The 115343-nt window shown below is 68.8% G+C and carries 91 protein-coding genes and 1 pseudogene (2 of these 92 cut by a window edge); 47 read left to right on the top strand and 45 right to left on the bottom strand.

All coding sequences use genetic code 11. The annotated features are described in order from the left end of the window. The 5 genes from B0920_RS05435 to B0920_RS05455 all read right to left on the bottom strand — a co-directional run. Positions 1 to 2923 carry the 5' portion of a hybrid sensor histidine kinase/response regulator gene (locus B0920_RS05435; protein ID WP_078031531.1) on the bottom strand. The gene continues 548 nt to the left of window position 1, outside the view, so 2923 of the gene's 3471 nt are visible here — the first part of the coding sequence; the start codon lies at positions 2921 to 2923; the stop codon falls past the left edge of the window. Then, positions 2920 to 3834 carry a diguanylate cyclase domain-containing protein gene (locus tag B0920_RS05440; RefSeq protein WP_078031532.1) on the bottom strand — a complete coding sequence of 305 codons (915 nt, stop codon included), beginning with the start codon at positions 3832 to 3834 and terminating at the stop codon, positions 2920 to 2922. The genes B0920_RS05435 and B0920_RS05440 overlap by 4 nt, the downstream gene beginning before the upstream one ends. Continuing rightward, positions 3831 to 7259, bottom strand: coding sequence for a hybrid sensor histidine kinase/response regulator (locus B0920_RS05445; protein ID WP_143745656.1), 3429 nt, complete (start codon positions 7257 to 7259; stop codon positions 3831 to 3833). Before B0920_RS05445 ends, B0920_RS05440 begins: the two co-directional genes overlap by 4 nt. Before the next feature lie 35 nt (positions 7260 to 7294). Then, entirely contained in the window at positions 7295 to 8689 is a 1395-nt protein-coding gene (locus B0920_RS05450) for an oxygenase MpaB family protein (protein ID WP_078031534.1), read from the bottom strand. A gap of 74 nt (positions 8690 to 8763) precedes the next feature. Then, positions 8764 to 11010: a TonB-dependent receptor gene (locus B0920_RS05455; RefSeq protein WP_078031535.1), complete on the bottom strand. Its 2247-nt coding sequence runs from the start codon at positions 11008 to 11010 to the stop codon at positions 8764 to 8766. A gap of 319 nt (positions 11011 to 11329) precedes the next feature. On the opposite strand from B0920_RS05455, the gene B0920_RS05460 reads away from it, so the two are divergent. Continuing rightward, positions 11330 to 13162 carry a family 43 glycosylhydrolase gene (locus B0920_RS05460; RefSeq protein WP_179119098.1) on the top strand — a complete coding sequence of 611 codons (1833 nt, stop codon included), beginning with the start codon at positions 11330 to 11332 and terminating at the stop codon, positions 13160 to 13162. On the opposite strand, the gene B0920_RS05465 is transcribed toward B0920_RS05460, so the two are convergent. Next, positions 13085 to 14086, bottom strand: coding sequence for a DMT family transporter (locus B0920_RS05465; protein ID WP_078031537.1), 1002 nt, complete (start codon positions 14084 to 14086; stop codon positions 13085 to 13087). The two genes, B0920_RS05460 and B0920_RS05465, sit on opposite strands and share 78 nt — an antisense overlap. A 160-nt stretch (positions 14087 to 14246) precedes the next feature. Here B0920_RS05465 and B0920_RS05470 point away from each other — a divergent pair, with 160 nt between their 5' ends. The 7 genes from B0920_RS05470 (at position 14247) to B0920_RS05500 (ending at position 23344) form a co-directional block, all read left to right on the top strand. Beyond that, positions 14247 to 15545 carry an extracellular solute-binding protein gene (locus B0920_RS05470; protein ID WP_078031538.1) on the top strand — a complete coding sequence of 433 codons (1299 nt, stop codon included), beginning with the start codon at positions 14247 to 14249 and terminating at the stop codon, positions 15543 to 15545. Between the two features lie 13 nt (positions 15546 to 15558). After that, entirely contained in the window at positions 15559 to 16437 is an 879-nt protein-coding gene (locus B0920_RS05475) for a carbohydrate ABC transporter permease (protein ID WP_078031539.1), read from the top strand. Continuing rightward, positions 16434 to 17267 (top strand): carbohydrate ABC transporter permease, encoded by an 834-nt coding sequence (locus B0920_RS05480; RefSeq protein ID WP_078031540.1) that lies wholly within the window; start codon positions 16434 to 16436, stop codon positions 17265 to 17267. The genes B0920_RS05475 and B0920_RS05480 overlap by 4 nt, the downstream gene beginning before the upstream one ends. A gap of 11 nt (positions 17268 to 17278) precedes the next feature. After that, positions 17279 to 18388: an ABC transporter ATP-binding protein gene (locus tag B0920_RS05485; RefSeq protein ID WP_078031541.1), complete on the top strand. Its 1110-nt coding sequence runs from the start codon at positions 17279 to 17281 to the stop codon at positions 18386 to 18388. 29 nt (positions 18389 to 18417) lie between these two features. Continuing rightward, complete coding sequence (locus B0920_RS05490) at positions 18418 to 19443, top strand: LacI family DNA-binding transcriptional regulator (protein WP_078033299.1); 1026 nt, start codon at positions 18418 to 18420, stop codon at positions 19441 to 19443. A 152-nt stretch (positions 19444 to 19595) separates the two neighbouring features. After that, complete coding sequence (locus B0920_RS05495) at positions 19596 to 22388, top strand: TonB-dependent receptor (protein ID WP_078031542.1); 2793 nt, start codon at positions 19596 to 19598, stop codon at positions 22386 to 22388. Between the two features lie 8 nt (positions 22389 to 22396). Beyond that, positions 22397 to 23344, top strand: coding sequence for a glycoside hydrolase family 43 protein (locus B0920_RS05500; RefSeq protein ID WP_078033300.1), 948 nt, complete (start codon positions 22397 to 22399; stop codon positions 23342 to 23344). A 13-nt stretch (positions 23345 to 23357) separates the two neighbouring features. Here the strand turns inward: B0920_RS05500 and B0920_RS05505 are convergent, their stop codons facing one another. The 4 genes from B0920_RS05505 to B0920_RS26390 form a co-directional block, all read right to left on the bottom strand. Then, positions 23358 to 25784, bottom strand: coding sequence for a bifunctional diguanylate cyclase/phosphodiesterase (locus tag B0920_RS05505; protein WP_078031543.1), 2427 nt, complete (start codon positions 25782 to 25784; stop codon positions 23358 to 23360). Positions 25785 to 25960: 176 nt separating this feature from the next. Next, on the bottom strand, positions 25961 to 27763 hold the full coding sequence (gene kefC, locus B0920_RS05510; protein WP_078031544.1) for a glutathione-regulated potassium-efflux system protein KefC: 1803 nt from the start codon (positions 27761 to 27763) through the stop codon (positions 25961 to 25963). Beyond that, entirely contained in the window at positions 27753 to 28331 is a 579-nt protein-coding gene (locus B0920_RS05515; protein ID WP_078031545.1) for an NAD(P)H-dependent oxidoreductase, read from the bottom strand. Before B0920_RS05515 ends, kefC begins: the two co-directional genes overlap by 11 nt. A gap of 240 nt (positions 28332 to 28571) precedes the next feature. Further along, on the bottom strand, positions 28572 to 28697 hold the full coding sequence (locus B0920_RS26390) for a hypothetical protein (protein WP_267873359.1): 126 nt from the start codon (positions 28695 to 28697) through the stop codon (positions 28572 to 28574). Positions 28698 to 29037: 340 nt separating this feature from the next. Between B0920_RS26390 and B0920_RS26225 the strand changes: the two are divergent. Both B0920_RS26225 and B0920_RS05520 read left to right on the top strand, forming a co-directional pair. After that, positions 29038 to 29154: pseudogene (locus tag B0920_RS26225) on the top strand (hypothetical protein); the annotation flags it as partial. 7 nt (positions 29155 to 29161) lie between these two features. After that, positions 29162 to 31369 (top strand): response regulator, encoded by a 2208-nt coding sequence (locus B0920_RS05520; protein ID WP_229455200.1) that lies wholly within the window; start codon positions 29162 to 29164, stop codon positions 31367 to 31369. On the opposite strand, the gene B0920_RS05525 is transcribed toward B0920_RS05520, so the two are convergent. Further along, positions 31354 to 34539 (bottom strand): EAL domain-containing protein, encoded by a 3186-nt coding sequence (locus B0920_RS05525; protein ID WP_179119099.1) that lies wholly within the window; start codon positions 34537 to 34539, stop codon positions 31354 to 31356. The genes B0920_RS05520 and B0920_RS05525 overlap by 16 nt on opposite strands. Before the next feature lie 282 nt (positions 34540 to 34821). Here B0920_RS05525 and B0920_RS05530 point away from each other — a divergent pair, with 282 nt between their 5' ends. Next, the gene (locus B0920_RS05530; protein WP_078031547.1) at positions 34822 to 35082 is read left to right on the top strand and encodes a hypothetical protein; all 261 of its coding nucleotides are present in this window, start codon (positions 34822 to 34824) and stop codon (positions 35080 to 35082) included. A gap of 29 nt (positions 35083 to 35111) precedes the next feature. Here B0920_RS05530 and B0920_RS05535 read toward each other — a convergent pair whose 3' ends face one another. The 4 genes from B0920_RS05535 to B0920_RS05550 all read right to left on the bottom strand — a co-directional run bounded on the left by B0920_RS05535 (position 35112) and on the right by B0920_RS05550 (position 38845). Continuing rightward, the gene (locus B0920_RS05535) at positions 35112 to 35507 is read right to left on the bottom strand and encodes an immunity 53 family protein (protein ID WP_218669340.1); all 396 of its coding nucleotides are present in this window, start codon (positions 35505 to 35507) and stop codon (positions 35112 to 35114) included. A gap of 79 nt (positions 35508 to 35586) precedes the next feature. Continuing rightward, a complete protein-coding gene (locus B0920_RS05540) occupies positions 35587 to 36546 on the bottom strand; it encodes an alpha/beta hydrolase (RefSeq protein ID WP_078031549.1) in 960 nt (319 codons plus the stop codon). Next, complete coding sequence (locus tag B0920_RS05545) at positions 36543 to 37352, bottom strand: SDR family oxidoreductase (protein WP_078031550.1); 810 nt, start codon at positions 37350 to 37352, stop codon at positions 36543 to 36545. The genes B0920_RS05540 and B0920_RS05545 overlap by 4 nt, the downstream gene beginning before the upstream one ends. Continuing rightward, on the bottom strand, positions 37349 to 38845 hold the full coding sequence (locus B0920_RS05550; RefSeq protein WP_373887874.1) for a flavin-containing monooxygenase: 1497 nt from the start codon (positions 38843 to 38845) through the stop codon (positions 37349 to 37351). Before B0920_RS05550 ends, B0920_RS05545 begins: the two co-directional genes overlap by 4 nt. Before the next feature lie 75 nt (positions 38846 to 38920). Between B0920_RS05550 and B0920_RS05555 the strand changes: the two genes are divergently transcribed. Then, a complete protein-coding gene (locus B0920_RS05555; protein WP_078031551.1) occupies positions 38921 to 39562 on the top strand; it encodes a TetR/AcrR family transcriptional regulator in 642 nt (213 codons plus the stop codon). Positions 39563 to 39642: 80 nt separating this feature from the next. On the opposite strand, the gene B0920_RS05560 is transcribed toward B0920_RS05555, so the two are convergent. The 6 genes from B0920_RS05560 to B0920_RS05585 all read right to left on the bottom strand — a co-directional run bounded on the left by B0920_RS05560 (position 39643) and on the right by B0920_RS05585 (position 46484). Further along, positions 39643 to 40137 carry a porin family protein gene (locus tag B0920_RS05560; RefSeq protein WP_078031552.1) on the bottom strand — a complete coding sequence of 165 codons (495 nt, stop codon included), beginning with the start codon at positions 40135 to 40137 and terminating at the stop codon, positions 39643 to 39645. A 243-nt stretch (positions 40138 to 40380) separates the two neighbouring features. After that, positions 40381 to 41784, bottom strand: a complete 1404-nt coding sequence (gene lpdA / locus B0920_RS05565; protein WP_078031553.1) for a dihydrolipoyl dehydrogenase — start codon at positions 41782 to 41784, stop codon at positions 40381 to 40383. Between the two features lie 4 nt (positions 41785 to 41788). Then, positions 41789 to 43126 carry a dihydrolipoamide acetyltransferase family protein gene (locus B0920_RS05570; RefSeq protein ID WP_078031554.1) on the bottom strand — a complete coding sequence of 446 codons (1338 nt, stop codon included), beginning with the start codon at positions 43124 to 43126 and terminating at the stop codon, positions 41789 to 41791. Between the two features lies 1 nt (position 43127). Beyond that, entirely contained in the window at positions 43128 to 44138 is a 1011-nt protein-coding gene (locus B0920_RS05575; protein WP_179119172.1) for an alpha-ketoacid dehydrogenase subunit beta, read from the bottom strand. A 38-nt stretch (positions 44139 to 44176) separates the two neighbouring features. Then, positions 44177 to 45409, bottom strand: a complete 1233-nt coding sequence (locus tag B0920_RS05580; protein ID WP_078031555.1) for a 3-methyl-2-oxobutanoate dehydrogenase (2-methylpropanoyl-transferring) subunit alpha — start codon at positions 45407 to 45409, stop codon at positions 44177 to 44179. A 190-nt stretch (positions 45410 to 45599) separates the two neighbouring features. Continuing rightward, positions 45600 to 46484 (bottom strand): DMT family transporter, encoded by an 885-nt coding sequence (locus tag B0920_RS05585; protein ID WP_078031556.1) that lies wholly within the window; start codon positions 46482 to 46484, stop codon positions 45600 to 45602. Positions 46485 to 46576: 92 nt separating this feature from the next. Between B0920_RS05585 and B0920_RS05590 the strand changes: the two genes are divergently transcribed. Further along, on the top strand, positions 46577 to 47494 hold the full coding sequence (locus B0920_RS05590) for a LysR family transcriptional regulator (RefSeq protein WP_078031557.1): 918 nt from the start codon (positions 46577 to 46579) through the stop codon (positions 47492 to 47494). 1 nt (position 47495) lies between these two features. Here B0920_RS05590 and B0920_RS05595 read toward each other — a convergent pair whose 3' ends face one another. After that, a complete protein-coding gene (locus B0920_RS05595) occupies positions 47496 to 48857 on the bottom strand; it encodes an amino acid permease (protein ID WP_078031558.1) in 1362 nt (453 codons plus the stop codon). A gap of 163 nt (positions 48858 to 49020) precedes the next feature. Here B0920_RS05595 and B0920_RS05600 point away from each other — a divergent pair, with 163 nt between their 5' ends. Continuing rightward, positions 49021 to 50286 carry a glycerate kinase gene (locus tag B0920_RS05600; protein WP_078031559.1) on the top strand — a complete coding sequence of 422 codons (1266 nt, stop codon included), beginning with the start codon at positions 49021 to 49023 and terminating at the stop codon, positions 50284 to 50286. A 431-nt stretch (positions 50287 to 50717) separates the two neighbouring features. On the opposite strand, the gene fusA is transcribed toward B0920_RS05600, so the two are convergent. Beyond that, positions 50718 to 52826 carry an elongation factor G gene (fusA, locus tag B0920_RS05605; protein WP_078031560.1) on the bottom strand — a complete coding sequence of 703 codons (2109 nt, stop codon included), beginning with the start codon at positions 52824 to 52826 and terminating at the stop codon, positions 50718 to 50720. Between the two features lie 261 nt (positions 52827 to 53087). On the opposite strand from fusA, the gene B0920_RS05610 reads away from it, so the two are divergent. After that, entirely contained in the window at positions 53088 to 55448 is a 2361-nt protein-coding gene (locus B0920_RS05610; protein ID WP_078031561.1) for a TonB-dependent receptor domain-containing protein, read from the top strand. A gap of 3 nt (positions 55449 to 55451) precedes the next feature. Here the strand turns inward: B0920_RS05610 and B0920_RS05615 are convergent, their stop codons facing one another. From B0920_RS05615 to B0920_RS05635, 6 genes are all read right to left on the bottom strand, one after another. Then, a complete protein-coding gene (locus B0920_RS05615; RefSeq protein ID WP_078031562.1) occupies positions 55452 to 57827 on the bottom strand; it encodes a bifunctional diguanylate cyclase/phosphodiesterase in 2376 nt (791 codons plus the stop codon). 298 nt (positions 57828 to 58125) lie between these two features. Next, on the bottom strand, positions 58126 to 58827 hold the full coding sequence (locus tag B0920_RS05620) for an MBL fold metallo-hydrolase (RefSeq protein ID WP_078031563.1): 702 nt from the start codon (positions 58825 to 58827) through the stop codon (positions 58126 to 58128). After that, the gene (locus tag B0920_RS05625) at positions 58767 to 59531 is read right to left on the bottom strand and encodes a hypothetical protein (protein ID WP_078031564.1); all 765 of its coding nucleotides are present in this window, start codon (positions 59529 to 59531) and stop codon (positions 58767 to 58769) included. Before B0920_RS05625 ends, B0920_RS05620 begins: the two co-directional genes overlap by 61 nt. A gap of 83 nt (positions 59532 to 59614) precedes the next feature. Beyond that, positions 59615 to 60427, bottom strand: a complete 813-nt coding sequence (locus B0920_RS05630; protein WP_078031565.1) for a TlpA disulfide reductase family protein — start codon at positions 60425 to 60427, stop codon at positions 59615 to 59617. Positions 60428 to 60605: 178 nt separating this feature from the next. Continuing rightward, positions 60606 to 61271 carry a WG repeat-containing protein gene (locus tag B0920_RS25490; protein ID WP_143745658.1) on the bottom strand — a complete coding sequence of 222 codons (666 nt, stop codon included), beginning with the start codon at positions 61269 to 61271 and terminating at the stop codon, positions 60606 to 60608. Positions 61272 to 61500: 229 nt separating this feature from the next. Further along, positions 61501 to 62145: a hypothetical protein gene (locus B0920_RS05635; protein WP_078031566.1), complete on the bottom strand. Its 645-nt coding sequence runs from the start codon at positions 62143 to 62145 to the stop codon at positions 61501 to 61503. 205 nt (positions 62146 to 62350) lie between these two features. Between B0920_RS05635 and B0920_RS05640 the strand changes: the two genes are divergently transcribed. Next, entirely contained in the window at positions 62351 to 63013 is a 663-nt protein-coding gene (locus B0920_RS05640) for a PEP-CTERM sorting domain-containing protein (RefSeq protein ID WP_078031567.1), read from the top strand. Positions 63014 to 63061: 48 nt separating this feature from the next. Here the strand turns inward: B0920_RS05640 and B0920_RS05645 are convergent, their stop codons facing one another. The 4 genes from B0920_RS05645 to B0920_RS05660 form a co-directional block, all read right to left on the bottom strand. Continuing rightward, positions 63062 to 63412 carry a cupin domain-containing protein gene (locus B0920_RS05645; protein ID WP_078031568.1) on the bottom strand — a complete coding sequence of 117 codons (351 nt, stop codon included), beginning with the start codon at positions 63410 to 63412 and terminating at the stop codon, positions 63062 to 63064. A 114-nt stretch (positions 63413 to 63526) separates the two neighbouring features. Further along, entirely contained in the window at positions 63527 to 64120 is a 594-nt protein-coding gene (locus tag B0920_RS05650) for a PEP-CTERM sorting domain-containing protein (RefSeq protein WP_179119100.1), read from the bottom strand. Positions 64121 to 64151: 31 nt separating this feature from the next. After that, complete coding sequence (locus B0920_RS05655; RefSeq protein ID WP_078031570.1) at positions 64152 to 66395, bottom strand: phosphocholine-specific phospholipase C; 2244 nt, start codon at positions 66393 to 66395, stop codon at positions 64152 to 64154. 183 nt (positions 66396 to 66578) lie between these two features. Continuing rightward, a complete protein-coding gene (locus B0920_RS05660) occupies positions 66579 to 68459 on the bottom strand; it encodes a bifunctional diguanylate cyclase/phosphodiesterase (RefSeq protein WP_078031571.1) in 1881 nt (626 codons plus the stop codon). Positions 68460 to 68624: 165 nt separating this feature from the next. Here B0920_RS05660 and B0920_RS05665 point away from each other — a divergent pair, with 165 nt between their 5' ends. Together B0920_RS05665 and B0920_RS05670 are read left to right on the top strand one after the other, a co-directional pair. Beyond that, positions 68625 to 68873 carry a DUF1272 domain-containing protein gene (locus B0920_RS05665; RefSeq protein ID WP_078031572.1) on the top strand — a complete coding sequence of 83 codons (249 nt, stop codon included), beginning with the start codon at positions 68625 to 68627 and terminating at the stop codon, positions 68871 to 68873. A 13-nt stretch (positions 68874 to 68886) separates the two neighbouring features. Beyond that, positions 68887 to 69300: a MarR family winged helix-turn-helix transcriptional regulator gene (locus B0920_RS05670; protein WP_078033303.1), complete on the top strand. Its 414-nt coding sequence runs from the start codon at positions 68887 to 68889 to the stop codon at positions 69298 to 69300. A gap of 9 nt (positions 69301 to 69309) precedes the next feature. On the opposite strand, the gene B0920_RS05675 is transcribed toward B0920_RS05670, so the two are convergent. Continuing rightward, a complete protein-coding gene (locus B0920_RS05675) occupies positions 69310 to 70644 on the bottom strand; it encodes a hemolysin family protein (protein ID WP_078031573.1) in 1335 nt (444 codons plus the stop codon). Positions 70645 to 70763: 119 nt separating this feature from the next. Further along, entirely contained in the window at positions 70764 to 72047 is a 1284-nt protein-coding gene (gene hmgA, locus B0920_RS05680; RefSeq protein ID WP_078031574.1) for a homogentisate 1,2-dioxygenase, read from the bottom strand. 176 nt (positions 72048 to 72223) lie between these two features. Between hmgA and B0920_RS05685 the strand changes: the two genes are divergently transcribed. From B0920_RS05685 to B0920_RS05705, 5 genes are all read left to right on the top strand, one after another. Further along, entirely contained in the window at positions 72224 to 73129 is a 906-nt protein-coding gene (locus B0920_RS05685) for a LysR family transcriptional regulator (protein ID WP_078031575.1), read from the top strand. Positions 73130 to 73251: 122 nt separating this feature from the next. Further along, complete coding sequence (gene hppD, locus B0920_RS05690; protein WP_078031576.1) at positions 73252 to 74346, top strand: 4-hydroxyphenylpyruvate dioxygenase; 1095 nt, start codon at positions 73252 to 73254, stop codon at positions 74344 to 74346. 82 nt (positions 74347 to 74428) lie between these two features. After that, a complete protein-coding gene (locus tag B0920_RS05695; RefSeq protein ID WP_078031577.1) occupies positions 74429 to 74791 on the top strand; it encodes a CidA/LrgA family protein in 363 nt (120 codons plus the stop codon). Continuing rightward, positions 74784 to 75521 carry an LrgB family protein gene (locus B0920_RS05700; RefSeq protein WP_078031578.1) on the top strand — a complete coding sequence of 246 codons (738 nt, stop codon included), beginning with the start codon at positions 74784 to 74786 and terminating at the stop codon, positions 75519 to 75521. The genes B0920_RS05695 and B0920_RS05700 overlap by 8 nt, the downstream gene beginning before the upstream one ends. A 104-nt stretch (positions 75522 to 75625) precedes the next feature. Then, positions 75626 to 76657: a patatin-like phospholipase family protein gene (locus B0920_RS05705; protein ID WP_078031579.1), complete on the top strand. Its 1032-nt coding sequence runs from the start codon at positions 75626 to 75628 to the stop codon at positions 76655 to 76657. A gap of 21 nt (positions 76658 to 76678) precedes the next feature. Here the strand turns inward: B0920_RS05705 and B0920_RS05710 are convergent, their stop codons facing one another. Then, complete coding sequence (locus B0920_RS05710; protein WP_078031580.1) at positions 76679 to 77275, bottom strand: hemerythrin domain-containing protein; 597 nt, start codon at positions 77273 to 77275, stop codon at positions 76679 to 76681. 355 nt (positions 77276 to 77630) lie between these two features. Here B0920_RS05710 and B0920_RS05715 point away from each other — a divergent pair, with 355 nt between their 5' ends. The 5 genes from B0920_RS05715 (at position 77631) to B0920_RS05735 (ending at position 82201) form a co-directional block, all read left to right on the top strand. Then, the gene (locus B0920_RS05715) at positions 77631 to 78638 is read left to right on the top strand and encodes a manganese catalase family protein (RefSeq protein ID WP_078031581.1); all 1008 of its coding nucleotides are present in this window, start codon (positions 77631 to 77633) and stop codon (positions 78636 to 78638) included. A gap of 60 nt (positions 78639 to 78698) precedes the next feature. Then, positions 78699 to 79607 (top strand): ZIP family metal transporter, encoded by a 909-nt coding sequence (locus B0920_RS05720; protein ID WP_078031582.1) that lies wholly within the window; start codon positions 78699 to 78701, stop codon positions 79605 to 79607. 86 nt (positions 79608 to 79693) lie between these two features. Then, the gene (locus B0920_RS05725) at positions 79694 to 80272 is read left to right on the top strand and encodes a TetR/AcrR family transcriptional regulator (protein WP_078031583.1); all 579 of its coding nucleotides are present in this window, start codon (positions 79694 to 79696) and stop codon (positions 80270 to 80272) included. A gap of 126 nt (positions 80273 to 80398) precedes the next feature. Then, a complete protein-coding gene (locus B0920_RS05730; RefSeq protein ID WP_078031584.1) occupies positions 80399 to 81100 on the top strand; it encodes an SDR family oxidoreductase in 702 nt (233 codons plus the stop codon). Positions 81101 to 81295: 195 nt separating this feature from the next. Continuing rightward, complete coding sequence (locus B0920_RS05735; protein WP_078031585.1) at positions 81296 to 82201, top strand: flagellin; 906 nt, start codon at positions 81296 to 81298, stop codon at positions 82199 to 82201. Between the two features lie 122 nt (positions 82202 to 82323). Here B0920_RS05735 and B0920_RS05740 read toward each other — a convergent pair whose 3' ends face one another. Both B0920_RS05740 and B0920_RS05745 read right to left on the bottom strand, forming a co-directional pair. Further along, positions 82324 to 82854 (bottom strand): dihydrofolate reductase family protein, encoded by a 531-nt coding sequence (locus tag B0920_RS05740; RefSeq protein ID WP_078031586.1) that lies wholly within the window; start codon positions 82852 to 82854, stop codon positions 82324 to 82326. Positions 82855 to 83161: 307 nt separating this feature from the next. Then, positions 83162 to 84505, bottom strand: coding sequence for an MFS transporter (locus B0920_RS05745; RefSeq protein ID WP_078031587.1), 1344 nt, complete (start codon positions 84503 to 84505; stop codon positions 83162 to 83164). A 150-nt stretch (positions 84506 to 84655) separates the two neighbouring features. Between B0920_RS05745 and cyoA the strand changes: the two genes are divergently transcribed. The 10 genes from cyoA (at position 84656) to B0920_RS05795 (ending at position 95783) form a co-directional block, all read left to right on the top strand. Then, positions 84656 to 85702 carry a ubiquinol oxidase subunit II gene (gene cyoA, locus B0920_RS05750; protein WP_078031588.1) on the top strand — a complete coding sequence of 349 codons (1047 nt, stop codon included), beginning with the start codon at positions 84656 to 84658 and terminating at the stop codon, positions 85700 to 85702. 2 nt (positions 85703 to 85704) lie between these two features. Further along, entirely contained in the window at positions 85705 to 87708 is a 2004-nt protein-coding gene (gene cyoB, locus B0920_RS05755) for a cytochrome o ubiquinol oxidase subunit I (RefSeq protein ID WP_078031589.1), read from the top strand. Next, positions 87701 to 88339 carry a cytochrome o ubiquinol oxidase subunit III gene (gene cyoC / locus B0920_RS05760; RefSeq protein ID WP_078031590.1) on the top strand — a complete coding sequence of 213 codons (639 nt, stop codon included), beginning with the start codon at positions 87701 to 87703 and terminating at the stop codon, positions 88337 to 88339. The genes cyoB and cyoC overlap by 8 nt, the downstream gene beginning before the upstream one ends. After that, complete coding sequence (cyoD, locus tag B0920_RS05765) at positions 88336 to 88737, top strand: cytochrome o ubiquinol oxidase subunit IV (protein WP_078031591.1); 402 nt, start codon at positions 88336 to 88338, stop codon at positions 88735 to 88737. The genes cyoC and cyoD overlap by 4 nt, the downstream gene beginning before the upstream one ends. Next, positions 88737 to 89546 carry an SURF1 family protein gene (locus B0920_RS05770; protein ID WP_078031592.1) on the top strand — a complete coding sequence of 270 codons (810 nt, stop codon included), beginning with the start codon at positions 88737 to 88739 and terminating at the stop codon, positions 89544 to 89546. The genes cyoD and B0920_RS05770 overlap by 1 nt, the downstream gene beginning before the upstream one ends. 29 nt (positions 89547 to 89575) lie before the next feature. Next, positions 89576 to 90925 (top strand): ATP-binding protein, encoded by a 1350-nt coding sequence (locus B0920_RS05775; RefSeq protein ID WP_078031593.1) that lies wholly within the window; start codon positions 89576 to 89578, stop codon positions 90923 to 90925. Further along, a complete protein-coding gene (locus tag B0920_RS05780) occupies positions 90909 to 91451 on the top strand; it encodes a response regulator transcription factor (RefSeq protein ID WP_078031594.1) in 543 nt (180 codons plus the stop codon). Before B0920_RS05775 ends, B0920_RS05780 begins: the two co-directional genes overlap by 17 nt. Next, a complete protein-coding gene (locus B0920_RS05785; RefSeq protein ID WP_078031595.1) occupies positions 91451 to 91837 on the top strand; it encodes a cytochrome c family protein in 387 nt (128 codons plus the stop codon). The genes B0920_RS05780 and B0920_RS05785 overlap by 1 nt, the downstream gene beginning before the upstream one ends. A gap of 280 nt (positions 91838 to 92117) precedes the next feature. Continuing rightward, a complete protein-coding gene (locus tag B0920_RS05790; protein WP_078031596.1) occupies positions 92118 to 94778 on the top strand; it encodes a glycoside hydrolase family 3 C-terminal domain-containing protein in 2661 nt (886 codons plus the stop codon). A 36-nt stretch (positions 94779 to 94814) separates the two neighbouring features. Continuing rightward, complete coding sequence (locus B0920_RS05795) at positions 94815 to 95783, top strand: alpha/beta hydrolase (protein WP_078031597.1); 969 nt, start codon at positions 94815 to 94817, stop codon at positions 95781 to 95783. 30 nt (positions 95784 to 95813) lie between these two features. On the opposite strand, the gene B0920_RS05800 is transcribed toward B0920_RS05795, so the two are convergent. Next, on the bottom strand, positions 95814 to 96575 hold the full coding sequence (locus tag B0920_RS05800; protein ID WP_078031598.1) for a ZIP family metal transporter: 762 nt from the start codon (positions 96573 to 96575) through the stop codon (positions 95814 to 95816). A 145-nt stretch (positions 96576 to 96720) separates the two neighbouring features. Here B0920_RS05800 and B0920_RS05805 point away from each other — a divergent pair, with 145 nt between their 5' ends. From B0920_RS05805 to B0920_RS05825, 5 genes are all read left to right on the top strand, one after another. Next, a complete protein-coding gene (locus tag B0920_RS05805; protein WP_078031599.1) occupies positions 96721 to 97155 on the top strand; it encodes an acetyltransferase in 435 nt (144 codons plus the stop codon). Between the two features lie 12 nt (positions 97156 to 97167). Continuing rightward, positions 97168 to 98586: a metallophosphoesterase gene (locus tag B0920_RS05810; RefSeq protein ID WP_078031600.1), complete on the top strand. Its 1419-nt coding sequence runs from the start codon at positions 97168 to 97170 to the stop codon at positions 98584 to 98586. Positions 98587 to 98868: 282 nt separating this feature from the next. Beyond that, the gene (locus B0920_RS05815; RefSeq protein ID WP_078031601.1) at positions 98869 to 99921 is read left to right on the top strand and encodes a hypothetical protein; all 1053 of its coding nucleotides are present in this window, start codon (positions 98869 to 98871) and stop codon (positions 99919 to 99921) included. Then, entirely contained in the window at positions 99914 to 101122 is a 1209-nt protein-coding gene (locus tag B0920_RS05820; RefSeq protein ID WP_078031602.1) for a cation:proton antiporter, read from the top strand. Before B0920_RS05815 ends, B0920_RS05820 begins: the two co-directional genes overlap by 8 nt. Next, a complete protein-coding gene (locus B0920_RS05825) occupies positions 101119 to 102351 on the top strand; it encodes a YbdK family carboxylate-amine ligase (protein WP_078031603.1) in 1233 nt (410 codons plus the stop codon). Before B0920_RS05820 ends, B0920_RS05825 begins: the two co-directional genes overlap by 4 nt. 9 nt (positions 102352 to 102360) lie before the next feature. Here the strand turns inward: B0920_RS05825 and B0920_RS05830 are convergent, their stop codons facing one another. Further along, complete coding sequence (locus B0920_RS05830) at positions 102361 to 102864, bottom strand: MarR family winged helix-turn-helix transcriptional regulator (RefSeq protein WP_078031604.1); 504 nt, start codon at positions 102862 to 102864, stop codon at positions 102361 to 102363. A gap of 243 nt (positions 102865 to 103107) precedes the next feature. Here B0920_RS05830 and B0920_RS05835 point away from each other — a divergent pair, with 243 nt between their 5' ends. Both B0920_RS05835 and B0920_RS05840 read left to right on the top strand, forming a co-directional pair. After that, on the top strand, positions 103108 to 105828 hold the full coding sequence (locus B0920_RS05835; protein WP_229455202.1) for an EAL domain-containing protein: 2721 nt from the start codon (positions 103108 to 103110) through the stop codon (positions 105826 to 105828). Between the two features lie 100 nt (positions 105829 to 105928). Continuing rightward, positions 105929 to 108358, top strand: a complete 2430-nt coding sequence (locus B0920_RS05840; RefSeq protein WP_078031606.1) for a penicillin-binding protein 1A — start codon at positions 105929 to 105931, stop codon at positions 108356 to 108358. Between the two features lie 2 nt (positions 108359 to 108360). Here B0920_RS05840 and B0920_RS05845 read toward each other — a convergent pair whose 3' ends face one another. From B0920_RS05845 to B0920_RS05860, 4 genes are all read right to left on the bottom strand, one after another. Next, entirely contained in the window at positions 108361 to 108900 is a 540-nt protein-coding gene (locus tag B0920_RS05845; RefSeq protein ID WP_078031607.1) for a M23 family metallopeptidase, read from the bottom strand. 88 nt (positions 108901 to 108988) lie between these two features. Continuing rightward, on the bottom strand, positions 108989 to 110836 hold the full coding sequence (locus B0920_RS05850) for an ATP-binding protein (RefSeq protein WP_143745659.1): 1848 nt from the start codon (positions 110834 to 110836) through the stop codon (positions 108989 to 108991). A 121-nt stretch (positions 110837 to 110957) separates the two neighbouring features. Next, a complete protein-coding gene (locus tag B0920_RS05855; protein WP_143745660.1) occupies positions 110958 to 111701 on the bottom strand; it encodes an anti-sigma factor in 744 nt (247 codons plus the stop codon). Then, entirely contained in the window at positions 111698 to 112186 is a 489-nt protein-coding gene (locus tag B0920_RS05860; protein WP_078031610.1) for an RNA polymerase sigma factor, read from the bottom strand. Before B0920_RS05860 ends, B0920_RS05855 begins: the two co-directional genes overlap by 4 nt. 125 nt (positions 112187 to 112311) lie before the next feature. Between B0920_RS05860 and B0920_RS05865 the strand changes: the two genes are divergently transcribed. Then, the gene (locus B0920_RS05865; protein ID WP_229455205.1) at positions 112312 to 113574 is read left to right on the top strand and encodes a S8 family serine peptidase; all 1263 of its coding nucleotides are present in this window, start codon (positions 112312 to 112314) and stop codon (positions 113572 to 113574) included. A 107-nt stretch (positions 113575 to 113681) separates the two neighbouring features. After that, on the top strand, positions 113682 to 114683 hold the full coding sequence (locus B0920_RS25495) for a hypothetical protein (RefSeq protein WP_143745662.1): 1002 nt from the start codon (positions 113682 to 113684) through the stop codon (positions 114681 to 114683). Between the two features lie 15 nt (positions 114684 to 114698). On the opposite strand, the gene B0920_RS05875 is transcribed toward B0920_RS25495, so the two are convergent. Next, on the bottom strand, positions 114699 to 115343 hold the 3' portion of the coding sequence (locus B0920_RS05875; protein ID WP_078031612.1) for a glucose 1-dehydrogenase. 195 nt of this gene lie beyond the right edge of the window; the window shows 645 of its 840 coding nt (coding positions 196-840); its start codon lies off the right edge, out of view — the gene reads right to left on this strand; it ends in the stop codon at positions 114699 to 114701.

The following is a 115343-nucleotide window of genomic DNA, read 5'->3' on the forward strand; positions in this document are numbered from 1 at the left end:
GGCGGCCGTCGACCTTCGCCAGCGCCTGCTCCCAGTCGATGCCGGGCGCCGCCGGCAAGGGCGGGCCCGCTTCCTCGGCCGCCGGCGCGGCGCGGCCGGTTTCCCCTTCCGGCAGCGGGCGCCCGACCAGGCGCGCCGGATCGATCCAGCGGATCAGGCAGGCGAACAGCAGGTCGGGATCGATCGGCTTGGTCAGGTGGTCGTTCATGCCGGCGGCCAGGCTGCGCGCGCGGTCGGATGGCAGCGCGTGGGCGGTCATGGCAACGATCGGCAGCCCGTCCAGGTGGGCGTGCCTGCGCAGCTCGCGGGCGGCGCTCAGGCCGTCGAGTTCCGGCATCTGGATGTCCATCAGCACCAGGTCGTAGTCGCCGTCGAGCGCCATGCGCAGCGCCTCGGCGCCGTCCACCGCCACGTCGACCCGCATGCGCGCCGCCGCCAGGAAGTCGAGCGCCACCTCGCGGTTGTCGGCGTTGTCCTCGGCCAGCAGGATGCGGGCGCCGTCCAGGCGCGACAGGTCCGGCCAACGCTCGGCGGCCGCCGCCGGGGCGGGTGGGTCGGCCGCCGGCTGCAGCACCTGGAGCAGGCTGTGGTAGAGCAGGGCCGGCCCGACCGGCTTGTGCAGGAAGGCGTCGAAGGCCGGCTCGCCCTCGTGGCGCAGCACCGCGTCGCGGGTCAGGGCGCTCACCATCAGGATCGCAGGCGGCGCCTCGCCGGGCGCGCATTCGCGGATGCGGCGGATGGTCTGCATGCCGTCCATCTCCGGCATCCGGTAGTCCATCAGCACCACCCGGTAGGGATCGCGCGCGCGGCGCGCGGTCTCGAGGCGGGCCAGGCAGGCGTGGCCGCCGTCGACCGCGTCGGCGCGCACGCCGAGCGCGTGCAGCATCTCGACCAGGGCCTCGCGGGCGGTGGGGCTGTCGTCCACCACCAGGGCGCGCACCCCTTGCAGGATCGAGGCCGGGGCGTTGCCGGCGGCCTGGCCCGGGGCGATCCCGAGCGGCACCGTGAAGCTGAAGCAGCTGCCGGCGTTGGGGGTGGAGCTGACGCTGATCTCGCCGCCCATCAGTTCGACCAGCTGGCGCGAGATCGACAGGCCCAGGCCGGTGCCGCCGTATCGGCGCGTGATCGAGCTGTCGGCCTGGGTGAAGGACTGGAACAGGCGCCCGATCTGTTCCGGGCTCATGCCGATGCCGGTGTCGCTGACCGCGAAGCGCAGGCTGACGCCGGCCGCGTGGCGGGCCTCGACCGTGACCGAGACCACGATCTCGCCGCGTTCGGTGAACTTGACCGCGTTGCCGGTCAGGTTGATCAGCACCTGGCCCAGGCGCAGCGGGTCGCCCACCAGGCGCGCCGGCACGCCCGGGGCCACGCGGAACACCAGCTCCAGGCCCTTGGCGTCGGTGCGCACCCCGATCAGGCTGGCAAGATGGTCGAGCATCTCGTCCAGCTCGAAGGGCAGCGACTCGATCTGCAGCTTGCCGGCCTCGATCTTGGAGTGGTCGAGGATGTCGTTGATCAGGGCCATCAGGTGCTCGCTGGCGCCCAGCACCTTGGACAGGTAGTTGCGCAGGCGCGGGCTGGGCTCGCCCATCAGGGCCAGCCGGCTCATGCCGATGATGGCGTTCATCGGGGTGCGGATCTCGTGGCTCATGTTGGCCAGGAACTCGGACTTCATGCGCGCCCCGGCCTCGGCGCGCAGCATGGCGTTCTGCATGGCCTTGGTGCGCAGGCCCAGCACCCGCATGAAGACCAGCATGTCGAAGGTGCTGCCGAATTCGAGCGCGTGCATGGTCCAGAAGGTGGCCGGCAACTTGCCGTTGATGACCTGGGCGGTGACGGCGGCAGAGAAGAAGCTGGCGGCCCAGCCGATCAGCAGCCAGCTGCCGACGCGGTCGCCGGCGCGCGCGCGGCGCCAGGCGCCCGGCAGGCCGAACAGCATGGGGGTGATGCCCAGCGTGCCGACGATCAGCACCAGGGGCTTGTGGCCGATCAGGCCCAGGCCGAAGCCTGCGGCGGTCAGCACGCACAGGATGGCGCAGCCGTGCATCAGGCGCAGGAAGCCGCGGTCGAGGCCGGGCCGGGCCAGGGCCTGGGCGATGAACAGGTAGGCGCCGCAGGAGGCCATGATGGAGGCGATGCCGGCGCCGTGCTCGCTGAACCAGGGATGGCCGCGCCACATGAACTGGTCGGCGATGCCGAACCAGCATGCGGAATACAGCGTGACCGAGCCCACCATCAGCGCGTACTTGCCGAACATGGCGTCGCGCAGGGTGAACCACTGGCCCAGGGCGTACAGGAACAGGCAGGCGCCCAGGCCCAGCATCACGCCCTGCAGCATCTGTTCCTCGAGCGAAGCGATGTGGAAGGCAGCCGGCTGCATGAACCTGAGCGGCAGGATGGTCGGGCCGAGCGTCTCGATCCGCAGCAGCACCGTCTGGCGCGCGCCCGGCTCCAGGCGCAGCACCACGGCCGGCACGCGTCCCTTGAGGGCCCAGCCGTCCTGCTGCTGGGCGCGGCCGGCGGATCCGGCCTTGCGCAGCCTGCCTTCGCGTTCCACGTAGACGTCGACCCGGTCGAGCAGGGCGAAGTCGGCCTGCAGCACCCAGTTCTCGGGCGCGCCCGGCGCCAGGTCGACCGGGATCCGGACCCAGGTGGCGCCCTCGAGCATGCCGAGGGTGGCGTAGGCGCCGCCCGGAGGCGCGAAGGCGGCGCCGGCCGTCGCGGCGGCGGCGGCGTCCAGGCGCCGCTCGGGGTCGCGCAGGGTGGAGACCGAGGGCCAGGCCTCGACCCGTTCGAGCCGGCCGTCGAGCACCAGGGCCGCCTGGGCGGCGGCGGGCGGCGCGCACCAGGCCAGCAGGGACAAGAGGCAGGCCAGCAGCCAGGTCCGCAGGAAGCACGGCGTGGAAGGCAGGCGCGGCTTCATTCCGGCGCGCGCCAAGCGATGCGGTTGCGGCCGGCCTGCTTGGCCCGGTACAGCTGGGCGTCGGCCGCCTCGAACAGCTCGGCCGGCAGCTCGGCGCCGGCGGCGTCCAGGGTGGCCCCGCCCACGCTCACGGTCAGCACCGGCGCCACGTTCGAGGCTTCGTGGGCGATGCGCAGTTCGGCCACCGCCTGGCACAGGGCCTCGACCACCTGGCGCGCGTGCGCGGCGTCGGTTTCCGGCATCAGGAGCACCAGTTCCTCGCCGCCGTAGCGGGCCGCGAGGTCGCCGGGGCGGCGCATGGCGGCGCCGGCCACCCGCGCCACCGAGCGCAGCGCGCGGTCGCCGGCCGGGTGGCCGTAGCGGTCGTTGTACTGCTTGAAGGAATCGATGTCGAGCAGGGCCAGCGACAGCGGCTGGCGGGTGCGGCGCGCGCGCTGGTATTCGAGGGCGTACTTCTCGTCGAAGCGGCGGCGGTTGGCCAGCTCGGTCAGGCCGTCGATGTTGGCCAGGCGTTCGAGCATGCGGCGCTGGCGCACCACCTGCAGGTGCAGGGCCACCCGCGCCATCACCACGGTCGGGTTGAAGGGCTTGACGATGTAGTCCGAGGCGCCCATCTTGAGGCCGTTGGCTTCGTCCTCGGGCCGGTCCAGGCCCGAGATGAAGATCACCGCGATGTGCTCGGTGTGCGGGTCGGCGCGCAGCTGGCGCAGCACCTCGTAGCCGTCCATGTCCGGCATCATCACGTCCAGCAGGATGAGGTCGGGCTGGTGGCGCTCGGCGCGCTCCAGGGTCTGGGCGCCGTTCTTCGCCAGCAGCACCGTGTACTCCGGCTTGAGCAGGTCTCCCAGGACCTCGCGGTTGATGGCGTCATCGTCCGCCACCAGGACTTTCTGGGTCTCGACTACGTTCATGCGCTTCCTTCCAGGCTGATCTCGAGCTGGGACGCCAAGGCCGACAGCGGCGCCAGCGCCGCAGCATACTCGATTTCGGCAATGGCGCGCCGCAGGGGTTCCAGGGCGTGCTCGTGGGCGCTGCCGGCCAGCAGGGCGGCCAGTTCGGCCAGCGCATCTTCGGCGCGCGCGTCGTCGGCGCGCAGGTAGGTGTCGAGGCGCGCGGCGACCTGGGCCAGCGCGTCGGCGTCTGGCGGGTGCGGCAGGGCCGCGGCCGCGAGTAGCGAGAGCGCCGCCAGCGCCGATTCGGTGGCCGCGACCAGGGGCGGCACCAGGACCCCGACGCGCTCCACCAGCCCGGCGCGCAGCTCCTGTTCGAGCCGGCCGGCGGCGGTGGACAGTTCGACCGCGCCCACGTAGGCGGCGCTCGACTTCAGGTTATGGGCCAGCAGCTGCAGGCGCGCATGGTCGCCGCCGCGCAGGGCTTCGCGCAGGAGGCGTGGGGCCCCGGCGTACTCGCGCACGAAGCTGCCCGCGCGCTTCTCGAGCCGGCTGCGCTGGCCGTCGACCTTGTCCAGGGCTTGCGCCCAGTCGATGCCGGCCACCTCCGGCAGGGCCCAGGCCGCGGGCGCCGGAGCCGGCGCCGCGGCGGGACGCTGCGGGCGCTCGGGCAGGGGGCGCCCGGCCAGGCGCGCCGGGTCGATCCACTTGAGCAGGGTGCAGAACAGCAGGTCGGGGTCGATCGGCTTGGTGACGTGGTCGTTCATGCCGGCTTCCAGGCTCCTGGCGCGGTCGCTCGGCATGGCGTGGGCGGTCATGGCCACGATCGGCAGCTTGCCGAGCTGCGGCATGGCGCGGATGCGGCGCGCCGCTTCCAGTCCGTCGATGCCGGGCATCTGGATGTCCATCAGCACCAGGTCGTAGTCGCCGGCCTGCGCCATGCGCACGGCTTCCAGGCCATCGAAGGCGACGTCGACCCGCATGCGGGCGGCCGCCATGAAGTCGAGCGCGACTTCGCGATTGTTGGCGTTGTCCTCGGCCAGCAGGATGCGTGCGCCGTCCAGGCGCGGGATGTCGGCCATGCCGCGCGGCGCCGGCGCCTGCTCCAGGCCGAGCTGGGGATGGAGCACCTGCAGCAGGCTGTGGTAGAGCAGGGCCGGGCCGACCGGCTTGTGCAGGAAGGCGTCGACCGGCAGCACGCCCTCGTGCGCCAGCACCGTGTCGCGGGTGCAGACCGAGACCATCAGGATTGCCGGCGGGACCGCCCCGCGCGCGCCGGCGCGGATGCGGCGGATGGTCTCGATCCCGTCCAGGCCGGGCATCAGGTAGTCCATCAGCACGATGCCGTAGGGCCGGCCCGCGTCCTGGGCGGCGGCGAGGGCGTCCAGGCAGTCCTCGCCCGAGGCCACGGTGTCGGCGCGCACGCCCAGCGCATCGAGCATCTCGGCCAGGGCCGCGCGCGCGGTGGCGCTGTCGTCCACCACCAGGGCGCGCACGTCCAGCAGGGCGGCGCGCCGCACCGCGCCGGCGGCGGCCTGGCCGTCGGCGATCCCGAGCGGCAGCGTGAAGACGAAGCGGCTGCCCACGCCGGGCGTGCTGTCGGCGCGGATGGCGCCGCCCATCAGCTCCACCAGCTGGCGCGAGATCGACAGGCCCAGGCCGGTGCCCCCGTACTTGCGGGTGGTGGAGCTGTCGGCCTGGGTGAAGGACTGGAACAGGCGCTCGAGCTGCCCGGGCTGCATGCCGATGCCGGTGTCGCTCACCGAGAACGCCAGGGTGACCGCCTTGCCCTCGGTCTCGAGCGCTTCCACGGCGACCACGATCTCGCCGCGCTCGGTGAACTTGACCGCGTTGCCGGCCAAATTGATCAGGACCTGGCCCAGGCGCAGCGGATCGCCCACCAGGCGTTGCGGCACGCCCGGCCCGACCCGGAAGATCAGTTCGATGCCCTTGGCGTCGCTCTTCACGCTGGTCACGGCGGACAGGTGTTCGAGCAGCTCGTCGAGCTCGAAGGGCACCGCTTCGATCGCCAGCTTGCCGGCCTCGATCTTGGAATGGTCGAGGATGTCGTTGACCAGGGACAGCAGGTGCTCGCCCGCGCCCAGGATCTTGCCCAGGTAGTTGCGCAGCGTGGGCGGCGGCTCGTTCAGCAGGGCCAGGCGGCTCATGCCGATGATCGCGTTCATGGGAGTGCGGATCTCGTGGCTCATGTTGGCCAGGAATTCGGACTTCATGCGCGCCTCGGCCTCGGCGCGCAGCATGGCGCTTTGCAGCGCCTTGGTGCGCAGACCGATGATGCGCAGGAAGATCAGCATGTCGAGGGTGACCCCGAACACCAGCGCGTGCTGGGTCCAGAAATTCACCGGCAGTGCGCCGATGGTCACCGAGCTCAGGACGATGGAGCCGGCCAGGCTGGCGATCCAGCCGACCAGGAAGTAGATGCCGATCGGGTCGCGCGCGCGGGCGCGGCGGAAGGCGCCCGGCAGGCCGAGCAGCATCGGCGCGCTGCCGATGGTGGTGGTGAAGGCCATCATCGCGAGGTGCCCGACCAGGTCGAAGGCCCACGCAAGGCCCATCAGGAGGCAGAGCAGGGCGCAGCCCTTCATGAGCAGGCTGAACTTGCGGTCCATGCCAGGGCGCGCCAGGGTCTGTTCGACGAACAGGTAGGCGCCGCTGGCAGCGACCATCGAGCTCAGGCCCATCATGTGGGTGGTGAGCCATTCGTTGCCATGCCAGAGGTATTGCTCGCCGAGGCCGAACCAGACCAGGGAATAGCCGGTGAGGCCGCCCACGAACATCGCGTACTTGCCGTACATGTGTTCGCGCACGCTGATCCACTGGCCCAGGCTGTAGAGGAAGAGACAGGCCGCGATGCCCATCAGGACCCCCTGCAGCATCTGCTCGCCCAGCGCCGCCCGGTTATAGGCGGCCGGCTGGTAGAGGGTGAGTGGCGCCGCCTTCGGACCGCGCGCCTGGATGCGCAGCAGCAGGGTGTAGTCGCGGCCGGGCTGGAGGTGCAGGGCGACGGCGGGGACGCGGCCGTCGAGTTCCCCGCTGTGCTGCTGGCGGCGGCCGGCGCTGGCCAGGTGCCGCGCCGGGCCGGTCCCTTCGGCGAGGTAGAAGTCGAGCTGGTCGACCAGGGCGAAGTCGAGCTGGGCGACCCAGTCGGCCGGCGCGTCGGCGGCCAGCCTGAACGGAATGTGCAGCCAGTGCGGCTCCTGGCGCACGCCCAGGGTCGCGCGCGCCTTGTCCGGCACGGCGAAGCGGCCGGCGCGGGCCAGGGCCAGGGCGCCGGCGGCGTCGAGCCTGCCCTCGGTGTCGTGGTAGAGGGTGACCGCCGGCCAGGCGTCGACGGCGTGGGCGTCGCGTTCCAGCCTCAGGCTCGCGGCCCCGGCCGGCAGGGCGAGCGCCAGAAGCAGGAGCGCGAGCGCCAGCCAGGCCATCATTGCCTGCTCCTGCCACCGCGGGTAGGAAAAAAGCCTCATCGTTGCGGTCCCGGTCCCGGTCCCGGTCCCGGTCCCGGTTCCGGTGCCGGCGCGCTGCCGGCAATGCGCGCTTCCAGCCGGCGCACCCAGCGCGGCCCCTGGCTGGCCACCGGCGCGGCCGCCGCCAGGTCGCCGGCCTGGCCCACCAGGGCGGCGGGCAGGCGCAGCGGGCGGGTCTGGTCCATCAGGAAGCGCGTCACCAGCCGGTAGCCGGCGGCGCGCGTCAGCATGCCGGTGATGCTGAAGTCCTTCACGAACAGCCGCATCACGCCGTCCACCACCCGGATCAGGCCATAGCCGGCGATGAACAGCAGGTAGGAGACCAGCGAAGCGCGGGTGACCAGCCCGAGCGCGCGCGCGGCGCGGCGCCCGCACAGCAGGCGGGTCAGCAGGTTCGGGAAGGGCTTGAACAGGCGCACCGGAATGTAGTCGGCCATGGTGGCCATCAGGGCGGCGGTCAGCGCCGGGCGCGGGTCGGCGCCGCGCGCGGGCGCCAGGCCGGGCGCCTGCATGGTCTTGAAGCGGGCGCGCGCCTCGTCCATGGTCCAGGCCATCAGCTCGCGCTCGATGCCGAGCAGGTGCCCGAGCACGTTCCAGGCGTGCAGGTAGGCTTCCTCGTCCTCGCGTTCCAGCCCAAGGCCGAGGCGGCGCAGGCCACGCAGGAACACGAAGTGGAAGGTCAGCAGGGTGTAGGCCAGCTCCTCCTGGTTGCAGGGCAGGCCGTCGCGCGAGCTGTCCCAGCCGTGGGCATAGAGCTGGTGGTAGATGCCGCCGCCGGCGGGCGCCAGCGCCGGCAGGGGCTTGCCGGCCAGGGCCTCGAAGGAGGGCGGGGTGCCGCGCAGGATCAGGTAGCGGATAGTGGCGTGGATCAGGCGCACCTTGAGGGCCTGGGCCACGCCCGCTCCGTTCGGCGATCTCAGGCCGCCCTTCATCATCACGGGGAAGATCATGGCGGCGGTGGAGCGGATCCGGTAATCGGTGTGCTGTTCGAGCTGGCCGGCGGCCTGGAGCACCGCCGACAGGTCGGGCAGCACGTAACATTCGGGCAGGCTGGCGCAGAACAGCAGCAGGCAGGACAGCATGCTGCGGTCCATGAAGATGTCCTCGGCGCGCGCGATGAGCGCCGGGTCGGCCCAGTCGGGCAGGCCGGGACAGCGCGCCAGGTAGTCCTTCAGCGCCGCGGCCGCGCGCGGGTCGAGGCCGGGGTCGGGCTCCCAGCCCGCCAGGCCGCCGTTGCTGTCCCAGCGGCCGATCTCGCGGTTGACGGCGGCGATGCGCTCGGCCAGGGCATGCGGGCCCTCGGCGCCCTCGAGCATGCGGGCGACGGTGTCGTCGGCCGGGGGATCGGCGCGCAGGGCCGGGGACAGCAGGTGGGGCGCATCGCGGTGCATTCAGCCTCCTGGGACAGCAGTGACGTGGTCGGTGTATCCAATCCGGGCGCCGCCGCGCCCGGGGCCAAGCTCGTTCAGAAACGCAGGTCCAGGCGCAGGTCGGCGGTACGCGGCGCGGTCGGCGTCGCCATCCCCGAACTGTCGATGATCGAGGGCCGGACCTTGTCCTCGATGTTGCGCACCCGCGCCAGCAGGCTCCAGCGCGCGCCTTGCGGCTGCCAGCGCAGCGTGGCGTCGCTGCTGGTGTGCGAGGGAATCTCGTAGGCCAGCAGCTGGCTTGGCACCGCGATCACGTAGTCGCCGCTGGCGCGCGTGAACAGGCCCGCGCTCAGCGCGCCGCCGCCGAGCTGGAAGCGCTGCTCGTAGCCGAGGGTGAACACCTGGCTGGGAGCGCGGTCGAGCTTGCGCCCGGCCCAGGAGGTGTTGCCGCTCGGGGTGTAGGTCACGTAGCGCGCGTCGAGCAGGGTGAGGCCGTAGCTCAGGCGCCCGCCCAGGCCCACCCGCAGCTCGCCGTCGAGCTCCACGCCGCGGCTGCGCGCGCGGCCGGCATTGCTGGTCAGGAGGCGCGGCGCGCCGCTGACGATCGCCGTGCCGGTCAGCTGCAGGTTGGTGTAGTCGTAGTGGAAGACGGCCGCGTTGACGCTCAGGCGTCCGTCCAGCAGGCGGCTCTTGAGGCCCGCTTCCAGCGCGCGCAGTTCTTCCGGCTGGTAGTAGAGCGCCTTGGCGCTCACCGCGGTGGCCGCCGGGCAGGCGATGCCCAGGGCGCTGGCGCCGGCGATGCAGCCGTCGTTGAAGCCGCCCGCCTTGTAGCCGGTCGAGAGGCTGCCGTAGGCCAGGGTGTGCGCGCCAAGGTCGGCCTCCACGCCCAGGCGCCAGGTGGTGCGCGCGGTGGAAAGCTCGGCGGCGTTCAGCAGACGGCGGTCGGTGGCCGGATTGAAGACCAGCTGCTGCTGGAAGTTGGTCGAGCCGACGCGGCGCTTGTCGTCATGCGTGCGGCGCGCGCCGGCAGTCAGGCGCAGGTCCGGGCGCAGGCGCCAGGTGAGCTGGCCGAACACGGCCTTGCTGCGCGCATCGGTATCCAGCGGGAAGGCGTAGTAGGGCGGCAGGCCGGCGGGCTGGAGGCCGTGGAAGGCGTAGGTGGTGAAGGAATCCTCGCTGAAGTAATACAGGCCGCCCTGGGCGCTGAGGGCGCCCGCGCCCTTGGTGGCGACGCGCAGTTCGTGCGAGTCCTGCTCGTTGTGGCCGTCGTAGAAGTTGATCACGCCGAGGGCCACGCGCGGGGTGATGCGGTAGTAGTAGTTGTTCAGCATGTCCTGGTCGAGCTCGCGGTGCGAGGCCAGGTAGTGGAGCGTGGCCGGGCCCAGGTCCCAGCTCAGGTCCGCCGACAGGCCGCGCGCGCGCCTGTCCTGGTAGCCCTGCTGCGGGACGATGTTGGGCGGACGGAAGGCATTGGTCAGGCGCTGGTCGGTGCTGCCGTGGCGCCAGACCGGCCTGCCCTCAGCCACCCCGGTGTAGAAATTGGTGTCGGGGACGATGCGGTCGTTGTTGTTCGAGACCTGGCTGTAGTCGTAGCGCAGCAGCACGGTGGCGTCGTCGTTGAGGCGCAGCCGGGCCGAGAGGCGCGCGTCGCGGTCGTCGCGGTCCATGCCGGGCCGGTGCGGCGTGCCCTGGGCGTTCTTCAGGAAGGGGTCCTGGCGGCGCGCGCTGAGGGCGGCGCGCAGGGCCAGGGCCTGATTCACCGGCACGTTGAGCATGGCGTCGAGCTTGCGGTTCTCGTAGCTGCCGGCCTCCAGGCCGAGGGCGCCCTCGAGGCGTCCGGTCGGGGTGTTCGAGATCACGTGCACCAGGCCGGCCGTGGTGTTGCGGCCGTACAGGGTGCCCTGGGGGCCGCGCAGCACTTCGATGCGGTCGACGTCCAGGAAGTTGGCGGTCTGGCCGGCCGGACGCGCGAGATACACGCCGTCGAGCATGAAGGCGGCCGAAGGGTCGCCCTTGTCGGTGGTGTCGTTGTTGCTGATGCCGCGGATCGTGACGCGCAGGCCGGAGAAGGCCTGGTCCATGTGCACGTTGGGCAGGCGCGAGCCGAGCGCGGCGGGATTGTCGGCGCCGATGGTTTCCAGTTGCGCGCCCTGGATGACGCTCATCGCCACCGGCGTGCGCGAGGCCAGCGCCTCGGTGCGCTGGGCGGTGACGACGACTTCGGGAACGGTGTTCGCCTGTGCGGATGCGGTGGCCGGCTGGCCCTGGGCGATGCCGCAGACCATGCCCGATACTGCCGCGACCAGCATTGTTTGGGCTGGACGGACCTGCTTGACTTTCATGTGAACCAACTCCCAGTACTGACCTAGTTTTGCCGCATCCGTTTGTTCTTATTCAACAACGTGTAGTGTGTCAAAGGATGCAAATTTTGCCAGTCTAGCAGTTAGTGTCCTCAGGCAACAGTCTTTGTGGTGCTAATTGAACAAAAATAGGAAACCCGAGCAACGTGAACGTGAATTCGCGTGGTCGTATGCTTAACATTCTGCCTGTCCAAGCGCTTCCATTTTCACATCACGCGTGCGCCATCGGGATGCAGATTGGATTATTTTCGGGCAATACTCAGAACAGCGGGCCGGCTTGCCGGCTCCCCAGGAGATTGCCGTGAACCGTTTCTTCCCCCGCCGGATCGCCGCGCTGGCCCTCGGCTTCGGCCTTGGCTCGGGCCTTGGCCTGGCCCCTGGCGCCGGCGCCGGCGAGCAGGCCCCAGCGCCCGCCAGCTTTACCAATCCGCTGCCGCTGCGGCTGGCGGACGGCGGCCTGGCCGAAAGCTGCGCCGACCCGGCCCTGCTGCGCGACCGCACCACCGAGCAGCCGGTGTGGTACCTGTACTGCACCACCGACCCGGTCAGCCACAAGGAGCGCGACGGCGCCGGCTGGCGTTTCCGCCTGATGCCGGTGTACCGCTCGGTCGACCTGGTGGACTGGTACTACGTGCGCGACGCCTTCGAGGACCGACCGCGCGGCGTGGCGGCCCCCAAGGCCGGCCTGTGGGCGCCGGAGCCGGTCTACATGAACGGCAACTACTACCTCTACTTCACCATCACCGACGTGCCCGACGCCCTCAGCCCCGAGAAGGGCTGCGGCTCGGACAGCGCGATCGGGGTGGCGACCAGCGCGGCGCCGGGCGGGCCGTGGAAGGCCGCGCCGCGCCTGGTGGTGCCGCCGCGCCGCGCCGGGAGCGGCTGCAGCTTCCAGTGGACCTATGACCCAGACGTGGTCGAGACGGCGGACGGCGAGCGCTATCTGTATTACGGCAGCTATGGCGGGGGCCTGTTCGTCCAGCGCCTCAGCAAGGACGGCATGGCGGTCGAGGGTGAGCCGGTGCGCATCGGCGCGTCCGACCGCTACGAGGGCGCCGAAGTGGTGCGCCACGGGCCCTGGTGGTACCTGTTCGCGTCGGCCACCAACTGCTGCAACGGTCCGCTGACCGGCTACGCCGTGTTCGTCGGGCGCGCCAAGCATCCACAGGGGCCTTTCCTCGATCGCGAGGGCAACGACATGGCAGCCGCGCGCGCCGGCGGCACCCCGGTGCTGCTCCAGAACGGCAACCGCTGGGTGGGCGCGGGCCACAACTCGGTGTTCCAGGACGCGGCCGGGCAATGGTGGACCCTGTACCACGCGGTGGACCGGAACCAGCCCTTCTTCAGCGCGCGCGACCAGCTGACCCGCCGGCCGCTGCTGATGGAGCGCATCGAGTGGGTCGAGGGCTGGCCGGTGGTCGCCGGCGGGCGCGGCCCGACCGAGGGAGCGCAGCCCGCGCCGGCCCTGCGCGCCGGGCTGCGCACGCCGGCGCCCGCGCATGCGCCGCCGGCGGCGACCGCCTCGCCCCTGTGGACCGAACGTTTCGAGCGCGGCCGGCTCGATCCGCGCTGGAGCTGGGTGCGTCCCCAGGCCTTGGGGAGCTGGGGCGCGGCCCAGCCCGGCCTGCGCATGGCCACCATCGACACCGACCTTCACGCCGATACCGACAACGCCGCCGTCTTGAGCACGCCGCTGCCGGACGGCGACCTGCGCATCGAGGCGCGCCTGCGCCTGGACGCGCCGCTCGACTGCTGCACGCGCCCGGTGCAGGCGGGGCTGGTGGTGATGCGCGACGACGACAACTACGTCAAGCTGGTGGAGCTGGCGCGCGGCGGACTGCGCCAGGTGGAATTCGCCAAGGAGATGGCGCCGGTGGAAGCGGATTTCCCGCGCTACGGCAACACCACGGCGGGCCCGCCGGGCACCTGGACCTGGCTGCGGCTGGACCTGCGCCGGAGCAGCGGGGAGGAGCGCTACACGGCCTGGTCGAGCCAGGACGGCGTCAACTGGGTAGGCGGCGCGACCTGGACCCACCGCCTGGGCACCGGCGCCCGCCTAGGCCTGGTGGCGATGGGCGGCGCCGGCCATGCCGTCACCTTCAGCCAGGTGGCGGTCGGCCGGCTCGGTCCCTGAGTCCTGCGGCGCGCGCGCATGGGCGCGCACCGACCAGGTGACGCCGGCCACGAGCAGGGCGATGGCGGCCAGTTCCAGCGGGCGCGGACCCTGGGCGCGGTAGGCGAAGCCGTAGAGCAGGGCGAACAGGGTCTCGAACAAGATCAGCTGGCCGGACAGGGTGACCGGCACGCGCCGGCTGGCGATGTTCCACAGCTGGTTGCCCAGCACCGAGGCGCCCAGGGCCAGCAGCGCGTTGCAGGTCCAGAACAGCGACCAGTCGCGCGCCGCGCCCGTCGGCGCCGCGCCGCCGTCGAACAGCAGGCTGGCCGCGCCCAGCACGAGCGCCAGCACGCCGGTGCTCAGGCCATACAAGGCCGACCACTCGGCGCTGCCGAAATGCGGATTGCGCTTGAGGTAGCGGGCATTGTCGAGCGCATACCAGCTCCAGCACAGCAGGGCGCCGAAGGCAGCCGCCAGCCCGGCCAGGATGGCGCCCGGAGGCGCTTGTTCGCCGTGGGCGAAGGCGTCGAGGTTGATGCAGGCGATGCCGGCCGCCACCAGCAGCAGGGGCAGGGCCAGGCGCCGCAGCGGGACGGCCCCGTGGTCCTTGCGGCCGAGGAGGGTGACCACCACCGGCAGCATGCCGACGATCAGCGAGGTCGGGCCGACGCCGGCGTACTGGACGCCGACCGCGAGCAGGATGTAGTACACGATGTTGCCCGCCAGGGCATGGCGGACCAGGGCGGCCAGGTCGGCGCGGCTCAGGCGCCGGGCCAGGCCGCGCAGCCTGGGCAGCAGCAGGACCAGGGCCATGGCGCCATAGGCCAGGTAGCGGCCGACCGCCAGTTGGAGCGGGCTGAAGGCGGACAGGAATTCGGGGACGATAAACACCAGGCCCCACATTGCGCCGGCCAGCAGGCCGCAGAGTACGCCGATCGCCATCGATGCCGTCCGTCCAAAAGGGAAGGATTCTAGCAGGCCCGCGCGCCGGTCGCCGGGTCCGGGGGCGGGCCCACCCCCGCGCACGCTTGAACCGGCCCCCTTCAAGAATTATTTGCTAGTATTAATTCATAAAACTTAACAATATTTACAGGAGACAGGCTTGGCGCACACCGCATGGCGCCTGGCCGGCGTCACGCTCGCCGCGGTGCTGGCCGCCACGGCCGGTCCGGCGTCGGCCCAGGTCGAGGTCAGGATGTGGACGCTGCTCAGCGGCGGCGACGGCGCGCGCATGCGGGCCCTGGTCGAGCGCTTCAACGCCAGCCAGCGCGAGGTGCGCGTGGTCTCCACCACCCTCAAGTGGGGCGAACCCTTCTACACCAAGCTGATCACCTCCTCGGTGGTGGGCGAAGGCCCCGACATCGCCACCGTCCACCTGTCGCGCATGGTCAACCTGGCCGGCGGCGGCGTACTGCGCCCGATCGCCCCGGAAGAATTGCGGGCCGCAGGCCTGAACGGCGCCGACTTCTACCCGCGCCAGTGGACCAAGTCGCACTACCAGGGGCGCCTGTACGCGATCCCGGTCGACCTCCACCCCCTGGTCCTGTACTACAACAAGCAGCTGGTCGGCCGCGCCGGCCTGCTTGGGGCCGATGGCCGCCTCAAGCCGATCGAGGGCGTCGACGCGCTGACCAGGGCCTTCGGCGCGGTACGCCAGGCCACCGGCCGCCCCGGCATGACCATGGAGAGCAGCCAGAGCTCCTACGCGGTGTGGCGGCTGTGGGTGTCGATGCTGGCCCAGCGCAAGCTGCCCCTGATCGAGAACGGCAGCTTCGCCTACGGCCACGGCGGCGAGGACGCGCTGGCGCGCATCGCCGGCTGGTTCCAGGCCGGCTACGCCCAGTCGGGCCTGGACTACGCGGCCTCGACCAGCCAGTTCATGGGCGGCAATGCCGGCTTCATGATCAACGGCGTGTGGGAGGTGCCGGAGCTGGTCCGCGCCAGCAAGGCCGGCACCCTGGGTTTCGACTACGGCATCGTCCCGCTGCCGCGCATGTACGGCGACGCCAGCGTCTGGGCCGACTCGCATGCCTTCGCGCTGCCCGCCAACGAGGGCAAGCCGATCCCGCCCGCCAGGCTGCGCGGGGCGCTGGCCTTCATGGCCTTCGTGGCCAAAAATTCGCTCGGCTGGGCCGAGGGCGGCCACGTGGTGGCCTACCGCCCGGTGGCCGAGTCGGCGGCCGCGCGCGGCCTGATGCCCAACGCCGCTTACGCCGGGGCGGCCGGGCACGTCGTCTACGACCCCGACGCCTGGTACATGGGCGCCGCCGGTCCGCTGGAAGCGATGGCCTCCAAGTTCCTGCCGGCGGCCCTGTCCTCGCAGCTGACGCCGCGCCAGGCCCTCGCCATGTTCGAGAGCGAGGCCGCGCGCCTGCTCAAGAAACGCCCGCCGCGCTATTGAACCCGGAGCCAGGATGCCGAACACGCCGCCTTCATCCCGTGCCGACGCGCTGCCCGCCGCGCTGCTGCTGGCGCCCTTCGGCATCGTGTTCGTCCTGTTCTTCTTCCTGCCCGCGCTCCAGACCTTCTGGCTCAGCCTCACCGAAAGCAGCCTGACCCGCACCAACGCCTTCGTCGGCCTGGAAAACTACTTCACCCTGGTCCAGGACCCCTCGTTCTGGGCGGCCCTCGGCCACACCTTCTACTTCGCGCTGCTGACCGTGCTGCCGCTGACCGCCCTCGGGCTGGTGATGGCCCTGCTGGTCGACCGCTTCGCGCGCGCCCGCACCTGGCTGCAGGGCGCCTTCTTCCTGCCCTATGTTCTGCCGATCTCGGTGATGACCCTGATCGCCGACTGGATGCTCCAGCCTTCCTCTGGCGTGGTGAACCATGTGCTGGGCATGCAGCGCGCCTGGTTCGCCGACCTCACCTGGGCCATGCCCATGGTCGCCATCGCCACCATCTGGTGGACCGTGGGCTTCAACATGCTGATGTTCCTGGCCGGCCTGCGCAACATTCCGGCCGACCTCTACGAGGCCGCCAGCCTGGACGGAGCGCGCGGCTTCACCCTGTTTCGCACCATCACCTGGCCGGCCTTGCGGCCGGTGGCCGGGATGGCCATGGTGCTGCAGCTGATCGCCTCGATGAAGATCTTCGGCCAGACCTACATCATGACCACGGGCGGGCCCTTCAACACCACCCGCGTGACCCTGCACTACATGTACGAGACCGCCTTCACCCAGAGCGACGCCGGCTACGCGGCCGCGATCGCGATGGCCTTCGTGGCGATCGTGATCCTGCTGTCGCTGGCCCAGGCGGGCTTCGTGCGCTGGCTCAACGGGAGGGGCGCATGAAGACGCGCGGCAGCGCTTTCTGGACCGTGCTGGGCGCGCTCGCCGCCGCCCTCCTGGCCGCCATGTGGGTGGCGCCGCTGCTGTGGGCGCTCAGCACGGCCCTGCGGCCCGAGCACGAGACCGTGTCCGCCGTGTTCCACTGGCTGCCACAGGACTGGACCCTGGACGCCTTCCGCAAGGTGCTGGCGGCCGGCAACGTCGGGCGCTGGTTGTTCAACAGCGCCCTGGTCGCCCTCCTGGTCACGGTGGTCACGATGGCGCTCAGCCTGATGGCCGCCTATGCCTTCTCGCAGCTGCGTTTCAAGGGCCGCCAGTTGTTGTTCGCGGCGGCCATGCTGGCCTTCCTGGTGCCTTTCGAGGCCCTCCTGGTGCCGCTGTTTCGCATGATGAACCAGCTCGGCCTGATCAACAGCTATGCCGGCATCGTGCTGCCCCAGGTGGTGGCGCCGGTGGTGATCTACGTGTTCAAGGGCTTCTTCGACGCCATTCCCGCCGACTTTCGCGAAGCGGCTGTGATGGACGGCGCCGGGCCGCTGCGCATCCTGTGGAGCGTCTACCTGCCGGTGTCGGGCAACATCGTGTGGGCGATGGCCATCGTCACCTTCATCGCGGCCTGGAACAACTTTTTATGGCCCTTCATCATCGTGACCTCCAACGAGATGATGACGATTCCGCTCGGCCTGACCCAGACCTACGACGCCTACGGCGTGCGCTACGCCCAGCTGATGGCGGCGGCGCTGCTGGGTGCGCTGCCGGTGGCCCTGGCCTACGTGCTGTTCCAGCGCCGCGTCACCCACGGCTTCCTGGCCGCCAGCGGCCTGAAAGGATAGAAGGAGCGTTCATGGCGAATGTGCGCCTGCGAGGCATCACCAAGCGGTACGAGAACAACAGCGTGATCAAGGGCGTGGACCTGGACATCGCGGACGGCGAGTTCGTGGTGCTGGTCGGCCCTTCGGGCTGCGGCAAGTCGACCCTGCTGCGCATCGTCGCCGGCCTGGAGGACGTGAGCTCGGGGACGGTGGAGATCGGCGGCCGGGTGTGCAACGAGGTCGAACCCTCGCGGCGCGGGATCGCCATGGTGTTCCAGAGCTACGCCCTGTACCCGCACATGACGGTAGCGGAGAACATGGGCTTCGCCCTCAAGCTGGCCAAGGTGCCGCGTCCCGAGATCGCCGAGCGGGTCGGGCGCGCCGCCGAGATCCTGCAGATCACCCACCTGCTCGAACGCCTGCCGAAGGCGCTCTCGGGCGGCCAGCGCCAGCGCGTCGCGATCGGCCGCGCGATCGTGCGCAAGCCCGAGGTCTTCCTGTTCGACGAGCCGCTCTCCAACCTCGACGCCGCCCTGCGCGGCCAGACCCGGGTCGAGCTGGCGCGCCTGCACCGCGAGCTCGCGGCCACCATGATCTACGTGACCCACGACCAGGTCGAGGCCATGACCCTTGGCCAGAAGATCGTGGTCTTCAACGGCGGACGCATCGAGCAGGCCGGCACGCCGCTCGAGCTCTACGAGCGGCCGGCCAACCGCTTCGTGGCCGGCTTCCTCGGCTCGCCGCGCATGAACTTCCTGCCCGCGACCCTGGCCGGTGTGGAAGGAGGCAGGGCCCTGGTCCGCCTGGCGGGCGGCGCGTCCTGCGCGGTGGCCGCCGACGTCGGCGCGGCGGCTCCCGGCGCCGCGGTCACCGTGGGGGTGCGTCCCGAGCACCTGCGCCTGGCCGGGGAGGGCGAGACCCACGCCATCCCGGCCCAGGTAAGCCTGGTCGAATACCTGGGCGACGCCGCCATCGTGTACGCGCAGGTGCCCGGCGTGGAGGACATGGTGGCCCTGAAGCGGCGCCCCGAGGAGGCCGGTCTGCAGCAGGGCGAGCAGGTGCGGCTGGCCTTCGATCCCGCGCACGCCCACCTGTTCGATGGAGAGGGCGCCGCCTTCGCGCGCGCGCCCTCGGCGCGGTGAGCGAGCCGGGCCGCCCGCGGCGGCCGACCATGACCGACATCGCCAAGCTGGCCGGGGTGTCGCAATCCACGGTCTCGCTGGTGATCAACCACATGAGCGGCGCCAAGGTGTCGAAGGCCACGCGCGAGGCGGTGCTGCGCATCGCGCGCGAGATCGGCTACCCGCTGCAGCGCCACGCCCACGCCCGCCCCGAGCAGGAGCGCAACCTGGTGGTCTACCTGACCGACGAGCTGGCGACCAGCCCGCACGCGATGCAGACCATCGAGGGCGCGCGCGACGGCGCCTGGGAACAGGGCTGCCTGCTGGCGGTGTTCGCCACCCGCGGCGACCCCGAGCTGGAAGGCGCGGTGCTCGGGCGCATGCTCGCCAACCCGGCCCTGCTGGGCGTGGTCTACGCCACCATCTTCACGCGCGCCGTGACCGTGCCGGCCGGCCTGAAGGACGTGCCCACCGTGCTGCTCAACTGCCATGCGCGCGACCGCGCCTGCTCCTCGGTGGTGCCGAGCGAGGTGCTGGGCGGCTTCGCGGCCACCATGCGCCTGGCCGAGGCCGGGCACCGGCGCATCGGCCTGATCAACGGCGAAGGCTGGATCGAGGCGGCCGGCGAGCGCCTCAAGGGTTACCGGCAGGCGCTCTCGACCTGCGACATCCCTTACGATGCGGCGCTGGTGCGCGAAGGCGACTGGCAGGTCGACAGCGGCTACCGCCACGCCCTCGATCTCCTGGCCCGGCCGGATCCGCCCACGGCCCTGTTCTGCGCCAACGACCTGATGGCGGTCGGCGCCATCGAAGCGGCGCGCAAGCTCGGCCTGGAGGTGCCGGAACAGGTCTCGATCGTCGGCTACGACGACCAGGACCTGGCGCGCTACACCACGCCCCAACTGACCACGGTGTTGTTGCCAAACTACGAAATGGGACGCTGGGCGGCCCAGGCCCTGATCGACCAGGCGCGTTCCGGCAGCGCCCGACGCACCAGCATCAAGATGGATTGCCCTCTGGTGGAGCGCGAATCCGTGGCCCCGCCAGCCCATCAATCAGCCCATCCGCCGGCCTGATCTGGTGTGCGCCGCCCCGGCGCGAATTCGGTTAGCTTTTGTCCAATTAGTCATTTTTATGATTAATAAAAATTTCAATATCGGCAAGCGGTAGCGTCGCGCCCGGCCCGGGCCCGCCACCGACCACGACCGGAGAGAAACCAGGAGACCCAATGACGACCCTGAAACTCAGGCCGGTATGCGCGGCCATCATGCTGCTGTGCGTACACGGCGCCCATGCCCAGACCCGAACCACGAGCGACCCCGACATCGAGAACCGCAACCAGGGCGCGGCCGCCCCTGCCGCCGCCGCGCCGGCGGGCGCCGCGCCGATCCAGACCGTGCAGGTCACCGGCATCCGCAGCAGCATCCGTTCGGCCGAGGAGATCAAGCGCGACGCCGAGCAGGTGGTCGACTCGATCAACGCCGAGGACATCGGCAAGTTCCCGGACCGCGCCGCCGGCGACGCCCTGCAGCGCATCGCCGGGGTGCAGGTCGGGCGCGACCTGGGCGAAACCAATACCGTGATCATCCGCGGCCTGCCCGACGTCGTGACCACCCTGGACGGCAACGAGATCTTCACCGGCACCGGCCGCCGCCTGTCCTACCAGGACCTGCCGGTGCAGTCGATCGGCGGCCTGGACGTGTACAAGTCGGCCACCGCCGGCCAGCTCGAAGGCGGCATCGCCGGCGCCGTCAACGTGCGCCTGCGCCAGCCCTTCGACTTCAAGGGCTATACCGTGAGCGGCTATGCCGAGGCGCGGCGCAGCGAGGTCGAGGGCTCGAGCGGCCACGAGGAAAAGACCAACCCGGGCCTGGGCGTCCTGGCCAGCAACCGCTGGAAGACCGGCCTGGGCGAGATGGGCTTCCTGTTCGACGTCGCCTGGAACAAGGAGCGCTGGGGTTATCCGGTGCAGTGGGTCGACCGCCCCGACCGCATCTTCTCGGTGGGCCAGGACGGCAGCGCGATCCGCCTCAACGACGACCAGCCGATCGCGCCGCTGCGCCCCGGCGACCGGCTGGGCGAACTGCCCAACATCGGCGGCATCTACAACGCCGGCGACCGCGAACGCGGCAGCATCCACGGCGCCTTCCAGTGGAAGATCAATCCCGAGCTCGAATTCAGCACCCAGTACCTGGGCACCAGCTACCGCAGCCGCAGCGAAGTCGACTACATCCTCAACATCGCCACCTGGGCCCCGCGCCTGACCAATGCGGTGCTGGCGCCGGAAGGCCCGTACTGCCAGACCAGGCAGGGCGTGATCTGCCCGATCCAGTCGGCGGTGGCCCCGGCGGCCCAGTTCGGCGGCCCCTACGACTGGGATCCCTATACCGCCACCAGCACCTGGGGCGTGAAGGAGCGCACCGACACCCACTTCCTGAACTTCGGGCTGCGCTTCCGGCGCGAGGCGCTGACCCTGGACTCGAACCTGGCCTTCACCCGCTCCGACTTCGTCAACGACCGCGTGATCGTCGACCAGCAGATCCCGGGCGCGAGCTCCAACGTCTACACCTACGGGCGCGACGGCCACGGCGGCTACAACACGATCACCACCCCGACCAGCGCCAACCCCTTGCGCGACCCCAACCAGTTCGTGCTGCGCGGGATGGTGCAGAACTGGGGCGAATCCCAGGGCGAGCAGGTGCAGTTCCGCAGCGACGCCACCTGGCGCCTGGACGGCGGCTTCATCACCGCGCTCACGGCCGGCATCCGCCTCTCCAACCGCGAGGTCAGCTTCCACGGCGGCGAACGCGCCACCGACCTGCCGGCCGGCGTGCGGCCTTCGCCGATCGACGCCTTCGGCCCGTCCTTCCAGAAGCTGGTGCCGGGCCTGGACCGCCTCGGCGGCCCCTGGTACACGCCTTCGCGCGACTTCCTGATCGACAATGCGAATACCGTGCGCAGCTTCTACGGCGTGGCCCCGGGCCGGGTGCCGGAAGACCCCAACCGCCTGTTCGAGCAGCGCGAGCGCAACGCCACCCTGCACCTGGGCGCGCGCTGGCGCGCCGACCTAGGTCCGGTCGGCGTCACCGGCCATGCGGGCGCGCGCGTGGTCAAGGTCAAGCGCAAGCTCGAAGGCCGCAACCGCACCGGGGACGTGGTCAGCAACGTCGACATCTCGACTTCCGAGACCGACGTCCTGCCCAACCTCTCGGCCCTGGTGACCTGGAGCGAGCGCCTGCAATCGCACTTCAGCGCCGGCAAGACCATCACCCGGCCGGAGTTCACCTCGCTCAATCCCTCGCTGGCCCTGATTCCGCCAACCGTCAACGCGCCCGGCACCGGCTCGGGCGGCAACCCCTATCTGGAGCCGACCGAATCCAAGAGCATCGACGCCACCCTCGAGTACTACTTCAAGGACAACGGCTACGCCCAGGTCGCGCTGTTCCACCGCGACATCGAAGGCTATCTGCAGAACTTCGAGCTGGCCGAGACCATCGGCGGCCAGAACTACCGCGTGACCCGGCCGCAGAACTCGGGCAAGGGCAAGTTGAAGGGCGCGGAATTCGGCATCCAGAAGTTCTTCGACTTCCTGCCGGGCTTCTGGAGCGGCTTCGGCGCCCAGTTCAACTACACCTGGATCGACGGCGAGAACGAGACCCGCACCTCGTTCGAGAGCGGGGACTACCGCAAGACCGACCTGGTCGGGGTGGCGCGCCAGAACTACAACTTCGCGCTGCTCTACGAGCGCGGCGGCTGGACCGGGCGCCTGGCCGCCACCCGGCGCGGCAAGTACGTGGAGCAGATCGCCGAGCCGCGCTTCGACCAGGACCGCATCGTCAAGGCCTCGACCTACGTCGACCTGAGCATCGGCTACGAGCTTACCCGCAACCTGAGCCTGCAGTTCGACGCGATCAACCTGACCAAGGAACGCTACGAGAGCTACCTGGGCGATCCGATCCGGCCGCGCGACATCCGCTACAACCCGACCACCTATGGACTGAGCCTGCGCTACCGGATGTGAGGATGACGATGGCGAGCACCTACACCAATCCGGTCTATCCGGAGATCATGGCCGACCCCTTCGTGCTGCGCCACGAAGGGCGCTACTACGCCTACGGCACCGCCCCCGGAAGCCCCGAGGGCGGACGCTTCCCGGTGCTGGTCTCGGACGACCTGGTGCGCTGGGAGCACGCCGGCTACGCGATCGCCCAGCCGGGCGAGGACCACTTCTGGGCGCCCGAAGTCGCGCATGCCGACGGCAGGTTCTACATGTATTACTCCTCGGGCGACGTCGAAGGCAAACGGCACCGGCTGCGGGTGGCGGTGGCCGACCGGCCCGAAGGACCTTTCGTGGACCAGGGCGTGCTGCTGGTGCCGGACCAGCCATTCTCGATCGACGCCCACCCGTTCCGCGACGAGGACGGCCAGTGGTATCTGTTCTACTGCGTCGACTTCCTCGAGGAAGAGGGCGACCACCGCGTCGGGACCGGGATCGTGGTCGACCGCATGCCGGAGATGACCCGGCTGGAGGGCAAGCCGCGCATGGTGGCGCGTCCCCACGCCGACTGGCACCTGTTCCGCAAGGGCCGCGCGATGTACGACGCGGTGTACGACTGGCATACGGTGGAAGGGGCCAGCGTGCTGAAGAACCAGGGCAGGTATTACTGCTTCTACAGCGGCGGGGCCTGGGAAAAGGAAAACTACGGCGTCAGCTACGTGGTGGCCGACCACCCGCTCGGGCCCTACCATCGGGCGCCGGACGGGCAGGGTCCGATCATGAGCTCGCGGCCCGGACACCTGATCGGGCCGGGCCACAATTCCTTCACCACCGCGCCGGACGGAAGCACCTGGATCGTCTACCACGCCTGGGACCCGGCCATGACCGGCCGGCGGATGTGCATCGATCCGCTGGCCTGGCAGGGCGAGCGGCCGGTCACGAGCGGTCCGAGCTGGACGCCCCAGCCAGGTCCGGCCTAGGGGGCCGGCCTGCTCAGCCGATCGATGGCGAAGCGGGCCAGGCGCCGAGCCGTTCGCGCAGGGCCTCCAGCGGCATCGGCCTGGCCAGGTAGTATCCCTGCGCCTCGTCGCACTGGGCGGCGCGCAGGAAGGCCAGCACTTCGGCCGTCTCCACGCCCTCGGCCACCACCGCCAGCTTGAGCGCGTGCGCCATGCCCACGAAGGCCTTGACGAAGTCGAAGCTATCGATCGCGTCGTCCTGCTCCAGCACGAAGGAGCGGTCGAGCTTGAGCACGTCGATCGGGAAGCGGCGCAGATAGGCCAGGGCCGAATAGCCGGTCCCGAAGTCGTCCACCGCGAGCGCCAGCCCGAGCTTCTTGAGTTCGCGCAGGATGCCCGCCGTCTGCTCGATGTCCTCGATCAGGGCGCTCTCGGTCAGCTCCAGCTCGAGGCAGTGGGGCGGCAGGCCGCTGGCGGCCAGCACCTCGCGCACCTCGTCGCCGAAGCGCGGGCGGGCCAGCTGGCGCGCCGACACGTTGACCGAGACCCGCAGTTCGCGCCCGAACTCGTCCATCAGGCGCCGGGTCGCCGTGCAGGCCTCCTGCAGCACCCAGTGGCCGATCTCGCAGATCAGGCCGGTTTCCTCGGCGATGCCGATGAACTGCTGGGGCGACACCCGGCCGCGCTCCGGATGATTCCAGCGGATCAGGGCCTCCATCCCCACCGGCCGCATGCTGGCCAGGTCCACCCGCGGCTGGTAATGCAGCTCGAACTCGCGGCGCGGCAGCGCCGGCCGCAGCGAGACTTCGAGCGCCATGCGCTCGCGGGTCGCGACCGTCATCTCGGGCTCGAAGAAGCGGTAGCGGTTGCGTCCCGAGGACTTGGCCCGGTACATCGCCGTGTCGGCGGTCTGGAACAGGGTTTCGCGCGTGCCGGCATCCTGGGGATACAGGCTGATGCCGATCGAGGCGCCGACGATGACGTCGTGGCCGCCGACGGCCACCGGTGCCGCCAGCACCGCCAGCAGCTTGTCGGCGATGCGGGCGGCCGCTCCCGCGCCGCCGGCGCAGGCCGCCGCCACCACGAATTCGTCGCCGCCCAGGCGCGCGATCACGTCTTCCGGACGCAGCGCATCGCGCAGGCGCGTGGCAACCTCGCACAGCAACTCGTCGCCCATCTCATGGCCGAAGGAGTCGTTGACCTCCTTGAAGCGGTCGAGGTCGAGGAACATCACCGCCACCGACTCCCCGGGCGGGCAGCGCTCCAGCATGTCCTGCATGCGCTCTCCCAGGAGGACCCTGTTGGGAAGGCCGGTCAGGGTGTCGTGGGTCGCCAGCTCGCGCAGCCGGCGTTCGGACTCCTCGCGGTCGCTCAGGTCGCGGATGATGGCCAGGAACAGCTCCTCGCCATCGTCCTCGATGCGCGAGATCTGGACCTCGGCCGGGAAGCTGCTGCCGTCGCGCCGCTTCTTGCGTGCCCTCAGCAGCACCGGCTGGCCGGCGCGCATCGCGCCCAGGGCCTGCGCATCACGCGGCGAATCGAGCTTGATGTCGGGGACGCGCAGTGCCAGGAATTCCTGTTCGGAGTAGCCGAACAGCTCGCAGGCGCGGCCGTTGACCGCGACGATGCGCAGGGATTGATCGACGATCATGATCGAGTCGCCGGCCTGCTGGAACAGGCTGCGGAAGCGCTGTTCGCTCTTGCGTACCGCGGCTTCCGCCATCCGCTTTTCGTTGATGTCGTGGAAGTAGACCGAGAGCCCGCCTTCGCTGGGATAGACGCGCACCTCGAGCCAGATCGCGTGCGGTTCCCAGTAGACCTCGAAACTGCGCGCCTGGCGCGTGGCCATCGCCTCGCGATAATGGACCAGGGCTTGCGAGTGCTCGAGGTCGGGCGCGATCTCGAGCAGCGAGCGGCCGATCGCCGCTTCCACCGTGACGCCCACGAAGTAGGCCGCCTTGCTATTGGCATAGCTGATGCGCCACTGTCCGTCGACCGCGAAGAAGGCGTCGCCAATGCTGTCCAGCATGGCATTGAGGCGCGCCTCGGACTGGAGCAGTCCGTCCTTGATCTGCTGCTGGGCGCTGACGTCGCGCGAGCTGGCGTACATGCGGCCGCGCCGCACGCACCGGCGCACCGCGGTCGACATCAGGATCACCGCGCCATCCTTGCGCAGGAAGCGCAGCCGGACGTCGCGCAATTCGGGTTCTCCATGGCGCAGCCGGGTTTCGATGTGCAGCGCGCGTTCCAGGTCCTCCGGGTGCACGAAATCGGTATAGCGGCGACCTGCCAGTTCGCCGGGCTCATAGCCGAGGATCGCGCGCGCAGCCGCGTTTACGCGCAAGAAGCGCGCATCGGCATCGAGCAGGGACAGCATGTCGAGGGAATTCTCGACCAGGGCGGAATTCTCTTCGGCCAGTAAGGCAAGCAGGTCCGGCGGGGCGAGGGTGGTATCCAACATAACGGGGCAGCATGCGAGAGGCGGCGCGGCCGATGCGGCGGCGCCGTGCGAGTCGCCCGAGTATATGGATTGCCGTGCGGAAACACCAGCCCTGCGCGGCTAATGCGCCACACTCGGGATGCGTGTGGGACCAATATTTCCAGTTCCGCAACACACATCCGCACGCTGGACCGGCTTCAGGCGTCCTCGTCCTCGCGGTCGCGCTTGATGGCGACGAAGTCGCGCTCGAACATCGCGTGCAGCTCCTCGTTGGCGCGGCGGGCCTGGGAAACGTATTGCTCGCGGTCCTTGTAATAAGGATAGACCTCGAGCACGGTCTTGAGATTGTGCTCCCGGAAGCGCATCGCCGCCTGGCGCGACAGATAGGCGCCGAAGCCGAGCTGCTCCAGCACCCTGCGCCCCATCATCAGGGCCGACTCGAAGGTCTCGCGCTCGACCACCGTCACGCCCAGGTCCATCAGCTCGTAGTAATGGGTGATGTTGCGCGCCCGCGCCAGGATCGGCAGTTGCGGGAACTCGCGCCGGACGGCTTCCGCCAGCTTGAGGCTGTCCTCGATGCCGTCGATCGCGATCACCAGCGCGCGCGCCTTCTCGGCGCCTGCCGCGGTCAGGAGGTCGATGCGGGTGGCGTCGCCGTAGAAGACCTTGAAGCCGAAGTCGCGCAGGGTGTCGATGTGGTCGGGATCGTGGTCGAGCATGGTCAGCGGCACCTGGTTGGCGTGCAGCAGGCGGCCGACGATCTGGCCGAAGCGGCCGAAGCCGGCGATGATCACATGGCCCTCGTTGGCCTCGATCGGGTCGCTCTTGCGCTTTTTGCGCTGGCCGTTCCAGCGCGGTTCGAGCACCCGGTCGTAGAAGATCAGCAGCAGCGGCGTGGCCATCATCGACAGCGCCACCACCAGCACCAGGATCGAGGCCGTTTCTTCCGAAAACGCCCTGGCGGTGGCGGCCGCGCCGAACACCACGAAGGCGAATTCGCCGCCCTGCGAGAGCAGGAAGGCGAACAGGGTGCGCTGGCGCCCGGCCATGCCGAAGGCGCGCGCCAGCAGGTACATCACGCCGGTCTTGAGCACCAGGAAGCCCAGGGCCAGGCCGAGGATGCGCCAGGGCTGGGCCAGGAACACGCCGAAGTCGACCGACATGCCGACCGCGATGAAGAACAGGCCGAGCAGCAGGCCCTTGAAGGGTTCGAGGTCGGTCTCCAGCGCGTGGCGGTACTCGGAATCGGCCAGCAGCACGCCGGCGAGGAAGGCGCCGAGCGCCATCGACATGCCGACCCAGGACATCAGGAGCGAGACCGAGATCACCAGCAGCAGGGCAAAGGCGGTGAAGATCTCGCGCATATGGGTGCGCGCGATCACCCGCAGCACCGGGCGCACCAGGTAGTGGCCGACCACCAGCAGGCCGACGATCACGCCGGCGGCCTTGAGCGCGCCGCCGGCGCCGGCGTCCGCGTGGGCGTCGGCCGCGCCCAGCACCGGCACCAGGGCGATCATCGGGATCGCGGCGATGTCCTGGAACAGCAGGATCGAGAACCCGGCCTGGCCGGCCGGCGTGGGCAGCAGGTTACGCTCCTGCATGGTGGTCAGGGCGATCGCGGTCGAGGACAGCGACAGCCCGAGGGCGGCGATCAGGGCCACCTGCCAGGAAATCCCGGCCAGCCAGGCGGCCACGCACAGCACCGCCGTGACCCCGCCGACCTGGGCCGCGCCCCAGCCGAAGATCGAGCGGCGCAGCGACCACAGGCGCTGGGGTTCGAGCTCCAGGCCGATCACGAACAGCAGCAGCACCACCCCGAACTCCGAGAAGTGCAGGATGGTCTCGACGTTGCTGATCAATCCCATGCCCCAGGGGCCGATCGCGATCCCGGCCAGCAGATAGCCGAGCACCGCGCCCAGGCCGAGGGCGCGCGCCAGCGGCACCGCGACCACGGCGGCGGCCAGGTAGACCATGGCCACGGTCAGCACGCTATGCTCCATGGCCGCCTCCCTCGATGGCTTGCGGCGCCGGCAGGCGCGCGATGTGGGCGGCCATCAGCTCGCGCAGCTCCGCGGCGTGGGCATCGATGGCCTGGGCGTCGGCGCGGTCGGCGCCGTAGTACACGTGGGGTTCGATCCAATGCATGCCGCAGGCGCGCGCGGCCTGTTCCAGCGGCGCCAGGTAGTCGGTCAGCGGCCGGCCGTGGCGCCCGCCGGGCCGGTAGTCGGCCTCCATGCTGTTGCAGGCCACGGCCACCCAGCAGGATTTGCCGCGCAGGGGACCCGCGCCCTCGGCCCATTCGGGCTTGAACACCACGTCGACCCATTCCTTGAGCAGCGAGGGCATGGAATACCAGGCCAGCTGGAAGCCGAAGATCAGCAGATCCGACTGCTTGAGCAGGCTGCGCTCGTTGCGGGCGTCGATGAAGAAGTCGGGGTAGAGCTCGTACAGGTCCTGGACCTGGACGCCGGGCAGGCTGCGCACGGCGTCGCCGACGCGGCGGCTGATGCGCGAGCGGTGCAGCGCCGGATCGGCGAACACCATCAGGGCGCGGTGGGTGGACATCATAGGCAAATAGGTTTTTCTACAGTATTGACGGATTGTACATGGGGCCTACGCATCGGGCTTACATACCGGAACATTTTCCGGTGCGCACGATTGCCGCGCCCCTTGTTTCGGAAATTGAACTTGAGATATTACAATTAGCGCTTTCACAATTCCTCTCTCATCCAGCATGGCGCAACTGGCAGCGGCAGCCCCTCGGACCTTCGCCCACGGCGGCGGACAACTCGGCAAGATCATCGACGCCTACGACTGGGGCGCCACCAGCCTGGGACCGATATCCGACTGGCCCCAGGTGCTGCGCACCACCGTCGACCTGATCCTGCGCTCCCCGGTGCCGATCGTCACCCTGTGGGGAGGAGAGGGCGTCATGATCTACAACGACGCCTATTCCGGCTTCGCCGGCGGGCGCCACCCCGGGCTGCTCGGCTCGCGGGTGCGCGAAGGCTGGCCCGAGCTGGCCGACTTCAACGAACACGTCATGAAGACCGTGCTGGCCGGCGGCACGCTGTCCTATACCGACCAGGAGCTGACCCTGCACCGCTCGGGCGCGCCGGAGCAGGTATGGGCGAACCTCGATTACTCCCCCATCGTCGGCGGCGACGGCGCCATCGTCGGCGTGATCGCCGTGGTGCTGGAGTCGACCGCCAAGGTGCTGGGCGCGCGCGCCCTGCACGACAGCGAACGGCGCTTCCGCACCTTCGCCGAGGCCATGCCGCACCAGGTGTGGGCGGCCGGCCCGGACGGGCGCCTCAACTGGTTCAACCGCCACGTCTACGACTACAGCGGCCTGGGGTACGAGGAGCTGCAGGGCCTGGGCTGGCTTAGCCTGGTGCATGAGGAGCAGCGCGCGGCTGCGGCGGCGCGCTGGGAGGCGGCGGTGGCGGGCGGCAGGGCCCTTCGAGGCCGAGCTGCGCCTGCGCGGGGCGGACGGCGGCCACCGCTGGCACCTGGCGCGGGCGGTGCGCCTGGGGCCGGAGTCCGGGGTGATGGGCGAGTCGGGCGAAGCCGGCGGCTGGGTCGGCACCGCCACCGACATCCAGGAACAGAAGACCACGGCCGAGCACTACGCCGCCCTGAGCAGCGACCTGGAAGGCCAGGTCGCGGCGCGCACGGCGGAGCGCGACCGCATGTGGCGCCTGTCCAAGGACATCCTGCTGGTGGCCGGCTTCGACGGCAATGTCGAGGCGCTCAGCCCGGCCTTTTCCGCTCTGCTCGGCTGGAGCGAAGCCGAATTCGTGGGCCGCAACTTCCTCGAGCTGGTGCATCCGGACGACCGCGCGGCGACCCTGGCGCAAATGGCCTCCCTCGGCGAAGGCAACTACGTCTACAAATTCGAGAACCGCTACCGCCGCAAGGACGGCAGCTACTGCCTGCTGTCCTGGACCGCCGCGCCCGACGCCCACCACATCCACGCCATCGGGCGCGACATCACCGCCGACCGCGAGCAGCTCGAGGCCATGCGCCGCACCGAACTGGCGCTGCAGCAGTCGCAGAAAATGGAAACCATCGGCAAGCTGACCGGCGGCGTGGCCCACGACTTCAACAACCTGCTGCAGATCATTTCGGGCAATCTGCAACTGCTGGAGATGGCCGGCCCCGCCGGCCAGCAGGGCGAGCACGCGCGCTGGATCGAGAACGCGCGCCAGGCGGTCGACAAGGGCGCAAAGCTCGCCAGCTACCTGCTGGCTTTCGGACGGCGCCAGCCGCTCGAACCCAAGGTGATCAAGATCGGGCGCCTGGTGGCCGGCATGGAAGACATGCTGCGCCGCGCGCTGGGCGAGGAAATCGAGATCGAGATGGTGATCTCGGGCGGGCTGTGGAACACGGCGGTGGACGTGGCCCAGGTCGAGAACGCGCTCCTGAACCTGGCCATCAACGCGCGCGACGCCATGGGCGGCGTGGGGCGCATGACCATCGAAGCCACCAATGCGGTGCTGGACGACCTGTACTGCCGCAACCACGGCGACGTGCTGCCGGGCCAGTACGTGATGCTGGCCGTGACCGACACCGGGCCGGGGATGCCGCCCGAGGTGCTGGCGCGCGCCTTCGAGCCCTTCTTCACCACCAAGGACGAAGGCAAGGGCACCGGCCTGGGGCTGTCGATGGTGTACGGCTTCGTCAAGCAGTCGGGCGGCCACGTCAAGATCTACAGCGAGGCCGGCCAGGGCACCACCGTCAAGCTCTACCTGCCGCGCAGCAGCGCGGCCGAGGAGCCGCTCGGGCCGATCGAAGCGCCCCAGCCGGCGGTGGGCGGCAGCGAGACCATCCTGGTGGCGGAGGACGACGAAGCGGTGCGCACCACCGTGGTGGAGATGCTGACCCAGCTCGGCTACCGCGTGCTCAAGGCGGCCGACGCCGCCAGCGCCCTGGTGGTGGTCGAGAGCGGCGTGCCGATCGACGTCCTGTTCACCGACGTGGTGATGCCGGGCACCCTGCGCAGCGTCGACCTGGCGCGCATGGCGCGCGAGCGCCTGCCCAACCTGGCGGTGCTGTTCACCTCGGGATACACCGAAAACTCGATCGTGCATGGCGGCAGGCTCGACCCGGGCGTCGAGCTGCTCGGCAAGCCCTATACCCGCGAGAGCCTGGCGCGCCGCATTCGCCAGGTGATCGCCAACCAGAAGAAGCTCCAGGCCGAGCGTCCGGCGCCGCCGCCGTTGCCGGCCGGGCGTTTTCGCATCGTGCTGGTGGAGGACGAGGAGAACATCCGCATGAACACCCAGGCCCTGCTCGAGCACCTAGGCCACGAGGTGCGCTCGGCGGCCGACGCCGAGACCGCCCTCGCGATGATCGACCACAGCACCGAGCTCCTGATCACCGACGTCATGTTGCCGGGGATGTCGGGCGACGCGCTGGCCGCCCAGGCGCGCGCCATCGCGCCGGCGATGCGCATTGTGTTCGCCACCGGCACCGGGGAAGTGAACAACTGGCCTGACGCGGTGGTGCTGCGCAAGCCCTACAACCTGGAGCAGCTGATGCGGGTGCTGGCCGGCGAACGCCCGGCCGCCCCCGGCGCGACCCTGCCTCAGCCGGCCTGGTAGCAGGTCCGCAGCGGGCAGAGCTCGGGCGTGCTCGGCTTGCCGAAGTAATAGCCCTGCATTTCGCCGCAACCGTCGGCCATCAGGATGCGCGCCTGTTCCAGGGTCTCGATGCCCTCGGCCACCACGGCCAGGCCGAGGCAGCGCACCGCGTTGACGATGGCCTGCACGATGGCGCGCGACTCCGCGCTGTGCTCGACGTCCGAGACGAAGGCGCGGTCGATCTTGACCTTGTTGATCGGCAGGCGCTTGAGGTAGGCCAGGCTCGAGTAGCCGGTGCCGAAGTCGTCGATCGACAGGGTGACCCCGGCCGCGCGCAGCTCCTGCATGATGGCGATGCTGCGCTGAGCGTCCAGCATCGAGGTGGTCTCGGTCAGTTCGAGTTCCAGCACGTCGGGCGGCAGCTCGTAGCGTTCCAGCAGGCGCACCACCCGCGCCACCAGGGCCTCGTCGTGGAACTGGCGCGCCGACAGGTTCACGGCCATGGTCAGGTGGGTATAGCCGGCGTCGCGCCAGGCGCGCAGCTGGGCGCAGGCTTGTTCCAGCACCCATTCGCCGATCGGGATGATCAGGCCGCTCGTCTCCGCCACGGGGATGAAGTCGGCGGGGGCGATCATGCCGCGCTCGCGGTGGCGCCAGCGCAGCAGGGCCTCGACCCCGCTCACCCGTCCGCTGGCGAAATCGACCTTGGGCTGGTAGACCAGCGAGAATTCATTACGCGCCAGGGCGCTGCGCAGCTCGTGTTCGAGCGAGCGCTGGCGCGGCTTGTGCAGCTCGGCCTGGAAGGCGCGCAGGTTGCCGTGGCCCTGGGACTTGGCGTGGCGCAGGGCGGCATTGGCCTTGCACATCAGGGTTTCCAGTTCCTCGCCGTCGCGGCCGAACACGCTGTAGCCGAGCGTGACGGTGAGCTCGAGGGCGTCGCCGCCCGCGTACACCGGGCGGTTCATCAGCGCGTGCAGCGAGGCGATGTGGCGCTGGACCTCCTCGGCCGGGACGTCGATCCAGCACAGCAGGGTGCCGCCGCCGGCGCGCGCCGCCAGGTCGAGCGGGCCGGCGTGGTGGCGCAGGCGGCTCGCGAGCGTGGCCAGCACATGGTCGCCGGTGACGTGGGTGTGGTTTTCGTTGATGGCCGAGAGGTTGTCGACGTCGAGCAGGACCAGGGCGGCGGTGCGGCCGGGGTCGGCGTTGCTGCGGTGGGCGCGCAGCACGTCTTCCACCGCCAGGCGGTCGGGCAGGCCGGTGAGCGGGTCGCGCTGGAGCTGGGGGCGCACCCGGCGCGGGCCGCTCAGGCTGGTCAGGGTGTTGAGGTGGGCCGCAGCCTGGGCGGCAGCGCTGCGCAGGGCGATCAGGTCCTCGACCGTGCGCGCCAGTTGGCGCAGCACCTGCAGGTCCTTGTGCGGCAGCAGGCGCGGCACGGTGTCGATCACGCACAGGGAGCCGATGCGCTGGCCGCCGGCGTGCAGCGGCACCCCGGCATAGAAGCGGATGCGCGGCTCGCCCAGCACTAGCGGATTGGCGGCGAAGCGCGGATCGGCGGCCGCGTCCTGGACCACGAACACGTCGTCAGACAGGATCGCGTGGGCGCAGAACGAGCTGTCGCGCGAGGTCTCGCGCGCGGTTAGGCCGCAGCTCGACTTGAACCACTGGCGCTCGTTGTCGACCAGGGACACGAGGCTGATCGGCACGCCCAGCGCGCTGGCCGCGACCCGGGTGATGCGGTCGAACAGCTCCTCGGGATCGGTGTCGAGCAGCTGGGTGGCGCGCAGTGCGCGCAGGCGCTCGGGTTCGCAGGCCGGCAGCGGGGCGCCGCCGGCCAGCGCGTCCACGCCTGGCATGGTCTGGGCGCCCGGGGTGTAGAAGGCGGCGTTGTTCTTGCCGCGCTGCTTGGCGATGTACATGGCGGCGTCGGCCTGCCACAGGAGCTCCTCGGCGCCGAGCTTGCCGTCGTGGATCGCGATGCCGGCGCTGGCCGACACGCGGCACACGCGTGCGATCGCCGGGTCGGGATTCTCGGCCGCTGCCAGGCATTTGTGGGCCAGGGCCAGGGCGTCGGTGGCCGGGTCGGCCAGGTTGGTCAGCAGCAGGGCGAACTCGTCCCCGGCCAGGCGGGCCACCACGTCGGTCTTGCGCACCAACATGTGAAGTCGCTCGGCCACGATGCGCAGCAGGCGATCGCCGGTCTCGTGTCCGAGCCGGTCGTTGACGCACTTGAAGCCGTCCAGGTCGATGAACAGCAGGGCGCTGCGGCCGCCCTTGCCGACCCGCGCGTCGGAGGCCAGGGTGCGCTCGAGCTGGCGCATGAATTCGTAGCGGTTGGGCAGTCCGGTGACGTAGTCGTGGGTGGCCTGGTAGTGGATGCGCTGCTGGGCCGCCTTGCGCTCGGAGATGTCGCGGATCGCCAGCGCCAGGTGCGAGGCGGCGTCTGGCGCGGCGCTGCCCGCGGTCAGCTCGACATGGAGTTCGGCGCCGGTGCGGCTTTGCAGGGTCAGCTCGGTCGGGCGCTCGCCCAGCTCGCCCACGCCTTCGCGCAGGGCGCGCAGGAAGCGCGAGCCGCTGCGGCTTTCCGGCGCGCTCGGCGCCAGCAGGTCGCAGGCCGGCTGGCCCAGGGCTTCGGCGGCGCTCCAGCCGAACAGCTTCTCGGCCTGCGCGTTCCAGCCGGCGATGCGTCCGGCCTGGTCGACTTCGACGAAGGCGTCGCCCATGTGCTCGATGAGGCGGCGCAGGTCGTTGGCGCGCGCCAGGCGCTGCTCGGCCTCGGCCCGCTCGACCGTGATGTCGGCCACCACGCCGCTGTACACCGTGCGCGTGGACGAGGTCGCGGTGCGCGCCGAGCGCATGCACACCCAGCGGATCTCGCCGTCGGGCAACTGCAGGCGGCAGCTGTAGCGCCAGTCGCTGCCGCTTTCGACCGCCGCCTGGATCGAGGCCAGCCAGTCAGCGCGGTCGTCCGGGTGCACGGGGATGTTGCGCCAGTCCGCGAGCAGGGCGTCGCGGCGCATGCCGGGCATCTGCTCGAGGCGCTCCGACAGGAACAGGAAGCCGGTGCTGCCGTCGGCGTCGACGTACCACTCGTAGACCGCGACGGGCAGGGCGTTGAGGCGCGAGGACGCATTGCTCAGGGCGCTATCGGATAGCGTGACGTCCGCGGGTTCGCGGAGGAGGGAAGTGTGCATGGCTGGAGGGCTTGCGCCGGTGGCCGTGGACCGAAACGGTCTGCGGCGGAACTGGCGGGGTGGGGGCCAGCGGGAGGGTGCGCGGGGATGCGGCAGGTCGACTATACCATGTCGCCATCCCTTGTGGTTGCACTCGTGCAACATCTGGGGTGTAGCTGTGGTTTTATGCGCAGAGGATCGGGCGGTAGCCGGTCTCGTCCTACACAAGCAGCCGCAGCGCGCCGATTGCGCCTGTGCCGCCCTGGCCTAAGATGGACTATATGACCAGACAAGGAGACCATCATGTCGATGCAAGGCGAAGGCAAGGACGCCAAAGGGCGTAATTATGACCAGATCACCCGCGACGGCAGCAGCAGCGCCGGCTCGATGGGCGTGGGCGGCACCGGCGACATCGGTGCGATGCCGGGCAAGGAAGGGAATGCCCAGGCGGGACAAGGCGGGAACCAGCAGGCGGGGCGTACCGATGACCTGCTGTCGGACGGCTCGGACGCCGAGCTTGACGACAAGGGCTTCATGACCGACAGGAAAGCCGGCAAGCCTTGATCCGGAGTCGAATCCGCCCTGGAATCCGATCAGCGATCGGCCGTGGCCCAAGTGAGAAAGACACCGATCATGTCCTCGAGACGATGAACGCCACCTGAAGCGATAAATTTCTCTCGCTCTAGTCTGCAGTCGATCCATTCGGCGTCGTGGCCGGGGGCTCCCAGGCGTACTCGTTCAAACGGTCGATCCGGGATCCCGGTTCCGGACAGGTCGATTTCAAGCCACCAACCGGGATTGTCGAGCGTTTCGATACGAATCCCATATGAATGCTCCCAATCGCCGTCGAGTTGTGACGCATACCAATTCTGTAAGCGGACAAGGGCATTCATCGATGTGCTCAGGTAAGGAGGATTGCGGAAAAAAGCAAACTTCTGCCGCTCATTGTGCGTGGTGGTACGACCGCCACCTGCCAGCAGCGGCGGCACGGTTAACGATAGCAGCTTGCCACGACAAATGCGTCACGGACTGTCACGGCGCTCCCCGTGGATCTCTTCCATCCCGTCTTCATGCAGCGAGCTTGCGGGCCTCGGCCGCTTCCGCAATGAAGGCGGCGGTCAATTCGGGACGGGTGACCGGCAGCATGTGGCCGCCCTCGACCAGCTCCAGGCGCGCGCCCGGCGCTTTCTCGACCATGGCCTGGCCGTTGGCGCGCCAGTCGAGCAGGCGGTCGTCGCGGCCGAACAGGATGGCGAGAGGCACGCTCAGTTCGCCGTAGCGGCGCTCCAGGGCCGGCATGTGGGCCGCCAGCGCCTGCAAGTCGGCGCAGCTGGCGAGGAAGTGCGCAGGTCGGAGGCTGAGCAGCCCGCCCGCACGCACCGCGAAGTCGGGCGCCACCGCATCCGGGGCGAAGACCTCGGCCAGCACGCGCCGGCTGCTAGCGATCCCGAGCGGCACCGCCAGCGTGTGGGCGAACAGGGTGCGCAACCAGCGCGGCCGCATCAGGAGTCCGCGGAACACCGGCGGCACCTGTTCAGGTGGATGGGTCAGCGGCGCCACCAGGGCCAGGGCGCCCACGGTGTCGGGATGCTCGAGCGCCAGCGTGAGCGCGGTGGCCCCGCCCAGCGAATGGCCGACCACGGTCGGGCGTTCCAGTCCGAGCTGGCGCACCAAGCCGGCCAGCGCCCGCGCCTGGGTCGAGAGATCGGCCGGGACATCGCCGGCGCGCGGCGAGTAGCCTGAGCCGGGGCGGTCGACCGCGACCACGCGGAAGGACTTACTCAGCTGCGCGACGGCGCCATAGTTGAAGTGACCGAGGTTACCGCCCAGGCCGTGCAGCAGGAGCAGCGGCGGGCCGCTGCCCTGGTCGCGCACGTGCAGGCGCTGCCCGTCGACCTCGACGATGCGGCCCGAGGGCGGCAGGAAGGCTTCGATGCGGCGCGTGGTGCGCCAGGAGAACAGGGCCAGGGCGCCCAGCAGCAGGCCGGCGCAGGACAGCAAGGTGGAGAGGAGGGCGGAAAGATTCATCGGGTGGTCAGCTTCTTCAGGATATTCCAGTAGTGAACGGGACTCAGGCGCTCGAGCAGGGAGACGAACTTGGCGTCGTTCCCGACCAGCACGCGCGCTCTGCCCGCCTCGATGCCGCGAACGATGAGCTCGCCGGCCTGCTCCGGTGGCATGCGCAGCAGGCGCTGGGCGATGGCGCGGCCGCGCTCGACCTCTTCGTGCGGGGCGTCGCGCGGGACGCGCGCGTTCAGGGCGATGCTGGTTGCCACGCCGCCGGGGTGGACCACGGTGACGCCGACCTTGCTGCCCGCGAGCTCGTGGCGCAAGGCGTTGGAAAAGCCGCGAACCGCGAACTTGCTGGCCGCGTAGGCCGCCTGGCCGGGCGGCGCGATGATGCCGTAGATGCTAGACATGTTGACGATGCGCGCCTCGTCGCTCTCGCGCAGCAGGGGCAGGAAGACCCGCGTGAGGCGCACCACGGCGTGGAAGTTGACCTCCATGAGCCAGTCGAAGTCCTCTTCCGCGACCTGCTCGAAGCTGCCGCCCAGGGCCACACCGGCATTGTTGACCAGCAGGTCGACGCGGCCGTGGATCAGTCCCACCGCGGCCGGCAGGGCGCGCACGGCGGCGCGGTTGGCGACGTCGAGCTGGTGGGTGCTGGTGCGCACGCCGAAGGCGCGCGCCTCGCTCGAGACGGCGTCGAGGGCGGCGGCGTCGATGTCGCACAGGGCCAGGTGGCAGGAACGGCGCGCCAGCGACAGCGCGATCGCGCGGCCGATGCCGCCGCCGGCGCCTGTGACGACGGCGACCCGGTTACTCAACTTCATGGAAGACTTCCTTTCGCACCGAAGTGCATGACGCCGTCATCGATGCGGCCATAACGGATGGTGAGCAGGTCCTGGACGTAGTTCTGGTAGACCTGCCAGGGGCGGCGCGTGCCCTGGCGCGGCAGCAGGTGGCTGGCGCGTTGCACGTAGCCCGAGGTGAAGCTCAGGAAGGGCGCCTCGCCCACCGAGGGATCGCGGCGCGGCACCGCGATCTCGAGGCCGCGCCTGTCCATCCAGGCCAGCAGGCGGCACACGTATCCGGCGGTGAGGTCGGCCTTCAGGGTCCAGGAGGCATTGGTGTAGCCGAAGGTGACGGCGCAATTGGGGACGTCGCTCAGCATCATGCCCTTGTAGGACATGATGTCGGCCGGCGCCAGGCGGCGGCCGTCGACCTCGAGCGCGGCCCCGCCCAGCACCTTGAGCGTCAGGCCGGTGGCCAGCACCACCAGGTCGGCCTCGATCTCGGCCCCGGAGGCCAGGAGCACGCCGCGCTCGGTGAAGCGGGCGATGTGGTCGGTGAGGATCGCGGCCTTGCCCTCGCGCAGGACGCGAAACAAATCGCCGTCCGGCACCAGGCAGACGCGCTGGTCCCAGGGCTTGTAGCTGGGCGTGAAATGGGTGTGCGCGTCGATCGCCGGGCCGAGCTGGCGCGCCGCCATGGCGACGATGTGGCGCTTGACCATGTCGGGCTTGCCGCGCGCCAGGCGGTAGAGGAAGATCGACTCGAGGATCAGGCGCCAGCGCGTCAGGCCGTAGGCCAGGCGCGCCGGCAGCAGGCGCTGCATGCGCAGGGCGAAGCGATCCTGGCGCGGACGCGCCACCACGTAGGAGGGGCTGCGCTGAAGCATGGTGACGTGGGCCGCGCGTTCGGCCATCGCCGGCACCAGGGTCACGGCGGTGGCGCCGCTGCCGATCACCAGCACCCGCTTGCCGGCGTAGTCCAGCGCCTCGGGCCAGAACTGCGGGTGCACGATGCGCCCGCGGTAGCGGTCCTCGCCCTCGAAACGCGGGCGGTAGGCTTCCTCATAGCTGTAATAGCCGCTGCACATGTGCAGGAAGCGCGCGCGCAGGGTGGCGCGCCCGCCGCCGGCCAGCTCGCAGTCGACCGTCCACAGGGCGTCGTCGCTCGACCAGGCGGCCTTGACCACCTTGTGGCCGTAGCGGATATGCGGCTCCAGCCCATGCTCGCGCGCGGTGTCGCGCACATATTGGCGGATCGCGGGGCCGTCGGCGATGGCCTGGGCCGCGGTCCATGGCCGAAAGGCGTAGCCGAGGGTGTACATGTCCGAATCGGAGCGGATGCCCGGATAGCGGAACAGGTCCCAGGTGCCGCCGATGGCGTCGCGCGCTTCGAGGATGGCGAAGCGCTTGTGCGGCAGGCGCCGGCGCAGCATGGCGGCGGCGCCGATGCCGGACAGGCCCGCGCCCACGATCAGGACGTCGAGCGCATCGTCGCGCGCGCCGGCGACAACGGGGGTAGACTGGGTCATCATGCAAGTAAATACCTTTGTATCTTGACACTCTACCTTGTCAGAATCCTTCTGGCAATATTGTGTCAAAATAGGTGTATGACAACTGAGTTATCCCCCTCGACCCGGTCCTACCGGGGGCAGTCGCAGGAGCAGCGGCGCGCCGACCGGCGCGCCCGCCTGATCGCTGCCGCCATCGCGGTCTATGGCGAACGCGGCTACCACAACGCGACGGTCAAGGCCGTGTGCGAGGCCGCCGGCCTGACCGAACGCTATTTCTATGAATCCTTCGCCAACAGCGAAGCCCTGCTGATCGACAGTTTCAACGCCGTCACCTTTTCGGTGCTCGGCGAGATCCTGCGCGCGGCCGAGGGCGCGGGACGCGGGCGCATACCCCGCTCGCGCGCCATGCTGCATGCCTACTTCTCGGCGCTGCAGCGCGAGCCGAGGTCGGCGCGGGTGTTCCTGGTCGAGATCCGCGGCGTGAGCCGGGCGGTGGACGCGGCCTTCGATGCGGCGCTGGCCGCCATCGGCCGCGAGGTGGCGCGCATGGTGGCCCCGTCCGGGGCAATCGATGACGAGCTGCTGCAGGCCGGCGTGGTCGGAGGCGTCATCCAGATCGCGCTGCGCTGGATCGGCAATGGCTACCAGCCGGACATCGACAAGGCCGTGGATTCGGCCCTGCGGCTGGGGACGGTGCTGTCGGCGCCTTCGCGCTCCCTGCGGGCCCAGGCCGACTAGGCTGCCGGCCAAAAAAAAGCCCGGGCGAACCCGGGCTTGCGCTGGCATGCCGCTCGAGGCGGCATGGCCGAAAGCCTTCCTTAGAACTTGAAGACGATGCCGGCGCTGTAGTTGGTGAACTCGCTCGCCGGCTTCTGCGCTTCGATACGCGCCGAGATGGCCGGGGTGAAGGCGTAGCTCACGCCCACGCCGTACACGGCGCGCGATTCCGACTCGCTGACGGTGATGCCGCGCGCCTTGGCGTCGGCTTCCAGGCGGTTGTAGCCCAGGCGACCGTAGAGGTCGAAGTTGTTGCCCAGCGGCAGCGAACCGATCAGCGACAGCGATGCCTGATCGACCTTGATGTCGGCGCCGAACGCTTCGGCGTCGCCCAGGCGGCGATAGCCGAATTCAGCGGCGAAGTTCGGGTGGAACTTGTAACCCACGAAAGCGCCGTAGCTGGTTTCACGGTCCGACCAGTCGTCGATCTTGGTCTTGCCGATGTCGACACCGGCGTACAGGGCGCCCGGCTCGACGGCGAAAGCGGACGAGGAGGCGATCATCAGGGCAGCGACGGCTGCAATTTTCTTGAACATGTTATATACCTTGTAAGTTTGCTCTGCGGTAACGCAGGGGGCGCATCTTACACTTTCATGACAAATTTAGCAAATTTGGCGTTTCTCATGCATATGCCAATAAAATTTGCCTGCTAGCACATGAGCGCAGATAACGTGTGGATATTGGAGAGAATTGCAGAATGGAAGGGATCGCCCGGCGCCTGGCCGGGCGGGTGAACACGCGGGAAGCCGCCGCCCGGGAACCCGGGCGGCGTGAAGGAATCAGATGTGCAGCGCGTGGCCGAGGGCGCGCAGGGCCGCTTCCTGCACCGCTTCCCCGAGGGTGGGGTGGGCGTGGATGGTGCGCGCCACGTCTTCGAGCAGGGCGCCCATCTCGAGCGACTGCGTGAAGCCGGCCGCCAGTTCGGACACCCCGGCGCCCACGGCCTGCCAGCCGAGGATCAGGTGATTGTCGCGGCGCGCCACCACGCGCACGAAGCCCTCGGTGCTCTCGATGGTCATGGCGCGGCCGTTGGCGCTGAAGGGGAAGACGGCGCTGATCGCGTCCAGCCCGGCGCGCTCGGCCTCCTGCGGCGACATGCCGGCCACCACGATCTCGGGATCGGTGTAGCACACTGCCGGAATCGCGGCCGGGACGAATTCGCGCCACTTGCCGGCGATGATCTCGGCCACCATCTCGCCCTGGGCCATGGCGCGGTGGGCCAGCATCGGCTCGCCTGTCAGGTCTCCGATCGCCCACACGTTGCGCATCGAGGTGCGGCACTGGCCGTCGACCTTGACGGCGCGGCCGTCCATGTCGAGCATCAGGCTCTCCAGGCCCCAGCCGACGGTGCGCGGACGGCGCCCGACCGCCACCAGCACCCGGTCCGCTTCCAGCCAGGCTTCGACCCCGGAAGCGTCGCGCACCTTGACCCTGCCGTCTTCCATGCCCAGCACCGAGGTGCCCAGGCGGGTCTCCACGCCCAGCCGGGCCAGCGAGGCTGCCACCGGCTTGACCAGCTCCGCGTCATAGGCCGGCAGGATGCGGTCGGCCGCTTCGACCACCGTCACCTGGGCCCCGAGCTTGCGGTAGGCGGTGCCCAGCTCCAGGCCGATGTAGCCGGCGCCGACCACCACCATGCGCTGCGGGATGGACGCCGGCGACAGCGCCTCGGTCGACGAGACCACCGGCCCGCCGAAGGGAAGGAAGGGCAGCTCGACCGGTTCGGACCCGCTGGCCAGCAGCAGGTGCTCGCAGCGGATCCGCACCAGGGCCTGGTCGGCGCCGCTGGCGACCTGCACCTCGACCGTCTTGCCGTCGACGATGCGCGCCCAGCCGTTGATGACGCGCACGCCCTGCTTCTTGAGCAGGGCGCCGACGCCGCCGGTCAGGCGCTTGACGATGCCGTCCTTCCAGGCCACCGTGCGTTCCAGGTCGATCCTGGCCTCGCCGGCGGTGATGCCCAGGGGCGACTCCTGGGCCGCGTAGCTGGCCGCCTTGCGGAATTCCTCGGCCGCGTGGATCAGGGCCTTGGAGGGGATGCAGCCGATGGTGAGGCAGGTGCCGCCCGGCTGCGCCCCCTCGACCAGGATGGTCGGGATGTTCAGCTGGCCGGCGCGGATGCCGGCGACGTAGCCGCCGGGGCCGCCGCCGATGATGAGCAAACTGGTAGTGAGTGTCTCCATCCGTTCATTCCACGAAAAGCGTTGCGGGACATTCGAGATAGCCGCGGATCGTCTGCACGAACTGGGCCGCCACCATGCCGTCGATGACGCGGTGGTCGAAGGACGAGGACAGGTTCATCATCTTGCGCGCCACCATGGCGCCGTCCTTGACCACCGGGCGGTCGACGATGCGGTTGACGCCCACGATCGCCACTTCCGGCCGGTTGATCACCGGCGTGGTGACGATGCCGCCCAGCGGACCGAGGCTGGTGATGGTGATGGTCGAGCCGCTCAGTTCGTCGCGCGCGGCCTTGCCGCTGCGCGCGGCTTCCGCCAGGCGCAGCACCTCGGCGGCGCAGGACCAGGGGTCGCGCGCCTCCGCATGGCGCACCACCGGCACCATCAGGCCGGCGTCGGTCTGGGTGGCGATGCCGAGGTGGACCGGCTCGTAGGTGGTGAGCAGGTTGGCCTCGTCGTCGTAGCGCGCGTTCATTTGCGGGAACTGGCGGATCGCCAGCACCACTGCGCGCATCAGGAGCGGCAGCAGGGTCAGCTTGCCGCGCTCGGCGCCATAGCGGGCGTTGAGCTGGGTGCGCAGCAGCTCCAGCTCGGTGACGTCGATCTCCTCGACATAGGTGAAGTGCGGGATGTGGCGCTTGGCCTCCTGCATCTTCTCCGCGATCTTGCGGCGCAGGCCGATGACCGGCGCGGCGTGCTCGCCCTGGCGCTGGGCGTAACGGCTGTCGCCGCGGCCAAAGCCCATGCCGGAGCCGCGGCCGGCCAGGTAGTTGTCCAGGTCCGCGTGCTGGATGCGGCCCGCCGGCCCGGTGCCCGGCACGAACTGCAGCTCGATGCCGAGGTCCCAGGCGCGCTGGCGCACGGCCGGCGCGGCCAGGGGCTTCTCGCCAGGCGCGCGCATGGCGGGGGCCGGCGCGGGGATGTTGCGGCCGGCCGGTGGCGCGCTGCGCACCGGCGCCGGGGGCGGCGGGGCGGCGCGCGCCGGGGCGGCGGATTCCGCGACCACTTCCAGCTGGGGTTCGGCCACTTCCTCGGCCGGCGCTTCTGGCGCGGCCGACTTCACCGGCTCCTGGCGCGCCTTCTCGGCCGACAGGTTGCCGGCGCCCTCGACCTCGAGGCGGATCAGTTCCGCGCCAACGGCCAGCGATTGCCCGACCGAGCCGCCCAGGCTGGTCACGGTGCCCTTCACCGGCGAGGGGATCTCGACGGTGGCCTTGTCGGTCATGACGTCGGCCAGCACCTGGTCTTCCTTCACCACGTCGCCCGGCTGCACGTGCCAGGCCACCACTTCGACTTCCGCGATGCCTTCGCCGAGGTCCGGCATCTTGATCACATGAATGCCCATCTCAACCCTCCATCGCACGCTTCAATGCCGCACCGACCCGGTCCGGCCCTGGGAAATACGCCCATTCCTGCGCATGCGGATAGGGAGTGTCCCAACCCGCGACGCGCTGGATCGGCGCTTCCAGGTGATAGAAGCAGTGCTCCTGAACCAGGGCCGCGAGCTCGGCGCCGAAGCCGCTGGTGCGGGTGGCTTCGTGCACGATCACGCAGCGGCCGGTCTTGGAGACCGAGCGCACGATGGTGTCGAGGTCCAGCGGCCACAGGCTGCGCAGGTCGATCACCTCGGCGTCGATGCCGGTCTCGCGCGCGGCGGCTTCCGACACCCAGACCATGGTACCGTAGGCCAGCACCGTGACCTCGTTGCCCGGCCGGACCACCGAGGCCGAGTCGAGCGGCACCGTGTAGTAACCGGTCGGCACGTCGCCCAGCGGGTGGCCGGACCAGGGCACCACCGGACGGTCGTGGTGGCCGTCGAAGGGGCCGTTGTAGAGGCGCTTGGGCTCGAGGAAGATCACCGGATCGTCGTTCTCGATCGAGGCGATCAGGAGGCCCTTGGCGTCATACGGATTGGAGGGCATGACGGTGCGCAGGCCGCACACGTGGGTGAAGAAGGCTTCCGGGCTCTGGCTGTGGGTCTGGCCGCCGTAGATGCCGCCGCCGCAGGGCATGCGGATCACCATCGACGAGGTGAATTCGCCGGCCGAGCGGTAGCGCAGGCGCGCCGCCTCCGACACGATCTGGTCGGTGGCCGGATAAAAATAGTCGGCGAACTGGATCTCGACCACCGGCCGCAGGCCGTAGGCGGCCATGCCGACCGCCGTGCCCACGATGCCGCCTTCCGAGATCGGCGCGTCGAACACGCGCGACTTGCCGTACTTGGCCTGCAAGCCGTCGGTGACGCGGAACACGCCGCCGAAATAGCCGACGTCCTGGCCGTACACCACCACGTTGTCGTCGCGCTCCATCATCACGTCCATGGCCGAGCGCAGCGCCTGGATCATGGTCATCGGCATGGTGGCCGTGTCCCTCGATTGATCGTCGCGTGCCATCCTCATACTCCCAGTTCCTGGCGCTGCCGGCGCAGGTGCTCCGGCATGTCCTTGTACACGTCCTCGAACATGGTGGCGGCGCTGGGGGCGCGTTCGTCGCCCAGCACGCCGAACTGTTCGGCTTCCTTTTGCGCGGCCAGCACTTCGGCCTCGAGCTCGGCCTGCACGGCCTCGTGCTCCTGGTCCGACCACCATCCGAGCCGGGTCAGGTGCTGGCGCAGGCGGGCGATCGGGTCGCCCAGCGGGAAGCGGCTGTAGTCGTCCGCCGGGCGGTAGCGCGACGGGTCGTCCGAGGTCGAGTGCGGGCCGGCGCGGTAGGTGACCCATTCGATCAGGGCCGGTCCCAGGTTGCTGCGGGCGCGCTCGGCGGCCCAGCGCGAGGCCGCCAGCACGGCCAGGAAGTCGTTGCCGTCCACGCGCAGCGAGGCGATGCCGCTGCCGATGCCGCGAGTGGCAAAGGTGACCGACTCGCCGCCGGCGATGGCCTGGAAGGTCGAGATCGCCCACTGGTTGTTGACCACGTTGAGGATCACCGGGGCGCGGTAGACGTGGGCGAAGGTGAGGGCGGTGGAGAAATCGGATTCGGCGGTGGCGCCGTCGCCGATCCAGGCCGAGGCGATTTTCGTGTCGCCTTTGATGGCGGAGGCCATGGCCCAGCCCACGGCTTGCGGATACTGGGTCGCGAGGTTGCCCGAGATGGTGAAGAAGCCGGCGCGGCGCACCGAGTACATCACCGGGAGCTGGCGGCCCTTGAGCGGATCGCGCTCATTGGACAGCAACTGGCAGATCATCTCGACCATCGGCACTTCGCGCGCCATCAGCAGGCTTTGCTGGCGGTAAGTCGGGAAATTCATGTCGCCATCCTGGAGCGCGAGCGCATGCGCGGTGCCGATGGCTTCCTCGCCGAGCGAGGTCATGTAGAAGGACATCTTCTTCTGGCGCTGGGCGATCACCATGCGCGCGTCGAAGATGCGCGTCTTCATCATGGTGCGCAGGCCGAAGCGCAGCAGCTCGCGGTCGGGCTCCTCGGCCCAGGGGCCGACGGCGTCGCCGTTTTCGTCGAGCACGCGGATCAGGCTGGACGCGATATCGCTGGTATCGAGCGGCGCCACGTCGACAGGGGGACGCCGGACGCTGCCGGCGGGACTTACCTGGAGATACGAAAAATCGGTCTTGCAGCCCGGGCGGCCGGTAGGCTCCGGTACGTGCAGCGACAGAGGTTGACTCTGGCTCATATTCACTTTCCCTTTTTGAGGTGTTGTGCAGCAAGGGAATGATAAAGCCGCCAGCCCTTCGCGCGCTTGCGCTGGCGAACTATTTTCATTTTGCTCTGCAACATTTGCCCCTGCGCCTGACAGGGGAAACGGGGCACCTTAGCATGCCCCGGGGGCGGGAAAAATGAGCCGCGACAAGGAAGCGGCGGTGCTAGCGGTTGGTGAGGGTGACGCCAGCAGCGACCAGCACGCCGCCGGCGACCATCGAAGCCAGCACCTGCTCGCCCAGCAGCAGGGCGGCCAGGCTGATGCCGAACACCGGCACCAGGTTGTTGAAGACGGCGGTGCGCGAGGCGCCGATGGCTTTCACGCCCTCGTAGTACCAGATGAAGCCGAGCACGGTGCCGAAGGCGCCCAGGTAGGCGATGCTGGTCCAGACCTGCCAGCCGATGAGGCTCCAGTCCTGGCGCAGCAGGTCGGGCGCGGCGCCGATCAGGAGGAAGAGCAGGCCCCACAGGGCCGCGTAGGTGGTGGCGGCGATCGGCGACAGGCCCTTCAGGGCCGCGCGGCCGACCAGGGTGTAGGCGGCCCAGCTGCTGATCGCGCACAGCATCAGGAGTTCGCCCTTGCCGAGCGACTGGCCGAGGTCGTGCAGAGCGGCGAGCGGATCGCCGCGGGTGATCACGATGGCGGCGCCGACGAAGGCGAGGGCGATGCCGGCCCACTTGAGCGCATGCAGGCGCTCGCGCAGCAGCACGGCGGCGGCCAGAGCGGTCACGATGGGATTGAGGGCGATGAAGAGGGCCGCGCGGCCGGCGGGCATGCTGCCCAGCGCGCCGAAGAAGCACAGGTTGTAGAGGAAGATGCCGGTCAGGCCGAGGGCGGCGGTGGCGCCGACCTGCTTGGCGGACAGGCGCGGCAGCCCGCCCTCCATCTTCCAGGCCACGGCCAGCAGCAGCGCGGCGGCCAGGGCGAAGCGCAGGGCGGCGGCGGTCATGGGCGGCAGCGCGTGGGCGACGATGCGGCCGGCGATGAAGGTGCCGCCCCAGAACAGGGTGACGAGGACGAGTTTGCCGTACACGAGCTGGTTTTTCATTTTTTCGGCTTGCCTTGCGGGTTGGGGTAGGCATACATTAATGCTTATCCCAACTCATGCGCAAATGAGCGAATGCTCATGGCACCATACCCATGACCTTTACCCAGCTCGAAATCTTCGTGATGGTGGCCGAGATGCGCGGCTTCACCCTGGCCGCGCTTCGCTTGGGCATCAGCCAGTCGGCCGTCTCGCATGCGATCCGCTCGCTGGAGCAGGAACTGAGCGTGCAACTGGTGGAGCGCCAGCAGGCCGGGGTCGAGGTCACCGAGCTCGGACGGCGGCTCCTGGTGCGGGCGCGTGAGATCCTCGGCCTGCAGGAAGCGATGCGCCAGGACGCGGCGGTGGCGCGCGGCCTGAACCAGGGCCTGATCCGGATCGGCTCCTTCGGGCCGACGTCCTCGCTCAAGCTGCTGCCGGCGATCCTGCGGGCCTACCGGGCGCGCTATCCGGGCATCGAGGTGCAGATCGACGAGGGGCCCGACGCGGCCGTGATCCAGTGGGTGGCGGACCGGCGCGTGGACGTGGGCTTCGCGGTGCTTCCGGACGAGCGTTTCGACGCGGTGCCGCTGGTGGAAGACCAGCTCATGGCCCTGCTGCACCGCGACCATCCCCTGGCGGCCAAGCGCGCCGTCACCTTGCAGGAGCTGGCCCAGGATCCCTTCATCATGCCGGAGCAGGGCTGTTCGGCGCTGGTGGAGCCGCTGTTCGCCCAGGCCGGGCTGAGCCCCCGGGTGCGCTACCGGATGTCGCAGATGGTGACGGTGCTGGGCCTGGTGGACGTGGGGGACGGCATCACGGTGATGCCCGAGCTGGCGCTGCCGGACGCGATGGACGAGACCCATCCGCGCATCGTGGCGCGGCCGCTGCGGCCGATGGTCAAGCGGCGGGTCGGACTGGTGTTCCGCAGCCTGGCCCAGGCCGCGCCGGCGGTGCAGGCCTTCGCCGAGATCGCGCGCCTGGCGGCCAGGGACATCGGGCGGCGCGAGCCGCCCCAGCAGGCCGCCGCCTAGTTTAAACGGCCGCCGCCGCGCGCACGCGCCGTTCGCGCACGAGGTAGCCGAGGCAGAGCGCCCCCAGCCACACCGGGATCAGGTAGACCGCGAGCTCGAAGCCGGTCAGCAGCATCGCGATCAGGAGCGCCGCCACGAAGGCCAGGCACAGGTAGTTCGACAGCGGATAGAAGGGGCTGGGGAATACCGTCTTGTGGCCCTCGCGGTCCTTCTGCCGGCGGAAGCGCAGGTGTCCCCACGAGATCATGGCCCAGTTGATCACCAGGGCCGCCACCGCCAGCATCATCATCATGCCCAGCGCCTCGCCCGGCAGGAAGTACATGACCGCGATCGCCACCAGGGTGGCCGCCGCCGAGACGGCCAGCGCCGCCAGCGGCACCCCGCGTTTCGAGACCAGCAGCAGCGCGCGCGGGGCGTTGCCCTGCTGGGCCAGGCCGAACAGCATGCGGCTGTTGGCGTACACGCAGCCGTTGTACACCGACAGGGCCGCCGTCAGCACCACGAAGTTGAGCGCGTGGGCGACCACGCCGCTGTCCAGCTCCTTGAAGATGAGCACAAAGGGACTGCCGCCCTCGATCACCTTCTGCCAGGGGTAGAGCGAGAGCAGCACGGCCAGCGCGCCGATGTAGAAGATCAGGATGCGGTACAGGGCGTTGTTGGTCGCGCGCGGGATGGTGCGGCTCGGATCGTCCGCCTCGGCGGCGGTCAGGCCGATGAACTCCAGGCCACCGAAGGAGAACATGATGATCGCCATCGACATCGCCAGGCCGGTGAGGCCGTTGGGGAAGAAGCCGCCGTGGCGCCACAGGTTGGCCACGCCCGCCTCCGGCCCGGCGCCGCCGCTGGCCAGCAGCCAGATGCCGAACACGATCATGCCGACCACGGCCACCACCTTGATCAGCGCGAACCAGAATTCCATCTCGCCGAAGGCCTTCACGTTCATCAGGTTGACCGCGTTGACCAGCACGAAGAAGCCGAGGGCTGTGACCCAGGTCGGCAGTTCAGGGAACCAGTACTGCATGTAGATGCCCAGGGCCGAGAGCTCGGCCAGGCTGACGAGGATGTACATCACCCAGTAGTTCCAGCCCGAGACGAAGCCGGCCATGCGGCCGCAGTACTTGTCCGCGAAATGGCTGATCGAACCCGCGACCGGTTCGTCGACGATCATCTCGGCGAGCTGGCGGATGATCAGGAAGGCGACCGCGCCCGCGATGGCATAGCCCAGCAGGACCGCCGGCCCGGCCATCTTGACGGTGGAGGCGACACCGAGGAACAGTCCGGTGCCGATGGCCCCGCCGAGGGCGATGAGCTGGATATGGCGGTTCTTGAGTCCGCGTTTGAGTTCGTTCTGCGCGTCTTGCATCGTCGGCCTTGTCGTTGGAATTGCCAGAAAGCTAGGGATTCTACTGCATCCGAGACGGGAGTTACGCGGCGGCGCGGGCCGTGGACGCGCGGGGGAGCGCCGTCGCCGCGTACGGCAGCGATTAGTTATACTGCAGGCAACTCACAACGCCGGAGCGTCGACCATGTCATCCCAATCCGCCTCCTCCCTGCTGCGCGCCATGTTCGACGCTGCGATCGGCGCGGCGCTCCCGCAGCGCTGCATCCAGGCCCACCTGCCGCCGCCTCCGCGCGGGCGGACGCTGGTGCTCGGCGCGGGCAAGGCGGCCGCCAGCATGGCCCAGGCCCTCGAGTCACATTGGCCGGGCCCGCTGGAAGGACTGGTGGTCACGCGCTACGGCTACAAGGTGCCGACCCGGTCGGTCGAGGTGGTGGAGGCGGCCCATCCGGTGCCGGACGCGGCCGGGCTGGCCGCCGCGCAGCGAATGCTGGCGCTGACGAAGGGATTGAACGAAGACGACCTCGTGATCTGCCTGATTTCCGGCGGCGGATCGGCGCTGTTGCCGCTGCCCGCGCCCGGAGTAACAATCGCCGACAAGCAATCCATCAACAAGGCGCTGCTCGCCAGCGGCGCGACGATCTCGGAAATGAATTGCGTGCGGCGCCACCTGTCGGCCATCAAGGGCGGGCGCCTGGCGGCGGCCTGCCATCCGGCGCGCGTGGTGACGCTCCTGATTTCGGACGTGCCGGGGGACGACCCGATCGACATCGCCTCGGGGCCGACCGTGGCCGACCCGAGCACCTGCGCCGATGCGCTGGAGGTGGTGCGGCGCTACGGCATCGTCCTGCCGGAGGCCGCGCGGCGGCTGCTGGAGAGCGGGGAGGGCGAGAGCGTGAAGCCGGGCGACCCGAGGCTCGCGCGCGCCGAGGCCCACCTGATCGCCACGCCGCAGATGGCGCTGGAGGCGGCGGCGCGGGTGGGCGAAGCGGCCGGGGTGGCGGTGCACATCCTGGGCGACAGCCTGGAGGGGGAGGCGCGCAGCGCGGGCAGCCTGCTGGGCGGGATCGCGCGGCAGGTGGCGGAGCGCGGCCAGCCCTTCAGGCCGCCGTGCATATTGCTGTCGGGTGGGGAGACCACGGTGACGGTGCGTGGCAAGGGGCGGGGCGGGCGGAATGTCGAGTTCCTGCTGGCGCTGGCGCTCGCCTTGCGCGGGCATCCGAAGGTGCATGCCCTGGCTGGCGATACCGATGGGGTGGATGGGATCGAGGAGATCGCCGGGGCGCTGGTGCGGCCCGACACGCTGGCGCGGGCCTGGGCGATGGGGGTCAATCCGGCGCGGCGGCTGGATGAGAACGACGGGCATGGGTTCTTCGAGGCGTTGGGGGATTCGGTGGTGACCGGGCCGACGCTGACGAATGTGAATGATTTTAGGGCGATTTATATCGCGTAGTGGAAGCGGTGGTCAGTGATCGCTGTGGCGGCAAATGTGCGCCGTAGATGAGTCTTGCAGGTGCGATCAATGTACAGCTAAACCCTTATTCGTTACCCCCCAAAACCGTCGTTCCGGCGAAGGCCGGAACCTAAGTTTAGTTGAGTAGCCACTCACGTAAACTTGGGTTCCGGCCTTCGCCGGAACGACGTGCTACTGATAACTCTTACTCTCAATCAGAAGTAGCGCCGGGTCGGCTTCACCGAATACGTCTGCTTGAACACCCGCTTCTGGATCTGCCGCCACACAAAGCCGGCCACCGCCATCATGATCATCTTGCGCATGAGAATCTCCTCTAAAGTAAAACCACGTCATGCATCACGATAGCGCGTCCAGCCCCCGGGTGGCGCGAGCTAGGGGCCGATGCGCGATCTAGCGGCCGGCGTCCGAGTTTAGCGACTGGTCCGCGAAGTCGCGATCTGGTCGAGCACATGCTTGGGCACGGCGGAGTACTGCTTGAACTCCATCGTGTAGGTCGCCCGTCCCTGGGTCAGCGAACGCAGCGTGGTCGAGTAGCCGAACATCTCGGCCAGCGGAACCAGGGCCTTGACCAGCTTGCCCCCGCCGCCCGGGATCTCGTCCATACCCTGCACCATGCCGCGCCGGGTCGACAAATCGCCCATCACGTTGCCGGTGAATTCCTCGGGCGTTTCCACCTCCACCTGCATCATCGGCTCGAGCAGCTCGGGCGCGGCCTTGCGCATGCCGTCCTTGAAGGCCATCGAGGCCGCCATCCGGAACGCGTTCTCGTTCGAGTCGACGTCGTGGTAGGAGCCGAAGGTGAGGGTGGCGCGCACGTCCACCACCGGGTAGCCGGCCAGCACACCCGCCTGCAGGGTCTCCTGGATGCCCTTGTCCACCGCCGGGATGTACTCGCGCGGCACCACGCCGCCCTTGATCGCGTCGACGAACTCGTAGCCCTTGCCCGGCTCCATCGGCTCGAGCTTGAGCACCACGTGGCCGTACTGGCCCTTGCCGCCCGACTGCTTGACGAACTTGCCCTCGATGTTCTCGACCGTGTTGCGGATGGTCTCGCGGTAAGCCACCTGGGGCTTGCCGACCGTGGCCTCGACGCCGAACTCGCGCTTCATGCGGTCCACCAGGATCTCCAGGTGCAGCTCGCCCATGCCCGACATGATGGTCTGGCCCGATTCCTCGTCGGTGTGGACGCGGAAGGACGGGTCCTCCTGCGCCAGGCGGTTGAGGGCGATGCCCATCTTTTCCTGGTCGGCCTTGGTCTTCGGCTCCACCGCCTGCGAGATCACCGGCTCGGGGAAGGCCATCTTCTCCAGCACGATCACATTGTCCGGGTCGCTCAGGGTGTCGCCGGTGGTCACCGCCTTCAGGCCGACCGCCGCCGCGATGTCGCCGGCGAACACTTCCTTGATCTCCTTGCGCTCGTTGGCGTGCATCTGCAGGATGCGGCCCAGGCGCTCCTTCTGGCCCTTGGTCGGGTTGTACACGGTGTCGCCCGAGTTCACCACGCCCGAGTAGACCCGGAAGAAGGTCAGCTGGCCGACGAAAGGATCGGTCATGATCTTGAAAGCGAGCGCCGAGAACGGCTCCTCGTCCGAAGGATGACGCTCGATCTCCCTGTCGTCCTCGTCATGACCGGCGATGGCGGGCACGTCCACCGGCGAGGGCAGGTATTCGATCACCGCGTCGAGCATCGCCTGCACGCCCTTGTTCTTGAAGGCGCTGCCGGCCAGCATCGGCACGATCTCGTTGCGGATGGTGCGCGCGCGCAGCGCGGCCTTGATCTCGTCCTCGCTCAGGGTCTCGCCGTTCAGGTACTTCTCGGTGAGCTCGGGCGTGGCCTCGGCCGCGGCCTCGACCATCGTCTCGTGCCACTTGGCGGCCAGCTCCTTCAGCTCGCCCGGAATGTCCTCGTACTCGAACTTGACGCCCTGGCTGGCGTCGTCCCAGCGGATCGCGCGCATCTTGACCAGGTCGATCACGCCCTCGAAATGGTCCTCGGCGCCGAGCGGAATCTGGATCGGCACTGCATTGCCCTTGAGGCGGTCGCGGATCTGCTGCTGGACGCGGAAGAAGTCCGCGCCCACGCGGTCCATCTTGTTGACGAAGGCGATGCGCGGCACCTTGTACTTGTTCGCCTGACGCCACACGGTCTCGGACTGGGGCTGGACACCGCCCACCGAGTCGTAGACCATCACCGCGCCGTCCAGCACCCGCATCGAGCGCTCGACCTCGATGGTGAAGTCGACGTGGCCCGGGGTGTCGATGATGTTGATGCGGTGCTCGGGGAAGTTGCTGCCCATGCCCTTCCAAAAGGCCGTGGTCGCGGCCGAGGTGATCGTGATGCCGCGTTCCTGTTCCTGCTCCATCCAGTCCATGGTCGCCGCCCCATTGTGCACCTCGCCGATCTTGTGATTGACGCCGGTGTAGAACAGGATGCGCTCGGTGGTCGTGGTTTTGCCGGCATCGATGTGGGCGCTGATGCCGATGTTGCGGTAACGCTCAATGGGGGTCTTACGGCTCATCACAATCTCCTGTGCTTGCGGAATGCCTATCTCGGGATGTATTGCTGAGTTTCAAGTTGGGCAGGCATTCAATGTAACTGAAGTGCGCACGCTTTGCTGGTGGCGGGGCCGTTTTCTCTCCCCTGTGGCGGAGGCGCGCGCAGCGCTTCGGTGGGGCATGCGAAGCCCATGCTGCCAAGAGGGGCGCTGGTAGGAATTCACGGCTGAGTTATGAGAGAATCAAGGGCTTCGCTTCGCTAACACCACCCTTTTTCAGAACGTATGTACACCTCGCGCCGTCCCGCTTCCTCCCTGCTTCCGTCGCTCCGCGTTTCCTGCCTCTGCCTTTCCGCTCTGGGCGGCGTCCTGCTGGCCGCCGGTCCCGCCGCCGCCTGGCAGACCCAGGAGGCGCAGCCCGGAACCGGGCAGCCGGCGCGGGTGGGCACGGCGCCAGCCGCCGCGACCCCGACCGCTACAACGCCGACTGCTGGGCAGCCGGCTGCTGCGCCGCCTGCGACGGCCAACCCGCCGGTATCCTCGACGGTGGAAGTGACGGCCGCGCGCCAGTCCAACCGCATCGACCGCCAGAGCTACGACGTCAAGGCCGATCCGGCCAGCACCAACGACAGCGTGGCCGACACCCTGAACAAGGTGCCTTCAGTTGCGGTGGACGCGGACGGCAACGTCTCCCTGCGCGGCCGCAACAACGTGCAGATCCTGGTCGACGGCAAGCCCTCGGCCATGATGCAGGGCGATAACCGGGCCGCCGCCCTGCAGGCCCTGCCGGCCGGCGACCTGGAGTCGGTGGAGGTGATCAACAATCCGGGCGCCCAGTTCGGCAACGAGGGCGGCGGCGGTCCGATCATCAACCTGGTGATGCGGCGCGAGCGCCGCCCCGGCGGCTTCGGCGCGCTCAACGCCAATGCCGGCACCAAGGGCCGCTACAACGCGTCGGCCTTCGGCAGCTACACGGCCGGCCGCGTGAGCTGGCAGGGCAGCATGTACGGCCGCCACGACCGCCGCGAGTCGAGCGGCGAGACGGTGCGCGAGCGCATCGATCCGGTGACCCGGGCCGCCGCTGGCAGCGTCCAGAACATCAGCGGCGAAACGGTCAACGACATCGGCGGCTTCAACGGCTCGGTCACCTACAACCTCGGCGAGAAGGACGTGCTGGGCGCGAGCCTGGGCTACAACGCGGTCAACGGCGACGGCGACAATGCCGAGTACTACCGCGGCACGCGCGCCGACGGCAGCGTGGATAGCGAGTACCTGCGCACCACCGAGCGCGACAACCGGAACCGCAACTACAACGCCAGCCTGCGCCTGGACCACAAGGGCGAGGCGCCCGGCGAGCTGCTCAAGCTCGACCTGCGCCTGTCCGGCACCGACGCCGACAGCGACGCGCGCTACGCCAGCCGCTACACCGTGCGTCCGGCCAACGCCCAGAACCCCTTCAACCGCCAGGAAGGCGTGAACGACACCCGCGTGATCGACTTCACCGGCGACTACGAGCGCCCGGTCGAGAACGGCATCGTCAAGCTGGGCTACAAGCTGGCCCGCACCCGCAGCGTGGGCGACAACCTGTTCATCGACATCGATCCGGTCACCGGCGTGGAGCGGGTGAACAGCAACCGCACCAACCGCTTCGAGCTGGACGACACCACCTACGCCGTGTACGGCTCCTACCAGCGCCGCATCGACGAGAAATGGAGCGCGCTGGGCGGCCTGCGCGCCGAGTACAACGAGCTCGATCTTGACCAGGTGACCACCCGCATCCAGGCCACCAACCATTCCTTCGACCTGATCCCGAGCGCCTTCGTCACCTACGGCCTGTCGGACGACACCACGATCCGCCTCAGCTACGCGCACCGCATCCGCCGCCCCAACGCGGGCGAGCTGAACCCGTTCGTGATCTACCGCGACGAACTGAACCTCGCCTCCGGCAACCCGCGCCTGAAGCCGAGCGACACCGACTCGCTCGAACTCGGCGTCGAGACCAAACTCGGCAAGGTTGACACCAATGTGCGCCTGTACGCGCGCCGCGACACCGACCTGATCCAGGAACGGCGGGTGCTGCTGGCCAACGACGTGGTCCTGAGCACGCGCGAGAACGCGGGCAGCAACCGCTCGGGCGGCATCGAGTTCAATTTCAGCGGCAAGGCCACCGAGAAGCTGAGCCTCAACCTGAACGGCAACATCGGCTATGCCGAGCAGACCGCGCTCGGCGTGGCCAGCGGCGGCGACGACAAGCGCAGCGCCACCACCGTGTCGGCGCGCGGGCGCATCAGCTACCAGCTGGACAAGGACAACAGCTTCCAGGTGATCCTCAACGCCCAGGGCAAGCAACTGCTCGGCGAGGGCTACCGCAAGCCGGTGCGCAGCGCCGACTTCACCTACCGCCGCAACCTGACCCCGGCCATGAGCCTGGTGCTCAACGTCAACGACGTGTTCGACTCGCAGAAGATCGAGACCGTGACCGACACCGAGCGCCTGCGGGAATACAGCCTGCGCCGCAATGGCGGGCGCGCCCTGTTCGTCGGCCTTTCCTACCGCTTCGGCAGCTTCGCCGGCAACGGCCAGCGCCCGCCGGGTCCGGGCGGCCCCGGCATGCGCATGGGGCCGCGCGGCCCCGGGCCCATGTAAGCCTCAGGCGGGCAGGCGGGTGTCGCTGCGCAGCATGTCGCGCAGGCGCTCGCTCGGCACCGCGGGGCTGAAGTAGTAGCCCTGGATCTGGTCGCAGCCCTGGGCCCGCAGGAAATCGACCTGCTCGCGCGTCTCGACCCCTTCGGCGACCACCTGCAGCTTGAGGCTGTGGCCGAGGGCGATGATGGCGCGCGGGATCACTGTGTGCTCGTCGTCGCAGGGACCGCCCAGGAAGGAGCGGTCGATCTTGATGTAGTCGACCGGGAACTTGCGCAGGCGGCTCAGGCTCGAGTAGCCGGTGCCGAAGTCATCGATCGACAGGCGCACGCCGAGCGCCTTCAGCTCGTCCAGCGCATCCATGGCGTCTCCCGGGCGGTCCATCAGCTGGCTCTCCGTCACCTCCAGTTCGAAGCGCTGCGGCGCCACCCGGTAGCGGCGCAGGGTGCGGCCGAGCTGCTGCGCGAACCGGCGCTGGCGCAACTGGTGCGCCGACAGGTTGACCGAGATGACCACGTCGTCCAGCCCTTCCTCGCCCAGGCTGCGCAGCGCCTTGCAGGCTTCGTGGATCACCCATTGCCCGAGCGGGACGATCAGGCCGGTTTCCTCGGCCACCGGAATGAAGCTGTCCGGCCCGACCAGGCCGTGGTTCGGGCGCTGCCAGCGCACCAGGGCCTCCGCGCCCACCACCTTGCCGCTGCGCAGGTCGACCTTGGGCTGGAAGCCGAGCACCAGTTCGCGGTTGCGGATCGCGCGGCTGAGGCTGGCCTGCAGCAGCAGGTACTGGCGCATGGCGCTCCCCAGTTCGTCGGAATAGAACTGCACGTTGTTCTTGCCCAGCGCCTTGGCGTGGTACATGGCGGCGTCGGCCGCGCGCATCACGGCGTCCACGGTGTCGCCGTCGTTCGGGAAGAGGCTGGCGCCGACGCTGATGCCGGGGACCACCTCGCGGCCGCCCAGCTCCACCGGCGCGTTGACGCTGCGGCGCACGCGCTCCAGCAGTTCTCCCACGTGGCCGGCCCCGAGGGCCTCGTGCACCAGCAGCACGAACTCGTCGCCGCCGATGCGCGCCACCAGGTCCTCGTCGCGCATGTTGGCGCGCAGGCGTGCGGCGACTTCCTGCAGGACCCGGTCGCCGGCCTCGTGGCCGAGGCTGTCGTTGATGTGCTTGAAGTTGTCGAGATCGACGAAGGCCAGGGCCCCGGCCGTGCCGTCGCGCCGGGCGCGCTCGACGGCCTCGCGCAGCCGGTCCATCAGCAGGGTGCGGTTGGCCAGCCCGGTGAGCGGATCGTGGTGGGCGAGGTGGCGCAGGCGCCGTTCGTAATGCCGGGAGGCGGTGACGTCGTTGAGCACGCCGACGAAATGGGTCACCTCGCCGTCGAGGCCGCGCACCGGGTCGATGCGCAGGTCGTTGTAGAACACCTCGCCGTTCTTGCGGCGGTTGCGCAGGATGGCGTGCACGCTGCGGCAGGCCTGGATCGCCTCGCGGATGCGCTGGCGCTCCGGCTCGTCGCAATCCGGAATGCCCATGAAGCGCGGGTCGCGCCCCTTGACTTCGCGCAGGCTGTAGCCGGTCAGCTGCTCGAAGGCGGGATTGACGTATTCGATCTTGTTTTCGTGCCGGTCACAGCAGGTGATGACGATGGCGTTGACGCTCGAGTAGATGGCGCGCTCGCGCACCCTCAGGCCGTGTTCGATGCGCTTGCGCTCGGTGATGTCGAGGCCGGTGCCGAACAGCCCCGGTTGGCCGCCCAGCGTGGTGCGGGCGCAGTGGAACAGGAAGCTGGTGCGCTTGCCGTGCTTGCCGACCAGTTCTCCTTCATGGCTGGACTCTCCCAGCATCAGGGCCGCATTCATCCTAGCCGTGATGGCCGGGCGTTCGGCGGGGTCGAAGAAACTTTCGACCCGCATGCCGCGCAGCTCGGCGGGCGTGCGCTCCAGCGCCTGTTCGAGCAGGCGGTTCCAGAGCTGCAGGTGGCCGTCCTTGTCGATCACGTAGAAGACGCAGGGAAGTTCCTCGATCAGGTGCCCTACCGGCAACTCGCGCAGCAGGGCGGCAGGTGACGCGACGGGCAGTAGCGGGACCAACACCACGCTCCAGGCGGGGGGAGCCTCCGGCGCCAGGATCGCCGGCGAGAACACCGCGCGCAGCCGCAGTTCGACGCCGTCCGGGCGGCGCAGGCGGCCGATCACGCAGCGCTCGGCGCAGGCGGCCTGCGTCCTGTGCGATGCGGCGTCGATGGACATCAGGCTGCCCAGGGGCAGGCCCTGCACCTGGGCGGCGGGAAAGCCGGTCAGGCGCTCGCACGCGCTGCTCCAGGCGACGATGCGGTCGTCGTCGTCAACCAGGCAGGCGGCAAACGGGGCGGATGGATGTTCCACATGAGCTCCTGTTTTACGGCGCCCCAGGGCGCAGCATAAAACCAGGAAACCATGATAGCGCGCGCGGCGCGAAACCGCGCGCCGGCCCAGCTTGCGTGCGGGAAAGCTGGGCGGGGCCTGCGCGTCAGAGCACGCCGAAGAGCAGCAGCAGGAGGAGGGTGACGACGGCGGAGATCAGGATCGAGCCCAGGCAGCCCAGCTTGTTCGAGAAAAACAGGAACATCGTATTCCCCACGAGTCAACGGGTCCCCATGCTAACGCGCCCGCGTGAACAGGGGAGCCCGCTTGGCCGGAGCGGCTAGACGCTGTGCGCCAGGCCCAGGTTGCGGTTGGCGGGCACCGCGACGTCGATGAGTTTCGGACGCGGCAGGTTCAGCGCCGCCATCAGGGCCACGAACTCCTCGCGCGAGCGTTGGGCGAGGCGCGCGTTGTGGCGCTTCTCCCAGCCAATGGTCGAGACCGACTGGCCCTTGTAGTCGTGGCCGGGCCAGACCCGGGTGCCGTCGTCGAGGGTGAAGAGCTTGCGCGTGACACTGTCGTAGAGGGCCTCGGCGCTGCCGCTCTGGAAATCGGTGCGTCCGCAGCCGTCGATCAGGAGGGTGTCGCCGGTGAATAGGTTGCCGCGCCACAGGTAGCACATGCTGCCGGCGGTGTGACCGGGTGTGTGGATCACGGCGATGTGTTCGCGCTGACCGAAACCGATCACGTCGCCGTCGTCGAGCTGGACTTCCGCCGGGGGAATGCCGCAGCCGCTCGGCACGCAGGCCTTGGCGCCGGTGATCTGGCGCAACTTGCCGGCCGAGGTGACGTGGTCGGCGTGGGCGTGGGTCTCCAGCACGTGGGTCAGGCGCAGGCCGAGGCGCTCGATGTGGGCCAGGTCGCGTTCGACGTGGCGGTCGACCGGGTCGATGATGACCGCGTCGCGGTTGTCGGGCGAGGTCAGGATATAGGTGAAGGTGGACGACTCGGCGTCGAACAACTGGATCGGGTTGACTTGCATGCGGCTCTCCTCGGTAGCGGCCGATGTTGTACCACAAGTGCGGGAGCGAGGAAAGCCCGGCGGCGCCAGGCGAAGGAGACTGCGCCGGCCAGCAGGGCGGCGAGCAGCATCCCCGCCCGGGAAGGCTCGGGAACCGGGCCGAGTACGGACAGGGTATAGGACGCGGCGTCGGGGCGCATGATCCAGAAGCCTGGCGCGTCCGGGTTGGCGGGCCAGTGCTCGACACGCACGTAGGCGTCCAGGCCGCTGTCCTGGTCGTGCCGGCGCGGCAGGAGCCAGGCGCCGGCGAAGCTGCCGGGCTCGCCCGTCAGCTGCATGCCGAAGGAGAAGGCGGTCATGGTGGCCGAGAAATCGAAGAACCGCTCGCCCTTCTGGATCAGGGCGCGGCCTTCGCCCTGGTGCGCGAAGACCTCGTCACCGACCCGGAAGGAGATGTCCAGGTCGCTGTCCATCTGGCTCAGGGAGTCGCCATGTTGCAGGAGCGTGCCCTTGTCGGGATCGAAGACCGCGCTGAAGCTGAGGGTGTACGGGACCGGTGGGCCGTTGAACACGTCGTAATACTGTTCCCAGCCCATATTGCCGAGGATGATGGAATGGGGTTCGAGGGTGCCGCTGCTGGTGGCGGTGACGGTCGTCGGTGCGGCGCCAACGGCCAGCGGCAGCGCGAGCGTGCAGGCGAACAAGAGTGCGGTCGAGCGGTGCATGGCGGCTTCCCGTGGCGGTGTTCCGACAGTATAGGCGGCGTCGGGCGTGCCGGCGCACGCTTGGGAACCGACCAGTCCGCGGCTCAGCGCGCTGCGCGCAGCGTGGCCAGCTTGTCCCTCAGGGTCGCCTCGGACAGCTCGCCCACATGGCGCTGGTGCAGGATGCCGCGCGCGTCGTAGAACAGGGTAGTCGGGTAGCCGGCGGCGCCGGTGCGCGCCGCCAGGCGGCCGGCCGGATCGGTGACGACGTTTTGCATCTTCAGGTTCTGGGCCGCCAGGAAACGCTGGACGGTCTCGGCCGACTCGCCCTGGTTGACGTAGACAAAGCCGATATCGGTATTGGCCTGCTGGGCGCGCGCCAGGGCCGGCATCTCGCGCCGGCAGGGCGGGCACCAGGTGGCCCACAGGTTCACCACCAGCGGCTTGCCCGCGTAGGCGCTGAGCGGGGCTTCGCTGCCGTCCAGGCGGCGCACCGTCAGCTCCGGCAGCGGCGCCGCGCTCGGGGCGGCCAGCTGGGCGGCGAGACCGCCGCCGAACCACAGCGCCACCCCCGCTAGGCTGGAGGCGAGCAGCGGGCGGCGCAAGGTGGGCGCGCGCCGGCTCAGCTCGGCCCCGATCACGCAGGCGGCGATCAGGCCGGCGCTGAGCTCGAAGCCGCCGTCGCGGAAATCGAGCGCGCTCAAGGGAGCGGCGGCGTAGAGGTCGTGGTGGCGCAGCACGAAGACCGCACGGGCGGCGACGAAGCCGGCCAGGATCATTTTCCAGAGCACCGGCCCGGGGTCGGCGCCGCGCCGGCGGGCGAACCATACGGCCACGCCGTTGGCGAGCAGGAGGGCGAGGACAGCCAGCGCTGCTTGGAAGGGGATGACCAGGGGGCCAAGGCGGATGGCGTCCACGCGCAGCTCCGGTTGTTGTTGGAGCTGCAAGCATAGCGCGGTTGAGTTAGGCGAATATTAATCGCGCCGACAAAGCCCTCGGGTGGAATACAACGGCTAAGGGTGCAGGCCAGGTAAAGATGTAAGGTGAGCTCTCGAGCATGCGCTGGTTGTTCCGTACTCAAGCTGCGAAGGGGATTTAGCGCCCAGGTCCGCCCGGCACGCATTCCAGCAGTGGACGCGAACTGGTCGTCTTGCCGATTTTGACCGTTCCACGCGAGCGACATACGTCGGCCAGCGTTGGCTGGACTACTTGGCGTACCGGATGGCCTTTCGTGTCGATCAGCATTGCCTGTCCGCCGAGCGCAATGCTGTCCTGGCACTCCCAGACCGTGCAATACTCCACGCAGTCCGTGCACACTTTTGCCCTTCCTTCGTCAAAGCGCTCGCAATAGTCGTAGGCCGCTGGAACAACAATCCGGAACGTACGCACGTCGAAATAGCCGCATCGCCGACCGCCGCCATCCTTGGCCGGGGTGTCGTAGCGGCCCAAACCTTCGGGCGGGGCAGGGTAGTCGAAATCGCCAGTATGGCGTATTCCTGGAATGACTACTCTTCCGGCTGCGTTGACAGCTACCAGTTCGCGCGGATGCTCGATCATGATAAGCGCCACGCCGCGTTTATTTAGCCTGATGTTTTTCACGAATTGCGGGCGCACAAGCCGGTCACCCGACGGGTCGGTCACAAAGCAGTCACTCGCCCAATCCTGCGCTTTATCAGTTGGAGGACACAGGTTCGCGGCCGTGCAAAAGCTGAACCAGAATGAGACCAGAACGCCCAATACCACGTGTGAAGTGAGCTTCACTTCAGCTCCCAAAAGAAGACTTTCATCGTTTGCGTCAGCATAACGGCGCCAAATAAATTCACGTAGCCACTCATCCAGAGATAGTATTTATCACTGGCAGGATCATCGTAACCGGCCGCATATGAAAGCTTTCTCGTCGTACCGTTCCACAGCGTGAAATGGCCAACAACTCTATTGGACATGCTGTTCTACGAAAGTGCAGTAAGCTGTCAACGATCAGAGCGACCAGTTACCCGAACCGCCACCAAGCTCTTTTTCGCTTGAAACGCATGATCGGTATCCGTTCTGGTGCAAGCTGCGCAGGATCGGCAAGGCCTTCCAACTGATAGCCAAAAAACTCTCGGAGAGCGTCTTCGCCCAAATCCAAAGGATGGAAAGCGAGCGGATATTCGGCATCGTCTTCGCTTGGATCCACTGCCGGTCGACTACCGGCCCAGTAAGCTGCCTCAAATGGAAATTTGTCACCGATGTCTTCCAGGATTCCACTGTCGGGTGAAAGACTCAAGGACCTCTGCAGTTTTCCCTTGTTCCACTTAGCAAACGCCAGCCAATCGACCGTGCTGTGCATTGCGTAGAGATACAGGACGCCGTCGGAGAACGGTTCGATGAATCTGGAAGGGAGCCGCGACGGGCGGTCAATCCTGAACTCTTTCGCTGCTAAGACGATGAGATCCGGATAACAGCCCACGACGATCTCATTATCGGGAGGGCATGTAAAAGACAAGTCGCCGTCTTCCAAGGCGTCGAGCTTCTCGGAATCAAAAAGCTGCGTGGCGAAAGCAATCGTCGCCTCCCGGTCCAGTAAGGGCCCTTGCCGCAGGACCTCTCTCGGTTCCCCTTTGCTGTATGCCAGCATCCAGCTCTTTGCTCCCATGGCGTCCTTTCTTTTATCTGCTGTCTGTCCAATGGCGCTGGCCAAAAGCGGCCGTCAGCTCAGCATATCAGGGGAAACAAAGGATGCGCGAGCACAGGTGCGCTTCGATTGCAAAATCGGCCGTGCCAAACGTGCCGGCCCCAAGAGTGAATCTGTGTAACATGATTCGAGTAACCACTTCCTTCAACCACCACGTCGAGGATCTATGCTTACTCGAATCAAGCAAGGCATCGTGCTGTTGTTTGTGCTCCCAGCGGCGGCCTTGGCCGAGCCCATCACCATCGTCACGTATTCGACAGGAATGACCGATTACTACTCCTTGTCCACGCCGACGCCGTATGAACTCACGATCACGGCGACCTATGAGTCGACGTCTCCCATCGAATATGCGACAACACCGTTTGGCGTCGAACAACGCCTTGTGAGCCAGAATACGCCGTATGTAATTGAATTCAAAAACAAATACGAGACCTTCCAGCGCTCGGGCATCGGTTTTGGCGAACTGTTCGGCCTCATCCCGGGTACGTCCGATGGAAACGAATACTTTGGCCAAAGAATCTCGATCGACCTCGGAGGCGAGGACTCTGTTTCCTATCAGCAGAGAGGCTGGGGCCCTGTAGGCGGCTTCGGCGAAGGTGGCCTCTTGGCCACGCGTCAAATCGACGTCAGTGCAGGCTTGCGATCCGATATACACCGGGCTGCTTATAACAGCGGGCCGGGTATCGATCAACTCTTCAGCACCGATGCGCCTTCGACCTTCTCGCTTCATGTCAGCCCTGTTCCGGAGCCTGCTTCATACGCGCTGCTGGGCGCAGGACTGGGCTTTTTCGGATTAGTGCGTCGGGTCCGCCGCAAGATAGCAGCATAAGCGCGCCAATCGAGACGGCGAGCTCCACCAGGCGCCCGCCCCGGGGCGCTACCCCTGATGGCTCATCGCGGGTTTGCCGCCAGCCGCCGTCGAGGTGATGTTCAGGCCAGCGATCAGGAAGCGCGACTCGACATCGGCCTTGGGGCAATGCATGGTCCCGCGCGGCACCACGAAGATGTCCCCGGGACCCAGCTCGACCGAGCGATCCTCGAGCTGAATCGTCAAACGCCCTTCGTACACGATGAAGAGCTCGTCCTGGTCGTCGTGACGATGCCAGTTGGTCGAGCCAATCCCCTTGGCGACCTTGAACAGCTGGCCGTTCGCTTGCGCGACGGTCCGCTGCGACCAGAACTCGCCCAGTTCCGCCAGGGCGGCGGGAATATTGACTTTATCGTCCATCGGCGTTCCTTCTCGACGTAACAGGTCCTGGAATAACGATACCAGGACCCGCCGCTGTCGACCAATCACCGTTTCTGAGCGGCGATCAAGAAAACCGGGGTGCCGGAAGATGCCTCAGCCTTGTGCGCCCGTGCGCCGGCGGCGGCGTCCCGCACCGGCCAGCCCGATGCCGGCCAACACCAGGGCCAGGGTGCCCGGTTCCGGCACCTGCGCCGCGTCCTCGAAGCTGAAGTCGTCCATCACGTAGGAAGCCTGGTAGCCGGTCGAAACGACCACGGCGTCCACGGCGAAGTCCCAGCCGGCATCGAGAAAGGCCGGCGTCTCGGAAAGTTGCAACCAGTCCGAACTGGCGACCAGTTGGCCGGCAGCGTACAGGTCGAAACGCACGCTGCTGTCGGCGTAACCTGCGAACCAGGCGCCGTTGAAGACGGTCGGGGCCAGGAAACGGATGGTGCTGGCGATCGGCCCGCCGTCGATCCAGTCAGTTGTCACGCGGCCCTGCCCCGAATGGGGCGTGAAGGGCGCCTGCTCGCCGGTGAAGACGTTCAGGCCGGAGCTCGCCCAGTCAAGCCCGCCATAGTTGGCGGGCACGGCGGCGAAGCCGTCCGGGCCGACGATGTCGTCGAAGCTGAGCACGCCGGCGCAGGCGTAGGGAGCGCCGAGCGCGAGGGCGGCGCTCAGGGCGAAGTTGCGTAGTTTGGAATGCATGTCGGTCCTTGTCATAGGGGGGAATCATCGCTCAGGCCAGGCCCAGGGCCGGGTCGCTCACCGTGTGGCGGCCGGTCTCGACGCGGCCGGCGAAGCGGCGCAGGTAATCCGGCTGACCGGAGACGGTCGCGCTCAGGTCGTACCAATAAGCGTTGCCTGCCACCGGAATGCGGACCGTCAGCTCGGTGCGCGCCGCGAGCGTGTGCTGCTGGCGCAGGGCGGCGTAGGCGTTGGCGCTGAGGTTGAAGGTGCAGGTATTGGCGCCAGTGTTCATCAGTCGCAGCACCAGCTCGCCGCTGGCGGCGTCGCAGCGCACCTGCACTTCGGGGCGGGGCTGTCCGGCCGCGACCGCGCGCAGGGCGCTGCCGCTGAAGTGGCGGTGGTAGCCGTTCGGGCCGAGCACCCACAGGTCGTAGGCGCCGCCCACCGCGGGCGTCCAGACGTCGGCCAGCGACTTGCCCGCCTCGACGGTGTAGCGGCGCGGCACCGCGCCCAGGTCCTTTCGGTCGTAGACGTGGAACACGGCGGCCTGGCGGCCAGTGTTGACGAAGCCGAGCTGCACGCGCGCGGCGTTCATGCTGGCGCCGGGCTGGATCTCGCAGAAGGTGGCCAGCTCATAGGGCAGCGCGCGCGAAGGCCGGGTGCCGGGCGCCTGCAAGGGCATCTGGGGCGCGGCGGGCGGCTTGATCTGCGCCAGGCGCTGCTGGGCGGCGCGCAGGGCGTCGGCCTCGCTCTTGCTCTTGCGGCCCTTGAGCACCGGCAGGGTCTCGCTGTTCGGGGTGGCGAAGTTGAAGGCGCTGGTCAGGTCGCCGCAGACGGCGCGCCGGAAAGCGCCGATGTTCGGCTCCATCACGCCGAAGCGCGCCTCGAGGAAGCGCAGCACCGAGGTGTGGTCGAAGACCTGCGAGTTGACCCAGCCGCCGCGGCTCCAGGGCGAGATCACGAACATCGGCACCCGTGGACCGGGTCCGTAGACCCGCCCGTCCGGGGCCGGCTGGCTGGTGCTGCCGGGCGGGCGCGGGTGGGTGTAGTACTCGGGACCCAGTGCGGCCTGAGGCAGGGTGGTCTTGCCCGCATAGCCGCCCTTGCCGTCTGGTGAAGGCGCCGAGGGCGAGGGGACGTGGTCGAAATAGCCGTCGTTCTCGTCGTAGGTGACGATCAGCACGGTCTTGCTCCAGACTTCCGGGTTGGCGGTGAGGGCGTCCAGCACTTCCTGGATGAACCAGGCGCCTTGCACCGGGCTCGACGGGCCCGGATGCTCGCAATAGATCGAGGGCGCGTTGACCCACGACACCTGGGGCAGCTTGCCCTCAAGGACGTCGCGCCGGAAGGCGTCCAGGTACTGCTCGGGCTGGGTGCCCGGCAGGGTGTTGGCGATGCCCTTGTAGAGCGGATTGCCGGGGTTGTCGCGCGCGGCGTCGTAGGCCTTGTAGGGCAAGGCCTGGCCGGTGTTGGTGTAGGGACGGCCGGGCGAGCCGCCGCTCGAGACCGGGTAGCCCGAGGCGATGTTGGCGCGCCGGAACTGGCGGAAGGCGCCCAGCATGTTGTCGCCCCACTCGTCGGGCATGTTCTGGTAGCTGATCCAGCTCACGCCGGCGGCTTCCAGGCGCTCGGCATAGGTGGTCCAGGTGTAGCCGGTGTTGACGCCGGCGGGCAGGCCGTCGATCGCATCCCATTCGTTGGTGACGAAGGCGGCGCCGGTCGGCACCGCGCCATTGGTGCCGGTCAGGAAGAAGGAGCGGTTGGCGTCGGTGCCGGTGTGCATCGCGCAGTGGTAGGCGTCGCACAGGGTGAAGGCGTTGGCCAGGGCGAACTGGAAGGGGATCTCGTTCTCCTTGAAATAGCCCATGGAGATCGGGTTCTTGTAGCGCGGCCACTGGTCCATGCGGCCGTTGTCCCAGGCCAGTTGGCTATCCAGCCAGTCGTGCGGGGTGCCGTTGGCGCGCTGGGCGTTGCCGACGCTGCCGTCCAGGTGGAAGGGCGTCAGGAGCGCGCCATTGGCCTGACGCTGCTGCCACACGTTGCGGCCTTCCGGCAGCGGAATCGGGAAGCGGTCGCCGAAGCCGCGCACTCCGGGCAAGGTGCCGAAATAATGGTCGAAGGCGCGGTTCTCCTGCATCAGGATTACCACGTGCTCGACGTCGCGGATGGTGCCGGTGGCATTATGGGCGGGGATGGCGAGGGCGCGCTGGATCGAGGCGGGGAAGGCGGCGTAGGCGCCGGCGGCGATGCCGGCGCGGGCGCTATTGCGGATGAAGCTGCGGCGTGAGGTCATGGGCGTATTCGAAGGACGTTGGAGGACGCGCGCGAAATCCGCGCGCTGCCGTGGCTCGTCTCGATGCAGTATTGGCAACAAGACCACGGCACTCTAGGCCGCTTCGATGACGACAGGATGACAAAGCATGAGCGTGCGCGGGTTTGGCGCGCCGCTTCTGGCGAATGGAAGAGAGAACGGTAACTAGTGGACGCCGGGCCGGCTGTAACCATGTCGCCAGGCTTCCAGGGCCGCCACCGGCATCGGCTTGGCGATCAGGTAGCCCTGGGCCACGTCGCAGCCGAGCGCCCCCAGGCGCTGGAGGATGGATTCGTTTTCGACGCCCTCTGCGATCACGTTCAGCCCCAGGTTGTGGCCGAGCTCGATGGTCGAGGAGACGATCACGGCCGAGTCGCTGTTGCAGACCATCGGCATCACGAAGGACTGGTCGATCTTGATCCCGTCCAGCGGCAGACGCTGGAGGTAGCTCAGGCCCGAGTAGCCGGTGCCGAAATCGTCGACGTAGAGCTGGACCCCGGCGTCCTTCAGTCGCCGCACGGTCTCGAGCGCGGTGGCCGGTTCGGCCATCAGGGTGCTTTCGGTGAGCTCGAACTGGATCAGTTCCGGCGGCAGGCCCCAGGTGGAGAACAGGCCCTGGACGCGGTCCAGCAGGTGCGGGTTGTACAGGTCCTGGGCCGACAGGTTGATCGCCATTGGCACATACATGCCGGCCTGGTGCCAGATATAGCTCTGGTGGAAGGCGGCGTCCATGATCCAGGTCGTCACCGGGGTGATGGTGCCGGCCTGTTCGGCGAGCGGGATGAAATCGACGGGCTGGATCAGGCCGTGCACCGGATGCTGCCAGCGCACCAGCGCCTCCACGCCGCACAGCGCGCCGCTGGCGATGTCGACCTTGGGCTGGCAGAACAGCTGCAGCTCGTGCTGGCGCACGGCGCGGTGGAGGTCGCCGATCAGGCGCAGGCGGCGCTGGCTGTCGCGCTCCTGGCCGCCGGCGTGGATGGCGTAGCCGCCGGTCGCGTGACAGGTGCCCTGCAGGGCGCCGGCGGCGCGCCGCACCAGGGTGGCGGGATCGAGCCCGTGGCCGGGAAAGAGCGCGATGCCGACGCCGATACGGGCGTCGATCATGCCTTCCTCGATCGGCACTGGTTCTTCCATCAGCGCAATAAGGCGCCGCGCCAGCTGGATCGCGTCGGAGGCGCAGCCCTGCATGGCGACGCACAAGTCGGTTTCGCCGAGGCGGGCGAACAAGGCCTGCGGCGGCAGGGCCGCGCCCACGCGGCGCACAAGTTCGAGCAGGAGCCGGTCGCCGCAGGCGTAGCCGAGCACGCGGTTGATCTCGGCGAAGCGTACCACTTCGAGGTCGAGCACCAGCACCGGCACATTGGCGGCGTGGGCTTCGCCTAGGACGCGCTCGAGTTCCCGCATCAGCAGGCTGCGGTTGGCCAGGCCGGTGAGCGGGTCGTAGAAGGCCAGGCGCTGGATGGTGGCCTCGGCCTGGCGGTGGCGCTCTCGCATGCGCAGCGTGGCGATACCAAAGCTCAGGTCGCAGCCCAGTTCGCTCAGGAGTTCGACTTCCGCAGGGCCGAAGGCTTCGGGCTCGGCGGCCAGCACCGTCATCGCGCCGATCACCTTGCCTTCCACCTGCAGCGGCAGGGCGGTGACCGCCGAACAGCCTTTGGCGCGTACCTGTTCGCGCAGGCCGGGCAGGGCGGCGAAGGCGTCCTCGGTCAGGATGTTGCGCGCCACGCTGGGCTTGCCCGTGCGGATCGCGGTGGCGATCGCGGTCTGGCCGTATTCGTTGTCGGCCCAGGTCTTGGGCACTACCGCCAGGAAGGCCTCGTCGCCGCCGACGCCCGCCACGTGGACCACGCTTTTCTCGGGATCGTCCATGGCGTAGCCGACGAAGGCCATGCGATAGCCGCCGGTCTCGACCACAACGCGGCACATGGCGTTCAAAAGCTCCATTTCATCGGTGGCCCGCAGCAGGGTGCGGTTGGCCGCGCTGACGGTGCGCAGCGTACGGTGGACACGGGCGAGTTCGTCAGAGCCAGGGGGACCGTCCATGTCGACTCCCGAAAGGATAGGGCCGGCGTCGGGCACTGCGAGCGAATCGCGGCCGGAGGGCGAGGCGCGGTTTTATTATAGGATATTGATAATGCACGAGGGATAAGACGACGCAGGCCATGGAGCGGTCGCTGCGTTCCACCGATCAATCATCAAGGAGAAAACATGCTGCAGATGCGCCCCAACTGCGAGTGCTGCGACAAGGACCTGCCCGCGGAAGCGCCGGGAGCGATGATCTGTTCCTTTGAATGCACCTTCTGCACCGACTGCGTGAGCGGCGTGCTTGGTGGCCGCTGCCCGAATTGCGGCGGCGGCCTGGTTGCCCGTCCGACGCGGGCGCTGGAAAAGCTGGCGAACAATCCGGCTTCCACCACCCGCGTGCTGAAGGCGGGCGGCTGCAAGCTGGCCGCCTAGGGTGATCGACGCCATGGCCGAGACGCTCAGCACCGGCTTTTGCCTGCGCCTGGCCGGCGCCTATGCCACGCTGACGGCGCGCCTGGACAAGGCCCTCGGCGCCCATCACGGGATCGGCTTCGCCGACTACCGGCTGCTGCTGGAATTGCAGCGCGCCGAAGATGGCCGGCTCGGCCGCGAAGAACTGGCGCGGCGCCTGGGCCTCCCGGTGGCCGGCGCGCTGCGCCTGCTGCTGCCGCTCGAGAAGATCGGCCTAGTGACGCGCGCCGCCGGCGTCGCCGCGCTGACCCCGGCCGGCGCCGAACTGGTGGGCAACGCCACCGTGGTGGTCGACAACGTCAGCCGCTACGCGCTGGGCAACTATGGCAGGCCGCAGCTGGAGGAAACCTCGGGCCTGCTGGAGCGCATCGCCGCCGGGCCGCGCTGAGCGCGCGACTCAGCGCTCTAGCTGTTCCCCGGCGGGCTGCGAGGGAGGATCGCGCCGCTGCAGCAGAATGCGGTCGATGCGGTTGCCGTCCATGTCCACTACTTCAAAGCAGTAACCGCCCCACTCGAAGGATTCGGCCACCTTGGGAATGTAGCCGAGCTGGAACAGCACGAAGCCGGCCAGCGTGTGGTAGGCGTCGCTTTCCTCGCCCGGGAAATCCATCTGGATGCCGAGCAGGTCGCGGAAGCGGTCGAGGGTCATGCCGCCGTCGAGTAGCCAGCTGCCGTCCTGGCGCTGCACCGCGTCTGGGTCGTGCTCCTCGCCGATGGCGACGTCGTCGCCGACGAGGGCGCCCATCACGTCGCTGAGGGTGACCATGCCCTGGATGTCGCCGTACTCGTCGACGATCAGGGCCAGCTCGGCCCGGTTCTTCTTGAACGACTCCAGCAAGGCCATGGCGCTCACGGTCTCGGGCACGTAGAGCAGAGGCTGGACCGCGGCGTCGAGGTCGATGGCGTCGAGCGCGCCGCCGCGCACGGCCTGGGCAAACAGGTCGCGCACCATGATGTAGCCGATGATATGGGCGCGGTCGCCCTTGTACACGGGGAAGCGGCTGTAAGGGTGGTCGGCCACCAGTTCGAGGATCCTGCCGCGCTCGGCCTCGAGATCGATCATGACCAGGTCGACGCGCGGCGTCATCAGGGCCTTCAGGTGGCGGTCGTCCAGGCGCAGGGCGCGCGAGACGATGTCGTATTCGGTCTTCTCGAACACGCCGGCGTCGGTGCCTTCCTTGATCATGCCGGCGATGTCTTCCTCGGTCGGCGTCTCGTCCTTGCCGTGGCGGATGCCGATCAGGCGCACGATGGCCTCGGTGGTCAGCGAGAGCACCTTGACGAAGGGGGCCATCGCGGCCGACAGGAAGCGCAGCGGCGGCGCGATCAGGGTGGCCATCGTCTCCGGATACTGCATGGCAATGCGCTTGGGAACGAGTTCGCCCAGGATGATGGAGGCGAAGGTGATCGCCACCACCACGATGGCCAGTGCGATCTCGCGCGCATAGGGCGCCAGCGGCTCCACGCCCGCGATCTGGGGCGTCAGGCGCGAGACCATGGAGGCCTCGCCGAAGGCGCCGTTGAAGATGCCGATCAGGGTGATCCCGACCTGGACGGTGGAAAGGAAGTGACTGGGATTGTCGGAGAGCTTGAGCGCGGCGCGTGCGCCGCGGCTGCCTTCTTCCGCGCGCCGCTCGAGGCGCATGCGCTTGGCGGAAACGAGCGCGAGCTCGCTCATGGCGAACACCCCGTTCAGGAGGATCAGAACGAGGATGATCAATATGTCTGTCATACAGGGGGAATTTCGGGGCCAGCGCCCTCTATCGGACTCAACCGGGCCGTGGCCGGGCACGCCACGATGGCGCACAGCGCATCATCGCATGCCCGGGGAAGGAGGGGAACACGAATGGTTTACTGTTCTGGTCGGAAATACTTACGGATGCCGGCCCAGCATTGCTGGTAATGGCCCTGGCGCTGGGGCGACTGCTGCGCGTACTCGGTCGGCACTAGCACCGTGCGGGTCTCGAACATGAAGGCCATGGTGTCGGCCACCTTGTGCGGCTGGCTGGTGTCGGCGCCGCTGGCCTTGTCGAAGGTGGCGGCGTCCGGGCCGTGGCCGCTCATGCAGTTGTGCAGGCTGGCGCCGCCCGGGACGAAGCCCTCGGCCTTGGCGTCGTAGGCGCCGTGGATCAGGCCCATGAACTCGCTCGCCACGTTGCGGTGGAACCAGGGCGGGCGGAAGGTGTCTTCGCCGACCAGCCAGCGCGGCGGGAAGATCACGAAGTCGAGGGTGTCCACGCCCGGGGTGTCGGAAGGCGCCTGCAGCACCAGGAAGATCGACGGATCCGGGTGGTCGTAGCTGATCGAGCCGATGGTGTTGAAGTGGCGCAGGTCGTACTTGTACGGCGCATAGTTGCCGTGCCAGGCCACCACGTCGAGCGGCGAATGGTCGATGGCGGCGCGCCACAGGCGGCCGCAGAACTTGGCGACCAGCTCGAAATCGCCCTCGAGGTCCTCGTACCGGGCCACCGGAGTCAGGAAGTCGCGCGGGTTGGCGAGGCCGTTCGAGCCGATTGGCCCCAGGTCCGGCAGGCGCAGCAGGGCGCCGAAGTTCTCGCAGATGTAGCCGCGCGCCTGGCCGTCCGGCAGGCTGACGGCGAAGCGCACGCCGCGCGGGATCACGGCGATCTCGTGCGGTTCGAGTTCGACCAGGCCCAGCTCGGTGGCGATCGACAGGCGCCCCAGCTGGGGCACGATCAGCAGTTCGCCGTCGGCGCTGTAGAAATAACGGCCGTCCATGTCGCGGTTGGCGGCATAGAGGTGGATGGCGCAGCCGTGCATCGCCTCGGGCGAGCCGTTGCCGGCCATGGTCACCCAGCCCTCGATGAAGTCGGTCGGCGCGGTGGGGATCGGCAGCGGGCTCCAGCGCATCTGGTCGGGCGGGGCCGGGTTGTCGAAGCGGCTCACGATGCGGCCGGCGTCCATCGGCGCGAAGGCGCCGTGGACCGCGGCCGGCCGGATGCGGTACAGCCAGGAGCGGCGGTTGTGGCTGCGCGGCGCGGTGAAGGCCGTGCCCGAGATCTGCTCGGCATACAGGCCGTGGGCCACCCGCTGCGGCGAATTACGGTGCAGCGGCAGGGCGCCGGGCAGGGCTTCGGTGGCGAATTCGTTGCCGAAACCGGACTGGTAGCTCATGCTGGATTCTCCTGATCGTGAAGGCTTCGGCGCCAACTCTAGAAGAATTCGACATATTTTACGAGATGAATAGAAAAATGTAGACTATTTATCACCTGAATATTGCTATTCGCCCGACTGCGTGCGGCAGACAATGCCTGCGCTGTGCCGGGCGGATCCGGCGCCCTCTACCAGCCATGATCGAACCGCATACCATTGACCTGAACCTGTTGTCCGTGTTCCAGGAAGTCTACCGGGAGCGCCAGATCTCGTCCGCCGCCAAGCGCCTCGGGCTGTCACAGTCGGCGGTGAGCAACGCCCTGGCGCGGCTGCGGCGCAGCTTCGGCGACGAACTGTTCGTGCGTACCGCCGCGGGCATGCAGCCGACGCCGCTGGCCCTGCAGATGGCCGAGCCGATCGGTGTGGCAATGGCCCAGGTGGCGCTGGCGCTCAACCAGCGCAGCCGCTTCGACCCGGCCACCAGCACCCGGCGCTTCACGCTGGCAATGACCGACGTCGGCGAGATCTATTTCATGCCGATTCTGTCCGAGCGCTGCCGGCAACTGGCGCCCGGGGTGCAGCTCTCCTCGCTGCGCGCCGGCACGGTGAACCTGAAGGAGGAGATGGAGGGCGGCAGGGTGGACCTGGCGATAGGGCCTTTCGAGGACGTCTCGGAAGCGCTGTACCAGCGCCACCTGTTCCGCCAGCCCTACGTGACGATGTTCCGCAAGGGCCATCCGCTCGGGCGGGGCGAACTGACGCTGGAGCGCTTCGTGCGCGCCGAGCACCTGCTGGTCGATTCGAGCGAAAGCCCCTACGACCGCATCAACGTCTTGCTGGCGCGCGCCGGGATCGGTCCGGCGGTGCGCTACCGGGTGCCGCATTTCACCGCGGTGCCCTATATCGTCGGAAGCAGCGAGCTGGTGGTGACCGTGCCCCAGAAGCTGGCCGAGCGCGCCGCCGGGCCCTTCGGGCTGGAGTGGGCGACGCCGCCGCTCGAGCTGCCGCTGCTGCAGACCCATGTGTTCTGGCACCGGCGCTACAACCAGGACCCGGGCAACCAGTGGCTGCGCGGATTGCTGGCGGAAGTCTTCGCCGAATGACTACAATAACGGCCGTGCGGGACGGATCCCCGCGCAGCCCATGCGGAACCAGCACTACGCCGCCCGGCCAACCGCCAGCGCGGCGAACGATGACCTAACCCAAGTCAACAAAGGAAGAGAATATGGCAGACCTGTTTGAGAACCCCATGGGCCTGATGGGCTTCGAGTTCGTCGAGTTCGCATCGCCCACGCCGGGCGTGCTGGAGCCGGTGTTCGAGGCGCTCGGTTTCACCAAGGTGGCGCGCCACCGCTCGAAGGACGTGACCCTGTACCGCCAGGGCGAGATCAACTTCATCATCAACAACGAGCCCAAGAGCTACGCCGCCTATTTCGCCGCCGAGCACGGCCCCTCGGCCTGCGGCATGGCCTTCCGCGTCAAGGATTCGCACAAGGCCTACGCCCGCGCGCTGGAACTGGGCGCCCAGGCGGTCGAGATCCCGACCGGCCCGATGGAACTGCGCCTGCCGGCCATCAAGGGCATCGGCGGCGCGCCGCTCTACCTGATCGACCGCTTCGAGGATGGCAAGTCGATCTATGACATCGACTTCGAATTCCTGGACGGCGTCGAGCGCCACCCGGTGGGCCATGGCCTGAAGATCATCGATCACCTGACCCACAACGTCTACCGCGGCCGCATGAGCTACTGGGCCGGCTTCTACGAGAAGCTGTTCAACTTCAAGGAAATCCGCTACTTCGACATCAAGGGCGAGTACACCGGCCTGACCTCGCGCGCCATGACCGCGCCGGACGGCAAGATCCGCATTCCGCTGAACGAGGAAGGCAAGGCGGGCGGCGGCCAGATCGAGGAATTCCTGATGCAGTTCAACGGCGAAGGCATCCAGCACATCGCCCTGCTGACCGACGACCTGATGGCGACCGTGGACGGCCTGCGCGCCGCCGGCGTGCCCCTGATGAGCGCTCCGCCTGAAACCTATTACGAGATGCTGGACGAGCGCGTGCCTGGCCATGGCGAGAACGCCGCCGAGCTCAGGAAGCGCGGGCTGCTGCTGGACGGCGCGGTCAAGGACGGCCAGCCGCGCCTGCTGCTGCAGATTTTCTCGGAGACCCAGCTCGGCCCGGTGTTCTTCGAGTTCATCCAGCGCAAGGGCGACGACGGCTTCGGCGAAGGCAACTTCAAGGCCTTGTTCGAGTCCATCGAGCGCGACCAGCTCAAGCGCGGCGCGATTCCCGCCGCGGCAGCCCCCGCGGAGGCCTGAGCGACAGCGCTTGCGCCGGATTTGTTATCCTGAGCGTGACGGCGGCCCACCCGGGCCGCTTTTGCATTCGGGAGATGTCGATATGTTGGCTGCGTTCGCGGTCTTGCTGGTGTGCCAGTGCCTGGGCGAAGGCCTCGTTTTCCTGCTCGGCTTGCCGATCCCCGGACCTGTCGCCGGGATGCTGCTCCTGATGGCGGCCCTGGTGATCCGGCCCCAGCTCCAGACCCTGGTCGAGCAGGCCGCCAACACCCTGTTGTCCCATTTGTCCCTGCTGTTCGTGCCGGCCGGCGTCGGCATCGTGGCGGCCGCGGCCAGCGGCAGCGGCCACTGGCTGGCGATCATCGTCTCGGTGCTGGCGAGCACCGTGCTGACCCTGGGCGTCACTGGCCTGATCCTGCGCGGCATGGGCGAGGACGGCGCGGCCGGGAAGGGCGGCGATGCTTGATTTTTCCGAACTCGGCCACTTCTGGGTCTACCTCTCGGCCTCGCCGCTGCTGGGCCTGACCGTGACCCTGTGCGCCTACCTGCTGGCGCAATGGATTTCCGCCCGCTGCAAGGGTGCGCCGCTGGCCAATCCGGTCGCCATCGCGATCGCGCTCATCGTGCTGGTGCTGTGGCTGTTCGGCATGTCCTACCAGCGTTACTTCGCCGGCGCCCAGTTCGTCCACTTCCTGCTCGGCCCGGCCACCGTGGCGCTGGCGGTGCCCCTGGTGCGCCAGCTTCCGCGCCTGCGCCGCCACTTGGCGCCGGTCGCGACGGCCCTGCTGGCCGGCTGCGTCACCGCGATCCTCAGCACCGTGTGCCTGGCGCTGCTGCTAGGGGCGACGCCCGAGCTCGCTGCCACCCTCGGCCCCAAGTCGGCCACCTCGCCGATCGCGATGGCGGTGTCGGAAAGACTGGGCGGCATTCCCGCCTTCACCGCGGTGGCGGTGATCGGCACCGGCATCTTCGGCGCCGTGGTCGCGCGGTACGTGTTCGCACCGCTTCGGATCCGCTCGCATGCGGCGCGTGGCTTCGCCCTCGGCCTGACCTCGCACGGGATCGGCACCGCGCGCGCTTTCCAGGTGAGCGCCGAGATGGGCGCCTTCGCTGGCCTGGCGATGGGCCTGAACGGCGCGCTGACGGCCTTGCTTGCGCCCTGGCTGGTGCCGCTGCTGCTGGGCTGGTTCGCCTGAGGCGGGGCGTCCGAAAGGGACTTTTGTATAGGCGCGGCAATGCTGCGCCGCACAATCCATCAAGTGACTAGACTCGGCGACATTCAATTTGCCTGGAGTCTGGTGTGACCACTTACAAGAACATTTCCCTCGGCCTGCAAGGCGGGGGCACCTTCGGCGCTTTCGGCTGGGGCGTACTCGATCGCCTGTTGCAGGAAGAGTGGCTGAACATCGAAGCCCTGAGCGGGACCAGCGCGGGCGCGATCAACGCCGTGGTGCTGGCAGACGGCTATGCGCGCGGGGGCGGGCGCCAAGGAGCCCGCCGCGCGCTGGACCGCTTCTGGCGCACCCTGGGGCAGGCGGCCCTGCTCACGCCGCTGCAGCGCACGCCGCTCGACCACCTGGCCGGCGGCTATACCATCGAACACTCGCCCATGTACCAGATGCTGGAAATGGCGGGCGCGCTGGCGGGCCCGGTCATGGAGACGCCGCTCACCCTGAATCCCTTGCGCAACCTGCTCACCGCCCTGGTCGACTTCGAGCGCGTGAGGGACTGCGAGGAGCTGGAACTGTGCATCATGGCGACCAATGTGCGCACCGGCGCCGGCAAGCTGTTCCGGCGACACGAACTGGATCCGCAAAAGGTGCTCGCCTCGGCCTGCCTGCCGACCGTGTTCGCGGCGGTGGAGGTGGACGGGGAGACCTACTGGGACGGCAGCTTCGTGGCCAACCCGCCGCTGTCGCCGCTGATCGAACATGCCGCCGCGCGCGACCTGGTGATCGTGCAGAACAACCCGATCGCACGCCAGGACCTGCCGCGCAATATGGCGGACATCAGCAACCGCGCCAACGAGATCGCCTTCAACATCAGCTTCATCCGCGAAGTGAGCGCCTTGCAACACCTGAACGGGGTGCCGGACGAGTTGCGCGGCGCGTATGCCATGCATGATCCGGTACGCCTGCACCTGATCAGCGGCAATCACAAGCTGTCGGAGTTCAAGATCTCGGCGAAGTTCAACCCGGAGATGGGTTTCCTGCAGCGCCTGCACGATCTCGGCGTCGAGACCGCCCAGGCCTGGCTGAGGGCGCACGCCCAGGACCTGGGCGTGCGCACGACCCTCGACCCGACGCCCGTCTACTTCGCCGACAAGGAGTAGACGGCGTCGCCGGTAGTCGGCTCAGACCGGATTCGACTTCCAGGTCTTCTTCGGTCCCAGCGCCTTGGCGGCGAACAGGGCGCTGGCCAGGCCCACCACCATGGCGGCGGTGCTGCCCGAGAAGCCGACAAAGTGCTCCTTGGCCAGCTTGCCGGCCTTCGGCCCCACCAGCTGCATGCGGCGCTTGGTCATGTGCGCGCCCATCTCGGACAGCGCCTGGCGGCTGAAGATCGCTTCGGCCTGGGGCAGCAGCTTGGTTTCCTCGTCCGCCACGTGGTGGATGACGTCGCGCATCAGTTCCATCACCAGGTCGTCGTGGCGCGGATCGCTGCCGCTGGTACGGCGCAGTTCGGCAATGACGCGGCGCATCTCGTTGTGCTCGGGCTCGGCCTTGTGCACGAAGGGTTCCTTGGCGTCGCGCGCACGCATGGCCGGGTAGAAGATTTCTTCTTCGAGGGTGGCGTGGATCTCGAGCGCATCGCAGATGGTGTCGGCCAGGGCTTTCTTGACCGTGGGACGCTTGTCGCGCGAATACTGGTGGAAGGTGACCATGGTGTGCGAATGGTCGAAACGGATCATGTCCGTGATGGTCGGGCTTAGCTGTTTAAGAGAAAACATGGTCGTTCTCCTTCTTGGTGGTTTGGCCGGCATGGCGGGCGCGCGGACGCGTACCCGGCCGGCGGATCAGGCTTTCATGCTAGGTGCTTTCTCATGCAAGGCGCGCACGATTACCCCACGTCCAGTAAGGGATTTCCGTCGCGAACCAAACCCTGATTCGCCACTGAAAGTTTCTTAACGTGGCTTTACACCATGTCAAATATGTCCTACAGCGAGACAAGCGCGCACCTGATGACTCAGGCCGTCCATGCAAGGAAGATGGACGTGTTCGGCTGTCGCTTGCGGCGGCCACGGTGCCGGCTGCGTGCGCAGGACGCGCAGCGGCCGGCTTGATTCTTCAACGGAGGGACACGGTATGTTTGCACACAATAAACGCTTGCAGTACACGGTGCGCGTCAACGAGCCGAATCCGGCGCTGGCCAACCTGATGCTCGAGCAGTTCGGCGGCCCGCAGGGCGAGCTCGCCGCGGCGATGCGCTACTTCACCCAGGCCGTCAGCGAAGACGATCCGGGCCGCAAGGACATGCTGCTCGACATCGCCACCGAGGAGCTCAGCCACCTCGAGGTGATCGGCCACATCGTCGCCATGCTCAACAAGGGCAACAAGGGCCGCCTGGCCGAAGCCGTCGACACCGAAGCCGAGATGTACAAGGCCATCACCGGCCCGGGCAACGACAGCCACATCACCCAGGTCCTGTACGGCGCCGGCACGCCGCTGATCAATTCGGCAGGCGTGCCCTGGACCGCCGCCTACATCGACACCATCGGCGAGCCGACCGCCGACCTGCGTTCCAACATCGCCGCCGAGTCGCGCGCCAAGATCGTCTACGAGCGCCTGATCGCGCTCACCGACGATCCGGGCGTCAAGGATGCGCTGACCTTCCTGATGACGCGCGAAGTGGCGCACCAGAAGTCCTTCGAGAAGGCGCTGTACGCCATCGAGCCCAACTTCCCCCCGGGGAAAATGCCTGCCGACCCGCGCTTCGCCAGCGTGTACTACAACATGTCGCAAGGTCCGGGCGAGATGCGCGGACCGTGGAACCAGGGCGCGGACTGGGATTTCGTCAGCGACCGCGAGAAGCAGATGGCGGTGGACGGCGGTTCCGGCGAAGCCGAAGTGGCGCTGCCGGCCGACGACATCGACGTGCTCAAGCAGATGGCGCTGCGCACCCAGTCGAACCCGGCTTCCTCGCCGCGTACCGGCGCAGAGCTCGGCATGAGCATGCAGAACGCTTCCGGTGGTACCATGGCTGGGTCATCGGGCAATGCGATGGGCGAACCGACTGTCGCCACCAAGGGCGGCAAGCTGGATGACACCGGCCTGAGCAACCCGATGGGCAGCAAGAAGTCCCTCAAGAAGTAAGCGGCGGCGCAAGGCGCGATCCGGATGCTTCCGGCCGCGCCCGCGCCGACAGGAGACGCCATGAACTTCAGGACGGAGAAGGCCGACGGCGCCCGCTCCCTGCCGCGCTGGCTGACGGCGCGGCGGGTGGTCGGTTTCCTCATCTGCGCCGTGGGCTGCTTGATCCTGCTCGGCAGCCTCGTCGAGCAAATCATGAACGCCAACCCCAAGATGCACGCGGCCCTGCTGGGCGGTGGCACCGCGGCGGCGGCGACCGCGCTCGGGACCTGGCCGGTCTTGCTGGCGCAAAATTTCTCCAAACGCAGCTACGACTGTTTCCTCGGCTTTGGCGCGGGCGTGATGCTCGGCGCCACGGCTTTTTCGCTCGTCATTCCGGCGATTAACGCCGCCAAGGGCGCGGGCGCCGGCAACTGGGAAGCCAGCCTGATGGCGGGCGCCGGCATCATGGCCGGGGCCGGCGCGATCATGCTGCTGGGCCGCGCGGTCCAGCCCGAAGGCGTGCTCGGCCGTGACGTGGACGGCGTCTCGCTGCGCCGCGCCTGGCTGTTCATCTGGGCGGTAGCCCTGCACAACCTGCCGGAAGGGCTGGCGATCGGCGTCGCCTATGCCGGCATCGACATCGAAAAAGCGCACTCGCTCACCACCGGCATCTCGATCCAGGACGTGCCGGAAGGCCTCGTCGTCGCGCTGGCCCTGCGTACCGTCGGCTATGGACGCCTGACCGCGGTGGGCATGGGCGCGCTGTCCGGCGTGGTCGAACCGATCGCCGCCGCCTTCGGCGTGGCCCTGATCGGCATCTCGGCCGGAATGCTGCCTTTCGCGCTGGCGGCGGCGGGCGGGGCCATGCTGCTGGTGATCGTGCACGACGTGGTGCCCGAAAGCCACCGGAACGGCCACGCAACCCCGGCCAGCATCGCGCTGGTGGCGGGTTTCATCCTCATGACCATCCTCGATACCGCCTTGTCCTGAAGCATCCGGGGCAGGGCGAAGATTCTCCTTGACTTCGGAATATGATGGGCATAATATGATCATCATCATATTCAGGGAGGGCGATCATGCCGACCCCAACGAAACGTGAACTGACCCACCAACGCATCGTCGATGCCGCCGCGCGCGCCCTGCGCCGCGAGGGTTTCGCCGGCGTCGGCGTGGCGGAAGTGATGAAGCAGGCGGGGCTGACCCACGGCGGCTTCTACGCCCACTTCCCCTCGCGCGAGGCGCTGCTGGCCGAAGCCGTGCAGCGCGCCGCCGAGCACAGGGTGGGCGGCCTGGCCGAGCGCACCCGCGAGCGCATCGCGGCCGGCATTTCTCCCTTGCAGGCCGTGATCGAGACCTATTTGTCCGAAGAACACATGGATGCCACGGAATACGGCTGCCTGGTGGGCGCCCTCGGTTCCGAAATGGCGCGCCAAGGCGACTCCCTGCTGGCGGCATCGCGCGAGCAGGTCGAGCAGCTGGTGGCGCGGGTGGAACAGGTGCTGCCCGAAGGCGCGCCGCCGGGGCAGGCGGTGGCGATCGGCGGGGCGCTGGTGGGCATCCTGCAATTGGCGCGCGTGGCCGGGCGCAATGATGCCGGGCACGCCCTGCTGGCGCAGGGCCGCGAGGCATTGATCGCGCAGTACGTGAAACAGTAAAGCTTTGAATCAGGGGCCGCATTGCGCGGCCTTTTCTTGAGGCCGGAATATGACCATCGTCATATTTTCGGAGGCGCCAGCGGGGCACGGGCCATCCGGACGCCAACACTTTGAAAGGGAAAAGTCATGAAACTCGAAAACGCTACCGTCCTCGTCACCGGCGCCAACCGCGGTCTGGGCGAGGAATTCGCCCGCCAGGCCCTGGCCCGCGGCGCCAAGAAGGTCTATGCCGCCGCCCGCAATCCGTCCACCGTCAAGCTCGAGGGTGTGGTGCCAGTCCAGCTGGACGTCACCGATGCCACCCAGGCCGCCGCGCTGGCCGCCGAGCTCGGCGACGTCGACCTGGTGATCAACAATGCCGGCATCGCCGACCTGATCAAGGTGCTGGAGCAGGACAGCGAGGCGGCGATCCGCCGCATGCTCGACACCAACGTGTTCGGCATCCTGAACGTGTCGCGCGCCTTCGCCCCCGTGCTGGGCCGCAACGGCGGCGGCGCGATCCTGAACGTGCTGTCGGTGGCGAGCTGGATCAGCAGCCCGATGCTGGCCTCCTATGCGGTGACCAAGGCCGCCGCCTGGGGCCTGACCAACGCCCTGCGCAACGAACTGGCCGGCCAGCAGACCCAGGTGCTGGGCCTGCACGTCGGTTTCATCGACACCGACATGACTACCGGCATTGAAGCGCCCAAGCTGAGCAAGGAGAGTGTGGTCGCCGAGACCTTCGCTGCCCTTGAAGCCGGCAAGCCGGAAGTGACCGTGGGCGAGCTGACCCAGATGGTCAAGCGCGGTCTGTCGGCCGAGCCGGGCATCTACACCATTCCACGATAAGCCCCAGGGGGCGGGCAGCGTGGGTACCGAGGGCGTGTCCGAGGTCGCGGCCACTGCCATGTTGCTGCCTCCTGCGCCTGGTGGTGCTTACCCGTCCCGGCGCAGCGCAAAGCACCATATGTTATGCGCGGCGATTGGCGGGAAGGGGAGTGATGTTGTATTATGGAAATGCACTTTGTCAGATGAACATCCCGCATGCTGAGTCTCCATACCAACCGCGCTGCCTTGTCCGCCCAGAACGCCCTCCGGCGCGAGGGGATGGCGTTGGCCGTCTCCCAGAGCCGGCTTGGCACCGGCTTGCGCGTGAACTCGGCGCAGGACGATGCGTCCGGACTGCAGATGGCGATGCGGCTCAAGGCGCAGTCCAGCGGCATGGCGGTCGCCATGCGCAATACGCAGAACAGTGTCTCGATGCTGCAGACCGCCGACGGCCTGCTGGGCGCGATGAGCGCCATGCTGATGCGGATCCAGGACCTCGCGGTCCAGGCCACCGACGGCGCCAGCACGGACGCCGATCGGGTGGCGCTGCACGCGGAGTACGTCCAGCTCAGCAAGGAAGTGCGCCAGACCCTGAACGAGACGCCATATAACGGCAAGCCACTGATCCGCTACACGGTGCCCGCGCCCGGCGTGGCCGATCCCGGCACGCTGGGGGAGGGGCCGCTGAGCTTCCAGACCGGCGCCGACGCGGCCGAGACGGTGACGGTCGACTTCCGTCCCGCCCTGGGCGCGCTCAATGTCTCGCTGTACTACGCGATCGACGACGGTCGCCTCTCCGGCCAGCCGCCGGACGGACCGGGCACCGAGCTGAGCACCGCGACGGCGGCGAACGCCCTGATTGGGCGCATCGGGCAGGCGCTGGACGATCTCGGCGCCGTGCGCGCCCAGGTCGGAGCGACCGGGAATCGCCTGGAGAGCGTGTATCGTAACCTGAGCACCATGCGCGACAACACACGGGCTGCGCAGGGCCGGATCATGGACGCCGATTATGCGGGCGAGACGGCGGCCATGACGGCCAGCCAGATGCTGATGCAGAGCGGCACGGCTATGCTCAGGCAGGCCAACCAGGGGGCGCAACTCGCGCTTTCGCTGCTCCAGTAAACTATCGTCCGGATTCAGGCGGGCGCGTAGCGCAGCCTGATGCTGCCGCAGTAAACCATCGTTCGAGCGCAGGCAAGCGCGTAGCACAGCCTGATGCTGCTCCAGAAAACCATCGTTCGCGCTCAGGCGGGCGCGTAGCGCAGCCTGATCACATCATCGGCGATCCGTTCGTGGGCCAGCAGGCGCAGGGGCGGTCGCGGGCCGGCGAAGTAGGGCGCGCCCTGTCCCAGCACCACCGGGTGCAGGTAGATGCGGTATTCGTCGATCAGGCCCAGTTCGCCGAGACTGCGCGCAAGCACGGGGCCGGCGACCTCGATCCCGCCTTCGTGGGTGGCCTTGATGGCGCGCACGGCCCCGGCGAGGTCCGGGCCGAGCAGGCTGGCGTTGGGGCCGACTTCCTTCAGGGTGCGCGATGCGACCCATTTGTGCTGGCGGCGCCAGGCGACAGCGAAGGCGTGCTCGTCCTCGTTCCATTCGGGGTGGTCTTCGTCCCAGTAACGCATGATCTCGTACATGCGGCGGCCGTAGATGCTGCCGGCCTGGGTGCTGGCTTCTTCGACGAAATGGCGGAACAGGGTGGGGCTGGGAGCGAAGGCATCGTGGTCGACGTAGCCGTCGAGCGACTGGTTCATGCCGAAGACGAGAGTTGCCATGCTGCGTCCTTTCTACATTAGCCAATAAACGTCGTCCCTGCGGAGGCGGGGACCCAGGTTGTGCGTGCGCCGTCGAGATGCTGGCGAATTACCTTGGCCTACAAACGTCGTCCCCGGCATCGGCGGCCCCCTTTGTGGGGACCCGAGTTTTGCGTGCGTCGTCGAGATGCTGGCGAATTACGTTGGCCCAAAAACGTCGTCCCCGCGAAGGCGGGGACCCAAGTTTGCAAGCATCTCGACAACGCACGCAGAACTTGGGTCCCCGCCTGCGCGGGGACGACGGTTTTTAGGCCACGGCTTTAAAGAATCAGTCGCGAATCTCCAGCGCCCGGTTCAGGCTCAGCGCCGCCAGCGAGCCCACCGCGCCCGACAGCAGGTAGAGGCTGACGTAACCCAAGCCGAAGTGCGCCGACAGGCCCAGCGCCACCAGCGGGGCGAAGGCAGCGCCCACGAGCCAGGCCAGGTCCGAGGTCAGGGCCGCGCCGGTGTAGCGGTATTGCTGCTTGAAGTTGGCCGTCACCGCCCCCGCCGCCTGGCCGTAGGACAGGCCCAGCAGGGTGAAGCCCACCAGGATGAAGGTGTTCTGGCCGGTCACGCCGCCGTCCATCAGGGTCGGCACGAAGGCCGAGAAGATCGCGATCAGCGCCGCCAGGGTGCCCAGGGTGGTGCGGCGGCCGACGCGGTCGGCGATGTAGCCCGAGGCCAGGATCGCCAGCGCCGCCAGGCCCGCGCCCCACATCTGGATGTGCAGGAACTCGTTCATCGGCCGGGTATCGTACAGCTGGATCCAGGACAGCGGGAACACGGTCACCAGGTGGAACAGGGCGTAGCTGGCCAGCGCGGCCATCGCGCCGATCACCACGTTGCTGCCCTGGCTGCGCACCAGCTCGCCGACCGGGGCAGGATCCAGTTCATGCGCGTCCAGCAGTCGCGAGTACTCGCTGGTCGAGACCAGGCGCAGGCGCGCGAACAGGGCCACGATGTTGATCGTGAAGGCGCAGAAGAAGGGATAGCGCCAGCCCCAGACCAGGAAGTCGTCCTGCGACAGGTTGGTGGTCAGGAAGGCGAACAGGCCGGCCGCGATCAGGAAGCCGATCGGCGCCGCCAGCTGGCCCAGCATGGCGTACCAGCCGCGCTTGTTCTCCGGCGCCGACAGCGCCAGCAGGGAGGGCAGGCCGTCCCAGGAACCGCCCTGGGCCACGCCCTGGCCGATGCGCGCCAGCGACAGGATCACCACCGAGGCCATGCCGATCTGGCCATAAGTTGGCAAGAAGGAAATCACGACAGTCGAGGTGCCCATGAGGAAGAGAGCGATGGTCAGCTTGATCTCTCGGCTGAACCGCTTTTGAATCTCCATGAACACGACGGTACCGAGCGGGCGCGCCAGGAAGGCAAACGCGAACACGGTAAAGGAGTAGAGTGTGGCTTCCAGCCGGTCAGCCCACGGGAAAAAAACGGCGGGAAAGACCAGGACCGAAGCGATGGCATAGACGAAGAAATCGAAATATTCCGAGGCGCGGCCAATCACCACGCCGACGGCTATTTCTCCCGGGTGGATTTCGCCGTCCCGGGCGTTGATGTTGCGGGCCCCACTCGTAGGGTGGGTGATCGGAGCGGCACCTGCGCCGCCGTACGTCGTCGTGCTTTGCATATTCTTCGTCTCCTTGAAATCCCGGTCATCCAACCCCTCTTGTCAAAATTGCATTTTGGCAAAGGGTGGGACAAAACGTCCAATGTTCGTGGACGACCGTTGGCGTTACAGTAGCATGTTCTTATCCCCATGTAACGTTAGATACCTAGCATGATTCCTAAAATTGTCCGCCGCGGACTCCCATTGCTCCCGTTAGCAGCCCTCGCCGGCTGCAACACGGTGGTGATGAACCCCACCGGCGATATTGCGAAACAGCAGGCCGACCTGATCACGATCTCGGTCTTGCTGATGTTGATCATCATCGTGCCCGTGATGATCCTGACGGTTCTGTTCGCCTGGCGCTACCGCAAGGGCGCCAACGCCAAGTACGAACCGGATTGGGACCATTCGACCAAGCTCGAGCTGGTGATCTGGGGCGCGCCGCTCCTGATCATCATCGTCCTCGGCCTGATCACCTGGGTTTCGACCCACAAGCTCGATCCCTACCGTCCGCTCGACCGTATCGACGAGAACCGTCCGATCACGGCCGATGTCAAGCCGCTGGAAGTGCAGGTCGTGGCGCTGGACTGGAAGTGGCTGTTCATTTATCCGGAGCAGGGCATCGCTTCGGTCAATGAACTGGTGACCCCGATCGACGTGCCGGTGCGCTTCAAGATCACCGCCTCGACCGTGATGAACACCTTCTACATCCCGACCCTGGCCGGCATGATCTACGCAATGCCGGGCATGGAGACCACCCTGAACGCCGTGCTGAACAAGACCGGCGACTACAAGGGCTTCTCCGGCAACTTCAGCGGCGAAGGCTTCTCGCACATGAAGTTCGCCTACAAGGGCATGACCCAGGCCGATTTCGACGGCTGGGTGCAGAAGATGAAGGCCAATCCGGGCGTGCTGAACCGCCAGGACTACCTGGCCCTGGAAAAGCCCTCGGCGCGCGAGCCGGTGCGTCATTACGGTTCGGTGGAACCGGCGATCTTCAACCGCATCGTCAACCGCTGCGTGGCTGAAGGCACGGTCTGCATGAACCAGCAGATGCACGACGACGCCAAGCGCAACCATGTGGCCGCGGCCATCCGTTCGCTGCCGAAGGCCAGCGCCGCCCAGGTGGCCGCCGCCGCTCCGGTGGACGTGGCTGCACTGGCTGAAGTGTGCGAAACCCCGGCGGGCGCAACCGCCAACAATCCTGTGAAGAAGTAAACATGCAAGACTCATTCGACTTGACGAAGCTCATCTTCGGTCGGCTCACCTGGGACGCGATTCCGTTCCATGAGCCGATCCTGATCGCTACCTTCGCCGGCGTCCTGGTGGGTGGTGCGGCCCTGCTCGGCCTGATCACCTACTTCCGCCTGTGGGGCACTTTGTGGCGCGACTGGATCACCAGTATCGACCACAAGAAAATCGGTATCATGTACATGATCCTCGGCCTGGTGATGCTGCTGCGCGGCTTCGCCGACGCGCTGATGATGCGCGCCCAGCAGGCGTTCGCCTTCGGCTCCAACCACGGCTTCCTGCCGCCGGACCACTACGACCAGATCTTCACCGCCCACGGCGTGATCATGATCTTCTTCGTGGCGATGCCGCTGGTGACCGGCCTGATGAACTACGTGGTGCCGCTGCAGATCGGCGCGCGCGACGTGGCCTTCCCCTTCCTGAACAACTTCTCGTTCTGGATGACCACCATGGGCGCCGTCCTGGTGATGGCCTCGCTGTTCGTGGGTGAATTCGCACGTACCGGCTGGCTGGCCTATCCGCCGCTGTCGGGCATCCTCGCGAGCCCGGGTGTCGGGGTCGACTACTACATCTGGTCGCTGCAGATCGCGGGCGTGGGCACCTTGCTCTCGGGCGTGAACCTGATCGTCACCATCATCAAGATGCGCGCGCCGGGCATGGGCCTGATGAAGATGCCGGTCTTCGTTTGGACCTCGCTGTGCACCAACATCCTGATCGTGATGTCCTTCCCGATCCTGACCGCCGTGCTGGCCATGCTGGGCATGGACCGCCTGTTCGACACCGCGTTCTTCACCAATGACCGCGGCGGCAACGCGATGATGTACGTGAACCTGATCTGGATCTGGGGCCACCCGGAGGTGTACATCCTGATCCTGCCGGCCTTCGGCATCTTCTCGGAAGTCGTCTCGACCTTCTGCGGCAAGCGCCTGTTCGGCTATACCTCGATGGTCTATGCGACCGTCGTGATCATGGTCCTGTCCTACCTGGTGTGGCTGCACCACTTCTTCACCATGGGCAGCGGGGCGAGCGTCAACTCGTTCTTCGGCATCACCACGATGATCATCTCGATCCCGACCGGGGCCAAGATCTTCAACTGGCTGTTCACCATGTACCGCGGCCGCATCCGCTTCGAGCTGCCGATGATGTGGACCGTGTCCTTCATGCTGACCTTCGTGATCGGCGGCATGACCGGCGTGATGCTGGCGATCCCGGCTGCCGACTTCGTGCTGCACAACTCGCTGTTCCTGATCGCCCACTTCCACAACGTGATCATCGGCGGCGTGGTGTTCGGGCTGTTCGCCGGCTTCAACTACTGGGCGCCCAAGATGTTCGGCGTCAAGCTGAACCAGTTCTGGGGCAAGGTCTCGTTCTGGCTGTGGTCGCTCGGCTTCTGGTTCGCCTTCATCCCGCCCTACATCCTGGGCTTCATGGGCGTGACCCGTCGCATGAGCCACTTCGAGGATCCTGAACTGCAGCCGCTGTTCCAGATCTCGCTGTTCGGCACCCTGATGATCGCGGGCGGCATCGCCGCGCTGCTGATGCAGTGCTTCACCACCTGGCGCGACCGCAAGCAACTGCGCGACGTGACCGGCGACCCGTGGGACGGCCGCACCCTGGAGTGGTCGACCTCGTCGCCGCCGCCGGACTACAACTTCGCCTTCACCCCGGTGGTGCACGACAACGACACCTTCGCCGACATGAAGAAGAACGGCTACCAGCGTCCGCTGAAGGACTTCGTGGCGATCCACATGCCCAAGAACACCTGGGCAGGCTTCGGCATCTCGGCCCTGTCGGCCGTGGTGGGCTTCGGCATCATCTGGCACATGTGGCTGCTGACCGCCGTCGGTTTCGTCGCCATGATGGCCGCGATCATCGTCCACACCTTTAACTACAAGCGCGATTTCTACATCCCGGCGGAAGAAGTGACCCGTACCGAGAACGAACGCACCCGTATGCTGGAAAGCTATGTCTGAACTTAAAGCAACTATTCCCGGCGGCCTGACCGCCGAGCAGGTGACCGCGCGCTATCTGGTGCGCGAGCACCATCCGGAGCAGGGCACCTTGCTGGGCTTCTGGATCTACCTGATGAGCGACTGCCTCATCTTCGCGTCCCTGTTCGCCACCTACGCGGTGCTGGGCCGTAACTACGCCGGCGGTCCGACCGGCGCCGAACTGTTCGACCTGTCGCTGATCGCCATTAACACCGGCTTCCTGCTGCTGTCGTCGATCACCTTCGGTTTCGCGATGATCTCGGCGCAAGCCAAGAAGCTGGGCGCGACCCTGGGCTGGATGGGCATCACCGGCCTGCTGGGCCTGGCCTTCCTGTCGCTGGAAATCTACGAGTTCCAGCACCTGATCCATGAAGGCGCCGGCCCGCAGCGCAGCGGCTTCCTGACCGCCTTCTTCGCGCTGGTCGGCACCCACGGCCTGCACGTGCTGTTCGGCTTCGTGTGGCTCGTGACCCTGATGTTCCAGCTCAAGAAACACGGCATCACCCCGGAAAACTTCCGTCGCCTGTCGTGCCTGTCGCTGTTCTGGCACTTCCTGGACGTGGTCTGGATCGGCGTGTTCACCTTTGTCTACCTGATGGGAGTGCTGCCATGAGCGACCACATCCACCACCACGAACACGACCATGACGGTCATGAAGTGTACGTCACCCACTACAGCGCCAAGGACTACATCGTCGGCTTCGTGCTGTCGCTGGTCCTGACCGCGATCCCGTTCTGGCTGGTCATGGGCAACGTCCTGCCGGCCGACACCACCCGCTGGGTGATCATGGGCTTCGCGGCCGTCCAGGTCGTCGTGCAGATGCTGTACTTCCTGCACATGAACTCGAAGGCCGAAGGCGGCTGGAACATGATGGCGCTGATCCTGACCGTCATCCTGCTGGTCATCGTGATGGCCGGCTCGATCTGGGTCATGCACCACATGAACGCCAACATGATGCCGGGCATGGGTGGCGCGAGCGACACCACCCACGGCACCCACGACATGCCCTAATGGCGGTCGCGCACGATCAGCCGCCGGGCGCGGCGCCGCTCCAGCGTTCCGGCCTGGCCCGGAAGCTCCTGGCGGTGCTTGCACTGCTGCTGATCGTGCTGTTCGCAGGTCTGGGAACCTGGCAGGTCTACCGCCTGCAATGGAAACTGGACCTGATCGCGCGCGTCGATGCGCGCGTGCACGCTGCACCCGTTGCGGCGCCGTCGGCGGCGCAATGGGGGCAGGTCACCAGGACTTCCCACGAATACCGGCGCGTCCAGCTGTCCGGGCACTACCTCTACGAATTCACCACCCCCGTGCAGGCCGTCTCCAGCCTGGGCGCGGGCTTCTGGCTGCTCACGCCCCTGTGCACGGCGGACGGCCAGATCGTCTTCATCAACCGCGGCTTCGTGCCGGCGGCCCCGAACATGGCGGGCCGCTATCCGGCGCGCCGGGCAAGCGGCGAAGCCTGCGCGACCGCGGGGCCGCAGGTTTCCGTCACCGGCCTGCTGCGCCTGCCCGAGCCGGGCGGCGGCTTCCTGCGCGATAACGACCCGGCGGGCAACCGCTGGTTCTCGCGCGACGTTGCCAGCCTGGCCGCCGCGCGCGGCCTCGCCCCTGTCGCGCCTTACTTCATCGATGCCGGCAAGGACCAGGACCCGGCCGGGGCGCCGGAAAAGGCGGTCGGCGGCCTCACCGTCATCTCTTTCCAAAATAACCACCTCGTTTATGCGCTCACTTGGTATGCTCTGGCCCTGATGGTGGCCGCTGCCTGGTGGTGGGTCGGCCGTTACGGCGACGCCCGGGCGACCGGGCCAGCCCAGGACTGAACGACTTACAGGTCGAGAGACGGGTTCCGATGCAATCACCCCTGGATTTCTTTGCCAAGGCGGCCGGCCTGTCGCCGTCCGCGGCCGCCGCGAACGTGGAGTTCGCGGCCGGCCACAAGAACATGCTGCAGCTGATCGAGCTGCGCTGGATCGCCGTGATCGGCCAGGTCACGACCATCGCGGCGGCCATGCTGATCTTCGAGATCGCGCTGCCGCTGGTGCACATGCTGCAGGTGCTGGCCTGCCTGATCGCCTTCAACATCGCCAGCCACCTGCGCTGGCACGAGCGGCGGCCGGTCTCGAACGGCGAGATGTTCCTGGCCCTGCTGGTGGACGTGGCCAGCCTCACCGTGCTCCTCTACCTCTCGGGCGGCACCACCAATCCCTTCGCCTTCCTCTACCTGCTGCAGGTGATCATCTCGGCGGTGCTGCTCGAGGTGCTGTGGACCTGGTCGATCGTGGTCATCACCATCCTGTGCATGGCCGGGCTGGCGATGTACGCCCAGCCGCTCGCGCTGCCCTTCGACCATGCGCGCGGGATCGGCAGCATCTACGTCCAGGGCCTGCTGGTGTGCTTCGCGCTCAACGCGGCCCTGCTGGTGATGTTCATCTCGCGCATTTCGGACAACCTGCGCGAGAAGGCCACCCAGCTCGCGGGCCTGCGCCAGCGGGCCGCCGAGGAAGAGCACATCGTGCGCATGGGCCTGCTGGCCTCGGGCGCCGCCCACGAGCTGGGCACGCCCCTGGCCACGGTCTCGGTGATCCTGGGCGACTGGAAGCGCATGCCGGAGTTCAAGAACAATCCCGAGCTGCTGGAAGAGATCAACGAGATGCAGACCCAGCTCAAGCGCTGCAAGGCCATCGTCAGCGGCATCCTGCTCTCGGCCGGCGAGGCGCGCGGCGAGTCGGCGGTGCGCACCACCATCCGGCACTTCCTCGACGGCCTGGTCGAAAAATGGCAGGGCAGCCGTCCGGTGCGCGGCTTCACTTACAATAACGGGATCGAGGTGGATCTGCCGGTGGCGTCGGACTCGGCGCTCAAGCAGACCATCGACAACCTGCTCGACAACGCGCTGGAAGCCTCGCCCGACTGGGTCGGCCTGGACGCCCGCATCGAGGATGGCGTGCTGCACCTCACGGTGCTGGATCGCGGCCCCGGCTTCGCGCCCGGCATGCTGGCCCAGATTGGCAAGCCCTACCAGTCGACCAAGGGCCGGCCCGGCAGTGGGCTGGGCCTGTTCTTGGTGGTGAACGTGGTGCGCAAGCTGGGCGGCACGGTCACGGCGCGCAACCGCGAAGAGGGCGGGGCCGAGGTGGCGCTCACGCTGCCGCTGTCGGCGATTGAACTGGAAGAGGACAAGATTGACAGCCAAGCCTGAGCCCTTGCTGCTCATCATCGAGGACGACGAAGCCTTCGCCCGCACCCTGAGCCGCTCCTTCGAGCGCCGTGGCTACCGGGTGCTGGTGGCGAGCGGCTACGAGGAAGCGCAAGCGCTGCTGCAGCAGCACACCCCCGGCTACGCCGTGGTCGACCTCAAGCTCAAGGGGAACACCTCGGGGCTGGCCTGCGTGCAGCTGCTGCACGAGCACGAGCCCGACATGCTGATCGTGGTCCTGACCGGCTTCGCCAGCATCGCCACCGCCGTCGAGGCGATCAAGCTGGGCGCGGTGCAATACCTGGCCAAGCCCTCCGACGCCGACGACATCGAGGCCGCCTTCGGCCACGTGGCCGGCAGCACGGACATCGAGGTCACCAACCGCTCGACCTCGATCAAGACCCTGGAATGGGAAAAGATCCACGCGGTGCTGGCCGAGACCGATTTCAACATCTCCGAGGCCGCGCGCCGCCTGGGCATGCACCGCCGCACCCTGGCGCGCAAGCTCGAAAAACAGCGGGTCAAGTGATGCGCGGCGTTTGCGCGCTTCTGGGACTGGTGCTGGTGCTGGCCGGCTGTGGCCGGGACCGTGACCGGCCTGTGGACCGGGTCGAATCCGGGCGCAAGGTCTTCGCGCGCTGCGCCAACTGCCACCAGGTGGGGCCGAACGCCCGCAATATCTTCGGACCCGAACTCAATGGCATCGTGGGCCGCCGCGCCGGCGGGCTGCCCGGCTATGCCTATTCGCCGGCCCTCAGGCAGGCCGGTTTCGTGTGGGACGAAGCTACACTGGCGGCCTTCCTGCGCGACCCCCAGAAGGTGGTGCCGGGCAACTCGATGCGTTTCTGGGGACTGAGCGACGACGAGCAGATCGCCGACCTGCTGGCCTACCTGCGCACCCACCCGGGGTCCTGAGCCGAACCGCCCCGGCGCATGCCGATGTTTGCGCCACCCACAGCGCATTCGCCACTCTCCGATATCGGTTCGGATATCGATCCCGTGTAAAAAGTCATTGCTCTCATATCCGTTCGCGCATTGCTTTTCAACTACCATTGGAAGCCTTGGCGATGCGGCCGACCGTGCGGCGCCCGTCGGAAGGGCGCATGGTAACGCAACCATCGACGCGACCATCCAAGGCGCCGCCGATGGTCGATGTCCGTGTCATTGATGCGATCCCATCTTCGACAGGTAGATCATGCAAAACAAAAAGACCGGGCCCACCGGGTCTGCAGGAGACAAACCACAGCGCGCCGGCCTGAAGGTCCTGGCCTGGGCGCTCTTCCTCGTGGCGGCGCCCGCCGCCGTGCAGGCAGCCGATGTGCTGGCCGAGGCCGACGCGCGGGCGCGCGCGCTGGTAGGGCGGATGAACATGGACGAGAAGATCGGCCAGCTCGTCAACGTCGCGCCGGCCGTGCCGCGCCTGGGCATCCCGGCCTATAACTGGTGGACCGAGTCCCTGCATGGGGCGATGGGCCCGGTGCGGACCACGAACTTCCCCGAACCCATCGGCCTGGCGGCCAGCTTCGACGCGCCCCTCATGCACCAGGTGGCAGCCGCGATCAGCGTCGAGGTCCGCGCGCTGCACACGCTCGGACGCCAGACCGGGCGCCTGGGGCGCATCGGCACCGGCCTGAATACCTGGTCGCCGAACATCAACATCTTCCGCGATCCACGCTGGGGGCGCGGCCAGGAAACCTATGGCGAGGACCCGCACCTGACGGCGGTGCTGGGCGTGGCTTTCGTGCAGGGCATGCAGGGGCCGAACCCGGACCTGCCGCAGGTGGTCGCCACGCCCAAGCACTTCGCGGTGCACAGCGGCCCCGAGTCGACCCGTCACTCGGCCAACGTGGACGTGTCGAAGCACGACCTCGAAGACACCTACCTGCCGGCCTTCCGCGCCGCCATGGTCGAGGGCAAGGCCGGCTCCATCATGTGCGCCTACAACCGCGTCAACGGGCAGCCGGCCTGCGGCAGCGAGATGCTGCTCAAGCATTACCTGCGTGGCGCCTGGGGCTTCAAGGGCTATGTGGTGTCCGACTGCGATGCGGTGACCGACATCTCCGAGCACCACAAGTACGCGCCCGATCCCGCTTCGGCGGTCGCCGTGGCCCTCAAGGCCGGCACCGACAACGAATGCAGCACCAAGACCCTGGGCGAGCCCCAGGACCTGGGCGCGCGCTACCGCGAGGCCCTGCAGCGCGGCCTGATCGGCCCCGAGGACATCGACCGCGCCCTGGTGCGCCTGTTCTCGGCGCGCTACCGCAACGGCGACCTGGCCGGCCTGCCGGGCCGCGACGGCAAGCCGGTGCCGGTCAGCGCCATCAACACGCCGGCCCACCAGGCCCTGGCCCTGGAGGCGGCGACCAAGAGCATGGTGCTGCTCAAGAACGATGGCGTGCTGCCCCTCAAGCCCGGCCTGAAGCTGGCCGTGATCGGCCCGCTGGCCGACGCCACCCGCGTCCTGCGCGGCAACTATTCCTCGACCCTGTCGGCGCCGCCGGTGTCGGTGGTCGAGGGCCTGCGCCGCGTCCTGCCGCAGGCGAACATCAAGCTGGTGCACGGCGCGGCCTCGATCACCGACGGCGACCCGGTCCCGGCGGCGGCCCTGCGCAGCCCGGACGGCAAGCCCGGCCTGCGCGCCGAGTACTTCAAGCGCAAGGACGGCAAGTTCGACGCGAAGCCGACCGTCACCCGCGTCGAGCCCGGCCTGGAATCGCATGCCCTCGAATTCAAGCAGCTCACGGACCAGCACAAGGTGGTCTGGACCGGCTACCTGGTGCCGCCCGAGAGCGGCGCCTACCGTCTCGGCGTCACCGGCGTGAAGGGCGAGCTGACGGTGGACGGCAAGCCCGCGCTCCAGGCGAGCGCGTACTCGAAATGGGCGGAACCTTTGCAGCTGGTCGACGTCCGGCTCGAGAAAGGGCGGCGCTACCCGCTGCGCTTCCATGTCGAGACCGGCGGAACCGGCGTCCCGGGCCTGTTCTGGAAGCGGATCGCGACCGACGCCGAGGCCGAGTTCCAGGCGGGCACCCGCGACGCCGATGCGATCGTGGCCGTGGTCGGCCTGACCTCCGACCTGGAAGGCGAGGAGATGACCGTGAACGCCGAAGGCTTCTCGGGCGGCGACAAGACCTCGCTCGACCTGCCGGCGGACCAGCGCCGCCTGCTGGAACGCGCCAAGGCCCTCGGCAAGCCCCTGATCGTGGTCCTGATGAACGGCAGCGCGATCGACCTGTCGTGGGCGAAGGACAACGCGGCGGCGATCCTGGAAGCCTGGTATCCCGGCCAGTCCGGCGGCCTGGCGGTGGCCAATGTCTTGACCGGCAAGTCCGATCCGGGCGGGCGCCTGCCGCTGACCTTCTACCGCGGCCTGGCCGACCTGCCGCGCTTCGACGACTATTCGATGAAGGGACGCACCTACCGCTACTACGCCGGCGCCCCCGTCTATCCCTTCGGCGCGGGCCTGAGCTACACGCGCTTCGAGTACGCGCCGCTGCGCGTCGAGCCGGTCGGCGGCGCGCCGGAGAACGGCGTGCTGGTCACCACCGAGATCGCCAACACGGGCGGGCGCGACGGCGAGGAGATCGCCCAGCTCTACCTGACGCCACCACGCTTCGAGGGCGCGCCGCGCCTCGCGCTGCGCGGCTTCCAGCGCGTGTCCCTGAAAGCCGGCGAACGCCGCCAGCTCAGCTTCCGCCTGAGCCCGCGCGACCTGAGCTTCGTCAGCCAGGACGGCGTGCGGCAACTGATGCCCGGACAGTACCAGATCAGCGTCGGATCGGGCCAGCCGGGGACCGGGGTCGCAGGGCAGCGGTCGACACTGACGCTGACCCGCAGCCTGCCCATGGCGCAGTAAGTTGCATCCACATCACACAAAGCAAAAGGAGACACGATGAGCATCCGCACGGAGACAGGCAGGGGATGGGGCAGGCTGCTGGGCAGGAGCCTGGCCGCCGGCGCGGTGGCCGCGGCGCTTGGGCTGGCGGCGCCCGCGATGGCGCAGAACGACAAGATGACGCCGATCGCGACCCCGGCGCAGCCGAACGCGATCGTGCTCGGCACCGGGCCGCTGCCGGGAGCGAGCGTGCAGGAAAGCTGGCACAGCCAGTACGGTAGCGTATTCGCCCGCAACGTCACGGTCGCCACCCTGACGCCTTTCCTGCCCGACCCGGCGAAGGCGACCGGCGCCGCCGTGATCGTCGCCCCGGGCGGCGGATTCCGTACCCTGTCGATGGACAACGAGGGCTGGGGCCTGGCCAAGGCGCTGAACGACAAGGGCGTGGCGGCCTTCGTGCTGAAGTACCGGCTGAACCAGACGCCGGCGGACCTGGACGCATTCGCCGAATCGATGGCGCGCATGTTCGCCGACGTCGCGCGCGCCAGGCGCCCGCCGGACCAGGACCCGGCCGTCACCCTGGCGCCCCAGATCGCCGACGCGCGCGCGGCCTTCGCGCTGGTGCGTTCGCGCGCCAAGGAATGGCGGGTCGATCCCGGCCGCGTCGGGATGATCGGCTTTTCGGCCGGCGCGATGCTGACCATGGCCACCGCGCTGCATGGCCAGGACGCCAAGCCCGCCTTCATCGGCAACATCTATGGCCCGCTGGGCGCGATGAAGCCGCCGGCCGACGCGCCGCCGCTGTTCGTCGCGCTGGCGGCGGACGATCCCCTGTTCGGCAATACCGGCTATGGCCTCATCGACAGCTGGCGCACGGCCGGTCGGCCGGTGGAATTCCACCTGTTCGAGAAGGGCGGTCACGGCTTCGGCATGTACCCCAAGAGGACCACCAGCACCGGCTGGTACGACAGCTTCGCGCGCTGGCTCGACATGCACGGCTACCTGAAGGCCGCGAAGGCCCAGTAGGGCGGCCGATGCCGGGTGACGGGCCACGCGTCACAGGCTGCTCTTGCTGAGGGAGAAGGCGGCCAGGAAGCCGAGGACCGTGATGAGGCCCGCGAAGTCGTGGGTCTCCTCGAAGGCTTCCGGAATCATGGTATCGACCAGCATGGCGAGCACCGCGCCGGCCGCCGTCGCCGTGGTGGCGGCGACGATTTCGGGCGAAGCCGCGCTGAACAGCGCATAGCCGCTCAGCGCGGCGAGGCCGGAGGCGAGGGCGATCCCGCCCCAGATCCCGAAGACGTAGCGCGCCGGACGCCCGGCGCGTTTCATGCCCGCCGCGCTCGACAAGCCTTCCGGCAGGTTGGACAGGAAGAGGGCCGCCACCACGGCCGTGCTCACGCCATTGCCGCCCAGGAGCGAGAGTCCGAGCACGATCGACTCCGGAATGCCGTCCAGCAGGGCGCCGATGGCGATCGCCATCCCGCTGCCGCCGCGTTCGGCCTCGGTCGGCTGGTGCGGGCCGGAGCGCTTGCGGTGGCGCGCGCCGTAGCGGGCGAGCAGGGCGTTGGCCACGGTGTAGGCAAGGGCGCCGCCCAGGAAGCCGACCGCGCAGGAAAGCAGACCGTCGGTTTCATAGGCCTCGTCCATCAGCTCGAAGGATAGGGCCGAGATCAGCACCCCGCTGCCGAAGGCCATGATGGCCGCGTTCAGTCGTTGCGGGACCGCGAAGCGGTAGCCCGCGAAGGCGCCGAGCAGCAGGGCGCCGCCCGCCACCAAGCCCCAGAAACCCGCCTCCAGCCAACCCGGCACATCCATCTCGTCTCCTTGCCCGCGATGGGGCGATGATAGCCCATGCCCGCGCGTCGATCCGTACGGCTGGGGCGCCCGGCAACAGGACAGCCATTCCCATGCACGCCGCCCTCGGGCACAATTGCGGTATTCGCATATTCGTGGAGTTCACATGGCGTTGATCCGCCCCTCGCAACCGGCGGACGTGCCGGTCCTGACCGACATCTGGCGGCGCAGCGTGCGCGCCACCCACGATTTCCTGTCGGAGCAGGACTTCCTCGACATCGAACGCATGGTCGCCGAGCAGTACCTGCCGCATGCGCCCCTGTGGGTGATCGCGCCGGAGGGCGTGCCGGCCGGCTTCATGGGCATGAGCGGCTCCCACGTCGATTCGCTGTTCATCGATCCGGCGCGCCGCGCCCAGGGCCTGGGCCGCGCCATGCTCGAGCACGCCGCCCGCATCGCCGGCAAGCTGAGCGTGGACGTGAACGAGCAGAACGCCCAGGCGATCGGCTTTTACGAACGCATGGGTTTCCGCCGCACCGGCCGCTCTCCGACCGACGATGCAGGCCGTCCCTATCCCTTGCTGCACATGCGCCAGGACTGAGGCGCCTATCCCATGAACCACTTCTTTCATGCGCGCCCGCTAGCGGCGCTGTCCGCCGCCGCCGCGATCCTGCTCGCCGGCTGCGCCCATCAAACCGGCGCGCAGGCGCCCGCCGATGAACCGGCCTATGTCGTCCTGGGCGAGAACGGCGCCGCCACCGCACGCCTGGTGACCCGCGCGCAGACCTGCCCGGAGATCCTGGTCGACGGCCGCGCGGCCCCGATGGCGGTGCGCGTGCCCTATGGTCCCATCCCGCTGCGGCCGAATGCGCCGGCATCCCTGCGCGCCGCGCCTTCCTCCAGCGTGCTGACCTGCGAGCAGGTCCTGCCGCAGGGGACGCGCAGCGCCTCGGTGCGCGGCCAGGCCCTGGCCCTGCCGCAGGCCGCCGCGCGCCGCATCGTGGTCCTGGGTGACACCGGCTGCCGCCTCAAGAAGGGCACCTGGCAGGACTGCAATGATCCCGATGCCTATCCCTTCGCCCAGGTGGCCGCGGCCGCCGCGGCCTGGAAACCCGAGCTGGTGGTGCACGTGGGCGACTACCACTACCGCGAGGATCCCTGCCCGCAGGACCGGCCCGGCTGCGCCGGCAGCCCCTGGGGCTATGGCTGGGACACCTGGCGCGCCGACTTCTTCGCGCCCGGCGCCAGCCTGCTGCGCGCCGCGCCCTGGGTCATGACGCGCGGGAACCATGAATCCTGCGCGCGATCGGGCCAGGCCTACTGGCGCTACCTCGACCCGCGCCCCTACCAGCCCGGGCGCGACTGCGACCTGCCGCAGGACGATGCGCGCGGCGACCATGGCGATCCCTATGCCGTCCCGCTGGGGGAGGGCGCCCAGCTGATCGTGTTCGACACCTCGAACACCAACTGGCGCGGCCTGCCGGAGCGCGATCCGCGGCGGGCGCGCTACCGCGACACCTGGCGCAAGATCGCCGAACTCGCCAGGGGCGCGCGCTACAACATCGGGGTCGACCACCATCCGCTGTTCGCCTTCGGCGCCAACCAGGACCCGAAGACCGGCGCCATCACCCTGTTCGGCGGGGACAAGGGCCTGCTCGACGCCTTCGGCGACATGGACCCCGGCTACCTGCCGCACTCGATCAGCATGCTGCTCTCCGGGCACGTGCACCTGTGGGAACAGGTCAGCTTCGCCAGCCGCCATCCGACCCAGCTGGTGAGCGGCTTTTCCGGCACCGCCGAGGATACGGTGCCGCTGCCGGCTGCGATCCCGCCCGGCACCGAGCCGGCCCCGGGCGCGGTGGTCGAGCATTTCAGCTCCTGGGTCGATGGCTTCGGCTTCATGACACTGGAGCGCACCGGCCCGCAGACCTGGGAAGTGGGGGTGTGGGACCGCGACGGCAAGCAGCGCAACCGCTGCCGGGTCGAGGGCAGCAAGTCGCGCTGCGAGCTGCCCCAGGTGCTGGGCAAATGAGCGGGAATGTGATCTCCGAGTAAATACATTGGCACAAATAAGGTTGCCATGAAATCATTTCCTGTGGCAATATAGCCGAGTGTCGGGGCGCCCAGCAGCGCGCGCCGACGGGTAGATCGCCCCCCCGAGAGGGGCCTGGTTTGCCGACATTCCCGCTTCCGGCCTATGCCCGGAAGTATCGACGGTGCCGCGGCCGCGCCGTGGCTGGCGCAGACTTGCGCCTGCCGGACCACCGCGCGAGCTGGCCTTCATGCGCCGCCCGCGCGACCCACCGGAGGGACCATGATCCTCGCTTTGTCCGACCACCGGGCGTCCTCGGGCGCCGTCAGGTGGACCCTGCTGGCCGCCATGCTCGCGTTTTCCCTGCCGCCGGCCCAGGCCGCCCAGTCTTCCAGGAAGGCCGCGCCGCCCGAGCCCCTGGCCGACTTCTCCGCCCTGAGCGGTTCCCGCGCGCGCGCCTGCACGGCGGCGCCCGAACCCGGCACCGCCGTGCTGGGCGAACCGAGCCTGCGCCGCTGCGCCTGGAGCGAGCGCATCGAAATGCTTTACTGGGACAGCATCCCGAATGCCGGCGCCAGTTGCCTGCCGCCCCAGGCGCCCGCCTGGCTGCGCCTGGCCGGCGCCGCGCGCGCCTACGCCACGCCCTGGCACGCGGCATGGTCGGGGCAGAGCCTGTCGTCCACCAGCGGCGGCGAACACCGCGTCGCGGCGCTGTGGCGGCGCGCCGACGGCCAGTGGTCGGCGGTCGTGTGGCGCTGGGTCCCATCGCCCAAGCTGGACACCCGCAACTGGCAGGCGGCGCGCTGGAAGAAGCTTTCCGACGCCGCCGAGAAGCTCCAGGCCAGCAATCCGACCCCGCGCGCGACCCCGCTGATGGCGGCCTGGCTGGCCAGTTCCAGCGGCAAGGCGCGCATGGTCGACGGCGAGGACTGGCGCTGGGCCAGCAACGGCGCCTGCCTCGGCCTGCGCACCGCCGGCATCGGCCAGGCCAGCCTGCACCTGCCGCATTCGCGCGACGACGCCCGGCTCGAGCAGCGCAGCGCGATGCAGGTGCTGCTGGCGCGCCGCTATCCGGCCGCCGAATGGCTGCGTCCCTTCACCCTGCTCGAACCGGCGGAGAGCGGCGCCCGCAGCGGCGCCAAGTTCCTCGCGGTCTGGAAGGAGGAGGCGAGCCTGTATGGCCAACTGTGGATCCCGCTGCGCGGCGAAGGCGGCATCGTGCGCGCCCGCATCAGCACCGCGGCGCCGCCCGGCGAGGCGGTCAAGGCGCGCGCCGGCCTGCTCGAACGCGAGCTGACCGCGCTGGCCCACGCCTGGGAGGCGCAGAATGAATGAGGACCTGTCGACGCCGCTGTGGCTGTTCTCGCCGCTGGCGGTGCTGGGCGGCGGCCTGATGCTGGCCCTGGTCATCGGCCTGAGCCTGCAGCGCCTGCGCGTGCCCAAGCTGTACGGCGCGGTGCTGGCCGGCCTGCTGCTGGGCGCGACCGGCGGCGGCCTGATCGACCGCCCGCTGCTGACCCAGTTCCAGGAAGTGCTGAATGCCGCCGCCGCCCTGGTGCTGTTCGAGGTGGGCCGCAAGACCGACCTGGCCTGGCTGCTGCGCAGCGGACGCCAGGGCGCCAGCCTGCTGGTGGCGACCCTGGCCTGCTTCGTCGCGGTCACCGCCACCCTGGCCCTGTTCGGGCTGCCCTGGGGCGCGGCCTTCTTCATCGGCTCCATCCTGATCGCCGTGAACCCGGTGATCGTGAGCTCCATGGTGGCCGACGAAAACGCCAGCGGCACCGGCACCTACGCGGTCGCCAACATGGTGGGCCTGAGCAGCCTGGTGGCCTTGCTGCTGCTGGCGCTGACCCTGGCCTGGACCCGCAGCCACGGGGTCGACGCCCACGGCGATTTCGGCGAGGAGCTGCTGCGCCAGGGCGGCAAGCTGGTGCTGGGCGCGCTGATCGCGCTCTTTTCCTACGGCGTCTACGCCGCCGCGACCCGCCTGTGCAAGGCGCCCGCCACCATGCGTCCCGGCCTGCTGCTGGCGGCCCTGCTGATCGACCTCGGCCTGTGCTCGGTGTCGGCGGCCAGCGCGCTGCTGTCGCTGCTGCTGATGGGCGTCCTGCTGCGCAACGCCGAAAAGCGCGACAACGTGTTCCAGGCCCAGCTCAAGACCGCCCAGGACATCGGCTACGTGCTGCTGTTCCTGATGTCGGCCGCCCTGGTCGACCTCCGCCAGCTTGGCCAGGGCTGGATCCTGGGCGCGGCGCTGGCGGTGTTCGGGGTGCGCATCCTGGCCATGCGCCTGGCCCTGTGGCCGGCCACGGCCTGGGACAGGCGCAAGAAGCACGCCATGGCCTTGTCGCTGTGCTCGCTCGTGAGCTACGGCGGGCTGGTGGTCGACACCACCCTCAACGCCTACACCGGCCTGGACCAGGTGTCGAGCGAGCTCATGGGGGCCCTGCTGGCCCTGAACGTCCTGCTGGCGCCGGGGCTGACCTGGCTCGGCCTGCGCATGGCGGGCGAAACCTACCGTGGAGGGGAACGATGAGCGACCTCTTGATCAACGATGCGCCGGCGCCGGGGACGGGCGCGGGCGCGGACGCCCAGGCCTTGGCCAATTCGGGGCAGGGGCCGGCCTTCCTGCCGGACTTCAAGGATTCCACCGTGGGCACCATGGGCATCGAGCTCGAACTGATGGTGCTGGACCGGCTCACCTACGACCTGTTCCCGGCCGCGCCCGACATCCTGCGGGTGCTGGACAAGCACGACAAGCCATGGGTGCATACGCCCGAGATCACCACCTCGATGCTGGAGGTGGCGACCTCGATCCTGTCTTCCTTCGACGAGGCCGAGCGGCAGCTCGAGCACATCCGCGCCACCGTGCAGCATGCGGCCTTCGAGGTCGGCGCGGCGATCGCGGGCGGCGGCGCCCATCCTTTCCAGAAGTGGAACGAGCAGCGCATCTACCCCAAGGAGCGCTATTTCGCGTCCGAGCGCAAGTTCGGCTACCTGGCCAAGCTGTTCACCGTGTTCGGCATGCACGTGCACGTGGGCGCCGGCAGCGCCGACGAGGCGATCCGCCTGTGCGCCTGGCTGACCCAGCGCGCGCCCCTCTTCATCGCGCTGTCGGCGAACTCGCCCTGCTGGCAGGGCGAGGTCTCCGGTTTCTGCAGCTCGCGCAGCAACGTGGTCGGGGCGTTTCCGATGAGCGGCATCCTGCCGTCCGAGATCCGCAGCTGGGAAGGTTTTCGCGCCCACTTCGACCGCCTGGCCGGCTTCGGGATCGTCAACAGCATCAAGGACTTCTACTGGGACGTGCGGCCCAAGCCGGAGTACGGGACCATCGAGCTGCGCGTGCTCGACACCCCGCTCAAGCCGGTGTACGCGGCGGCGCTGGCGGTCTACGCGCGCGAACTGTGCCTGGAATGGGCCGGCCAGCCGGGCCGCTGGCCCGCCGAAGACAGCCGCGAACTCTACATCTGGAACCGCTTCAACGCGGCGCGCGACGGCGTCGAGGCCAGCTGGATCGATCCCGAGACCGGCACGCCGGTGCCGGCCGCCCAGGCGATCCGCGCCGACCTCGAACGGCTGGCGCGGCGCTCGACCGATCCGGACTTCGGCAAGGCCTGCGCCGTGATCGAGGAATTGCTGCGCGACGGCGGGCAGGCGCGCTGGCTGCGCCGCCACCTGGAGCGCGGCGGCGGCATGAACGACCTGGCGCGCATGGCCAGCGAGATCTTCGAAGCGCCCCCGGGCGAGCCGGCGCCGACCGCCTAGGCTTCCGGGCTACACCTGCTGGGCCAGCGGCACCTGGGCCGCGCCGTCTTCGGCGTCCAGGGCCGCGATCAGGCGCCCGAGATCCTGTTCCAGGCGCTGCAGGGTCGGCTCGTCCAGTCCGGCGAGGGCCGCGGGCAGCACGCCGGCGAAGGGCTGGGGCGCGCGCGCCAGCACCTCGCGCCCGGCGGGCAGCAGGCGCAGGGCCACGTTGCGCCGGTCGGCGCCCTCGCGTTCGGCCGAGACCAGTCCGCGCTCGACCAGTCCGCGCACCAGGTTGCTGGCGGTCGACTGGTGCACGTCGAGCGCGCGCGCCAGGGCGCTGGCGCCGATGCCGGGCGCGCGCTCGATCGCGGCCAGCGCCCACAGTTGGGCGCCGCCGACGCCGGCCTCGTGCTCGACCTGGCGGAAGTGGGTCTTGACGGCGTTGAAGATGATGCGGAACTGGCGCAGCACGCGTTGGGCGCCCGGATCCCCGGCCCCGGACGCCGGGGAAGATGTATTGTCGGGAAGCATCTTGCGATCATAATGGAAAGCGGCGCCGGGCGTCAGCGCCGGGCCCCTCCTTGCCGCCGCACTGTTGCCCCGATCTGACAGGCAGGCGGCGGCCGGGCGTGCTTGCTGGCTCGTAACGTCTCGCCGAGCCGGTCTGTTATGCGCTAGCATCGGACCATGCGCAGCACGCCGACGACCCCCTCGCCGCGGCAGACTGGCGCATTATCGCGCGCGGCAATGGCCACCTTCGCGCTTGGAATCGCATTGACGCTGGTCCTGTGCGCGGGGCTGCGGCAAGTCGCGTCCGAGCAGACCCAGGCCGACTTCAGCCAACGCGCGTCGGTGCGCGCGGTCGCCGTCACTCGTGCCTTCGACGAGGCGCTGGAAGCCCTGCGCGCGGTGAATCTGCTGTTCCGGGTGGCGAACCCGGTCAGCCGCGAGCAGTTCGACGCCTTCGCCCAGCCGCTGGTGCGCCGTCACGGCTACCTGCAGGCGCTGGTCTACCAGCGCTTCGTGGGCGCCGGCGAGCGCGCCGCCTTCGAGCGCGAGCGCGCGCTGGCCTGGCCCGGATTCGCGATCCGCGAGCGCCGCCCCGGTGGCTTGGTCACCGCGGCGCCGCGCGAGCGCTACCTGGTCAACGACTACGTCGCCCCGATCGTCGGCAACGAGATCGTGTACGGCTACGATGCCTGGTCCAACCCCGAGCAGCGTAGCCCCATCCAGCGCGCGATCGACAGCGGCGAGCCGGTCGCCAGCCCCCTCCTGCCGCTGCTGCAGGGGGACGGCCGGCGTAGCGGCATCCTGATCGCGCTGCCGGTCTACCGCCCGGGAGAAGCGCTGGACGGCGTCGCCGCGCGGCGCCGCGCGGTGCTCGGATTGACCGCCGTGGTGATCGACGTGCCGCTGCTGGTCGGCGGCAGCCTGGGCGCGAGCCGCCTGCTCGACGACCCGGATTTCGCGCTGAGCATTTATGCCAATACCTCCGATGGCCGCCGCGCGCCCGTATTCCGGCACGGCGAGGCGGCGCGCGAGCCCGCCTGGTGGGGCGCGCTGACCGGGGGCGGGGTGCGCCGCATGCACCGCGAATTCGCGGTCGCCGGCGGCCGCTGGGACCTGGTGGTGGAACGCCGGCCCGAGGGCCTGGACGCCCACCTGGCCGAGCTGGCGACCCTGGTCTTCGGCCTGGTCCTGAGCCTGGCAATCGCCGCCCTGGTGCAGCAGCGCAGCGCGCGCACCCGCCGCATCGAGGCCTTGGTCGAACAGCGCACCTCGGCGCTGGAACTGGCGACCGGCGCGCTGCGCCTGTATCACCGCGCGATGGAGGCGGGCGCCAATCCCATCCTCCTGGTGAGCGCGCTGCGGCCCGGCTATCCGATCGAATACGCCAATCCCGCCTGCGCTCGCACCTGGGGTTATGCGGTCGAGGAGCTGGCCGGCGTGCCGCTCGTGCAGTTGGCCGGGGACCAGGCCGACGAGCCGGCCATGGCCGAGCTGCGCCAGGCGCTGCGCGAGGGGCGCGAGGCCCATGTGCTGCTGCGCCAGCTGCGGCGCGACGGCAGCGAACTGGTGACCGAGGTCTACGTGGCGCCGGTGCTGCGCCCGGACGGGGTCACCGAGCATTTCGTGGTCACCGTCTACGACGTCACCACCGCCAAGCGCTACGAGGCCGAGCTCGAGCACCGCTCGCAGTACGACACCCTCACCGGGCTGGCCAACCGCGCGCTGCTGGCCGACCGCATCGAACGCGCCATCGGCGCCGCCGGCGGCCGGCCGGTATGGACGGTGGCGCTCGACATCGACCACTTCAAGCTGATCAACGACACCCTGGGCCGGCGCGCCGGCGACGATGCCTTGCGCGTGGTGGCCGGGCGCATCGCGCGCGTGATGCGGCCCGTCGACACCGCGGCCCGGGTCGGCGGCGACGACTTCATGCTGGTGCTGTGCGGCTGCAGCGACGAGCGCCAGGCGGCGGCGCGGGTGCAGGCGGTGCGCGAGGCGGTGTCCGAGCCGCTGCCGCTGGACGGCCAGAACCTGGTGCTCGGCTGCACCGCCGGGGTGGCCGGCTATCCGCTCGACGGCGAGGACGCCGAGACCCTGGTCAAGCATGCCGAGATCGCGATGTACCGGGCCAAGGAGACCGGGCGCAACGGGGTGCAGTTCTACGCCCCGCACATGAACGCGCGCGCGATCGACCGCCTGGCGCTCGAAGGGGCGCTGCGGCGCGCGCTGCGCGAAGACCAGTTCGAGCTGCACTTCCAGCCCCAGGTCGACCTGGCCAGCGGCTTCGTGGTCGGCACCGAGGCCCTGATCCGCTGGCGCCATCCCCAGCTCGGCACGGTATGGCCGGACCGCTTCATCGCCCTGGCCGAAGAGACCGGCCTGATCGTGCCGATCGGGGCCTGGGTGCTGCGCAGCGCCTGCCGCCAGAATCAGCGCTGGCGCCACGCCGGCATGGGCCCCTTGCGGGTGGCGGTCAACCTGTCGGCGCGCCAGTTCGCGGAGCCCGACCTGCTCGAGACCGTGGCCAGGGTGCTGGAGGAGACCGGGCTGCCGGCCGAATCGCTGGAGATCGAGCTCACCGAGAGCATGATGATGGCCGACGTCGAGGCCGCGATCGAGACCATGCGCTGCCTCAAGCGCATGGGCGTCAAGCTCTCGATCGACGATTTCGGCACCGGCTATTCCAGCCTGTCCTATCTGAAGCGCCTGCCGGTGGACGTGCTCAAGATCGACCGCTCCTTCGTCCAGGACATCGTCTCCAGCCCGGACAGCGCGGCGATGGTGGACGCCATCATCGCGCTGGCCCACGGCCTGCGCATGCAGGTGATCGCCGAGGGCGTCGAGACCCTGGAGCAGCTCGAGCACCTGCGCAACTCCGGCTGCGACGAGGTCCAGGGCTATGTCTACTGCCGTCCGCAGCCGGTGAAGGCGGTCGAGCCGCTGCTGCGCGCCGGACGGGTCAAGCCGGCGCCGGTCGACGCTTGAGACGGCGCGCCGCGGCGGGCGTGCGCTGGCGTACCGAGGCGGCGGCGCTGTCGGCTATACTTGACCCGAGGCGCATGGGCGCAGGCAAGGATCAGCATCAGTGGACGAGAACGAGAACAAGGACCATCCGGTAAAACGTCATGGCAGGCGGCTGGCGGCGGGCGCCGCCCGCCACGCCCAGGCCGGGGTGAGGAGGGCGCGCGAGCGCCTGCGCGACCGTCCGCGCAGGGAGCAGGCGGCCCTGGTCGGCCTGTGGTCGGCGGCGGCCCTGCTGATGGCCTTCTTCCTGTACCTGGTGGCCCTGATTCCGCTCACGCCCGGCATCGAAGACCTGAACCAGGCGCGCACCGCCCGCCCCAGCAAGATCCTCTCGCTCGACGGCAAGGAGCTCGGCACCTTCGAGCAGGGCCTGCAGGAGCGCGTCAAGCTGTCGCAGATCTCGCCCAACGTGATCAAGGCCCTGATCTCGACCGAGGACCACCGCTTCTACGAGCACCACGGGGTCGACTTCACCCGCATCGCGGGCGCGCTGTGGGCGACCCTCAAGGGCGACGCCCAGGGCGGCTCCACCATCACCCAGCAGCTGGCGCGCAACATGTTCCCCGAGGAGATCGGGCGGGCGCGCAGCGTCAACCGCAAGATGAAGGAGCTGATCACCGCGATCAAGATCGAGAACACCTACAGCAAGACCGAGATCCTGGAAGCCTACCTGAACACCGTGCCCTTCCTCTACAACGCCTACGGCATCGAGATGGCGGCGCGCACCTATTTTGGCAAACCGGCCGCGCGCCTGGACGTGCTGGAGGCGGCGACCCTGGTCGGGATGTTGAAGGGGACCCACTACTACAATCCGGTGGCCAACCCGGAGCGCTCGCTCAAGCGGCGCAACGTGGTGCTGTCCCAGATGCAGAAGCACGGCGCCTTCAGCGAGGCGCGCTACCGCCAGCTGGCCAAGCGTCCACTGCGCCTGCGCTTCGAGCGCCTGGCCGACCGCAGCGGCCGCGACAACCACTTCACCGCCTACGTGCGGCGCTGGCTGCAGGACTGGGCCGACGAGAACGACTACAACCTCCAGCTCGACGGCCTGGTGATCGAGACCACCCTCGACCCGGCCCTGCAGCAGGCGGCCGAGCGCGCGGTCGAGCGCCAGTCCGCCGCCCTGCAGGCCATCGCCGACGTCGAATGGGCCCAGCCCTCGCTGGTGCGCTCGACCTCGACCGGCATGTACCAGTCGATGCGCGGCGAGGTCAACCCCTTCGCTTATTACTGGAGTTCGCACGCGCGCGAGCTGGACGCCTTCGTGCGCGAGAGCGGCGAATACCGGCGCGCGGTGGAGGACGGCGAGGCCCCGGCCGCGGCCCTCAAGCGCCTCAAGGGCGACCGCGACTTCCTGAGCGGCCTGAAGGCCGCCAAGGCCCGGCTCGAAGCCGGTTTCGTCGCCATCGACCCGAGCAACGGCGAAGTGCGCGCCTGGGTCGGCAGCCGCGATTTCGAGAAGGACCAGTTCGACCACGTGGCCCAGGCCCTGCGCCAGCCCGGCTCGACCTTCAAGCCCATCGTGTACGCCGCGGCGCTGGAACGCGGCATCCCGCCCGACCAGACCTACCGCGACGTGGTGCAGGACATCAAGGTGGGGGGCACGGTCTGGCGGCCCACCGACATGTCGGGCAACAGCGGCCGCAGCATGACCCTGCGCGACGGCCTGGTGTATTCGAAGAACACCATCACCGCCCAGGTGATGCAGGAGGTCGGCCTGCCGCCCATCGTGCGACTGGCCCAGGGCATGGGCATCCGCCAGAGCAAGCTGTCGGCCGTGCCCTCGCTGGCCCTGGGCACCAGCCCGGTGACCCTGCTCGAAATGGTCAGCACCTACGCCACCATCGCGGCCCAGGGCGAATACCGTAAGCCGGTGTTCGTGCGCCGCATCCTCGACCGCGACGGCAAGGTGGTGGCCGATTTCGGCGCCGGCATCCCCGAGCGCGCGCTGTCTCAGGAGTCGGCCGTGACCCTGATCGACATGATGCGCGGCGTGGTCACGCGCGGCACCGGCGGCGGGGTGCGCTACCGCTTCGGCCTCTACGGCGACATCGCGGGCAAGACCGGCACCACCCAGAACAACACCGACGGCTGGTTCATCCTGATGCACCCGAACCTGGTGGCGGGGGCCTGGGTGGGCTTCAACGACAACCGCGTGACGATCCGCAGCACCTACTGGGGCCAGGGCGGGCACAACGCGGCCCTGCTGGTGGGCGACTTCTTCCGCGCCGCCCTCGACGGCGGCAAGATCGACCCCCAGGCCCTGTTCCCGGGCGGCCGCAAGCCCGAGCCGCCGCGCTACCAGGAGGAAGAGGAGGTGCCGGAAGAGGAGTTCGAGGAAGTGCAGGGCGACGCGGTCGAGGTCTCGGTGCCGCCGGAAGGCCTCGAACCGGCGGCGCCGGAAGAGGAAGAACCGGTCGAGGCGCCGGAACCCGAACCGGTGGAAATCACGCCGCCGGTGCAGGTCCAGGGCGCGCCGCCGGACGAAGCCTGAACTCAGCGGGCCGCCGCCCGCGGCGCGTCCGGCCGCAGCCGGGGGTAGGGATTGACGGCGCCGCCGGCCCGGTAGATCCCGTAGTGCAGGTGGGGCGGCGTGCCCTTGGCGTTGCCGCTGTCCCCCACATAGCCCAGCACCCGCCCGGCGCCGATCCGCATACCGGCGCGCACGTCGGCATAGCCGTCCAGGTGGGCGTAGTAATGCCGCTCGCCGCCCGGCCCCAGCACCCAGACCACCAGACCGCCCAGGCGGTTGCTGCCGACCCGTAATACGATGCCTTCGGTGCTCGACAGCACCGGCGTGCCGCGCCTGGCGAAGATGTCGATGCCCTCGTGCTTGCGGCCGCCGCCGCGCGGACCGTGCCAGGTATCGCGCAGGGCTTTCGGGCGCACCCCCTGAACTGGCACCGGCAGCTCAGCGGGCGCGGGCAGGGAGGCCAGGCGCATGGCGTAGCTCAGGTGCCGCAGCCAGGGTTCGAGCAGGGCGGCGCCGAGAATGAGTATGACGGCCAGCAACAAACTGCGCAGGAAGGTCCGCATGGCAAGTCCGTGAGGGAGCGATCCTGAACAGATAGGGGCGTTCGTCCGGATTCCTAGTCTGCCCCGGGTCTGGCCCGGGGATGCGGGGTCAAGCGGCGTTCGCAGCCGGCTCGGCGTCCGTGCCCTTGGCGGCGCCGGCGTCGAGGGCGCCGGCGAGGGGGAAGCTCACCGTGAACCGACTTCCCTGTCCGTGGCCGGCGCTTTCCACCTGCACCGCGCCGCCGTGCAGGGCCGCAAGTTGCTTTACAAGGGCCAGGCCCAGCCCCAGGCCACCCTGGGCGCGGTCGATGCTGGTCGGCCCCTGCACCAGCACGTCGAAGATCACCGGCAGCAGCTCGGGCGCGATGCCCACGCCGGTATCGCTGACCTCGACCAGGGCGCGCCCATCCTGGCTGCGCCCGCGTACCGTGATGTGGCCGCCGGCCGGGGTGTACTTGATGGCGTTGTGGAGCAGGTTGTCGACGATCTGCTCGATGCGGGTGCGGTCGCCGTCGATCCATGCTTCCTCGACCTCCACCGTCCAGTGGTGATTGCCGGCGTCGACCAGCTTTTTGGCCTCGCAGCAGCCGCGCAGCACGTCGGCCAGGTCCACCCTTGCGTGCTGGAGCACGATCTTGCCGGACAGGATGCGCTGCACGTCGAGCAGGTCGTCGACGATGCGGGTCAGGTGGCGCATCTGGCGCCGGCTGATCTCGCGCGCATTGTGGGCGATCTCGGGCTTGAGCGCCGGCATTTCCAGCACCGCCATCGCGCCCGCGATCGCAGCCAGCGGATTGCGCAGCTCGTGGCCCAGCATGGCAAGGAAGTTGTCCTTGGCCCGGCTCTGGCCCTCGGCCATGCGGCGCGCATGCTGTTCGCTCAGCAGCAATTGCTCGCGTTCTTCCTGCAGGGCCTGGCGCACCGCGCTTTCGTGGGCCAGGGCCTCGCTGGTGTGGTGCAGGCCGGTGAGCAGGGCGTCGACTTCCTCGACCCGGGTCGGCTCCGGGCGCGGCAGGGCGCGCCGTCCGAGCGAACGGGCGGCCGCCGCGGCGTCGCGCAGCGCCGTTTCAAGCTTGTTGCCGAGGAAAATCGCCACCGCAAGGGCAAGGCCCATCAGCAGCATCAGGGCCATCGCGGCGTACAGGGTCGCGGTGCGGGCGGCGGCCTCGATCTGGGCCACCGGGACGCCGATCACCACGGTCCAGTTGCTGCTCCTGGAGCGTGTGAACACGCCGTAGACCTCGGCGCCGTCGTGGGTGGTGTGGCGGAACACGCCGCTGTTGCTGGCGCGGGTGGCGGCCAGGAAGTCGGGCCGCATCGGCTTGCCCACCGTGCTATGGGCGTGGCGGTTGCGCACAATGGTGGTGCCGGCGGCGTCGAAGATGCCGACCACCCAGTCCGGACCCATGTTGTCGTGGTTCAGGATGCGCTCGAAGTAGCGCACGTCGAAGATCTGGCTGATGATGTAGTGCTTGCCGGGCGTGACCGGCGCGGCCACGTCGACCGAGACGGTCGGGCGCTGGGCCAGGGTGCCGATGAAGTAACCAGACACGCGGGTGCCGCTCGCCGGCGTGACCCCCTGGGCCCACTTGCCGGGCGCGGCCGGGAGAGGGGCGCCGAAAGGCACCAGGGTATTGAACAGGGCGCGCCCGTCCTGGTCGGCGAGCATGGTCCAGGACCAGGGATGGGAGGCATTGATCGCGCTGGCCCAGCGGTGCATGCGCGCGAAATCGCTGGTGCGCAGGCTCTCGGATTGGGCCATGCCGCGCAGCGAGGCTTCGGCGGCGGCGATTTCACGGTCGATCTGGAAGGACTTGGCGCGCGCCATCTCGCGCACGCTGTTGATGCGCGACTCGCGCTCCCACTCCAGCAGCATGGACAGCCCGATCCAGAAGGCGAGCGCCACTGGAAGCAGGATGGCGGCCGCCATCAGGAGCAGGTAAGTGCGTGTTTTCATCCGTCGTCGTCCCAGGTACGTCGCAGCGCCGGTTCTGTCGCCGGCATCGGCCATTGTACTGGCAACAGGAATTTTCTTGGCGGATATTTATCGTAAATTTAACGTTTTCACCCAGGATGGATTAGCGCTTTGTCACCGCTTCCGGACGCCAGCCCCGGGCGCGCGCCGCTTCCTCGGCGGCGGGGTCGAGGGGCGCGCCGGCGATGCGCGCGTCGATCGCGTCTAGCACCGCGGGCGGCAGCGCGCTGCCGGCCTGGCGATAGCCGCCCTCCGGCTGCGCGCTGGCCTCGGCCAGCACCGGGATGCGCCAGACCTCGCCCTCGCGGCAGGCCAGTCCGGCCGACTGGCCGACGACGAAACCGCGGCAATACGCGCCGTCGCGGCTGGCGAAGCTGAGGGCGACGCGCACGCCGCCGCTCGCTTCGGCGCCGGTCTGGCGGTCGAGGGCGGCGGCCAGTTCGCCATGCGCGCTCAGGCGGCCGTCTTCGCCGGCGATGCTTGGGAGGTCGGCGCCGGGCCCGGCCTTGCCGAGCAGGATGCCGACCACCAGGGTGGCGGCCAGCGCCCCCCACTCGGGCCAGGACCAGCGGGGCCGCGGCTTCGGCGCCTCTTGGACCTGGCGCGCACGGGCGCCACGCAGGGGCAGCACGCGCGCCGAGGGCGGCGCGGGACGCAGGCGCTCGGGCACCGGTTCGTCGAGCACCCCGGCGAAGGCGTCGGCGATGTCCTGGCGCAGGGCGCGGTGGCGCGCGACGGCGGCGGCCACCTCGGGGTCCTCGCGCATGGCCTGCTCGACCGCCGCGCGCTCGGCCGGCGCGAGTTCGCCGTCCGCGTAGGCCATCAGGATTTCATCGGAAAAACTCATCGTGTCCTCGCAGTGTCGTCGCTCAATAGCTGTTGCAGGGCCTCGCGGGCGCGCGCGAGCCGGCTGGTGAGGGTGCCGACCGGGATCTCGAGCACCTCGGCGGCCTCCTTGTAGGGCAGGCCGTCGACCAGCACCAGGCCGACCACCAGCCGGTGCTCCTCGGACAGCAGGCTGATCGCCTTGCGGATCGCGAGCTGCTGCTGGTGGGCCCCGGCGCGCTCGTCGCCGACGTGCTCGCCTTCCTCCTCGGGCGCGAACAGTTCGTCGCGCCGGGCGCGGCTGCGGACCTCGTCGATCCAGGCGTTGCGGATGATCCGGAACAGCCAGCTGTCCAGTCGGGTGCCCGGCTCCCATTGTTCGCTGCGGGCGAGCGCGCGCTCCATCGCGATCTGTACCAGGTCGTCCGCGTCCTCGCGGTGATAGGTGAGTGCGCGCGCGAAGCGGCGCATGCGGGGCAGCAGGGCGGCAATATCGTTGGCGAGCATAGGTGGTCCATATGAGGAGAACGAGCGGCGCGGGGATTTTCTTCCCTGTCCCGTTCGTTTATCCAGTATCGGACGCAATCATATATGATCCTGGCATGAAGTTACCGTACGTAAAGAAGAGGCTTGTGGCGCTGACCTTGCTGTTGTGCGGCAGCTTGCCGGCCCAGGCCCAACTGAGTTTGCCGCAATTGCCGCAGTTGCCGCTGCCGCGCGGCGTGGGCCCGCTCGACCTGGACGGCTTGCGCCGCCCGGCCCAGGGCTTGCTGGACCGGACGCCCTTGCCGGAACTCGGCAGCCTGCGCCTGGAGACGGTGCGCTCCCTGCTGCGCCGCCATCCCGGCGTGCTGGAGGCCGACCCGCGCGGCGAGCCCGTGGTCAAGGGCGAGGTCCTGGCCTGGTCGCCCCATGCCAAGGCCCTGGAACTGGCCGCCAGCCTCGGGGCCACGATGGTGCGCGACGAGCGCCTGCCCGGCCTGGATGAGCGGGTGGTGGCGTGGCGGGTCCCGCCGGGGATGAGCAGCGCCGGCCTGCTCGAACGCTTGCGCGCCATCGACCCCGAGGGCAGCTATGACTTCAATCACGTTTACACCGGCAGCGGCCAGGCGACGGAGGCGCTGCCGCCGGGCGCCGGGGCACAGCGGGTGGGACTGGTCGACAGCGGCGTCGAGGCCGGGCACGAGGTGTTCGAGGGCGTGGACGTCCGGCGCTGGGGCTGCGACGGCCGGGCGCTGCCCTCGGCCCACGGCACGGCGGTGGCGGCCCTGATGGTCGGCCGCTCGGAACACCTGCGCGGCGCGGCGCCCGGCGCGAGCCTGTACGCCGCCGACGTCTATTGCGACAGTCCGGCCGGCGGCGCCGCCGACCGTATCGCCGCCGCCCTCGGCTGGCTGGCGCAGCAGGGGGTCGGCGTGATCAATCTGAGCCTGGTCGGTCCGCCCAACGCCCTGCTGGGGCGGGCGGTGGCGGGCATGCAGGCGCGCGGCCACCTGCTGGTGGCGGCCGTCGGCAACGACGGACCCAACGCGCCGCCGCTGTATCCGGCCAGCTATCCGGGCGTGGTCGGAGTGACCGGGGTGGACCGGCGCGGCCAGCCCTTGCCGGAAGCGGCGCGCGGGCCCCAGGTGATGTTCGCGGCCCCCGGCAGCCAGATGGTCAGCGCCGCGGCCGGCGCGCCTCCCTACCGCCAGGTGCGCGGCACCTCGTTCGCGGCGCCGATCGTGGCGGCGCGGCTGTCGGTTTCGCTGCCGCGACCCGACAAGGCGGGAGCCGCGCGCGCGATCGAACAACTGGCGCGCGAAGCCGGCGGCGCCAACCCGGTGCGCGATCCGGCGACCGGCTTCGGCATCGTCGGCGCCAGGCTGCGGGTCGACCCCGCAAGGCTGCGCTAGCGCCCTGTTGCAATTTGTTGCAATTGGGATGGAAGAAAACGGCTGAGCGCTTCGTTTTCCTTGTAAGGGCAGCGGAATGGTCCGCGCCAACCACCAGGAGAACAAACATGAACACCACCACCATCGCCCGCAACGTCGCCATCGTCCTCGCCCTCGGCCTGTCCGCTTCGGCCCACGCCCAACTGCTCGGCGGCGGCGGCGGGCTCGGCGGCTCGCTGGGCGGATCCGTCGGCGGCATGATCGGCGGCGCCGGCAGCATGGGACGCATGGGCTCGATGGACGCGATGGGCAGCCTGCGCGGCGAAGGCCGCGCCCAGGGACGCATCGAACGCGACCTGGCCGGCAGCGCCCGTGGCGTCTCGGAGCTCGGCGGCCGCGTGACGGGCCAGGCCAGCCAGGCGCGCGACACCGCGTCCAGCAATGCCGAGTCTGGCTCCAGCACCACCGGCACCGGCACCGGCACCAGCACCAGCACTGGAACCAGCCGCCCGGCGCCTGCCTCGCTGACCGGCGCTCTCGGCGGCGAGCTTTCCGGCAGCGCCCGCGGCGAGCGCAGCCTTTCCCTCGAGGCCGGCAACGGCGGCGCCTCCGCCTCCGCGTCCGGCGAAGGCCGTGCCGATGGCTCGGCCCAGGCCGACGGCCGCGGCGCACTGACGGCGGTGGGGGCCAGCGCCGCCGGAACGGCCGGCCAGTTGCGCGAGCGTGCAGGTGCGGCGCGCGATCGCGGTGTCGACACTGCCGCCTCGGCAGCCGGCACGGCGCGTGGCGCAGCGAGCGCAGCGCGTGAGCGCGGTGTCGACACTGCCGCCTCGGCAGCCGGCACCGCGCGTGGTGCGGCGAGCGCGGCGCGTGAGCGCGGCGCCGAGACCGCCGCCGCAGCGGCCGGCAGCGCGCGTGGCGCGGCGAACGCGGCGCGCGAACGCGGCGTCGAGACCGCCGGCGCGGCCACCGGCACGGCGCGCGGCGCAGCAGGCGCGGTGCGCGAGCGCGCCGCTTCGCTCGACGGTAAGGTCTCGCTTAGCGCGAACGGCTCGGCATCCGGCTCGACCTCGGGCTCGACCTCGGGCTCGACCTCGGGCGGCGCCTCGGGCTCGGCGGCGCGCCAGTAAAGCAGGGCTTGCAGCCTAGAGGATCGGCGTGCCGCCTGTCACCGCGATGCGGGCGCCGGAGATGTAGCTGGCTTCGTCCGAAGCCAGCATCACGTAAACGGGCGCGACTTCCTTCGGCTGGCCGGGGCGCTTCATCGGCACCTGCTGGCCGAAGCTTTCCACCTGGTCCGGCGGCATGGTCGAGGGGATCAACGGCGTCCAGATCGGCCCCGGCGCCACCGAGTTCACCCGGATGCCCTTTTCCGCCAGCAGCTGGGCCAGGCCCGCCGTGAAGTTGGCGATCGCGCCCTTGGTCGTGGCGTAGGCCAGCAGCGTGGGCTTGGGGTTGTCCGAGTTGATCGAGGTGGTGTTGATGATGGCGGAGCCGGCCTGCATGTGCTTCACCGCTGCCTTGCAGAGGTGGAACATGGCCGTGATGTTGACCTTGAAGGTGTAGTCCCATTCCTCGTCCGGTATCTCCTCCAGCGTGTCGTGGCTCATCTGGAAGGCCGCGTTGTTCACCAGCACGTCGATGCGGCCGAACTCGGCCACCGCCTTGTCGACGATGGCGCGGCAATGGGCGGGGTCGGCGAGGTCGCCGGCCACCAGCACCGCCTTGCGTCCCGCTTCCTCGACCAGGCGCGCGGTCTCGCGCGCGTCCTCGTGCTCGTTGAGGTAGGC

Origin of the sequence: Massilia sp. KIM, from assembly GCF_002007115.1 — a bacterium.
GTDB lineage: Bacteria > Pseudomonadota > Gammaproteobacteria > Burkholderiales > Burkholderiaceae_D > Telluria.

Coding starts and splice junctions, on each gene's coding strand:
- B0920_RS05805 (WP_078031599.1), top strand. CDS start 96,721: ATGGCGTTGATCCGCCCCTCGCAACCGGCGGACGTGCCGGTCCTGACC.
- B0920_RS05775 (WP_078031593.1), top strand. CDS start 89,576: ATGCAATCACCCCTGGATTTCTTTGCCAAGGCGGCCGGCCTGTCGCCG.
- B0920_RS05590 (WP_078031557.1), top strand. CDS start 46,577: ATGACCTTTACCCAGCTCGAAATCTTCGTGATGGTGGCCGAGATGCGC.
- B0920_RS05505 (WP_078031543.1), bottom strand. CDS start 25,784: ATGTTGGATACCACCCTCGCCCCGCCGGACCTGCTTGCCTTACTGGCC.
- B0920_RS05490 (WP_078033299.1), top strand. CDS start 18,418: ATGACCGACATCGCCAAGCTGGCCGGGGTGTCGCAATCCACGGTCTCG.
- B0920_RS05845 (WP_078031607.1), bottom strand. CDS start 108,900: ATGCGGACCTTCCTGCGCAGTTTGTTGCTGGCCGTCATACTCATTCTC.
- B0920_RS05800 (WP_078031598.1), bottom strand. CDS start 96,575: ATGGATGTGCCGGGTTGGCTGGAGGCGGGTTTCTGGGGCTTGGTGGCG.
- B0920_RS05440 (WP_078031532.1), bottom strand. CDS start 3,834: ATGAACGTAGTCGAGACCCAGAAAGTCCTGGTGGCGGACGATGACGCC.
- B0920_RS05820 (WP_078031602.1), top strand. CDS start 99,914: ATGAATGAGGACCTGTCGACGCCGCTGTGGCTGTTCTCGCCGCTGGCG.
- B0920_RS05480 (WP_078031540.1), top strand. CDS start 16,434: ATGAAGACGCGCGGCAGCGCTTTCTGGACCGTGCTGGGCGCGCTCGCC.
- B0920_RS05700 (WP_078031578.1), top strand. CDS start 74,784: ATGCTTGATTTTTCCGAACTCGGCCACTTCTGGGTCTACCTCTCGGCC.
- B0920_RS05670 (WP_078033303.1), top strand. CDS start 68,887: ATGGCCGAGACGCTCAGCACCGGCTTTTGCCTGCGCCTGGCCGGCGCC.
- B0920_RS05530 (WP_078031547.1), top strand. CDS start 34,822: ATGTCGATGCAAGGCGAAGGCAAGGACGCCAAAGGGCGTAATTATGAC.
- B0920_RS05645 (WP_078031568.1), bottom strand. CDS start 63,412: ATGGACGATAAAGTCAATATTCCCGCCGCCCTGGCGGAACTGGGCGAG.
- kefC (WP_078031544.1), bottom strand. CDS start 27,763: ATGGAGCATAGCGTGCTGACCGTGGCCATGGTCTACCTGGCCGCCGCC.
- B0920_RS05720 (WP_078031582.1), top strand. CDS start 78,699: ATGAACTTCAGGACGGAGAAGGCCGACGGCGCCCGCTCCCTGCCGCGC.
- B0920_RS05715 (WP_078031581.1), top strand. CDS start 77,631: ATGTTTGCACACAATAAACGCTTGCAGTACACGGTGCGCGTCAACGAG.
- hmgA (WP_078031574.1), bottom strand. CDS start 72,047: ATGAGCTACCAGTCCGGTTTCGGCAACGAATTCGCCACCGAAGCCCTG.
- B0920_RS05525 (WP_179119099.1), bottom strand. CDS start 34,539: ATGCACACTTCCCTCCTCCGCGAACCCGCGGACGTCACGCTATCCGAT.
- B0920_RS05725 (WP_078031583.1), top strand. CDS start 79,694: ATGCCGACCCCAACGAAACGTGAACTGACCCACCAACGCATCGTCGAT.
- B0920_RS05515 (WP_078031545.1), bottom strand. CDS start 28,331: ATGATGTCCACCCACCGCGCCCTGATGGTGTTCGCCGATCCGGCGCTG.
- B0920_RS05695 (WP_078031577.1), top strand. CDS start 74,429: ATGTTGGCTGCGTTCGCGGTCTTGCTGGTGTGCCAGTGCCTGGGCGAA.
- B0920_RS05465 (WP_078031537.1), bottom strand. CDS start 14,086: ATGGCGATCGGCGTACTCTGCGGCCTGCTGGCCGGCGCAATGTGGGGC.
- B0920_RS05475 (WP_078031539.1), top strand. CDS start 15,559: ATGCCGAACACGCCGCCTTCATCCCGTGCCGACGCGCTGCCCGCCGCG.
- B0920_RS05500 (WP_078033300.1), top strand. CDS start 22,397: ATGGCGAGCACCTACACCAATCCGGTCTATCCGGAGATCATGGCCGAC.
- B0920_RS05595 (WP_078031558.1), bottom strand. CDS start 48,857: ATGCAAGACGCGCAGAACGAACTCAAACGCGGACTCAAGAACCGCCAT.
- B0920_RS05795 (WP_078031597.1), top strand. CDS start 94,815: ATGAGCATCCGCACGGAGACAGGCAGGGGATGGGGCAGGCTGCTGGGC.
- B0920_RS05580 (WP_078031555.1), bottom strand. CDS start 45,409: ATGAGCCAGAGTCAACCTCTGTCGCTGCACGTACCGGAGCCTACCGGC.
- B0920_RS05770 (WP_078031592.1), top strand. CDS start 88,737: ATGGCGGTCGCGCACGATCAGCCGCCGGGCGCGGCGCCGCTCCAGCGT.
- B0920_RS05635 (WP_078031566.1), bottom strand. CDS start 62,145: ATGGGAGCAAAGAGCTGGATGCTGGCATACAGCAAAGGGGAACCGAGA.
- B0920_RS05660 (WP_078031571.1), bottom strand. CDS start 68,459: ATGGACGGTCCCCCTGGCTCTGACGAACTCGCCCGTGTCCACCGTACG.
- B0920_RS05830 (WP_078031604.1), bottom strand. CDS start 102,864: ATGCTTCCCGACAATACATCTTCCCCGGCGTCCGGGGCCGGGGATCCG.
- B0920_RS05625 (WP_078031564.1), bottom strand. CDS start 59,531: ATGCACCGCTCGACCGCACTCTTGTTCGCCTGCACGCTCGCGCTGCCG.
- B0920_RS05570 (WP_078031554.1), bottom strand. CDS start 43,126: ATGGGCATTCATGTGATCAAGATGCCGGACCTCGGCGAAGGCATCGCG.
- B0920_RS05450 (WP_078031534.1), bottom strand. CDS start 8,689: ATGCACCGCGATGCGCCCCACCTGCTGTCCCCGGCCCTGCGCGCCGAT.
- B0920_RS05650 (WP_179119100.1), bottom strand. CDS start 64,120: ATGCATTCCAAACTACGCAACTTCGCCCTGAGCGCCGCCCTCGCGCTC.
- B0920_RS05520 (WP_229455200.1), top strand. CDS start 29,162: ATGAGGAGCAGCGCGCGGCTGCGGCGGCGCGCTGGGAGGCGGCGGTGG.
- B0920_RS25495 (WP_143745662.1), top strand. CDS start 113,682: ATGAACACCACCACCATCGCCCGCAACGTCGCCATCGTCCTCGCCCTC.
- B0920_RS05860 (WP_078031610.1), bottom strand. CDS start 112,186: ATGCTCGCCAACGATATTGCCGCCCTGCTGCCCCGCATGCGCCGCTTC.
- B0920_RS05455 (WP_078031535.1), bottom strand. CDS start 11,010: ATGAAAGTCAAGCAGGTCCGTCCAGCCCAAACAATGCTGGTCGCGGCA.
- lpdA (WP_078031553.1), bottom strand. CDS start 41,784: ATGGAGACACTCACTACCAGTTTGCTCATCATCGGCGGCGGCCCCGGC.
- B0920_RS05550 (WP_373887874.1), bottom strand. CDS start 38,845: ATGATGACCCAGTCTACCCCCGTTGTCGCCGGCGCGCGCGACGATGCG.
- cyoD (WP_078031591.1), top strand. CDS start 88,336: ATGAGCGACCACATCCACCACCACGAACACGACCATGACGGTCATGAA.
- B0920_RS05735 (WP_078031585.1), top strand. CDS start 81,296: ATGCTGAGTCTCCATACCAACCGCGCTGCCTTGTCCGCCCAGAACGCC.
- B0920_RS26390 (WP_267873359.1), bottom strand. CDS start 28,697: ATGACGCCCTCTCCTCCCCACAGGGTGACGATCGGCACCGGGGAGCGC.
- B0920_RS05685 (WP_078031575.1), top strand. CDS start 72,224: ATGATCGAACCGCATACCATTGACCTGAACCTGTTGTCCGTGTTCCAG.
- B0920_RS05855 (WP_143745660.1), bottom strand. CDS start 111,701: ATGAGTTTTTCCGATGAAATCCTGATGGCCTACGCGGACGGCGAACTC.
- B0920_RS05815 (WP_078031601.1), top strand. CDS start 98,869: ATGATCCTCGCTTTGTCCGACCACCGGGCGTCCTCGGGCGCCGTCAGG.
- B0920_RS05745 (WP_078031587.1), bottom strand. CDS start 84,505: ATGCAAAGCACGACGACGTACGGCGGCGCAGGTGCCGCTCCGATCACC.
- cyoB (WP_078031589.1), top strand. CDS start 85,705: ATGCAAGACTCATTCGACTTGACGAAGCTCATCTTCGGTCGGCTCACC.
- cyoA (WP_078031588.1), top strand. CDS start 84,656: ATGATTCCTAAAATTGTCCGCCGCGGACTCCCATTGCTCCCGTTAGCA.
- B0920_RS05740 (WP_078031586.1), bottom strand. CDS start 82,854: ATGGCAACTCTCGTCTTCGGCATGAACCAGTCGCTCGACGGCTACGTC.
- B0920_RS05600 (WP_078031559.1), top strand. CDS start 49,021: ATGTCATCCCAATCCGCCTCCTCCCTGCTGCGCGCCATGTTCGACGCT.
- B0920_RS05825 (WP_078031603.1), top strand. CDS start 101,119: ATGAGCGACCTCTTGATCAACGATGCGCCGGCGCCGGGGACGGGCGCG.
- B0920_RS05545 (WP_078031550.1), bottom strand. CDS start 37,352: ATGAAGTTGAGTAACCGGGTCGCCGTCGTCACAGGCGCCGGCGGCGGC.
- fusA (WP_078031560.1), bottom strand. CDS start 52,826: ATGAGCCGTAAGACCCCCATTGAGCGTTACCGCAACATCGGCATCAGC.
- B0920_RS05585 (WP_078031556.1), bottom strand. CDS start 46,484: ATGAAAAACCAGCTCGTGTACGGCAAACTCGTCCTCGTCACCCTGTTC.
- B0920_RS05555 (WP_078031551.1), top strand. CDS start 38,921: ATGACAACTGAGTTATCCCCCTCGACCCGGTCCTACCGGGGGCAGTCG.
- B0920_RS05610 (WP_078031561.1), top strand. CDS start 53,088: ATGTACACCTCGCGCCGTCCCGCTTCCTCCCTGCTTCCGTCGCTCCGC.
- B0920_RS05790 (WP_078031596.1), top strand. CDS start 92,118: ATGCAAAACAAAAAGACCGGGCCCACCGGGTCTGCAGGAGACAAACCA.
- B0920_RS05785 (WP_078031595.1), top strand. CDS start 91,451: ATGCGCGGCGTTTGCGCGCTTCTGGGACTGGTGCTGGTGCTGGCCGGC.
- B0920_RS05540 (WP_078031549.1), bottom strand. CDS start 36,546: ATGAATCTTTCCGCCCTCCTCTCCACCTTGCTGTCCTGCGCCGGCCTG.
- B0920_RS05495 (WP_078031542.1), top strand. CDS start 19,596: ATGACGACCCTGAAACTCAGGCCGGTATGCGCGGCCATCATGCTGCTG.
- B0920_RS05675 (WP_078031573.1), bottom strand. CDS start 70,644: ATGACAGACATATTGATCATCCTCGTTCTGATCCTCCTGAACGGGGTG.
- B0920_RS05560 (WP_078031552.1), bottom strand. CDS start 40,137: ATGTTCAAGAAAATTGCAGCCGTCGCTGCCCTGATGATCGCCTCCTCG.
- B0920_RS05640 (WP_078031567.1), top strand. CDS start 62,351: ATGCTTACTCGAATCAAGCAAGGCATCGTGCTGTTGTTTGTGCTCCCA.
- B0920_RS05730 (WP_078031584.1), top strand. CDS start 80,399: ATGAAACTCGAAAACGCTACCGTCCTCGTCACCGGCGCCAACCGCGGT.
- B0920_RS05575 (WP_179119172.1), bottom strand. CDS start 44,138: ATGCCGATGACCATGATCCAGGCGCTGCGCTCGGCCATGGACGTGATG.
- hppD (WP_078031576.1), top strand. CDS start 73,252: ATGGCAGACCTGTTTGAGAACCCCATGGGCCTGATGGGCTTCGAGTTC.
- B0920_RS05485 (WP_078031541.1), top strand. CDS start 17,279: ATGGCGAATGTGCGCCTGCGAGGCATCACCAAGCGGTACGAGAACAAC.
- B0920_RS05710 (WP_078031580.1), bottom strand. CDS start 77,275: ATGTTTTCTCTTAAACAGCTAAGCCCGACCATCACGGACATGATCCGT.
- B0920_RS05850 (WP_143745659.1), bottom strand. CDS start 110,836: ATGAAAACACGCACTTACCTGCTCCTGATGGCGGCCGCCATCCTGCTT.
- B0920_RS05655 (WP_078031570.1), bottom strand. CDS start 66,395: ATGACCTCACGCCGCAGCTTCATCCGCAATAGCGCCCGCGCCGGCATC.
- cyoC (WP_078031590.1), top strand. CDS start 87,701: ATGTCTGAACTTAAAGCAACTATTCCCGGCGGCCTGACCGCCGAGCAG.
- B0920_RS05810 (WP_078031600.1), top strand. CDS start 97,168: ATGAACCACTTCTTTCATGCGCGCCCGCTAGCGGCGCTGTCCGCCGCC.
- B0920_RS05445 (WP_143745656.1), bottom strand. CDS start 7,259: ATGATGGCCTGGCTGGCGCTCGCGCTCCTGCTTCTGGCGCTCGCCCTG.
- B0920_RS05620 (WP_078031563.1), bottom strand. CDS start 58,827: ATGCAAGTCAACCCGATCCAGTTGTTCGACGCCGAGTCGTCCACCTTC.
- B0920_RS05665 (WP_078031572.1), top strand. CDS start 68,625: ATGCTGCAGATGCGCCCCAACTGCGAGTGCTGCGACAAGGACCTGCCC.